We start from the raw sequence: 115343 nt of genomic DNA on the forward strand, positions 1-115343 counted from the left end.
TGTCCTTGGACTGTTCCAGCACCTTGTCGAAATCGAAATCCAGCGCCGCATCGTTCTTGCGGGTCAGCATCACGAAACGGGTGACATCCGCGCCCACCAGTTCAACCACGTCGCGCAGCGTGACGAAAGTGCCGGCGCGTTTCGACATCTTGAAAGGTTCGCCGTTCTTCCACAGTTTCACAAGCTGGATCAGCTTGATATCCAGCGGTACGCGGCCCTGCGACAGCGCAGAAACGGCAGCCTTCATCCGTTTGACATAGCCGCCGTGATCTGCGCCAAAAATGTCGATCAGCTGATCGAAACCGCGTTTCACCTTGTTGTGGTGATACGCGATATCGGGGGCGAAATAGGTCCAGGCGCCATCGGATTTCTGCACCGGGCGGTCCACATCATCGCCATGCGCGGTCGACCGGAACAGCGTCTGCACACGCGGCTCCCAATCCTCGGGCGTCTTCCCCTTGGGCGGCTCCAGCACGCCTTCATAGATCAGGTCCAGCCCGCGCAGTGTTTCGATGGCGGCCTCGATCTGGCCCGTGCCATACAGCGCCTTTTCGCTGGAATAGACATCCATCGCAACGCCAAGTGCCGCCAGATCCTCGCGGATCATGGCCATCATCATGCCGGTCGCGAAATCGCGCACATCCTCCAGCCAGACCGATTCAGGCTGATCCAGCAGCGTGGTGCCGTATTTTTCCTTCAGCGCCGCGCCGACCGGGATCAGGTAATCGCCGGGATAAAGCCCCTCGCGGATCTCGGGCTCCAGCCCGTTCGCCTCGCGGTAGCGTTCAAAGGCCGAGCGGGCCAGAACATCGACCTGCGCGCCGCCGTCATTGATGTAGTATTCCCGCGTCACATCCCAGCCGGCAAAGGCCAGAAGATTGGCCAGCGCATCGCCCACGACCGCGCCGCGCACATGACCCACATGCATCGGTCCGGTGGGGTTGGCCGAGACGAATTCCACATTCACCTTCTTGCCCCGCCCCACATCGCCCCGGCCATAATCGGCGCCAGCGGTCAGAACCGCGCCGACCAGCCGCTGCCAGACAGCCGGGCGCAGACGGAAGTTCAGAAAGCCCGGTCCCGCCACCTCGACCGTCTCGACCCTCGGATCGGCGGCCAGACGCGCGGCCAGTTTTTCGGCAATCACGCGCGGCGGCTGGCCTGCGGGCTTGGCCAGCACCATCGCGGCATTGGTCGCCATATCGCCATGCGCCACATCGCGGGGCGGCTCGACCGTCACGGCAGCAAGGTCAAGCCCGTCGGGCAGGTCGCCCGCCGCCACCATCGCCCCGATTTCCGCCACGACAAGGCTGCGGAGTTCCGAAAAAAGGTTCATCTGTCACGTCCCATCTGATCCATGGGGATGTGCCAGAGCGGCAGGGCCGGGTCAATGGTTGTGGCGGGATACCGGGCGCCCTTGTCACCAGCGCTCTTTGCCTCTTTTTCTGTCCATAAATATCCCGGGTGGTGAATTTGGCGCAGCCAAAGAGGGGGCAGCGCCCCCCTGCCCTGCACGCTCAGCCGCGTACGCTGCGCCAGTCGGCAAGGGCGGGGTTGGTTTCGGGCATGGCATCCGGCGCCGTCGCGGCCATCCCGGCCACGGCGGCAACCGTGCTGCGCTGGCGGTAGTGGAACGCCTCACGCGCACCAAAGTAGAACCCCACCACCGCGCCCAGCAACCACCACAGCGGCTCGGGCACATGGTTCAGCCCGACCATGCGGCGCGCAAAGCCCGTAGGATCAGCCATCGCATAGACAAACAACCCCAGCGTGCCGAAGGCCAGCATCGGGCGCGGCAGGCGGTTCAGCCCGTTCACGAACCGGTCGAACCAGCCAAAGCCCGGATCGGCATATTCAGCCCCCAATTGCCGCAGGGCGGCCATCTGCGCCTCGGCCGACAGTGCCATGGCGCGGGTTGCATTGGGGGTCAGCACCTCGGCCATGCCGCGCGCGGCCGATCCAAGGGCGGTAACGGCGGCCGGGCCACCGATCAGGCGCGCGATCAGCCCCATGCCGACACCCTTGCGCGGTGCTGCGCATCGGTCAGGTGATAGCGCGGTGACAGGAATTCCTCGGCCCGGGTGATCCAGCCGCCCTTGCCGCCATCGCGCCTGCGCGCATATTTCCGGCTGGCGGGCCGCGCATCCGCCAGCCCGTAATAATAATTCCGCCGCGCAATCGCATAGGCATCGGCCAGATGGCCGGGGGCAGCCTGATGCGCCCGTTCCGCAGCAGCGATCGTCAGCGGCCCGATGGCCCCGTCCGCGACACAAGGAAAGCCCATTTCGGTCAGCAGGCGCTGCAGGATTTTCACCGCATTGGCGCCCGCATTCACCATCATGTCGAAAACCGATGCCTGCAGCGGTTCGGGCAGATGCGCGATGCCGGGTCGGGTGAAGTAATGGTCCAGATAGACCTCAACCGCCTGCGCGCGCGTCAGACGCTTCACATCCGCAACCGTCACCGCGCCGTCGCCATCCAGATCAAGTCCCAGACGGCGCATCGTGTGGATGGTGACACCGTGATTTGTGGCGCCGCCCGGATCGTCCGGGTCATCCACGAAACCACCCTCACGGGCGATGATATCGGCGGCGATCTGGCGGGGGGTCTTCATCGGCGGGCCTCCTTGCACGAAGGGGCCAGCCTTGGTCAGTCGCGGTTAAGGGCGGTCAAATCAACCGTTCGGATCCTGATAGATGCCCTGTTCCTTCAGCGCGTCAATCACCTCTTTCGGCATATAGGTCTCATCATGTTTGGCAAGGATTTCATGGGCCTGAAACACGCCGTCAATATAGCGACCGGTGCCGACCACGCCTTCATTCTCGGCAAAGAGATCGGGCAGGATACCGGTGAAGGTGACGGGGATCGTTGCCCCGCCATCGGTGACGGCAAAGCGCACGGTCTCCCCCTCGCCGCGAATGACAGACCCTTCGGCCACCAGCCCGCCAAGGCGGAACACCTCATCCGGGCCGGGTGGCTCGGCCATCACCTGTGCGGGCGCGCGGAAAAAATTGATCCCGTCGCGCATCGCATAGCCCATCAGCGCAGTGGACAGCGCCAGCGCCACGAAGGCCAGCACGATGATCTGGATGCGGCGCTGTTTTTTCAGCCCCTTCATCCCGCGTCCCGCCGCCGTTCCATTGCCCTGCATCGCCCCCCCCCTCTCTTTGCGCGGTCAGCCCCCGATCAGGGGAAGACCGGCGCCAGCATCAGTCCCGCAGCCTCATCCAGCCCCAGCATCAGGTTCGCGTTCTGGATCGCCTGCCCGGACGATCCCTTGGTCAGGTTGTCCAGCACCGCGACCACCAGCGCCCGGCCCGCGATCCGGTCACCCAGAACCCCGATATGGCAGAAATTGGACCCTGCGATATCGCGTGTCGAGGGGGCTGCGCCGAAAGGCAGCACCTCGATGAACCGTTCATCCGCATAGCGCGCGGCAAGGGTTTCATGGATGCGCGCCGGATCGCCCTCGACATAGACCGATGCAAGGATGCCCCGGTTCATCGGCAGCAGATGCGGGGTGAACTGCACCCGCACCGGACGGCCCGCGATGGCGGAAAATTCCTGATCGAATTCGCCCAGATGCCGGTGCTTGCCCCCCGCCGAATAGCTGTGCGTGCCGCCCGACAGTTCGGCATGCAGCAGGTTTTCCTTCAGCGACCGCCCCGCCCCGCTGACGCCCGCCTTGAGGTCGATCAGGATGCGGTCAAGGTCGATCACCCCGGCCTCGATCAGCGGGCGCAGCGCGAATTGCCCGGTCGCGGCATTGCAGCCCGTGCCCGCGACCAGACGCGCGGTGCGGATCTCATCGCGGTAGAACTCGGTCAGGCCGTAAACCGCCTCGGCCTGCAGGTCGGGGGCGGTATGGGGCTGGCCATACCATTTTTCGTACTCCGCCACATCGCGCAGCCGGAAATCCGCCGACAGATCAACGATCTTCAAATCGCGCGGCAGGGCGGAAACCACCACCTGCGTCGTGGCATGGGGCAGTGCGCAAAAGGCCAGATCGACCCCGGAAAAGTCGATCTCGTCAATCTTCTGCAGGCGCGGCAGGTCCAGATGGCGCAGGAAGGGAAACACCTCGGCCATGCTTTGCCCGGCCTTGCGGTCTGCCGACAGCGCCACGATTTCCATCCCCGGATGGGTCGCGATCAGGCGGACAAGCTCGGCCCCGGTATAGCCGGAAGCCCCGAGAATGGCGATTTTCTGGGTCATGTCAGTCCCCTTGCTGAATTCTGCTTCCTTCTGCGACCGGTCGCGCGGTGATGCAAGGGAAACCGTCACAAGATCGCGCGACTGTCACAGCCCAGGCAGTCCTGTGGATCCTGCCCGGCCCTGACCCGTCAGGCCGCCTCGAAACTGATGCGGCGGCGCAGAAACTGGGTGGATTTGTCCGACACGCGGGCCGGATCGCCGGTGGTCATGAATTTCGATTGCGTGCCTGCGCCCAGAAATTCGGGCCGCCGCGTCAGGTAATCGGCAAGGCTTTCGGCCACCAGCCGCGCCTGTGAATAGACAGTCACATCGGGGCCAAGGGCGGCGGCAAAGACATCCTCCATCAGCGGATAATGCGTGCAGCCCAGCACCGCGGCCTGCGGATGCGGCATCCGGCGTTTCAGCGCCTCGACATGCGACCGCACCAGCGCCTCGGCCAGAATTTCGTCACCCTGTTCGATGGCATCCACAACACCGCCACAGGGCTGCGCCTCGACATCCACACCGATGGCACGGAAGGCCAGTTCGCGCTGAAAGGCGCGGCTGGCCACGGTGGCCGGGGTGGCGAACAGGGCAACATGGCGCACCGCCACCTCTCGCGGGGGGGAATTGTCACCCCATTGCCGTTCGGTCAGCGCCTCGATCATCGGCACGAAAACCCCCAGCACGCGCTTGTCGGCGGGCACCCAGGTTTCCTGCATCCGCTTCAGCGCGGCGGCACTGGCCGTATTGCAGGCCAGGATCACCAGATCGCAGCCTTCGGCCCAAAGCCGTTCAACCGCAGCGCAGGTCAGGTTGAAAATGTCATCGGCATCGCGCACGCCATAAGGCGCATGGGCATTGTCGCCCAGATAGACCAGCGGCAGGTCGGGCAGACGGCGCGCGATGGCGTCCAGAACCGTCAGCCCGCCGATCCCGCTGTCGAATATTCCCACCGCCATGGCCAGCCCTCCCTAGGGGCGCGACCGATAGCGCGCCTCGAATTCATGGCCATAGTCATAAGACGGAAGCGGATGGGGCGAAAGAGCATAGGTGAGACGCCGCAGATGCGGCATCAGCGCCCCCGGATCGGCGGCGAAGGCGGCCAGATCGTCAGCAGCCAGCGGGGTGCCGATGGCGATGCGGACCGGCGCATCGGTGCGGGCGCGGAACTCACGCAGCAGAAGTCCCAGACGCAAGGATCCGTGCAGATGGCTCGCGATCTGGAACAGTCGCGAATTCTGCCCGTCGAAATAGACCGGCACCACGGTTGCGCGCGACCGCAGGATCATCCGCGCGGTGAAATTGCGCCAGCCCGGATCCATCGCGCGGGCAAAGGGGCGGCGCGCGGTCGAGACCGTGCCGCCGGGAAAGATGCCCACCGCACCGCCCTGCCCCAGCCAGCGCAGCGCCATGGCCCGGGTTTCAAGGTTTGATCGCATCGCCGCCTCCGACCCGTCAAAGCGGATCGGCAGCACCACCCGGTCCACCACCGGCGCGCCCTGCAGGATTGCATGGGCCAGGATGCGGAAATCCGGGCGGATGCGGTCAAGGATATGGCCCATCATCAGCCCGTCCAGCAGGCCGAAGGGATGATTGGCGACCAGAACCAGCGGTCCCTGTGACGGGATCGCCGCCAGATCGCCCGCCGCGATATCGAGGCTGAGACCGAAACGCGCGGGCACCGCCTGCCAGAAGCTGCGCCCTGCGGCCAGATCATCCTCGATCCCCCGTGCGCGGCGCAGCAGCGACAGCCGCCCCGTTGCATTCTCGACCAGACGGATCATCGCGCGGCCTGCCGGGGTCGCGGCGGCCCCGGAATAGGTGATCCTGCGCGCGGTTTCGGATATCTGCATGGGCGGACCTCTCGATGATCCGCCCGTTATGACAAAGGTCTGTAACGGGGATTTGACGCCCGCCTGCCCGCGTTACTCGGCGGCGATGGCGGCAGCAGGCTGGGCCCATTGCGCCATGATGGCCGCGCGCCTTTTCGCGGCCTTTCCGGCATTGGCCTCCTTGACCGGGCCGAAACCCCGGATCGACAGCGGCAATTCGGCCCATTCGCGCGCAAGGCTTTCGCGGGCGGGCGTGATTTCGGCAAAGACCCGGTCCATATCCGCCTCGAACTCCGCGATCAGCGCATGTTCCATACGCCGTTCGGCGCTGCGCCCGAAGGGATCGAAAGCCGTGCCCCGCAGCCCCTTCATCCGCGCCAGCAGGCGGAAGGCCGGGATCATCCAGGCCCCGAAGGCGCGTTTCTTCGGTCGGCCCTGCGCGTCCTTGCCCGGCAGCATCGGCGGGGCAAGGTGGAACTCGGGGCGCAGATCGCCCTCGAACTCGGCCCGCGCGCGGTCCAGCGTCGAAAGATGCAGGCGCGCGACCTCATATTCATCCTTGATCGCCAAGAGCTTGTGATAGGATCGTGCAACAGCGTCGCGCAGCGGTTCCGGGGCGCGGTCAACCATGGCCAGATAGCGGGCGGCCAGCGCCTCACCCTGATAGGCGCGCAGATGATCGGCGCGGAAGGCGACCGGGTCGACCGGCACCGGGGCCTCGGGCCGGATCAGCCGCGCGGCCTGTTCGGGATGCAGAACCGCCCAGCGACCAATCGCGAAGGCGCGCGAATTGGCCTCGACCGCCGTGCCGTTCAGTTCGATGGCACGCAGGATCGCCTCCTCGGGCAGCGGGATCAGGCCCTGCTGGAAGGCCGCACCGAAGACCATCATGTTGGAATAGATACTGTCGCCCAGCGTGACGCGCGCCAGATCCGAGGCATCGAAAAACGCCACACGATCTTTCAGTCTTGCTTCAAGAGACAGCCGTAACCGTTCGGAAGGAATACGGAATTCGGTATTTTGCGTGAATTCCCCGGTGATGATTTCATGGCTGTTGATCACGCCACCGGTCCGCCCGGTCGTCATCAGGCCCAGCGTCTTGCCCCCCGCCGAAACCACCAGATCACCGCCGATCACTGCATCGGCCTCTCCCACCGCGACGCGGATCGCCGTGATATCCGCAGGCCGTTCGGCAAGGCGGCAATGGATATGGACCGCGCCGCCCTTCTGCGCCAGCCCGGCCATTTCCATCATGCCCGCACCCTTGCCCGCGACATGGGCCGCCATGGCAAGGATCGCCCCCACCGTCACCACGCCGGTGCCGCCCACACCAGTCAAGACCACATTCCATGTTCCTGATATAACAGGAAGAACCGGGTGCGGCATATCGGGAAGGTCAAGCGTGGCCGTCGCGGACTTGCGCGGCTTCGCGCCATGCAATGTGACGAAGGACGGGCAGAACCCGTTCAGGCACGAGAAATCCTTGTTGCAGGAGGACTGGTCAATCGCGCGCTTGCGCCCCAGCTCGGTTTCCAGCGGCACAAGGCTGACGCAGTTCGACTGCACCCCGCAATCGCCGCAGCCTTCGCAGATATCGGGATTGATCCAGACCCGGGCATCGGGATCAGGGAATTGGCCCTTCTTGCGGCGGCGGCGCTTCTCGGCAGCACAGGTCTGAATGTAAACAATGGCCGATACACCCTTGATCTGGCTGTATTTCTTCTGAACATCCATCAGCGCGTCGCGGGTGTGGAATTCCAGCCCCTTGGGAAAGGCGGCAAGGTCGACATCCTCTTTCGGGTCATAGACCACCGCGACATGCGCCACCCCCATCGCCAGCAGTTCCCGGGTGATCCGCGTGGCCTCAAGCCCGCCCTCATTGGTCTGCCCGCCGGTCATGGCAACCGCATCGTTGAACAGGATCTTGTAGGTGATATTCGTGCCTGCCGCGAGGGCCGCGCGGATCGCAAGGATGCCGGAATGGTTATAGGTTCCGTCGCCAAGGTTCTGAAAAACATGGGACGTTTTGGAAAACGGCGCCTCGCCGACCCAGTTCAGCCCCTCACCACCCATATGGGTCAGCCCCGAGGTGCCGCGATCCATCCACAGCGCCATCGTGTGACAGCCGATGCCACCGCCCGCCCGCGCGCCATCCGGCAGGCGGGTCGAGGTGTTATGCGGACAGCCCGAGCAGAACCAGGGCAGGCGCGCGGCCAGATCGGTTGCATTATCGGATCTTTGCGACTCCCGGATCCGGGCCAGCGCGCCCTCCAGCGGTTCGGATCCCAGCCCCTCGGCCAGCAGGATCTGGCCCAGTTTCTCGGCAATCATCACCGGATCCAGCGACATCTGCACCGGGAACAGCACCTCGGCCTCGGGGCCGCCCTTGCGCCCGCCCCAGACGCGCCGCCCCTGCCGGTCATCAAAGATGGCTTCCTTGATCTGCACCTCGATCAGCTTGCGCTTTTCCTCGACCACGACAATCAGCGACAGGCCCTCGGCCCAGTCATGGAACCCGTGCATGTCCAGCGGCCAGCTTTGCCCGACCTTGTAGGTGGTGATCCCCAGCGCCTCGGCCCGGGCAGCGTCGATGCCCAAAAGTCCCAGCGCATGGGTCAGGTCCAGCCAGTTCTTGCCGGCCGCCACAAAACCGATCTTCGCGCCCGCCCGGCCCCAGACCCGGCGGTCAATGCGGTTGGCACGCGAAAACGCCTCGGCCGCGAAGCGCTTGTGATTGACCAGCCGGTCCTCCTGCGGGATCCAGTGATCGCCCAGCCGTATGTTCAGCCCGTCGGGCGGCAGGTCAATTTCGGGCGTCACGAAGGACATGCGGTCCAGCGCCGTCTCGACGACCGAGGTCGCCTCGACAGTGTCCTTCATCAGTTTCAGCCCGACCCAAAGCCCCGAGAACCGCGACAGCGCATAGCCGTAAAGCCCGTAATCCAGGATCTCCTGCACGCCCGCAGGCGACAGGACCGGGATCGAGACATCGACACAGGCCCAGTCCGACTGATGGCAGGTGGTGGAACTTTCGCCGGTATGGTCATCGCCAAGCGCCATCAGCACCCCGCCATGGCGCGCGGTTCCGGCAAGGTTGGCGTGGCGCATCACATCGCCCGACCGGTCCACCCCCGGCCCCTTGCCATACCAAAGGCCGAACACCCCGTCATAGCGGCCCGTCCCGCGCAGTTCGGCCTGCTGGCTGCCCCAGATCGCAGTGGCGGCCAGATCCTCGTTCAGGCCTGACTGAAAGGTGATGTCGGAGGCCTCCAGTAGTTTCTTCGCCCGCATCATCTGCTGGTCCACCGCCCCCAGCGGTGAGCCGCGATACCCGGTGCAAAGCCCCGCCGTATTCAGCCCCGCCGCCCGGTCGCGAGCCTTCTGCATCAGCATCAGCCGTACCAGCGCCTGCGTGCCATTCAGCAGCACCGGCGATTTTTCGAGGTCAAACCGGTCAGCCAGAGATATATCCTGCCTGCTCATTATGCACCTCCCCTTGCGAAACGAGCCCTTTTGACCATGATAGGTCAAAATAGCTGACCTATAAAGGGAAATTTTGCTCCCGAAAGGTCATTTACATGTCAGCATAGCACAGTAGGTAGGGAAGCAACCGTTAGCGCCGGACATTGTGACAAAGGTTGCGGGATGGATTGGGACAAGCTTAGAATATTCCACGCGGTGGCAGACGCGGGCAGCCTGACCCATGCCGGGGACACGCTGCATCTGTCGCAATCCGCTGTCAGCCGCCAGATCCGCGCGCTGGAGGAGACGCTGAGCGTCACCTTGTTTCATCGCCATGCGCGGGGGCTGATTCTGACCGAACAGGGCGAATTGCTGTTCGAGGCGACGAAATCCATGACCAAGCGGCTGGAGGCGGCCTCGGCCCGCATCCGTGACAGCGAGGATGAGGTTTTCGGCGAATTGCGCGTGACGACGACCACGGGCTTCGGCACGCTTTGGCTCGCGCCCCGCCTGCCCGCGCTTTATGAGAAATATCCCAGCCTCAAGATCGACCTGATGCTGGAGGAACGCCTGCTGGACCTGCCCATGCGCGAGGCCGATGTTGCGATCCGCATGAAGGAACCGTCACAGGCCGATCTGATCCGCCGCCGGCTGATGAATATCCGGATGCGGCTTTATGCAACGCCCGAATATCTTGAAATGGCGGGCACGCCGCTGACCATGGCTGATTTCGCCTCGCACCGGCTGATCTGTCAGCAGGCCGGGGCGGCGCAGGTGGCGGCGGGCGCACAGCTTGTCCAGCAACTGATGACCAATGACATTCCCTCGACGCTGACGGTGAACAACTATTTCGGCGTTCTGCAGGGCGTGCTGAGCCATCTGGGCATCGGCGTGCTGCCCGATTACCTGACCGAGGATTTCCCCAAGCTGGTCCGCGTGCTGCCGGATCTGGAATCGAATGAGGTTCCGGTGTTCCTTGCCTATCCCGAGGAACTGCGCCAGTCCAAGCGCGTCGCGGCCTTCCGTGATTTCGTGACCGAGGAAATCTTTGCCTATCGCCAGCGGCAGCGCGGCTGAGGCCCGATTGAGGCCCGGAACGGGCACTTCACAATCGGTTCAGATTGCGGTGCAGCACTTATAACCACATCATATTGCAGCAAAAAACCGGCCATGCACAAAGTGCATACCGGAAATGCCGCAGCTGCGACACGGTATTTCTTGCGCCCGGCATTCCCAAAGCCTAAATCCAGCTTCGAAGGCGGCGACAGATTTTCTCTTGCAGCCTTCATACCTCCCTGTTGGACTTCGGCCGAGCTTTTGCTCGGCCTTTTTTTTGGCCCGGCCCGGCCCTGCCCGGGATTTGGGCGATCAGACCCTGCCCTGACCAAGGATGCGGCACCGCAGCAACGCAGATGCAGCATTCCAGCGCCTTCGCCCTGCGCCAGACACCCCGGACCGGTCCTGACCATACGAATCGCGCAGGCCCCGCCCTCTGGCCCCCGCTCGCCCCTTTCCCTTTGGCGGGCTTTGTCCTAAGAGCCGCGCAGAGGATGATCCCAGGGGGCAATGCCATGACCGAACCCGCCATCACACCCGAACTCATTGCCGCGCATGGGCTGAAGCCCGATGAATGGGAGCGCCTGCTGGGCATCATCGGACGGGAGCCGACATTCACCGAACTGGGCATCTTTTCGGCCATGTGGAATGAACATTGCTCCTACAAATCCTCGAAGAAATGGCTGCGCACCCTGCCCACCACCGGCCCGCAGGTGATCTGCGGCCCCGGAGAGAATGCGGGCGTGGTGGATATCGGCGATGGTCAAGCCGTGATCTTCAAGATGGAGAGCCATAACCATCCGTCCTATATCGAACCCTATCAGGGCGCGGCCACCGGCGTGGGAGGCATTCTGCGCGACGTCTTCACCATGGGCGCGCGCCCGATTGCGGCAATGAATGCACTGTCCTTCGGTGAGCCCTCCCATCCCAAGACCGCGCATCTGGTCAAGGGGGTGGTCGAAGGGGTCGGCGGCTATGGCAATGCCTTTGGCGTGCCGACCGTGGGCGGCGAGGTGCGGTTTCACCGCTCCTATAACGGCAACTGCCTTGTGAACGCCTTTGCCGCCGGTCTGGCCGATGCCGACAGGATTTTCTATTCGGTCGCCTCGGGTGTCGGCATGCCGGTTGTCTATCTGGGCGCAAAAACCGGGCGTGACGGGGTCGGCGGCGCCACCATGGCATCGGCCGAATTTGACGACACGATTGAGGAAAAACGCCCGACCGTGCAGGTCGGCGACCCTTTCACCGAAAAGCGCCTGCTGGAGGCCTGTCTGGAGCTGATGGCATCGGGTGCCGTGATTTCCATTCAGGACATGGGGGCTGCGGGCCTGACCTGTTCGGCCGTGGAAATGGGCGACAAGGGCGGGCTGGGGATCAAGCTGCAACTCGACGACGTGCCGCAGCGCGAGGCGAACATGACCGCCTATGAAATGATGCTGTCGGAGTCGCAGGAACGCATGTTGATGGTCCTGAAACCCGAGCTGGAGGATGTGGCCCGCGCGATCTTCGTCAAATGGGATCTGGATTTCGCGATTGTCGGCGAAACCATCCCTGAGGACCGTTTCCTGATCCTGCATGGCGATCAGGTGAAGGCCGATCTGCCGCTGTCGAAACTGTCCTCCTCGGCGCCCGAATATGACCGTCCCTGGGTGGAAACCCCGCCCGCTGCCCCCTTGGGTGAGGTGCCGCAGATCGGCGCAATTGACGCGCTGCGTGCGCTGATCGGTTCGCCCTCCTATGCGCATAAATCCTGGGTCTGGGAGCAGTATGACAGTCAGGTCATGGCCGATACGATCCGCGTGCCCGGGCTGGGTGCGGGCGTGGTGCGGGTGCATGGCACGGGCAAGGCGCTGGCCTTCACCTCGGATGTGACGCCGCGCTATGTGAAGGCCAACCCGTTTGAGGGCGGCAAGCAGGCCGTGGCCGAGGCGTATCGCAACCTGACCGCCGTGGGCGCGCGACCGCTTGCGACAACCGACAACCTGAATTTCGGCAATCCCGAAAAACCAGAAATCATGGGACAGCTTGTCGGCGCGATCAAAGGCATCGGCGCGGCCTGCACGGCGCTGGACATGCCCATCGTGTCGGGCAATGTGTCGCTATACAATGAAACTGACGGCAAGGGCATCCTGCCCACCCCCACCATCGGGGCGGTGGGTCTGCTGGACAGCACCGCCGATCTGATTGCGGGTCAGCCGCAAGCGGGCGATATCGCGCTGGTGATCGGCGAAACCGCAGGCCATCTGGGCCAGTCCGCCCTTCTGGCCGAGGCTTTCGGGATCGAGGCGGGCGATGCGCCATCGGTCGATCTTGAGGCCGAAAAGCGCCATGGCGATTTCCTGCGCGCGATGCGTGGTCATATCCGCGCCGCAACCGACCTGTCGGATGGCGGGCTGGCGCTGGCGGCGTTTGAAATGGCCGAAGGGGCGGGTCTGGGCCTGATCCTTGATGCGGGCGATATCCCGACGCTGTTCGGGGAAGATCAGGCCCGCTATCTGCTGGCCGTCAGCGCCGAAGGCGCCGCCGTGATCGAGGCTGCTGCCCTGACAACCCCGGTGCCGGTGCAGCGCGTGGGACTGTTTGGCGGTGACAGCGTGACACTGGGCACAGACGCGGCCCCGCTGGCAGAACTGTCGGGCCTTTACCGCTCGGCCCTCGCCCGCGCCATCGGCGGCTGATGCCCTCCCGGGGCCGGGTTGACCGGCCCCGCCCTGCCGCCCGATCCCCACGCCATACCTTGCAGCCCTTGGCCACCCGTCCTAGATTGGATGCGAAGGACAGGAGACCACCAGATGCCCATGGAAGGCAAGGATATCGAGGCGCTGATCCGGGAAACCTTTCCCGAGGCGCAGATCACCATCACCGACCTTGCCGGAGACGGCAATCACTGGGCGGCGGAAGTGATTGACGAAAGTTTCAAGGGCATGAACCGCGTGCAGCAGCAGCGCGCCGTCTATGCCAGCCTCAAGGGCCGGATGGACGGGGCGAATGGTGAATTGCACGCCCTGGCGCTGACCACCAAGGCCCCGGATTGAACAGCCTTTGGGATACCGTTCTCATCCTGAACTGGTGGGGGGATATCCGGGGCTATCTGAAATTTGGCGGCGGGTATTGGCGGCGCAAACGCCGGATAGACCGCTGGAGAACCGAAAAGGACAAGACATGACCGCGCAGGACCAGATCAAGGACGTGATCGAAAAAAACCCCGTCGTGCTGTTCATGAAGGGCACGAAAGCCATGCCGCAATGCGGTTTTTCTAGCCGTGTGGCCGGGGTGCTGAATTTCATGGGGGTGGAATATCAGGATGTGAACGTCCTTGCAGATGCCGAGATCCGGCAGGGCATCAAGGATTTCAGCGACTGGCCGACCATCCCGCAGCTTTATGTGAAGGGTGAATTCGTCGGTGGCTGTGACATCATCACCGAAATGACGCTATCGGGCGAACTCGACACGCTGCTTGAGGCGAAAGGTGTGGCCTATGACAAGGCCGCCGCCGAGAAGATCCGCGAAGCGAACGCCTGATCTGCAAGGGGCCTTGACCAGATCGGGGCCTGACCTGTGTGGGATGGGGGCTGAGGCAATCGCGGCCCCTGCCCTGCCCGGTGTGCCTGAGCGGCCTGCCACTCCCCTTGCGCGTCCCGTCCCCGGTTAACGCATCACTCTGCCGCGCGGCAGTCCTGCAGCAGTGGAGTCTCGCTGCCCTCGGTGCCGTCCTTCCAGTAAAGACTGGCCACCTTCCCCTTTGTCCACCAGACATAGCCCGACCCGCCCGAGGGCCATGCATAGCGCACGCCTGACGCGGCGGGTTCGGCATAAAGCGAAATCTGCCGCCCCTCGACCGTCAGCACGACAACCGAATCCGCCCCGGCGGTGACATAGGCCACCGGCACGGACACACCGCGTTCGCAGCCATAGGTCACAGTGTTCAGCGTCAGATCCTCGGCCCCGGCCGGTGCGGGCAAGGCAAGGCCGGAACCTACGAGAAACAGGGCAAGGGCTGTGAAGGGGCGCAAAAGATGCATGGGACGCTTTCTTGAAATTCACTGGGGCGGTCAGCCCGGCCCGGGAGTTGCCCCCTGCCGCCTTTTGCCGCCGCGCCAGTCGGGCTCGGTCAGGAGGCGGCGAGGGCCGCCGATTTTTCCTCGATCTCGGCGGCAAGCGCCTCGGTGCGGGCGGCGATCTCGGCAAGGTTTTCGGCCATCTGCGGCGGGATCACCGGCACCTCGACGCGCTGCGGCGCGGGCGCGGGCTGGGTTTCCAGTTCGGCCACCCTTGCCCGGAGCACCCGCAATTCATCCTCGACCGCCGCCGTGCGGTCGGCCAGCATCAGCCCCGCCATCAACAGCAGCCGCGCCTCGGGCAGGCGGCCCATCTGGGTGACCAGCGGCTGCGCCTCAGCATCCAGCATCGCCGCCGCCGTGCACAGGAAATGCTCCTCCCCTTCCTGACAGGCGACCGAGAAACTTTTGTTCCCGATGGTGATTTCCAGTTCAGCCATGGGCGCGGACCTCCTCGATCAGGGGTTCAAGTTCGGCAAGGATCTCATCCAGTTCGGCCAGATCGACATGGCGCGTGGCACGCAGCGCCTCCAACTCGGCCAGCATGGCCTTGTTCACCAGATGCGGCTCGGCCACGCCTTCGGCCGCGGCCTCATGCAACACGCGCAGATGTTCGCGCAACTGGATCGTGGTCTTGCGCATGCGCTGCAATTCCAGCCCCTGCACATCCAGTTGCCGCGTCATCTTCTCGACCTTGGCAGTCAGGGCAGCGGGGGCTGTGGCCACCTCGGCATCGCGCGCCTTGCGCAACTTCGCATTCAGCTCGGTCGCGGCCGCCTTATCAGCGGCCAGCGCATCGCGCAGGCGCTGGATTTCGGCGTCCTTTTCCCGCAGGCTGCGTTCCAGCCGCGCGATCTCGGCCCCGTCGCTGCGGATGACCGGGGCGGGTGGCGGCGGTGGCGGCGGGGCGGCGGGCATCCCGGCGGGTTTGGCGGCAGCCTCCTGCGGCCCATCGGTCAGAACCGGCCCATCTGTCAGAACCGAAGGCCGCGCGGGTATCGGGCCTTCGCCATCATGGCTCGCAACCCGCTCGGCCAGCAGCGCCTCTGCCCGGGTTGAAAGCTGTTCAACCCCCGTGCCGATCCGGCCCAGTGCCGCGCTGATCCGGCGCTCCAGTTCTGCGATCGCGTCGTGATCCTGCATCGCCTCTGCCTTTCCTGTTTCTTTGCGCCGCGTCCCTGTCGGGCCATGGCAGCGAGGCCCCGAATCGCACCCGGGTCCCGTTTCGTCAAGTTTAGCCCAAAGCAAAGCGGAATTGCGCCCCCCCTTTGCCATCAAGGCCTTGCCCGATACGCTTGATCTTGCCGACAGGACTGCTAATCACGCAGAACCGGCGCAAGACCGGGCCGCGACAGGATGTTGCGCGCCTTTTGCGCCGCGCGCATCATGCCGGCCAGAATGCCGGTGCCGGTGCCGGCCCCAGCGGAAGATCCGCGCCCGTCAGTTGCCAGTGGGCCCCGCGCCCGTCACATGAAGGACATTGCCTTGGATATCGCGACCCTGCGCCAGCGCCACCCCGATCACTGGATGAAAGCCTGCGCCATCCGCACCCTGACGCTGGATGCGGTCGCGGCCGCCAATTCCGGTCATTCCGGCATGCCGATGGGCATGGCCGATGTGGCGACGGTGCTGTTCGAAAAACATCTGCGTTTCGATCCCTCCGCCCCGCGCTGGCCGGATCGTGACCGCTTCATCCTGTCGGCGGGCCATGGGTCGATGCTGATCTACAGCCTGCTCTATCTGACCGGGTATGAGGATATGACGCTGGAGCAGATCCGCAATTTCCGCCAATGGGGCGCGATCACGGCGGGCCATCCGGAATATGGCCATGTGACGGGTGTAGAAACCACCACCGGCCCGCTGGGTCAGGGCATCGCCAATGCCGTGGGCTTTGCCATGGCCGAGGAATCCCTGCGCGCGCATTGGGGCAAGAAACTGCAGGATCACCACACCTGGGTGATCGCGGGTGATGGCTGCCTGATGGAAGGCGTCAGCCAGGAGGCGCTTGGCCTTGCCGGCAAGCAGCAATTGTCGCGGCTGATCGTGCTGTGGGACAATAACGGCATCACCATCGACGGGAAGGTGTCGCTTTCCGACATCACCGACCAGAAGGCACGTTTCGCCGCCTCGGGCTGGGATGTGTTCGAATGTGACGGCCATGACCCCGAGGATATCGACCGCGCACTGAGCGCCGCCAAGGCCAGCCCCCGCCCCGCCTTTGTCGATTGCAAGACGCATATCGCGCTGGGGTCTTCGGCGCAGGACACATCCAAGGGCCATGGTGCGCTGACCGATGCCAAGCTGATTGCCGATACCAAGTCCGCCTATGGCTGGGATCATGCCGCCTTTGAAATCCCCGCCGCGATCAAGGCGCAGTGGGAGGCGATGGGCGAACGCGGTCTTGCCGCGCGCAAGGACTGGGAGGCACGTCTGGCCGCGCTGTCCGAGGGCAAACGCGGCGAGTTTGAGCGGATCTTCCGCGCCGAAGCGCCCGCGAAACTGGCCTCGGCCATCCGCGCGGTCAAGAAACAGGCCGTGGCGGACATGCCGAAACTGGCCACCCGCGCAGCCTCGGAAAAGGTGCTGGCGGCGGTCAATCCGGTGATGCGCGAAACCATCGGCGGATCGGCGGACCTGACCGGGTCGAACAACACCAAGACGCCGGATCTGGGCGTGTTCACGCCCGAGGACCGCAAGGGCCGCTATGTCTATTACGGTATCCGCGAACATGGCATGGCGGCGGCGATGAACGGCATGGCCCTGCACGGCGGCATCCGGCCCTATGGCGGCACCTTCATGTGCTTCACCGATTACGCCCGCCCCTCGATGCGGCTGTCGGCCCTGATGGGCCTGCCGGTCACCTATGTCATGACCCATGACAGTATCGGGTTGGGCGAGGACGGACCGACCCACCAGCCGGTCGAACATCTGGCGATCAGCCGCGCCACGCCGAATATGCTGGTGATCCGCCCCGCCGATATGGTCGAAGTGGCCGAGGCATGGGAAATCGCGCTGTCCTCGCAAAAGACCCCCGCCGTGCTGGCGCTGAGCCGTCAGAACCTGCCTGCGGTGCGCAAGACCCACAGCAACCGCAACATGGTGTCGATGGGCGCCTATGTGCTGGAAGAGGCGGGCGCGAAACGTCAGGCAATCCTGATGGCAACCGGGTCCGAGGTCGAAATCGCCCTGAAGGCCCGCGACCTGCTGGAGGCCGAAGGCATCGGCACCCGCGTCGTCTCGATGCCCTGCTGGGAACTCTTTGAAGAACAGCCCGACGCATGGCGCCGCAAGGTTCTGCCGCCCGGCCCGGTGCGCGTGGCCGTCGAGGCGGGCGTGCGCATGGGCTGGGACCGCTGGCTGTGTGGTGAGGGCGGGCGGCGTGACAAGGCTGGATTCGTGGGCATGGAGGGCTTCGGCGCCTCGGCCCCGGCGGACCGGCTTTATCGTGAATTCGGCATCACCGCTGAGGCGGTCGCCGCCAAGGCCAAGGCGCTGCTGGGACTTTGATCTTTATCCGCAGGGGGGCTCTGCCCCCCTGCACCCGAACTCCCTCCCGCAGGGGGGCTCTGCCCCCCTGCACCCCCCGGGGTATTTCCGCCAAGAGAAAGCCCATGTTGGCGCTAACGGCGAAAGTTTGCGCTAACATGATGAAATAACGTCGCTTTTCGACTTTGATCAGTCAGGCTTCGCGTGTAGTTACCCCGCATCCTTGGACGCGGGAGACAGGCCATGACCATCACCATCGGCATCAACGGATTCGGGCGGATCGGGCGCTGCACGCTGGCCCATATCGCGGAATCGGCACGCAATGACGTGCAGGTTGTCGCGATCAATGCGACCGGGCCGATCGAGACCAATGCCCATCTGCTGAAATACGACTCCGTCCATGGCCGCTTTCCGGGCACGGTGCGGGTCAGCGATGGGGCGCTGGATCTGGGGCGCGGGCCGATCCGGGTGATGTCGACCTACAACCCGGAAGACCTGGACTGGGACGGGGTGGATGTCGTGCTGGAATGCACCGGCAATTTCAATGACCGCGACAAGGCGGCGGTGCATCTGGGCCGCGGCGCCAAGCGGGTTCTGGTCTCGGCCCCGGCGAAACGCGCCGACAAGACCGTGGTCTACGGCGTTAATCATCGCCAGCTGACGCCCGAACATCTGGTCGTCTCGAACGGATCCTGCACCACGAACTGTCTTGCCCCGCTGGCCAAGGTTCTGAATGACGCGATCGGCATCGAAAGCGGCATCATGACGACGATCCATTCCTATACCGGCGACCAGCCCACGCTGGACCGCCGCCATGCCGATCTTTACCGTGCCCGTGCCGCTGCGATGGCGATGATCCCGACCTCGACCGGGGCGGCCAAGGCCCTGGGCGAGGTTCTGCCCGAACTGGCCGGAAAACTGGACGGAACCGCGATCCGCGTGCCCACGCCCAATGTCTCGGCGGTCGATCTGACCTTCATCGCCGCAAAATCGGTGACCGTGGCCGAGGTGAATGAGATCGTGCGCGAGGCAGCATCGGGCTATATGGGCATGGTTCTGGCCTATGATCCCGAACCCAAGGTCTCGATTGACTTCAACCACACGCCGCATTCCTCTATCTTTGCCCCGGACCAGACCAAGGTCGTGGGCCGCTCGGTTCGGGTGCTGGCATGGTATGACAATGAATGGGGCTTTTCTTGCCGCATGGCCGATGTGGCCGGGGCAATGGGGCGGCTTCTTCAGTAAGGAGCACGATGACAGACCGGATCGCCCTGGGGCTTGGCCTTCTGATCGTTCTGGCGATCGGTCTGGATATCACCGTGAATGACGGCGCCGCATTGCTGTTCCTGATGCGGAAATTCGCTGATTTGCTGGAATATCTGTCCTTCTGGCGCTGAACGGCGCATGCTGCGCTTGAACTTTTCGCGAATTTCGCGATGTTAGCGCTAGCAGCGGGGTCAACCGCCTGAGCAAGGGAGAGTTCCATGACCGTCAAGGTTGCCATCAACGGATTTGGCCGCATCGGCCGCAACGTGCTGCGCGCGATCATCGAATCGGGGCGCACCGATATCGAGGTGGTCGCGATCAACGATCTGGGGCCGGTGGAGACGAACGCCCATCTGCTGCGTTTCGATTCTGTGCATGGCCGGTTTCCCGCCACGGTGACGACGACCGCAACCACCATTGATGTGGGTCGCGGCCCGATCGAGGTCAGCGCGATCCGCAATCCCGCCGACCTGCCCTGGGCGCATGTCGATATCGTGCTGGAATGCACCGGCATCTTCACCGACAAGGACAAGGCGAAGATCCATCTGGAAAACGGCGCAAGCCGGGTTCTGGTCTCGGCCCCTTCGGCCGGGGCGGACAAGACCATCGTCTACGGCGTGAACCATGACACGCTGACCAAGGACGATCTGATCGTCTCCAACGCCTCCTGCACCACCAACTGCCTGTCGCCCGTCGCGCAGGTGCTGCATCAGGCGGTGGGCATTTCCAAAGGGTTCATGACCACGATCCACAGCTATACCGGCGACCAGCCGACGCTGGACACGATGCACAAGGATCTGTATCGCGCCCGCGCCGCCGCCTTGTCGATGATCCCGACCTCGACCGGGGCAGCCAAGGCCGTGGGGCTGGTGCTGCCGGACCTGAAGGGGCGGCTGGACGGGGTGGCGATCCGTGTGCCGACGCCCAATGTCTCCGTCGTCGATCTGGTCTTCGAGGCCGCGCGCCCGACCACGGTGGAAGAGATCAACGAGGCGGTGAAGGCGGCGGCGGCGGGCCGGTTGAAGGGCATTCTGGGCGTGACCGACCAGCCCAATGTCAGCAGCGATTTCAACCATGACCCGCGCTCCTCGATCTTCCATCTCGATCAGACCAAGGTGCTTGAGGGCAATATGGTCCGCATCCTCAGCTGGTATGACAATGAATGGGGGTTTTCGAACCGCATGGCCGATACCGCCGTGGCCATGGGCAAGCTGATCTGAGGCCAAGGTGATCTGAGAGCAGACCGGTCCGGGACTTCCCGCTGCCGGTTTTCCGGGCAAGAGGCCGTCCTGCGGGGCGGCCTCTGACATTGTGCAACACTCCGTGGCGGATTCGTCACAAAAGGTGATTCCGCCGCCCTTCCGGTTCGCGCGCTGCGCGATTAGTTTTACTCCATGGATCTTGTCATCATCCTTTCGGTGCTTGCGGCATTTCTGGTGCTGATCGCGCTCAGCGAGCCCTTGGCGCTGCGGCTGCGTGTGCCGCAGACGGTGGCGCTGGCCGGGATCGGCATTGCCATTGGCGCCGGGGCCGCCTTCGTTTGGACCACGGATTACACCGATTTGTTCAACCCGTTGGCACTGGCAATCCTGAATTTGCCGATCCGGTCGAACGTCTTCCTTTATGTCTTCCTGCCGACGCTGATCTTTCAGGTCACGCTGTCGCTGGATCTGCGGCGGATGCTGGATGACTGGGTGCCGATCCTGACACTGGCAGTTCTGGCGGTGGGGGTGGCGACGGTGGTTGTCGGCTTCTCGCTTTATCCGCTGGGAACATTGCCCCTGACGGCCTGCCTGCTGATCGGGGCCATCGTATCGACAACCGATCCTTCGGCGGTCGTCTCGATCTTCCGTGCGACACCGGCGCCGCAGCGTCTGGCGCGGATCGTCGAAGGCGAAAGCCTGCTGAACGATGCCGCCGCCATCGCGCTGTTCGGTCTGTTTCTGGGTCTGGCCTCGATCGGCGTGGAAAATCCCAGCACCGCCGAGGCGCTGTGGAGTTTTCCGGGGCTTTTGATCGGCGGCGGCATCATCGGCTGGCTGGCCGGACTGGTTACGCTCTGGCTGGTCAAGCGGCTGGTCACCTTTCCACTGGGCCAGATCTCGGTCACGGTCGCCCTGCCCTATGCCGCCTATATCCTGTCGGAACAGGTCTTTGCGGTGTCGGGCGTGGTCGCGGTGGTCTCGGCCGGCCTGACGGTCAACCTGCTCGCCGCCGGTTTCGTTTCACCTCCCGCGATGGCCAAGCTGCGCGACACATGGGATCTGTTGGCCTATTGGGCGGGGGGGCTGATCTTCGTGCTGGCCGCGATCCTGATTCCGCGACTGATGGCCGATGTCACGGTTCAGGATCTGGGGCTGATCCTTGTCACGGTGTTGGCCGCCTTCGTGGCGCGCGCGATCATCCTCTTCGGTCTTATGCCGCTGCTGTCGGCGGTGCGCGCCTCACCGCGGGTTGAGCCGCGTTACCGGGTCGCGATTCTCTGGGGGGGCCTGCGCGGTGCGGTCACGCTGGCGCTGGCGCTGGCGGTGACGGAAAGTTTCCGCATCCCGCCCGAGATCAAGCGCGAGGTCGGCATCATTGCGACCGGGTTCACGCTCTTCACCCTGATCGTGCAGGGGACGACGCTGCGCTGGGTCATTGCGAAACTGGGGCTGGACCGGCTTTCCGCGCTGGATGTCGCGCTGTCACGGCAGGTCGTCGCGGTGGCGCTGCAGACGGTGCGCGAACAGGTCGCGGAAACTGCCCGTGATTTCGGCCTGTCACGCGAAATCGTGCGAGATGAGGCCAAGCGCTTTGCCGCGCGGCTGGACGATGCGGTGGACAAGGCCGACCTTGAAAACGAAATTCCCGACCGCGACCGCATCACGCTGGGGCTGATGGCGCTGGCCGGGCGCGAGCGGGATCTGATCCTGGAGACCTTCCGCGATCAGGTGATCCCGCCGCGCCTTGCCGACCGGATGCTGACCAATGCCGACCGCCTGCTGGAAGCAACCCGCGCGGGCGGGAGAAGCGGCTATCGCACCAGCACGCGTCGTGCGCTCAGCGGCGGGCAGACGCTGCGCAGCGCAGAATGGCTGCATAACCGTCTGCGCCTGTCGCGCATGTTGACGCGGATCACCGCCGACCGGTTCGAACTGATCGTGACGACGGGGCTGATCCTGCCGCAACTGCATGAATTCATCAATCACCGCATCCTGCGCATCCATGGCCGTCGCGTGGCTGATCTGCTGCATGAGCTGGTGAACCGGCGGCAGGAGGAAACCCAGAAGGAACTGGACGGCCTGCGCCTGCAATATCCCGGCTATGCCGAGGATATGGAACGCCGCCTGATCCGCCGCACCGCGCTGCAGCTGGAAGAACGCGAATATGACCAGTTGACCGAGGACGGGCTGATCGGGCCGGAACTGCGCTCGGCGCTGGCAGGTCAGATCGGCATCCGCCGCGAACGCCTGTCCGAACGCCCCCGGCTGGACCTGCGGCTGCAAAAGGCCGCCCTTGTGCGGCTTTTTCCGCTGTTCGCGGATATGGAGGAACGCCCGCAACGCGATCTGGCCCGTCGCCTGCGCACCGTCTATGCCGCGCCCGGCGATGTGCTGATGCGGCGCGATGACCGCGCGCGGCGGGTCTGGTTCATCGCCTCGGGCGCGGTCGAGGTCGTGACCGCGACCAACAAGCAGCGCCTTGGCCGGGGTGAGATGTTCGGTCAGCTGGCGATGCTGGCGCGCACAAGGCGGCGCGCACAGGTCACCGCAATCACCCATTGCACGCTGCTGGCGCTGGAGGAGGCGCGCTTTCTGGATCTGATGCAGCGCAATGCGGCGGTGCATGAGGCGGTGCTGGAAAGCGCAGCCCGGCGCGGCGTCAAGCTTGACCTGCCCGGAATGCTGCAGGCGACGCAACGGCTGGCCAACCCCGCTGCCCCTGCGGCCACCGCCACGGCATCTGAACCCGCATCTGACCCGGCATCTGACACGGATGCCGCTGACAACTCCGGGGTTCCGGCAGAGCCGAAGGCAGACCCCGAGGCCGAACCCGTCACCCCCGGCGAACCCCGCAAGGAGGGCAGTCCGGGCAGCCCCCCCGCCTCTGCCGCCTGATCACGGCGCAGCCATGCAGCCCGTGCAAGGCAGCGCGGCAGGGCTGCGTATTGTGCCCGGCCCCGCCTGCACTCATATCTGTCGCGTGATCCCGGGCATCCGGCCCGGACACCGATGTATGTGAGGAAAAAGCATGAACTCCCTTCTCAACAGCCTGAAAACCGCCCTGCGCAATCATGCGCGCTATGTCGCGACCCGGCATGAAATCGAACGTATGCCGCTGGATGTGGCGCTTGATCTCGGGATCTTCCGCGAGGACGCCCATAGCATCGCGAGAAAAGCGGTCTGGGGCTGACGCCCTTTCACTTTGGTAAAAATACCTCGGGGTGAGCGGCAAAGCCGCGAGGGGCTGCGCCCCTCCCCCGTTCCGGCTCACCGCCCCGGACCGGTTCGCCCCGCCCCGGTGAACGCTCAGCCGTATCGCGCGACCAGCGCTGCGGCTACGGCGGGTGGCACGAATTTCGACACATCCCCGCCCAGCCGTGCGATTTCCTTGACCAGTTTCGAGGCAATCGCCTGACGGCGCGCATCGGCCATCATGAACACCGTCTCGATACTGGCATCCAGCGCGCGGTTCATGCCGACCATCTGGAATTCATATTCGAAATCGGCCACCGCGCGCAGACCGCGCACGATCACGCTTGCGCCCACATCGCGGGCGCAGTCGATCAGCAGATTTTCGAACGGATGCACAAGGATCTCACCGCCGGTGCGCGCCACGATGCCCGCGCATTCCGCCTCGACCATCGCCACCCGTTCCTCCAGCGAGAAAAGCGGCGCCTTGTCGCGATTGATCGCTACGCCGATCACCAGCCGGTCCACCAGTTGCATCGCGCGCTGGATGATATCGGTATGACCCAGCGTGACCGGATCGAATGTGCCGGGATATAGACCGATGCGCATGGGGGCCCCCTCTCTGGATGGCGGTCACGCAACATTATTGCGCGTGGCTTTGCAAGGCCAAAACGCCGCCCCGCCACCCGGACCCGGCCCCCTGCGGCCCTTCCGGTACGGCGGGATGGCCAGGGTCAGAACCCCTTGATCATGCCTTCCAGCGCATCCTTTTCCATCGCCAGTTCCGACAGGCGCGCGGCCACGACATCGCCGATGGAAATCAGCCCGATCATCGCCTCGCCCTGCATCACCGGCATATGGCGGAACCGGCCATCGGTCATCTTGCGCAGCACCCCGTCCGTGGTATCGCCCGGCGCACAGCCCACGATCTTGGCCGTCATCACCGTATCAACCCGGTCGGACAGGCAGTCCGTGCCGCGTTGGCCCAGTTCCCGCACGATATCGCGTTCCGACAGGATCCCCGCGACGCTGCTGCCGTCAGGTGACACGATCACCGCGCCGATCCGGCGTTCCGCAAGCAGTTTCACCGCCTCGGCAATCGTGCTTCCGGGTTTGATCGTGACCACGCCCCCGGTGGACTTGGCCGACAGGATCTGCTGAACAAGCATGACAAACTCCTCCATTCCATGACAAAGGGTCGGACGGGTGCGACATTCTGTCAAGGGTTTGATCCGGCGACGAGCGATTCAAGCCGATGCACCTCACGCCGCACCCCCTGCACCAGAAGATCGGCAAACCGGTTCAGCCGCTCGGCCCGCCCGTCATCGGCATGGCGGATCAGCCAGAAACTGCGTGTCAGCTGCACCTCATCGGGCAGCACGCGCATCAGTTCGGGCGCGGCGGGCAAGGCGAAATCATGCACCATTCCGATCCCCGCCCCGGCGCGCAACAGGTTGAGTTGCACCGAGACCGAGTTCGACGACAAGGCCAGCCGCCCGCCCGCCAATTCGCCCAGATAGTCGAGTTCCCGGTCAAAGATCATGTCAGGGATATAGCCCACGATGGCGCGCCCCTGCAGATCGGCCCGCCCCCGGATCTCCGATCCCGCCGCCAGCCAGTCGCGTGAGGCCGCCAGATGCAACTGGTAATCGCTCAGCTTCTGCACGGTCAGCCGCCCCGTCTCGGGCCGTGACACACCGATGGCCATATCCGCCTCGCGCCGCGACAGGTTGAAGACGCGCGGCAGGGCGACGATCTGCACTTCCAGCCCCGGATTGGCGGCACAGATCCGCGTCAGAACCTGTGGCAGCAGGTAATTGGCGCAGCCATCCGGCGCCCCGATGCGGATCTGCCCGCGCAGGCCCGTCGAGGCGCCGCGCAGATCCTCGGACGCCGCCTCCAGCGCCGCCTCGGCCCGGGTCGCATGCTCCATCAGGCGCGCGCCCGCATCGGTCAGGGCATAGCCCTGCGGCGATTTCAGGAACAGGCGCTGCTCCAGCGCGCTTTCCAGCCGCGCGATCCGCCGCCCCAGCGTCGCCGGATCCAGCCGCAGGATCTTGCCCGCCCGCGTCAGGCTTTCGGCCCGGGCCACCGCCAGAAACAGGCGCAGATCGTCCCAGTCCAGTTCCCCCATCCCCATCACCCCGGTCATGCCTGCATTTTTGCAAAACGCTTTTGGGATATTGCCTCTTTATCGGGTATTTCTGCAAGACTATCCTGCCCCCGACCCCAAGCGGGACCATCGAGGAGGATATGTCATGGAAGAACTGGGCCACTGGATCAACGGCAAGCGCGTCAAGGGAACATCCGGGCGCTTCTCCGACGTCATGAACCCCGCCACGGGTGAAGTTCAGGCCCGGCTGGCGCTGGCCTCGAAGGCCGAGCTTGACGCCGCCGTCGAGGCCGCCGCCGCCGCCCAGATCGCCTGGGGCGCCACCAATCCGCAGCGCCGCGCGCGCGTGATGATGGCGATGGTCGGGCTGATCAACCGCGACATGGACAAGCTGGCCGAGGTGCTGAGCCGCGAACATGGCAAGACCTTTCCCGATGCCAAGGGCGATATCCAGCGCGGGCTGGAAGTGATCGAATATTGCATCGGCGCGCCGCAACTGCTGAAGGGCGAGTTCACCGACAGCGCCGGCCCCGGCATCGACATGTATTCGATGCGCCAGCCCTTGGGCGTTGCCGCCGGGATCACGCCCTTCAACTTTCCCGCGATGATTCCCTTGTGGAAAATGGGCCCCGCCCTGTCCGCGGGCAATGCCTTCATCCTCAAACCCTCGGAACGCGACCCCTCGGTGCCCCTGATGCTGGCCGAACTTTTCAAGGAGGCGGGCCTGCCCGATGGCGTGCTGCAGGTCATCAATGGCGACAAGGAATCGGTGGATGCGATTCTCGACAATCCGGTGATCCAGGCCGTGGGCTTTGTCGGTTCGACCCCGATCGCCGAATATATCTATGGGCGCGGCTGTTCCAACGGCAAGCGGGTGCAATGTTTCGGTGGCGCCAAGAATCACATGATCATCATGCCCGATGCCGATCTGGATCAGGCCGCCGATGCGCTGGTCGGGGCAGGTTACGGGGCGGCGGGTGAACGCTGCATGGCGATCTCGGTCGCGGTGCCGGTGGGGGATGCGACCGCCGATGCGCTGATCGAACGGCTGATCCCGCGCATCGAAAAGCTGAAGGTCGGCCCCTATACCGCCGGAAACGATGTCGATTACGGCCCTGTCGTCACCAAGGCCGCCAAGGAAAACATCCTGCGTCTGGTCAATCGCGGCGTCGAACAGGGCGCAAAACTGGTCGTCGATGGCCGGAATTTCAGCCTGCAAGGTTATGAGAACGGCTTCTTCGTCGGCGCCCATCTTTTCGACCATGTGACGAAGGACATGGATATCTACAAGACCGAGATCTTCGGCCCCGTCCTGTCGACGGTGCGCGCGCAGTCCTATGAAGAGGCACTTGGCCTTGCCATGGACCATGAATATGGCAATGGCACTGCGATCTTCACCCGCGACGGCGACACCGCCCGCGATTTCGCCAGCCGCATCAATATCGGCATGGTGGGCATCAATGTGCCGATCCCGGTGCCGCTGGCCTATCACACCTTCGGCGGCTGGAAGAAATCGGGCTTCGGTGATCTCAATCAGCACGGCCCCGATGCCTTCCGCTTCTACACGCGCACCAAGACCGTGACATCGCGCTGGCCCAGCGGGATCAAGGAAGGATCAGCCTTCAATTTCAAGGCGATGGACTGACCAGAACCCAAACCGCGCCGCGCCCCCCCCTTTCATCTGTTCCCAAATATCCCGGGGGGAGGCGCGGCACGCGCCGGGGGGCAGCGCCCCCCCTTCTGCCCTCGCTCGGCCCTTGCAGGGGGGGACCGGCAGGGGCGAGGGCCGCACAGGCCCATCCCTGCAACATCCTTGCAAGAATGGCACCCTAATCCCCACTATGGATGACAGGCGAGGAGACCCAGATGGACATCACCCTGAGCGAGGAAGCCGCCGCGATCTTCGAGATGGCGCATCAGTTCGGACAGGACCGCATTGCCCCCCATGCACGGGACTGGGAAAGCGCCGGAACCATTCCGAAAGAGCTTTGGCCCGAGATTGCCGCGCTTGGCCTTGGCGGGCTTTATGTGCCCGAGGACTGGGGCGGTTCAGGCCTGACGCGGCACGATGCAACGCTGGTCTTCGAAGCACTGGCCATGGCCTGCCCCGCCGTCTCGGCGTTTCTGTCGATCCACAACATGTGCGCGGGCATGATCGCCCGCTTTGGCTCAACCGAGGCCAAAGAGGCATGGCTGCCGCGCGCCTGTTCGATGGAAACGGTGTTTTCCTATTGCCTGACCGAACCCGGATCGGGCTCGGACGCGGCGGCGCTGCGCACCCGGGCGGAACGGACCAATGACCGCTGGATCTTGAACGGCAGCAAGGCCTTCATCTCGGGTGGCGGCTATTCGGATGCCTATATCGTCATGGCCCGGACCGGCGGCGACGGGCCGAAGGGCATATCGGCCCTGATCGTCGAGGCCGGGGCGACGGGATTGTCCTTCGGCGGGCTGGAGGACAAGATGGGCTGGCGCGCGCAGCCCACCAGACAGGTGCAGTTCGACGATTGCGCCGTGCCGAAGGAAAACCTGCTGGGTGAGGAAGGCCGCGGCTTTGCCTATGCCATGGCAGGGCTGGATGGCGGGCGGCTGAATATCGCGGCCTCGGCCCTTGGCGGCGCACAGGCGGCACTGGACGCGACGCTGGCCTATATGGCCGAGCGCCGCGCCTTCGGCCAGCGCCTGCAGCAGTTTCAGGCGCTGCAATTCCGTCTGGCCGATCTTGAGGTTAAACTGCAGACCGCCCGCATCTTTTTGCGCGCGGCGGCGACGCGGCTGGATCAGGGCGCGCCGGATGCGCCGAAATACTGCGCCATGGCCAAGCTTTATGTCACCGACCGCGCGTTTGAAGTGGCGAATGACTGCCTGCAACTGCATGGCGGTTATGGCTATCTCGCCGATTACGGGATCGAAAAACTGGTGCGCGATCTGCGGGTGCATCAGATACTTGAAGGCACGAATGAGATCATGCGCCTGATCATCACCCGCGCGATGCTGGCCGAACGGGCATGAGCGATATCCATATCCGGATAGAGGGCCGCGCGGGCCGGATCACGCTGAACCGGCCGCAGGCGCTGAACGCGCTGACCCATGCGATGTGTCTGGCGGTGGATGCGGCGCTGTGTGACTGGCGGAACGATCCCCGCGTCGATCTGGTTCTGATTGATGCCGAGGGCGACCGCGCCTTCTGTTCCGGCGGCGATATCGCGGAAATGTATGCCAGCGGGCGGCGTGGCGATTACGGCTACGGCCGCCGCTTCTGGCGCGACGAATACCGCATGAATGCGCGGCTGGCGCGCTATTTGAAACCCGTGGTCAGTTTCCTGCAGGGGTTCACCATGGGCGGCGGGGTCGGTCTGGGCTGTCATGCGCAGGTCAGGATCGTCGGGGAAAGTTCACAGATCGCGATGCCGGAATGCGGCATCGGCCTTGTGCCCGATGTCGGCGGCTCGATGATCCTTGCCTGCGCGCCGGGGCGGATCGGGGTCTGGGCCGGGGTGACGGGGGCAAGGCTGGGGCCTGCCGATGCCATCACGGCGGGTTTTGCGGATCGTTTCGTGCCCATGGCCGACTGGCCCGCGCTCAAATCCGCGATGATCGCCAGCGGGGATCCTGCATCCCCGTCCCTGCCCCCGCCCGCAGGACGGCTGGCGGATCTGCGCCCTGAAATCGACCGGCATTTCGCCGCCGCCAATCTGGCCACAATCGCCCGCAGCCTTGCCGGTGCCGACAGCGCCTTCGCGCTTGACGCAGGCAAGGCAATGGCGCGCAATGCGCCCTTGTCGATGGCCTGCACGGTTGCGATGCTGGACCGGCTGGGCAGCAAACCCACGATCCTTGCGGCGCTGGAGATGGAATACCGCTTCACCCATCGCGCGATGGAACGGGCGGACTTTCTGGAAGGCATCCGTGCAGCCATTATCGATCGCGACCGCAACCCGCATTGGCGTCACGCCGGGCCAATGGCCGTGCCGCAGGCCGATATCGACGCGATGCTGGCGCCGCTTGGTGTGGAATGCTGGACTTATTCGGAGGAGAGAGCATGAAGATCGGATTCATCGGACTGGGCAATATGGGCGCGCCCATGGCCGCCAATCTGGCCGCTGCGGGGCATGAGGTGACGGGGTTCGATCTGACCGCCCCCTGCCCCGACGGCGTTACCCGGGCCGTCAGCGCGGCCGAGGCCGCCACCGGGGCCGCGGTCGTCATCACCATGCTGCCCAATGGCGCGATCCTGCGGGCCGTTGCGGCGCAGATCCTGCCCGCGATGGACCCCGGCGCGGTGCTCTGCGACTGTTCCACCGTCGATGTTGAAAGCGCGCGTCAGGTTGCGGCGGATGCGGCGGCGGCGGGAAAATCGGCGCTGGATGCCCCGGTTTCGGGCGGCACCGGAGGCGCGGCGGCGGGCACGCTGACCTTCATGGTCGGTGGCCCCGATGCGGCCTTTGCGCAGGCCGAGCCGCTGTTTTCCGTGATGGGCCAGAAAGCCGTGCATTGCGGCGATGCAGGGGCGGGACAGGCCGCCAAGATCTGCAACAACATGATCCTTGGCGTCACCATGATCGCCACCTGTGAGGCTTTTGCGCTGGCCGACAAGCTGGGCCTTGACCGGCAGAAGATGTTCGATGTCGTCTCAACCTCGTCAGGCTATAGCTGGACAATGAACGCCTATTGCCCCGCCCCCGGTGTGGGGCCGAAATCGCCCGCAGACAATGGCTACAAGCCCGGTTTCGCGTCGGAACTGATGCTCAAGGATCTGGGACTGGCGCAGCAGGCGGCAATTGCGGCGGATGCCGATACCCCGATGGGCGCTGCGGCACTGGAACTTTACCGCCGCTTTGTCGAGGATGAGGACGGGCGCGGTCAGGATTTTTCCGCCATGCTGCCGCGTTTCGCCACCAAGGGGCGCGGCTGAACGACACCTGCACCCCCTCGGATAGCCGGCACGCGCCCCTCTTATTCGGCCGCGTGCCGCTTCGGTTTCAGCATATCGCCCAGATAGCGCCCGGTATGGCTGTCGGCGACCTGCGCCACAGCCTCGGGCGTGCCGGTTGCCACGATCCGCCCGCCGCCATCACCGCCTTCGGGGCCAATGTCGATGATCCAGTCGGCGGTCTTGATGACATCCAGATTATGTTCGATCACCACCACCGTATTGCCCTGCTCGACCAGTTCATGCAGCACTTCCAGCAGCTTGCGCACATCCTCAAAATGCAGGCCCGTGGTGGGTTCATCCAGAATATACAGCGTGCGCCCGGTCGCCCGGCGTGACAGTTCCTTGGACAGTTTCACCCGCTGCGCCTCACCGCCCGAAAGCGTCGTCGCCTGCTGGCCGACCTTGATATAGCCAAGGCCCACCTGACACAGCGCATCCATCTTGTCGCGGATTGACGGGACAGCGGCGAAAAACTCCAGCGCATCCTCACATGTCATATCAAGAACATCGGCGATGCTTTTGGTCTTGAATTTGATTTCCAGCGTTTCGCGGTTGTAGCGCCGGCCTTTGCAGGTCTCGCAGGTGACATAGACATCGGGCAGGAAATGCATCTCGATCTTGATGACGCCATCGCCCTGACAGGCCTCACAGCGCCCGCCTTTGACGTTGAACGAAAACCGGCCCGGATTGTAGCCGCGCGCCTTGGATTCCGGCAGGCCCGCGAACCAGTCGCGGATCGGGGTGAAGGCGCCGGTATAGGTGGCGGGGTTCGACCGGGGCGTGCGCCCGATGGGACGCTGGTCGATGTCGATCACCTTGTCCAGATGTTCAAACCCCTTGATCGTCTCACAAGGGGCAGGCGTTTCCCGCGCGCCATTCAGCCGCATCGCGGCGGTCTTGAACAATGTCTCGATGGTCAGGGTGGATTTGCCGCCCCCCGAAACCCCGGTCACACAGACGAATTTCCCAAGCGGAAATTCGGCGGTCACCTCCTGCAGATTGTTGCCCGTGGCCTTGACCACCGTGACCTTCTTGCCCGATCCCTTGCGCCGCACCTTCGGCACCGCAATTTCGCGCGTGCCCGACAGATACTGCCCGGTCAGGCTGACCGGATCGGCGGCCACTTGCGAAGGCGTGCCATGACTGACCACCCGGCCCCCATGCACCCCCGCGCCTGGGCCCATGTCAAACACATAATCGGCCTCGCGGATCGCATCCTCGTCATGTTCGACGACCAGAACCGTATTGCCCTGATCGCGCAGGTTTTTCAGCGTGGTCAGCAGCCGGTCATTGTCGCGCTGATGCAACCCGATACTGGGTTCGTCCAGCACATACAGCACCCCCGTCAGCCCCGACCCGATCTGGCTTGCCAGTCGGATCCGCTGACTTTCCCCCCCCGAAAGCGTGCCCGCATTGCGGCTGAGCGTCAGGTAATCGAGGCCGACATTCACCAGAAACCCAAGCCGTTCGCGGATTTCCTTCAGGATCGCGCGGGCGATCTCATTCTTCTGATTGGTCAGATTGCCGGGCACAGTGCCGATCCAGGCATGCGCCTCGCGGATCGACATCTGCACCACCTGCCCGACATGCAGCAGGCTGTCCGCATCTCCCTTGGCCGGGCCGATCTTCACCGCCAGCGCCTCGGGCTTCAGCCGGTAACCGCCGCAGGAGCCGCAGGCGCGGTTGTTCTGGAACCGCTCCATATCTTCACGGCTCCAGGCGCTATCGGTCTCGCGATAGCGGCGTTCCATGTTGGGGATGACCCCTTCGAAGACACGGCTGACCTGATAGATCCGCCCCCCTTCATCATAGCGGAAGGGAATCTCCTCTTCGCCCGAGCCATAGAGGAACAGCTGCTGCACATGGGCGGGCAGGTCTTTCCACTTGGTCTTGCGGTCGAATTCGTAGTGTTTCGCAAGGCTTTCGATGGTCTGGGTGAAGTAAGGCGATTTCGATTTCGACCAGGGCGCGATTGCGCCCTGAAGCAGGCTCAGCCCCTGATCGGGCACGACCAGCCGCTCATCGAAAAACAGTTCCACCCCCAGCCCGTCACAGACCGGGCAGGCCCCGAACGGCGCGTTGAAGGAAAACAGCCGCGGCTCGATCTCGGGGATGGTGAAACCCGAAACCGGACAGGCGAATTTCTCGGAAAATGTCTTGCGCTCGGGCTCCCCCTCTTCCGGTGCGGTTTCCAGAATCGCAATTCCGTCGGCAAGGTTCAGCGCGGTGCGGAAACTGTCGGCCAGCCGCGTCCCGATCCCGTCGCGCACCACGATCCGGTCCACCACCACGTCGATGTCATGACGAAATTTCTTGTCCAGCACCGGCGGATCGTCAAGGTCGTGAAAAGCCCCGTCAACCTTGATGCGCTGGAAACCCTGTTTGCGAAGCTCCAGAAATTCCTTGCGATATTCGCCCTTGCGGTCGCGCACGATGGGGGCCAGCAGATAGGCGCGCGTGCCTTCCTCCATCGCCATCACCGCATCGACCATATCCTGCACCTGCATCGCCTCGATGGGCTGGCCGGTGGCGGGGGAATAGGGCGTGCCGACGCGGGCAAAAAGCAGCCGCAGATAGTCATAGATTTCCGTCACCGTGCCGACAGTGGACCGCGGGTTTTTCGAGGTGGTTTTCTGTTCGATGGAAATCGCAGGCGAAAGGCCAGAAATATGGTCCACATCCGGCTTGCCCATCATGTCCAGAAACTGCCGGGCATAGGCGCTCAGGCTTTCGACATAACGCCTTTGCCCCTCGGCATAGATCGTGTCGAAGGCAAGGCTGGACTTGCCAGACCCCGACAGCCCGGTGATGACCACAAGCCGGTCGCGCGGAATGTCCACATCGACGCCCTTGAGGTTATGCTCGCGCGCGCCGCGCACCTCGATGAACTTCTGCTCGGCCATGATCTGCCCTCACCGTTTCCAGTTCCGATAGATAGGCGAGGCGCGCTGAGTCTCCAACCCGGAAACGTGAACGATTGGTGAACATTTGCAGGCTCGGCGAAATTATTCCGGGTGCCGCCGCCGGAATGCCAGCCATTGATGCAGCGCGATCCCGGCAAGGCTGGGTAATGCGACGAAAAGCGCCAGCCCCGCCGCCCCCTGCGACGCGATCAGGGCCGCCAGCAGTGGCGTGCCGGTGGTGGTGCCCAGATTGCCAAGCTGCGCCACCGCCCCCGCCGCACGGGCGCGATCCTCGGCCCCGGGGTTCAGTTGCGGAATGGCCGCGAAACTTGCGCCTTGCACCACGCCCAGACTGGCGGCCAGCAGCAGCGCCGCCGCGACCATCGCCATCGGCCAGCCGGGAAAGACCCAGATCATCGCGGCGCCCAGCACCGCCACCGCAAAACCGCCCTGCACGATCCGCACCGCCGGAAAACGTGACAGCAGCCAGACCCCAATCGTCAGCGACACGACGATCGAGACCAGCGGCATCATCGCCGCGACAAATCCCTGCCAGCCGCCGCCCACCATCGGCGGCAACAGTGTCAGCAGGGCAACATAGGTCAGGGTATAGCAGCAAAACCCCAGCGCCGGGGCCGCGACAAAAGCCGAGGCATAGATCTGCCCATGCTGACGCAGCAGCACCGGCAGGCGCAGCTCCGGCAGGCGCGCCGGTGCCTCGGGCGGCAGAAGCAGCCGGACGGCAAGGGCGAACACCGCCATATAGGCGGCATGGGCCAGAAACAGCGCCCCATTGCCGAAGCGATCCGCCAGCGGCAGGCCCAGTGTCGCGGTGATAGCGAATGACACGGCAAAGAAACTGGACCACAGCGTCATCGCCAGCCCCTGAAAGCGCAGGGGCGCCACCTGCGCTATCATCACCGGGGCGGCCACGACGATGGCCAGATGCGAAAATCCCTCGGCCACGCGCAGCGGCAGCATCAGCGCCAGCGGTGGCATCGGGGCCTGCAAGGCCGAGAACAGCGCGGCCAGCGCCAGCGCCCAGACCAGAACCCGGCGCGATCCCAGACCCTGCACCATCAGCCCAGCCGTGGTGCCGAAGATCAGCCCGACCAGCCCCACGACCGAGACGACAAGCCCCAGAAGAACCGCACCCGCCCCCGGATAATCCAGCGCGATCCGCTCAAACAGGACCGACACCTTGCCGAACTGCGCCGCCGCCCCAAGGCCCGCGCCCCAGAGAACAAGAATGACCGGCAAAGGCGATGTGCTGCGCATGGTGCTGACCTAGCGCGCGCCACCCAAGGATGCCACGCCCAAAACGAAAGGGCGAGAAAATTCCCCCGCCCCCTTTTCATCTTGGCCGAAATACCTTGGAGGGTGAGGCGCGAACCGTGCCGAGGGGGGCAGCGCCCCCCTTCCCCCGCTTACATATGAATCGCGCGGCCGTAAGCGTCCAGAACCGCCTCATGCATCATCTCGCTCAGCGTCGGATGCGGGAAAACGGTTTCCATCAACTCGGCTTCCGTCGTCTCCAGCGTGCGGCCCACGACATAGCCCTGAATCAGTTCGGTGACTTCCGCACCGACCATATGCGCGCCCAGCAATTCGCCGGTCTTGGCGTCAAACACGGTCTTGATCAGCCCTTCACTTTCACCCAGCGCAATCGCCTTGCCATTGCCGATGAAGGGGAAGCGGCCGACCTTGACCTTATGCCCCGCCTCTTTCGCCTTCGCTTCGGTCAGCCCGACGCTGGCAACCTGCGGATGGCAATAGGTGCAACCCGCGATGGAATTCGGCTTGATCGGATGCGGATGCCCGCCCGCGATCAGTTCGGCGACCATCACGCCCTCATGGCTGGCCTTATGCGCAAGCCAGGGCGCACCCGCGACATCGCCGATGGCATAAAGCCCCTCGACCCCGGTGCGGCAGAATTCATCGGTCACGACATGGGTGCGGTCAATCTTGACGCCCAGCGCCTCAAGCCCCAGCCCCTCGACATTGCCGACGATGCCCACGGCCGAAATCACGGTGTCGAACTCCGCCGTCTCGGTCTTGCCATTCGCCTCAAGATGCGCGGTGACCTTGCCGCCAGCCTTGTCGAGCTTCTTGACCGTGGTCTTTTCAAGGATCTTCATCCCTTGCTTCACAAAGGATTTCTTCGCAAAGGCCGAGATTTCGGCATCTTCCACCGGCAGCACGCGGTCCATCACCTCAACCACCGTGGTGTCAGCGCCCAGCGTGTTGAAGAAGCTGGCAAATTCAATGCCGATAGCGCCCGATCCGATGACCAGAAGTTTCTTCGGCATCCGCTTGGGCTGCAGCGCGTGCTTGTAAGTCCAGACCAGATCGCCATCCGCCTCAAGCCCCGGCAGTACCCGCGCCCGCGCGCCGGTGGCAAGGATGATCGCCGGCGCGGTCAGCTCTTCGCTGCCCTTGTCGGTCTTGACCGAAACCTTGCCCTTGGCGGGGATCGTCGCCTCGCCCATGACCACGGTGATCTTGTTCTTCTTCATCAGATGGCCGATGCCACCTGAAAGCTGCTTGGCCACCCCGCGCGAGCGCGCGACCACTGCATCGAGATCATAGCCGATCCCGTCAGCCTTCAGCCCGAATTCCTTGGCGCGGTGCATCAGGTGGAACACTTCCGCCGAACGCAAAAGCGCCTTGGTCGGAATACAGCCCCAGTTCAGACAGATGCCGCCCAGATGCTCCCGTTCGACAATGACCACGGATTTGCCCAGTTGCGCCGCACGGATCGCGGCCACATAGCCCCCCGGACCCGAACCGATCACCACCACATCAAAGCTTCTGGCCGCCATCATTCCCTCCCTCAAAAAAGTGGTTTACCCTTAAACCAACCCTTCGCACCGAGCAACAAAGCCAGAGGCGCAGGGCCATGCAGTCAACGCATAGCTAGCTCCGCATTTCCTTGACAATGGCCGCATAGGCCCCGGCATCAAGAAAGTCCTGCTCGGCCGGAGTCGTCTCGCGCCCCAACGCGGCATTGCGGAAGGGAAAGCGGCCAAAGCGGCGGATGATCTCCTGATGCGCCCGGGCATGCAGCGCAGGTTCGGCCCCGGTTTCGGGCATGCGCGTCGACAGATAGTCGACCGCCAGCGCCTGATCTGCCATATCCTCGGAATGTTCGAAGGGCAGATAGAAAAACTGCCGCTCGGGCTCGGGCACGCCCAGATCCCAGCCTTCGGCAACAGCCTTGCGCGCCGCCGCGCGGGCCATGGGATCGGTCGCGAAAGCCTCGGCCCGGCCGCGATGGATATTACGGGAAAACTGATCGGTGATGATCAGAAAGGCCAGCGTTCCGGCGGGGCCGTCAATCCAGTGATCCAGCCCACCCGCATGCGCCGCCTGCCACAAATCGCCGAACCGGTCGCGGATGGTCGCGTCGATTTCCTCGCCGCCCAGATACCAGCCTTCGGGGCCGGTTTCCTCCAGCCAGAACTCCAGAACCTCGACCGGATCGGACATTGCCGCGCCTCCTTGTGCAAAAAGCGCGCAGGGTTGCGCGCCGCCGGAAGGCCAACCTGACAGGTTTGGCATGGGCTGACAACGCTGGATAAGCGGCCCGATGCGGGACCGGTATAGGGGCCCGCGCGGGACAGACCCGCCCCGCCCCTCCACGCCGCCGCGTCGGGTTATGGCCTCAGTCCATCGGGCGCGGCGGGGTCTGGCGTGTTTGTTCGACCTCGCCTTCGCCCATGGCGGCAGTGGCCACGATGGCCGTGGCCGAAGGGGAAACCGCGGTGAAGGCTGCGGTTGCATCGGGCGTCTGACGACGACGCGTCATCCGCCAGGCGGCATAGGTGGCAAGGAAGGCGAACAGCACCGACATGTAAAGGAAGAAGCCCCGGGGTCCGACCTCACTCATCAGCCAGCCGGTGATGACCGGACCGGCAATCGCCCCCAGCCCATTGATGAACAATAGCCCTGCCGAGGCCGCCGCCATATCCGATTTCTCAAGATAATCGTTCACATAGGCGAGGATCAGCGAGTAAAGCGGGTTCGAGATCCCCCCCGCCATCGCCCCGATCACCAGAAGCACTGCAAAGGGCGCGTCCCAGATCACCGGAACCGACAGCACCACCGCGCCCAGAACCGCCAGCCACAGGATCACCGTGCGCCGGTCGATCCGGTCTGACAGCCAGCCGATGGGGTATTGTGCGATCAGACCGCCGACATAGATGCCCGCGATGAAGATCGAGATGTCCCGCACGCTGAGCCCCGCCTGCGATCCCCAGACCGCTGCCATGCCGAATTGCGCCGAAAAGACGCCGCCCAGCAGGAACATCCCGACACATCCAAGAGGTGAAGCGTGATAAAGCCGTTTGAAGGACAGCGGCTTTGTTGACTCGAATGAAGGCGCGGGACTGACCGACAGAAGGATCGGTGTGAAGGCCAGCGAGACCAGCACCGAGGGAATGATGAACAGGATGAATCCCGACGGATCGCCAAGGTTCAGCAAACCCTGTGCCGCGATGATCCCGATCATCTGCACGATCAGGTAAAGCGACAGCGCCTGCCCCCGATTTTCATTGCTGGACGCATTGTTCAGCCAGCTTTCGGCGGTGATATAGACGCCTGAAAAGGAAAAGCCGATCAACACGCGCATCAGCGACCATGCAATCCAGTTGGGTGCCACCGCATAAAGGATCAGCACCGCCGAAATCAAGGAACCCAGCGCCGCAAAGACCCGCACATGGCCCACGCGGCGCAGCATTTCCGGCACCATGCGCGACCCGAACAGGAAGCCCACGAAATAGCAGGACATGACCACCGAAAGCTGGAAGGTCTCCATGTTTTCCAGCCCGCCCCGGATGCCCAGCAAGGACCCCTGCATGCCGTTGCCCAGCATCAGCAGCATCATCCCCAGCAAAAGTGGCCAGGTGGATCGCAGCACGGTCAGCATCGGGAAGTCCTTTCAGGGGGGCAGGTCACTTTGGACGAAACGGGTTAATATTTTGCCGCGTGATCCGGGTATCCCGAAATCGCGGCCTTCCAACGCAGCGCGCTATCCTAATTGCGCGACAGGGAGAAGGCAAAAGCAGGTGATGCGACCCGGCGAAAACACGTCTTCATCGCCCATTTGCGACGGTTTGACATGCTGTCGCGAAATGGCCCCTTGCGACAGGTGCTTTTCCGCTGTCGGCGCGGTTCGCTTTGCTGCGAATCCGGCGTTACGGTTCGCCCGGCAACAACAGGGACGCATCGCCATAGGAAAAAAAACGATAGCCTTCGGCCACCGCATGGGCATAAGCATCACGCATCCGCTCTTGTCCCATGAGGGCAGCGACCAGCATCAGAAGCGTCGATTTCGGCAGGTGGAAATTCGTCATCAGCCCATCTGTCACGCGGAAACGGTAACCGGGATAGATGAAGATATCCGTCTCACCGCGCCAGGGCTGCATCTGCCCCTGCGCATCGGCAGCGGATTCGATCAGCCGCAGCGCGGTTGTTCCCACCGCGATCACCCGCCCCCCCGCCGCGCGGGTCGCGTTGATCTGCCTTGCGGCCTCGGGCGTGACCTCCCCCCATTCGGCATGCATCCGGTGGGTCGTCACATCCTCGACCTTCACCGGCAGGAAGGTTCCCGCACCGACATGCAGCGTGACCTCGGTCAAGTCGACACCCGCCGCGCGGAGCGCCGCCATCAGACCGTCATCGAAATGCAGGCTGGCCGTGGGTGCGGCCACCGCGCCGGGGGTGCGGGCAAATATGGTCTGGTAATCCTCATGATCCTGCGCATCAGGGGCACGTTTCGCGGCGATATAGGGCGGCAGCGGCATCTGCCCGGCCTCTGCCAGTGCCGCATCGAAATCGGAGCCTTCCAGATTGAAGACCAGCCGCAGATCGGTTTCGCCACGCTCGGCTACCTCGGCCTGCAGTCCCGCGGCAAAGCGGATCACCTCGCCTTGTGCCAGTTTGCGCAGGGGCCGCGCCAGCGCGCGCCAGCCCCCTGACGGGTCGGGCTGGGTCAGCGTCACCTCGATCCCGGCCACGGCCTCCCCCTGCGGGGTCATGCGGTGGCGCCGCCCCTCAAGGCGCGCGGGGATAACACGGGTGTTGTTCAGCACAAGAAGGTCACCGGGGCGCATCAGGCCCGGCAGATCGGAGACATGCAGATCCTGCATCCCTGCCGGACCGACAACCAGCATCCGTGCCGCCGGGCGCGGGCGGACGGGGCGTGTCGCAATCAGGTCTTCCGGCAGATGGAAATCGAAATCATCCAGTTTCACGGCGTGCTGCCCTCCGGGCTGGCGGATGGGGCCGCCCCGGGCGGCGGTGAAGGCTGCGCTTGTGGTGGCGGCGGGCGGCGGAAGATCTCGCGGAACATGCCCGGGGTCAGGATCGACAGCGGGTTGACCGAGACCGCAGGCTGCGCCGCCGTGCCGCCGACCCGGTAGGAAAACCCGAACAACCCTTCCCCCCGCCGCGTGAAGATCGACCCGATCGCGTTGAGCATGTAGACCGGCGAGATGACCCCCTGAAGGTCAAGCCGCCCCCCTTGTGTGTAATAGATCCCGTCCAGCGACAGGCCCAGCGAGGCCCCGACCGCGGAGCCACTGGTGATGCGGATCGCATCGGGCGTCAAGCTGAACTCGGCCTCCGCCTCGGAAAACAGCAGGCCCGTGCCGTTCATCTGTTCCAGGAGACCCACGACCGAGATGGCCGACAGCATTTCGGCCAGCGCAGGCAGGTTTCGGATCGCCAGATTGGTCATTTTCAACGTGCCGTCATAGTCCCCCGCAGGGCCGCGCGGCTGCAGCACCAGATCCATCTCGCCGCCGCGCGCATTGGGAAAGATCCGCGCCGCCGAAAACACCGCCCCCGCATTGACCGACCGCACCCGGATCGCCGTGCCCCGGCCCGCCACCGGAACCAGCGTGCCGAAAACTGGGGCCTGCCCGTTGACCCCGGCGGTGAAATCACCCGAAAGCCCCCCGGCCATGGGTGACAGGTTGCTGCGGAACGCCGTCAGCCGGATCGCATCGGTCAGGGCAAGTTCATCCAGCGCCAGCGTGACCGGCGGGGCGGTGCTGCCCGATCCGCCCGTATTGCCCGCCGCATTGCCTGCCGCCCGCGACCGGGTCAGCCCCCGGATATCCAGACGCCCGCCGGTCAGCGCGATGGCAGGCGTCCGGCCCTGCCCCCGCCCGGTCAGTTCGACCGTCGCATCCAGCCATTGCCCGATCCGCAAAGGCGCGAAACGCGCGGTTTGCAGCCCGCCCCCGGGCGCCAGGGTCACCGTTCCCGCCGCCGTCAGCCCCGCCGCCTCGATCCGCAACGCCTCAACCCTTGCGGGCTGCCCCAGCGCCGCCACGATCTCCAGCCGTCCCCGCGCGCCTGCGGGTTTCGACCAGCCCAGCGGCGGCAGCGCCATCCCCAGCCCCGCAAGATCCGAGACCAGCAGCAGCGCAGGCGGCTCGCCCCGGCGCAGCTCGATCGTGACATCGGCCTGCCCGCGCCCGGAAATCAGACCCGCAGGCAGCGCGATCCCCAGCCTTGCCACCGTTTCCGGCGAAAGCTCGATCTGCCCTGACAGGGTTGAGCGTCCGACATGTTCAGGCCCGAATTGCTGCCGGAACGCCACATCGAAGGGCACCCCGTCCAGTTGTCCCGGTCCGGTGATCTCAAGCCCTTCCTGCGTCGCCGCAACATTCAGCGCCGCCGCCTCGACCACCCGGCCCGGCACCAGGCGGTCCGAACGGAACCCCGCGATCCGGGCATCGACGTCCAGTTCCAGCTCATGGATACGGATGCCCTTGATCAGCGGCATGGTCAGCCGGATCCGCGCCTCGGCCTGCCCCTCACCCAGATCGACCGGCAGGCGCGCCTTGGTCATGATTTCGAAAGGCGGGCGGTCCAGCAGCGACAATGCGGCCACCAGACCGCCCCGCGCCACCACGTCGACATCGGCAATGGCGGGGCGCTGCGTCACGTCGCGCACCTTGAACACCGTGTCCGAGACGTCGATCCGCCCGCCCCCCGGCGCGGTGACATGGCCCTGCTGCACCACCTGCATATAGCTGCGATTCTCGATCACCGCATAGCCGCGCCCCTCCTCGACTGGGGGCAGGTTGCGCAGGAAACGCAGCGCGCCCCCGGTGAAGTCATAGCCGACCCGGATCTGCGGTTCGGCCCCCGGTGCCAGACGCAGGGCCGCGCGGACATTGGACACCTCCCCCTCGCGCAGGTTCTGGACCAGCCAGTCCCGTGTGCGTGGCGCCAGCCGTGAGGGCCAGAGCGCCAGCAGCCGGTCATGAGTGATGCGGTCCAGCCCCAGATCCAGCCCCACCTCCCAGCCCGCAGCGCCTGCGGTGACGCGCCCGTCGGCAACCAGCCGGTTGCCCGCGACGGTCAGCGCAATCTGCCCGATTTCCACCCGGAACGGATCAAGGCGCAGCCTCAGGTCCAGCGCCCCTTCACCCAGCAGCAACGGTTCTTCCAGCACGTCCTGCGCGTCCAGTCGCAGACTGTCGATGCGGATCTGCGCCAGCATCTCGGCCGGGATGCCGGCATTGGCCCCGGGCAGATAGGCATGGCCCCCCGCCGCCAGCGACAGATCCGGGCTTTCCACCCGGAATTCGTGCAGATCCAGCCTTTCGCGCTGCGGGTCATAGCCCAGAAACAGCCCCGCGCTGTCAAAGGCCACCGGCTCGATCCCGTCGATCGGGCGCAGGGCCCCCGGCCCCAGCGACAGTTCCGCCTCGAAGGAACTGATCTGCCCCATGCCATCCAGTGCCGAAGCGATCCGCCCCGAGATCGGCGCATCCAGCACCGAAAGGAAGGTCAGCGGCGCAAGTTGTGAGGCCAGATCAGCCGCCGCCACCCTTTCAACCGCCGCCGTAAACCGCGCGGCACTGTCGGATTTCTGCGCCACCAGCGTCACATCCGCCCGCGCCCCGTCCCCATCCAGCAGCGACAGGCTGGCCTGCACGGCAATCTCATCCGCGCGATTGTCCAGACGCAGCCGCCCGTCGCCCAGATCCCAGCGCCGCCCGGCCAGACGATCATCGAAACGCAGGCTCATCGCTTCGGCCTCGATCCCGCGCAACTGCCCCAGCGCCGGATCGGCAAGCACCGCCGCCAGCGCGTCGATCAGCGATCCGATCCCGGCGGCGGGCAGCGTGCTGGCGCGTGCCTCAAGCCCGAAATCGAAGCGCCCGTCGGGCAGGCGCCGCAGATTGACACGCGGCCCGATCAGGCGCAGGCCCGCCAGACGCACCCTGCCCGACAGCAGCGCCGATCCGTCAAAGATCATTCGCGCCTCGGGCACGACCAGAACCGCATCGCCGCCCCGGCGCAGCAGGCGCAGGTCTTCCAGACGCAGGCGCGGCACCCAGTCGCGATCCACCCGCAAGACCGCCCCGCCCAACGAGACCGCCGGCGGCACCACACCCTGCGGCTCAAGCGCCGCGACAAGGCTGCGGTTCACCCGCGCCTCGGCCTCAGCCACCGCCCAGACCGGCAGCGGGATCGGCCTTCCGGTCAGCGCAAGGCCCGCAAAGACGACAAACAGGGACAGAAAGATCAGGACCGGCAGCACCCAGAAGGCCGACCGGGCCGGGCGTGGCGCGCGCGCCTTGCGCGGAGGGCGGGTGGGGCCGGACGCAGGCGCAGCTGCGGACACCGACAGATCCGCCCCGGCATCCGGCTGTGCCGCGCCCTCGGTCCGTGCCGTGCTGTCCTGCGTCTGATCGCCCATTTCACCCCTGACCCGAACCATTTGGTTCCGGCATGGCTTTAACTTTGACAAAAGGCAACTAGAACACCAAGCATCCCTCTCCAACAGGCAAGGAGCCGCAGATGTCCCCAATTACCACAGACGATATGGCCCCCGACTTCACTTTGCCGCGTGATGGCGGCGGCACGGTTTCGCTTTCTGCGCTGCGTCCGGGCCGGGTGGTCGTTTATTTCTACCCCAAGGATGACACCAGCGGCTGCACGCTGGAGGCGCGCGACTTCACCGATCTGGGCAATGAGTTCAAGGCGCTTGGCGTGACGGTGATCGGCATTTCCAAGGACAGTGTCGCCGCGCATGACAAATTCGTGAAGAAGCACGGGCTGGGCGTGATTCTTGCCTCGGATGAGGGCGGCACCACCTGTGAGGATTACGGCGTCTGGGTCGAAAAAAGCATGTATGGCAAGACCTATATGGGCATCCAGCGCGCGACCTTTCTGATCGGGGGAGACGGGCGGGTTGAAAAACTATGGCCCAAGGTCAGCGCCAAGGGCCATGCCGCCGAGGTGCTGGAGGCGCTGCGCTGACCCGTCATAGGGGATAGCCCGCGTCCGGGCTGATCTGCGCGCCCTGATCCGGCCGGCTTGATCGAACCGACGCGGGCGGCTAACCAGACCGCAGCCGCGCGGAACCGCGCAAGGAGGGGGGGATTTCCGCCCTTCCAACCGTCTTTCCGCCTAGGTCCCGGTCGAATGGCGGCCTGGCGTAAGTCGGACGTTGCCAAGTCAAAGGAGCCCGCATCATGCAAAGCCTGTCCGAAATGGCCGTCGAGGTGCTGACCACCGCCGACGGGCGCGCGAAAACCGCCCTTGGCCGCGCCCATGCCGCGCGCTGGTTTGCCGCGCGTGAGGCGGGCACACCCCTGCCCATCGGCAAGGCCGCCCCGCCCCTGCGACCGGCCCGGCCCGACCGGCCCGAACTGCTGTCCCCCCGCGACATGCCGCGCCGCAGGCCCGGCACGCTGGCCGGACGGCTGGCCCTTCTGCATGCGGTCGGCCATATCGAACTGAATGCGGTGGATCTGCACTGGGACATCATTGCGCGCTTTGCCGATGTGCCGATGCCACTGGGATTCTATGACGACTGGGTGAAGGCTGCGGATGAGGAAGCCAAGCATTTCAACCTGATATGCGATTGCCTTGAATCCTTGGGCAGCCATTACGGCGCCCTGCCCGCCCATGCCGGAATGTGGCGCGCGGCCGAAGATACCGCTGAAGATTTTCTCGGCCGGCTGGCCGTGGTGCCGATGGTGCTTGAGGCGCGGGGGCTGGATGTGACCCCCGGCATGATCGAGATTTTCCGCAAATCTGGTGAGACAGGCGCGGTTGACGCGCTGGAAGTGATCTATGCCGAAGAGGTGGGCCATGTCGCCTATGGGTCGAAATGGTTCAACTGGCTGTGCGGGCGCGACGGGCTGGACCCCAAGGACCAGTTCCACGCGCTTGTCCGGCGCTATTTCCATGCCACGCTGAAACCGCCCTTCAACGACGAAAAGCGCGCCGAGGCCGGTCTGCCGCCCGATTTCTACTGGCCGCTGGCCGAACGCGAAATCACCGGCGACGCAGCCGCCCCAGATGAGGGAACCACCTGAAAGTCGGCGGTTTTCTGCCGGTTTGGGCGGCAATCAGCGCAAGGGCGGAGCGGCGCGCGCAAATCGGTTGCGTGCCGGGATGCGCCTGACTATCCCTTTTGGCGGGGACGGAGATCGCGCCGGGCGTGGTCGTTTCCCCTGTCTGGAACAGATACGGGATCACCGAAACAGTGCTGACGCGACTTTCCTACCGGATCAACACGGCCATCGGGCGCTTCCTGCCTGAACAGCGGCTGTTCCTGAAATCCGATACTGATACGCGCTTCATCCGACTTCAGCCGATGACGCAGGCCGCCGCCCTTGTGGGCGGTGCGCTGGTTCTGGGCTGGACCATCCTTGCCACGTCAATCCTGCTGATGGATTCGATCGCCGCCGGGTCGGGTCGCGATCAGGCGCAGCGTCAGCAGATCCTTTATGAGGCGCGTCTGAATGCCCTGTCCGCCGACCGCGATCTGCGCGCCGAAGAGGCCGCGCGGGCGCAGGAACGCTTCAATCTTGCGCTGACCGAGGTCAGTCAGATGCAGGGGCGGCTTCTGGCCTCGGAAGATCGGCGCCGCGAGTTGGAAACCGGCATTGACGTCATTCAGGAAACCCTGCGCCGCACCATCAAGGAACGCGACACAGCGCGCGGCGAAAGTGCCAGTTTCGCCGCCGCGCTGCGCGATGAAACCGGATCGGCCAAGACCGGTGAGGGCCGCGCCCGCGATGCCGAGGCGACGCTGGAGATCCTTGCCGGGGCGCTCGCGGGCACCGCCGAGCAGCGCGACAGCATGGCGCTGGTCGCCATGTCGGCCCGCGACGAGGTCGAATCGATAAGCAACGAAAAACGTCAGCTTGAAGCGCGCAACAACGTGATCTTCGCCAAGCTGGAAGAGGCGGTCACCGTTTCGATGGAACCGCTGGACAAGATGTTCCGGTCTGCCGGCATGTCGCCCGATGACATGCTGCGCACCGTGCGCCGGGGCTATTCCGGTCAGGGCGGCCCGCTGGGTCCCTTCACGATGTCGACTTCGGGCAGCAACGTTCTCTCCCCTGATGAGGTTCGCGCCAATGCGATCCTGCAGGGCCTCGACCGGATGAACCTTTACCGTCTGGCGGCCTTCAAGTCGCCCTTTGCAATGCCGGTCAAGGGCAATTTCCGCTTCACTTCGGGCTTTGGCTATCGCCGTGACCCGAAAGGCGCCGGAACACGGATGCACAGCGGCACCGATATGGCGGGACCGCATGGAATGGCGATTCTGGCCACCGCTGACGGTGTCGTGACCTACGCCGGGTACAACTCGGGCTATGGACGTCATATCAAGATCCGGCATGAGTTCGGCATCGAGACAAGTTATGCCCATCTCTCCAACATCCGCGTGTCCGTCGGACAAAAAGTATCGCGTGGCGACCGCATCGGTGATATGGGATCGTCAGGCCGTTCGACAGGCACCCATCTTCACTACGAGGTCAGGATCGGGGACAAACCCGTGAACCCGATGACCTTCATCAAGGCAGCGACAGATGTTTTCTAAAAGCAAGATCAATGAACCCGGCCCCAAGGCCGAAGCCGACAGAACCCGCCCGCCCGAGGGGCTTCCGCCGAAGTCTTCCGACTTTTCGGGGTCTGCGTCGAAGTCGAAACCGGCAGCTTCGGTTCTGTCCTCGGATCTGACCATCACCGGGAATGTTAAGACGACCGGTGATATTCAGGTCGAAGGCACGATTGAGGGCGATATCCGCGCCCATCTGCTGACCGTCGGTGAAAGCGCCACGATCCGGGGCGAAATCGTTGCCGATGACATCGTGGTGAATGGCCGGGTGATCGGCCGCGTGCGCGGACTGAAGGTGCGCCTGACCTCCACCGCGCGGGTCGAAGGCGATATCATCCACAAGACCATCGCCATTGAAAGCGGCGCCCATTTTGAGGGTTCAGTTCAGCGGCAGGACGATCCGCTGGCAACCGGCCGCAGCAATTCCGCCGCTGCTGCCCCGGCATCCTCGCAGGGCGCTTCCAACCCGATGTCCCCTGCGCCGATGGCCAATGCCAAACCGGCGACCGAGAACAGCTGAAAACCTAACCCCGAAGCGGGATTTGGGAATATTCAAAGGGCGCCCGCTGCGGCGCCCTTTTTCGTTGCTGATGCGGGATTTGGCTATCGGATTCTGTGTCACTCTGGCAGTGTCGCGTGTCGGTTTTCAAGCCGCGCAAGGGCTATCCCGGTCACTGGGCATGGACGAACTGCTTCGAAGTATCCGGCATCGTCCCTGCGCCCTCTTTCAAGGGGCATTCCCCTGCGGGCTCCGGGCCAGGCGCAAGCCACCAGGTCACGCGTCAGGACCGGGGCACTATCCATCAGGCCTGCCCTGATCTTCTGCGGCGCCGGTTCTGATGAAAACCCCGGCGTCAGGCCTGTCTCAATCCTCCGACAGCGCCTCGGCGCGCGACTTGCCGGACACTTTCATCGCCAGCGTTGCCGCCATGAACTTGTCCAGATCGCCGTCCAGCACGCCCTGCGTGTCCGAGGTTTCCACCGAGGTCCGCAGATCCTTCACCATCTGATAGGGCTGCAGCACATAGGACCGGATCTGGTTGCCCCAGCCCGCATCGCCCTTGTTGTCCCATGCCGCGTTGATCGCCGCATTCCGCTTGTCCAGTTCCAGCTGATACAGCCGCGACCGCAGCGCGTTCATCGCGATCTCGCGGTTCTGGTGCTGCGATTTCATCGAGGAGGTCACGACGATATTCGTCGGAAGGTGGGTGATCCGCACGGCCGAGTCGGTCGTGTTCACATGCTGTCCGCCCGCCCCCGAGGACCTGTAGGTGTCGATGCGGATATCGCGGTCGGGGATCTCGATTTCGATATTGTCATCGACCACCGGATAGACCCAGACCGAACTGAACGAGGTATGCCGCCGCGCCGCACTGTCATAGGGCGAGATCCGCACCAGACGATGCACGCCGCTTTCGGATTTCAGCCAGCCATAGGCATTGGGGCCGGAAATCTTGTAGGAGGCGGATTTGATCCCGGCCTCCTCGCCGTCACTCATGGATTGCAGTTCGACCTTGTAGCCCTTCTTCTCGGCCCAGCGGACATACATGCGCGCCAGCATCGAGGCCCAGTCGCAGCTTTCCGTGCCGCCTGCGCCGGCATTCACCTCAAGGAAGGTGTCATTGCCATCGGCCTCACCATCCAGCAGGGCCTCAAGCTCTTTCTCGCGGGCAAGCTCCAGCAATTCGCGCAGGCTGGCCTCGGCCTCGGTGATGATCTCGGTATCGCCCTCGGCCTCGCCCAGTTCGATCAATTCGACATTGTCGCGCAGCCCGGTCGAGATGCGGTCATAGGTGCCGATCGCGTCGATCAGCTGCTGACGCTCCCGCATCAGTTTCTGCGCCTTGGCGGGATCGTTCCACAGGTCCGGATCCTCGATCATCGCGTTGAATTCTTCCAGCCGGTGCGGGGCGGTTTCAAGATCCATCCGCTGACCCAGCAAGGTCAGGCTTTTACGGATCGTTTCCACATGGCTCTGCGTTTCGGCGCGCATATCCTGTCTTTCCCATTTTCCGGCTGCCGGGCCCTTGCCGGCACTGTGGCTGAATAGCCGCTTGCCCCGTAATGGACAAGGGCGGCGGACAAGGGCAGTGCGCGGCGCATCCCGCCGCGCCCCCCGGTGATGTCAGTAAAGTCCGCCTGAACTGAGCGTTCCGAAATCGGCCTTGTTCGGAATCACCCGCGTCTGGCCCGATGAGGTGGTTACGGTCGCGCCCTTTTCGGCCTCGGTCTCACCATAGGCGAAGAGCGGCAGGTTGGTTCCCATGCCGAACCCGCCATCAACCATGAACCCAAGGCTGGAGCGCGGATCCTCCCCTTCGCGGAAATATTCCGACACGACATTGGCGCCGGTGGCATCATCGGACAGGACCGCACCGGTGAAACGGTCGATCTTGCGGAAATAGCCCCCCGGCGGAACACGGAAGCGGGTGCCGCCGTATTTCTCAACGGCGGTCTGCATGAAGGACTGGAACACCGGCCCGCAGAAGCCGCCGCCCGACACGCTGCCCAGACTGCGCGGCTGGTCATAGCCGATATAGCAGCCCGCGGCGATGTTGGAACTGTAACCGACGAACCAGACATCCTTGCTGTCATTCGTCGTGCCGGTCTTGCCCGCAATCGGCACCGGCAGGTTGATGCCGCGCGCCGTGCCGCGCTCCACCACGCCCTGCATCATCGAGGTCAGCTGATAGGCGGTGATCGGATCCATCACCTGACGCCGGTTCGAAGTGATCTCGGGCAGCAGGCTAGGGTCGAGGCTGGCCATTTCGCAATCGCGGCAAACGCGCTGATCATGACGATAGATGGTGCGGCCTCGCCGGTCCTGCACGCGGTCAACCAGCGTCGGTTCCACCTGTTCCCCGCCATTGGCGAACATCGCATAGGCCGCCACCATCTTGAACAGGGTGGTTTCCTCGGCCCCCAGCGAATTGGCCAGGAACTGGCCCATCCGGTCATAGACGCCAAAGCGTTCAGCATAGGCCGCAACCGTATCCATGCCGATTTCCTCGGCGATCCGTACCGTCATCAGGTTGCGCGACTGTTCGATCCCGGTGCGCACCGTGGTCGGACCGTAAAAGCGGTTCGACGAATTCTTGGGCCGCCAGATGCCCTGCGGCGTGTTCACCTCGATGGGCGCGTCGATGACGATGGTGTTGGGGGTGAACCCGCTGTCGAGCGCTGCCGCATAGACAAAGGGCTTGAAGCTGGACCCGGGTTGCCGCTGCGCCTGTGTCGCGCGGTTGAACACCGAATACTGATAGGAGAACCCGCCCTGCATGGCCAGAACCCGGCCCGAATTCACATCCATCGCCATGAAGGCGCCCTGCACCTCGGGCGCCTGCCGCAGCGACCAGCGGATGAAACTGCCATCGGCATCCCGCGTGACCGCGCGCACCAGAACGACATCCCCGACCGAAACCAGATCCGAGGCCGCCTGCGCCTTGCGCCCCAGCCGCCCGTCCGCCTGCCGCTTGCGCGCCCATGTCACGTCATCGGCAGGGATGAAATGGCCGTCCTCATCCTCGTCCAGCCCTTCAATACCGATCCGGGCCGACCGGTCGCCCAGCGACAGCACCACCGCCGGATACCAGCCCGCGATATCGCGCGGCACTTCGACCGCCGCCAGCGCCGCACGCCAGCTTTCCTCGGTCTCAAGCTGGTCGGGCGCGATCACGCGACTGGTGCCGCGCCAGATGCCAAGGCCGCGGTCATAGCGTTCCAGCCCTTCGCGCAGCGCCGCAGCTGCCGCCGCCTGCAGATCGGGATCAACCGTCGCGCGGATGGTCAGGCCGCCGGAAAAGAATTCCTCTTCCCCGAAAGTGCCCGAAAGCTGACGGCGGATTTCGTCCGAGAAGTAGTCACGCGGCGGCAACGCATCGCGAAAGGCCGGAAAATCGCCGTTCTGCACCGAACGCAACGGCTTTTCGACCTCGACCGCAAAGGTCGCCGCATCAATATAACCGTTGTCGCGCATCTCGCGCAGCACATAGTTGCGCCGCTGGGTCACGCGCTCCATCGCGCGGACCGGGTGGTATTCAGACGGGGCCTGCGGCATCGCGGCCAGCATTGCGGCCTCATGCGGTTCAAGATCGCCCAGAATCTTGTTGAAATAGGTCTGGGCGGCAGCGGCTACGCCATAGGAGTTCTGGCCCAGAAAGATCTCGTTGAGATAGAGTTCAAGGATCCGGTCCTTGTTCAGCGTCTCCTCGATCCGGGTTGCAAGGATGATTTCCTTGATTTTGCGTTCCACGCGGCGCTCACCACCCAGCAGGAAGTTCTTCATCACCTGCTGCGTGATGGTCGAGGCGCCGCGCACATTGGCGCCGCGCGACTGGACCGCCTCATAGGCGGCGACAGCGATGCCGCGCGCGTCATAGCCTTTATGGGTGTAGAAATTCTTGTCCTCGGCGCTGATGAAGGCATGTTTCACCAGATCGGGGATTTCCTCACTCGCGGCATAGATACGCCGTTCGCGGGCGAATTCATCCATCATCCGCCCTTCGCCGGAATAGACCCGGCTGATCGTGGGGGGCGAATATTGCGCAAGGCTTTCATGGCTGGGCAGGTCGCGCGAATACATGTAGAAAATCGCGCCGACCGACAGGGCCGCGAACAGGATACCCAGCGTGATCATCGAAAAGATGCCGCCGAAGAATGAACCGATGAACCTGACCACGCGCGCGCCCCTTGCTGCCTGAACTTCCCTTATAGCGCATGGGGCGCAAGGTCAAAAGAGCGTCCCGATGACCATGGCGTGAAAGCGCCGCGCTGCCCGGACCGGCGCAGCCTCAGGGTGCTGCCGCCCCGCGCAAGGCCGCCTCGGCATCGGCCCAGCTGCGGATGCCGCCAACCAGCGCCCGGGCCATCCGCGCGCGCCAGTCGGGATCGGTCAGCCGTGCCAGATCGCGGGCCGAGGACAGAAAGCCCAGTTCGATCAGCAATGACGGGATATCGGGCGATTTCAGTACCGAAAACCCGCCCGACTGAATGGGGCGGCGATGCATCCGCAGCCCCTCGGCCCGGATCGCATCGCGCAGCGCAAGCGCCAGACGGTCCACCTTGGGCGCGGTCTCGCTGCGCGCCATATCCATCAAGACCTGCGCCACCAGATCATCGGCCTCGGTCAGATCGACCCCGGCCAGCAGGTCATCGCGGTCATGGCGTTCGGCAAGGGTCTGCGCCGCGCGGTCACTGGCCTCATCGGACAGGGTGTAAAGCGTGGCCCCCACGGCCTCCCCCTCGGCCAGCGCATCGGCATGAAGGGACAGGAACAGATGCGCCCCCGCCGCCCTTGCAATCGAGATCCGGGTTTCCAGCGGCACGAAACTATCGTCTTCCCGTGTCAGAACAACGATAGAGCCCCCTTCGCGCAGCAGTGCATCCTTGAACTCCCGCGCGAAGGTCAGCATCAGATCGGCCTCTTTATGGCCGCCGTTTTCCGCCCCCGGGTCCAGCCCGCCATGGCCCGGATCCAGCACCACGACCAGCGGCCCCGTCCCCCGCGCCGAAGGGCGCGCGATATCGGCGGGGTCGGGCAGCGCCCAGCCGGGCGGGTCGGGCAGATCGGCGCGCGCGGCGAATTCCGCCTCACTCGCCGGATCAAGGCGCAGGGCGATGCGCGTCTCGCCTTCGGTCTGCATCACTGCCGATGTCACGATCATCGGGGACTTGAGTTCCAGCACCAGCCGCGACCAGCCGGGACGGAACACGCCGGCGCGCAACCCGCCGATCCGCGCCTCGGGAACTTCCAGCTGCTCGATCCCGGTCCAGTCCACCTCGCGCAGATCCAGCACCAGACGCGGCGGGTCGGCCAGATGGCGCACCCGCCACGGCACCGGCTGCGAGATGGACAGTGACAGGTCCAGCCCGTTCGCCCGCTCGCGCAGATGCGACGCATCCGGGGCAAACCGCGCCAGCGCCGACAGATCCTGCGCAAAGGCGGCCATGGCCGTCAGCCAGAGGCCCAGAAATCCGGCCAGAACCGCCGTCAGGATCGCCCGCATCACCCGTCCTTTTTGCCGCTGCCCCGCCGCTGCCTTATGCGGCCACTATCCCCTGCCGCACGGGGAATCGCAAATCATCCGTCCGTCGTCTCCGCGCTGCTGATCCGGCGGTATTATCCCGCCCCATTTATCAGAACCGGCCCGCGTTCGGCCATGAAGGTCTGCAACCGCGCCAGCCCCTCGGCAATTTCGGCCGTGCTGCGGGCATAGGAAAAGCGCAAGGTGCGTGCCCCGCGTGCGGGGTCGAAATCCAGCCCCGGCGTCACCGCCACCCCTGCACCGTCCAGAATTTCGGCGGCAAAGGCAAGGCTGTCCCCGGTCAGGTCGGACACATCGGCATAGATATAGAAGGCGCCGTCGGGCGGCGCGATCTTCGTGAATCCCGCCTTCGGCAGCCCCTCCAGCATCAGCCGCCGGTTTTCGGCATAGATGGCGCGGTTGGCCTCCAGTTCATCCACGCAGTCCAGTGCCGCAAGGGCGGCAATCTGGCTGGCATGGGGCGGGCAGATGAACATGTTCTGCGCCAGCCGTTCCACCAGCCGGATCTGGCTTTCGGGCACCACCATCCAGCCGATGCGCCAGCCGGTCATCGAGAAATACTTGGAAAACGAGTTTATGACATGGCAATCACCGCCAATCTCCAGCGCCGAAACCGCCCGGTTGCCGTAATGCAGCCCGTGATAGATCTCATCCGAGATGAAACTGATATCGCGGCCCGCGCAATGATCCATCAGTGCCGCCAGCGCGGATCGGTCCAGCATCGTGCCCGAGGGATTGCCGGGTGAGGCGACGATCATGCCGTCCAGATCAACCCCCGCCAGATCGGCCGGCACGGGTTGCAGACGGTTTTCGGGCGAGGCCGGAAGCCCCACAGGCTCCAGCGACAGGGCGCGCAGGATCTGCCGGTATGACGGGTATCCCGGCTCTCCCAGCCCGACCCGTGCCCCGGCATCGAAAAGCGCCGTGAAAGACAGAAGAAAGGCCGCCGAGGACCCCGAGGTGACCACAACCCGCGCGGGGTCCAAATCGACCCCATACCATCGCGCATAAAGGGCCGCGATGCCCGTCCGCAGTTCCGGCAGGCCAAGTGCGACGGTATAGCCCAGCGATCCCGCCTCCATCGCGCGGGCAAGCGCCGCGCGTGCCCCCGCCGGTGCGGGGGATCCGGGTTGCCCCACTTCCATATGGATCACGCTTTTTCCGGCCGCCTCGCGCTTGCGCGCCGCCTCCATCACATCCATCACGATGAAGGGATCGACATCGCCCCGCCTTGAACTTCGCATCTTTCCCCCGCTACAGTCTCGCGCGATGTGTCCCGGTTCAGGGGCGCAAGGTCAAGCCCGACCTCGACCCTGCCTTACGGAGATGCCCATGCGCCCCCTGTTCTTTCGTCCCCTGACCGCCGGTCTTGCCGCCCTTCTGCTGACCGCGCCAGCGCTTCAGGCCGAAATGACCGATGCCGAGCGGGAAAGTTTCCGCGCCGAGATCCGCGCCTATCTGCTGGAAAATCCCGAGGTTCTGATGGAGGCGATCGGCGTTCTGGAAGACCGCCGCGCCACCGAGGCGGTTGCCAATGACGTGGCCCTTGTGGACAGCAATTCCGCCGAGATCTTCACCGATCCGGCAAGCTGGTCCGGCGGCAATCCGGATGGCGATGTGACCGTGGTGGAATTCGTCGATTATCGCTGCGGCTATTGCCGCCGTGCGCATGACGAAGTGACCGAACTTGTGGCAAGTGATGGCAATATCCGGCTGGTTTTCAAGGAATTTCCGATCCTTGGCGAGGCCTCGGAACTTTCGTCGCGCTTTGCCATCTCGGTGCTGCAACTGGAAGGCGCGGATCATTACAAGACCGTGCATGATGCGCTGATCGCCCATCAAGGAGACGTGACGCCCGAGGCGCTGAACCAGATCGGAACGGATGCGGGGCTGGGCGATGTGGCCGCCGTCATGGAGCATATGACCAGCGACGACGTAACCGGGGTGATCGCGGCAAACCATGCGCTGGGGCAACGGCTGGGCATCAACGGCACGCCGACCTTCGTGGTCGATAGCACGATGCTGCGCGGCTATGTGCCGCTGGACGCGATGCGCCAGGTGGTCGAGGAAGAGCGCGCGGGCTGATCGTCCAGCCCCGGCCCGGATTTCCCCGGCCCGGAGTTTCCTAAAAGCCTATTCGGCGGCTTCGGCCGCCGTTTCCGCTTCGATCCGGGCGGCCTTTTCCTCGACCAGTTCAACGATATGGTCGATCATCTGGTCATTCGACAGTTTATGTGCCTGTTTCCCGGCCAGATAGACCATGCCCGACCCGGCCCCACCCCCGGTAAAGCCGATATCGGTCATCAGCGCCTCACCGGGGCCGTTCACCACGCAGCCGATAATCGACAGGCTCATCGAGGTGGTGACATGGGCCAGCCGGTCCTCAAGCGCGGAAACGGTCTTGATGACATCGAAGCCCTGACGCGCGCAGCTTGGGCAGGAAATGATCGTGACCCCCCGATGCCGCAGGCCCAGCGATTTCAGGATCTCGAACCCGACCTTGACCTCTTCCACCGGATCGGCGGACAGGCTGACGCGGATCGTGTCGCCGATCCCGGCCCAAAGCAGATTGCCCAGCCCCACCGCCGATTTCACCGTGCCCGAGACCAGCCCCCCCGCCTCGGTGATGCCCAGATGGATCGGGGCATCGGTCGCCTCGGCAAGCTGCTGATAGGCGGCGGCGGCAAGGAAGACATCCGAGGCTTTGACCGAAATCTTGAACTCGTGGAAGTCGTGATCCTGCAGCAGCTTGATATGGTCAAGCCCGCTTTCGACCATCGCATCCGGGCAAGGCTCGGCGTATTTTTCCAGCAGATGGCGTTCCAGCGATCCGGCATTGACCCCGATGCGGATGGAACAGCCGTGATCCTTGGCCGCGCGCACCACCTCGGCCACGCGCTTGGCATCGCCGATATTGCCGGGGTTGATGCGCAGGCAGGCGGCCCCCGCCTCGGCGGCCTCGATCGCGCGTTTGTAATGGAAATGGATGTCAGCGACGATCGGCACCGGGCTTTCGGCGACGATCTCACGCAGGGCGCGGGTGCTGTCCTGATCGGGGGTCGAGATGCGCACGATATCGGCCCCCGCCACCGCGCAGCGCTGCACCTGTTCCAGCGTCGCCTTGACATCTGACGTGATCGTATTGGTCATGGTCTGCACCGAAATCGGCGCATCCCCCCCGACCAGAACCTTGCCGACGCGGATCTGGCGCGATTTGCGCCGTTCGATGTTGCGCCAGGGGCGGATCGGATTATGCGACATGGGACTATCCTCGGGTCAGCGTCGCGCCAGAGATAATCCCCTCAACGCGCCGGGACAACCCGCAGTCGCGCGACTGTGGCAGGCGGCGCGAGAAACGTTCAGCAGGATCAGGGTTCGGCAGCGACCTCGGCCACATTGACGAAACGCGCCAGATCGGCATCGCCGTCCAGATCGGCCAATGCGAAACTTTCGGTCAACGATTCCGGCGAAAGCTGCAGGTTCTTGACCACCTGCGCGCCGGGTGCTGCGGGGCCATAGGTTTCCCCCCGCACCGCAAAATAGACCGAACCGGAATTGCCCGCCCGCAGAACCGGAGGGTTTTCCATCGCGGGCACGGTATAGCGTTCACCGGCATCAAGGTTCTTTTCAAACAGGACCGTGCCATCCGAGGCCTGCACGCGCACCCAGGCCGGGCGCACGGCCAGAATCTCGACCTCGGGCGCATCGGCGGCCACGACGCGCACATCGGCGGCAATCTGTTCGGCAATCTCATCCACCGGACCCTCGGCAACAGTCGCGGTCCGGTCGCCCTGACGCGGGTCGATGGCCGAAATCGGCCCGTCGCGCGCGGTCAGAACCGGCACATCCAGCGCCTGCGGGCGGTAAAGACGATCCAGTTGATCGGGTCGCACGGTTCCGGCGGCGGCAAGCTGCGGCTCGCCCACCACGGGTTCTGCAATCTCCTCGGGCGCTGAGCGCACCAGCGGTGCAGCGCCGCCCTGAACATTGCCCAAGGGGTCAATCTCGGCCACGACCTGCGGTGCCTGATCGACCGGGGCCAGTTGCACGCGCTGGACTTCCTGCAGCACCGACCAGCCGCCATAGCCGATGACGGTGATCAGGCCCAGCAGCACCAGAACCGACCCGACCGCGCCTGGTTCCAGCCGTGCAAAGACCGATTCCCCGCGCGGCACGAAGGTTGCATTCGGATCGCCCAGCGGATCGCCCGACCGGGCCGCACGGGCCCGCGTGATCCGCGCAGGCGACGCCGCTGCCGCCATGCCATGCGCCATGGTGAAATTGGCCTCATGGCAGAATTTCGCAAAAGCCCAGTCCGGATCCATGCCCAGATAGCGCGCATAGGACCGCACATAGCCCGCGATGAAGCCCTGGGTTTCAAAGGCGGAAACATCGCAATTCTCGATCGCGGCAACATAGGTTGCCTTGATCTTGAGCTCACGCTGCACATCCAGAAGCGATTTTCCGAGCGTCGCGCGCTCACCGCGCATCAAATCGCCAAGACGCAGGTCAAAGTCGTCAAAGCCTTTTGGCTTTGCGACTTCAGACGTCGAAGGCTCTTTCCTTCGCCCGATCATGCGTGATGCCCGTCCCCTGCCCCTGCCGGCGCGAGTCGATTTCAGCGCCGACTCGCTCTGTTCCGTATTTGGGAAAACGTAACACAACACAAGTTTGTTTGCACATGCAGAAGAAGATCAGGCGCTTGCCTCGGCACGATTCAGCGCACAATGCCGCCAGAGTGCATCCATAGCGGTCACAACTGCGTCAATGCGCCGCGAATCATGCACAGGAGAGGGCGTGAAGCGCAGCCGTTCCGTGCCGCGTGGCACGGTGGGAAAGTTGATCGGCTGGACATAGATGCCGAACTGTTCCAGCAGCATGTCCGACAGCATCTTGCAATGGACCGGATCACCAACATGGACCGGGACGATATGCGACCCGTGGTCGATGATCGGCAGCCCCAGTCCCTTGAGCCGCATTTTCAGGATCCGCGCATGCAACTGCTGCGCATCGCGCAGCGCCTGCCCTTCGGCCCCTTTCAGCACCCGGATCGAGGCCGTGGCCCCCGCCGCCACCGCAGGCGGCATGGACGAGGTGAAGATGAATCCCGGCGCATAGGACCGGATCGCATCCACCATCCGTGCCGAGGCCGCGATATAGCCGCCCGCCACACCCACCGCCTTGGCCAGCGTCGCATTGATGATATCGATGCGCCCCATCAGGCCATCGCGTTCCGCAACCCCGGCGCCACGCGGGCCATACATGCCAACGGCATGGACCTCGTCGATATAGGTCAGCGCGCCGAATTCCTGTGCCAGATCGCAGATTTCCGCGATGGGGCCGAAATCGCCATCCATGGAATAGATCGATTCGAAGGCAATCAGCTTGGATGCGGCCGGATCATCGGCGGCCAGCAATTCGCGCAGATGAGCCACGTCATTATGCCGGAAAATCCGTTTCGCACCACCGTTGCGGCGCACGCCTTCGATCATCGAGGCATGGTTCAGCGCATCGGAATAGATGATCAGACCGGGAAACAGCTTGGGCAGGGTCGACAGCGTGGCGTCATTGGCGACATAGGCCGAGGTGAAGACCAGCGCCGCCTCCTTGTGATGCAGATCGGCCAGCTCCGCCTCCAGCGCCTTGTGATAGACGGTCGTGCCGGAAATGTTGCGCGTGCCGCCCGAACCGGCACCCGTCGCCTCGATCGCGGCCTGCATCGCGGCCAGAACCGCCGGATGCTGCCCCATGCCCAGATAATCATTGCCGCACCAGACGGTGATCTCGGCCTCACGGCCATCGGGCCTGCGCCACAGCGCGGTGGGAAACTGCCCCTTACGGCGTTCGATGTCGATGAAGGTGCGGTAGCGGCCTTCCTCATGCAGACGGTTCAGGGCGGCTTCGAGGGCCTGATCGTAATCCATGCGCTTCTCCCGGAGCCCGGATGCCGGGCGTAGGTAACATTCGCACCCCTCGGGGCGTTCTTCCTTGATATTCAACAAATGCGATATGGAACAGGGGTCAATTTGCCGCGCGCCCCAAAGGGCCGTTGCGCCTTGGGGCCGCGCGGCGGGAAATCCGGTCAGTCGGCAACGGCAATGGTGCAGTCATTGCCGCCCTTGGCCGCGCAGGCATTGATCGCGACGCGCTGCGCGTTGTCGCCCTGCCCCAGGGCCCAGGCCCCTGTCGCGGGTGAGATGGCCATCGCCCTTGTGCCACGTCGGCCATAGTCCTTGTCCAGCGCCGCCGTCGCCTCGACCGACAGCGTGAAGGCACGCGATTCCCATTTCGCGGGGCGGACAAGCGCCACGATTTCACAGGCACGCCCGCCCTTGCGCGCGGCATTGCAGCGATCCAGCGCAACCTTTGACGCGGCCTCGGTCGAATGCTGATTCGCGACCAGCATGGTCGCCTCGGATTTCAGCAATTCCTCATCCGGGGCAATCGCGACAGCGGCATGATAGGCATAGCTTTCCGCCACCTGCCGCAACAGTCCGGCATCCTCGGCGCTGACGCCTTGCACGGGCAGCATTTCCACCGTCACGCCCCGCACCCCGAAAAGCTGCGCCTTGGCGGTCCGGCTGTCCAGTGGCTGGGCCAGCGCCGCCCCTGCCCCGGCCATAAGTGCTGCCGCCCCGATCGCGCCAAAAATTCCGTTCCGCATCAGAAATACTCCTTACCTGTCCCCTGCCAATCCATAGCCTGTCCCGCACCCGGTTGACAGGGGGAGGCCGCCCCCGGCGTCGCCCGCAGCGTTATTCCGGCAAGGGATTGCCGGTGCTCTCCTGCCCGGTTCTGACGCGCCCCCCATGCACCATCGGGGTGCCCTGAGCTTCCGGGCACCCCGCGCCCCCTCTCCGCGTTTTCCGCCTTGACGCCCCTCTGGACCGCCGCTATCCGTCCTCCATCGCGCGGTTGTAGCTCAGTTGGTTAGAGTACCGGCCTGTCACGCCGGGGGTCGCGGGTTCGAGCCCCGTCAACCGCGCCACTTCCCCCCATTCCGATCTTTTGATGATCATTAAGGGCTTCGCCCTGCTGATCCCATGCGCTCTGACCGTGAACAGTTCCACTGACGCAGTGCCTGCGGCGAACCTCACTCGTGCCAGATCCCCACTTTGCAACGCATCCGGCGCGATCTGCCGACCGGGCCTGCACAGGAAATGGCCCGACCGAGGTGATCCCCGAATCGGGCCATTGGGGAGGGCGGCTTGCAGGCCGGCCCCCGTTACTCCGCCGCCTTCGCCATCGGATTGTTGGGATGGGTCGTCCAGTTGGCATAATCGCTGACCACCTGCCCCGTGCGCGGATCGGTCGCCCCCTTGGCCATCGGCTCCATCGTGATGCAGTTTTCCACGGGGCAAACGTTGACACACAGATTGCAGGCCACGCATTCGGCGTCATTGACCTCGAACACCCGGCCCGGATGCATCCAGATCGCCTGATGGCTGGTATCCTCACAGGCCGCATAGCAGCGCCCGCATTTGATGCAGGCATCCTGATCAATCTTTGCCTTCGCGACATAATTGAGGTTCAGGAACTGCCAGTCGGTGACATTCGGCACCGCGCGCCCCACCAGATCGGCGGTGGAGGTCATGCCCTTTTCATCCATGTATTGCGACAGGCCCGAAATCATTTCCTGCACGACCTTGAACCCATAGGTCATGGCCGCCGTGCAGACCTGCACATTGCCCGCGCCAAGCGCCATGAATTCCGCCGCATCGCGCCATGTCGTCACCCCGCCGATGCCGGAAATCGGCAGGCCCCGGGTTTCGGCCGAACGGGCAATCTCGGCCACCATGTTCAGCGCAATGGGTTTCACCGCCGGGCCGCAATAGCCGCCATGCGCGCCCTTGCCGTCGATCATCGGTTCGGGGCTGAACGTGTCCAGATTGACCGCCGTGATCGAGTTGATCGTGTTGATCAGGCTGACCGCATCCGCCCCGCCGCTTTTCGCCGCCTCGGCGGGTTTGCGGATATCGGCGATGTTCGGCGTCAGTTTCACGATGCAGGGCATGCGGCTGTATTGCTTCACCCAGCGGGTGACCATCTCGATATATTCGGGCACCTGCCCGACGGCTGCCCCCATGCCGCGCTCGCTCATGCCATGGGGGCAGCCGAAATTCAGCTCCACCCCGTCGGCACCGGTATCCTCGATCCGGGCAAGGATGTCCTTCCAGCTTTCCTCATCGCAGGGCACCATCAGGCTGATGACCAGTGCGCGGTCGGGCCAGTCGCGCTTCACCTGCTTGATCTCGCGCAGATTCACCTCCAGCGGGCGGTCGGTGATCAGTTCGATATTGTTCAGCCCCAGAAGCCGCCGGTCCGCCCCCCAGACCGCGCCGTAGCGCGGCCCGTTGACATTGACGACGGGCGGGCCTTCGGACCCCAGCGTTTTCCAGACCACGCCGCCCCAGCCCGCTTCGAACGCGCGGCGGACATTGTATTCCTTGTCCGTCGGCGGGGCCGAGGCCAGCCAGAACGGGTTGGGGGATTTGATGCCGATGAAATCGGTTGTCAGATTTGCCATGATTTCCTCCCTCAGCCCATCAGGCTGGCATGAATGGCCTCGGCGGCGTCGCGGCCCTGCGCCACGGCGGTGACGGTCAGATCCTCACCACCGCCGGTGCAGTCGCCCCCGGCCCAGACCCCGGCAAGCCCGGTTTCGGCAGCGATTTTCGAGCCGTCCCGCGACAGCCCATCGGGCAGCGCCCCCAGTTTCTGGCCGATGGCCTTGAACAGCTGATCGGCCTTCAGGCGGAAGGTCTCACCGGTCTGCGACAGGCCCCCCGCGCCTTCGACGGTATAGGCGAACTCCACTTCGCGCAGCGCGCCATTGCCATGAATGGCGACCGGGGCCGCGTTGCAGATGATCCGCACCCCGGCATTTTGCGCATGCTCCTGCTCATAGTCCGAGGCCGACATGCGGTCCTGTCCACGCCGGTAGACGATGCTGACGTTTTCCGCCCCCAGAAGCCGCGCCTGCACGGCGGCATCCACCGCCGTCATGCCGCCGCCGATCACCACGACATCGCGCCCGACGGGAATCGCCGCGCGGTCGGGCTGCTGGCGCAAACCGGCGATGAAATCGACCGCATCCTGCACGCCGGGCAGATCCTCGCCCGCCGCGTTCAGCGCATTGACCCCGGCCAGACCCAGCCCCAGAAAGACCGCGTCATAGTCGGCCCGCAGCGCCTCAAGCGTCACATCGCGGCCCAGTTCGACGCCGCTGCGGATCTCGATGCCGCCAATGGCCAGCAGCCAGTCCACCTCGGCCTGCGCGAAATCGCCGACAGCCTTATACGAAGCGATGCCGTATTCGTTCAGCCCGCCGGGTTTTTCCCGCCGTTCCAGCACCACCACGTCATGCCCCCGCATCGCCAGACGATGCGCACAGGCCAGACCGGCAGGCCCGGCCCCCACCACCGCCACACGCTTTCCCGTCAGGGATGCGCGGGAATAGGGATGCGGACCGGCCATCGCGTGATCGGTCGCAAAGCGCTGAAGCCGCCCGATCTCGACCGGTTTGCCCTCGGCGGTTTCACGCACACAGGCCTGTTCGCACAGGGTTTCCGTCGGACAGACCCGCGCACACATGCCGCCAAGGATATTCTGATCCCAGATCGTGCGCGCCGCCGCGTCGGGTGTCCCTGTCGCGATCTGGCGGATGAACAGCGGAATGTCGATGGAGGTGGGGCAAGCCGTGATGCAGGGCGCATCATGGCAGAAATAACACCGGTCGGCGGCGACCTGCGCCTCATGCCGGTCCAGAGGCGGTGCATGATCGGAAAAGTTGCGGACATAGCTTTCGGCGGGCAGGCGTCCCGGCACGATGCCGGGCGTCAGCTGGCTGTTGGTCACGGCAGGGCCTCCCTCGGTTTGTTCCAACCTTCTTTGCTGTGGATGGGAAAATGCTGCCATGGCCCCTGTTTTTTATCAAACGGTAAATTTTATCCCCCTGATATTTTTCCGATCTGCCGCGTTCTGTTCCCCTGCCCTGCCGCAAATTCGGGCAGTCCTGCCCCGTCTGCAGGCCCTGCGAATGCAACTGGCGCTTTTCACCGCGCCTGTGCTGGCGTATAAGCGCCCCGATCAACGGGTGCGGGCCGCGACAGCGGACGGAACACGAAGCACCGGCAGGGACCGCCAATCGAGGACCATATGAGCAAGACTTCCACCGATGCCGATGTCGCCTTCATCAAGGCGCTGGCCGAAATCCTGAACCAGAACGATCTGACCGAACTTTCGGTAAAGCGCGAGTATGGCGAGGATGACAGTCTCGACATCCGCGTGGTGAAACAGGTCAATATCGTGACGACGCACATGTCCGCACCGGTCGCGGCGCAGCCTGCGGCACCCCAGTCCGGGCCTGCCGTCACAGCACACGCAGGTGCGCCCGTGGCTGAGGATCCAGCACAGCATCCCGGTGCCGTGACTTCCCCCATGGTGGGCACGGTCTATCTGGCGGCCGAACCCGGCACGGCCCCTTTCGTGACCGTGGGATCCACCGTGACCGAAGGCCAGACCGTTCTGATCATCGAGGCGATGAAGACGATGAACCATATCCCCGCGCCGCGCGCCGGGGTGGTCCGGCGCATTCTGGCCGAGGATGGCACGCCGGTCGAATATGGCGCGCCCCTGATGATCATCGAATAAGGGCAGGATCGCATGTTCGAAAAGATCCTGATCGCCAACCGAGGGGAGATTGCGCTGCGCGTGATCCGTGCCGCCCGCGAAATGGGGATCAAGTCGGTCGCCGTCCATTCCACCGCCGACTCGGATGCGATGCATGTGCGCATGGCGGATGAATCGGTCTGCATCGGCCCTGCCTCCTCGACCGAAAGCTATCTCAACAAGGCCGCGATCATCTCGGCCTGTGAGATCACGGGCGCGCAGGCGGTGCATCCCGGCTATGGTTTCCTGTCGGAAAATGCCAGCTTCGCGCAGGCGCTGGAAGATCACGACATCACCTTTATCGGCCCCTCGGCGGAACATATCCGCATCATGGGTGATAAGATCACCGCCAAGGAAACCGCCAAGGAACTGGGCATCCCGGTGGTACCGGGATCAGAGGGCGGGGTTGCCGATTTCGAAACCGCAATCGGCGTGGCCGAAGGCATCGGCTTTCCGGTGATCATCAAGGCCACTGCGGGCGGCGGCGGGCGCGGCATGAAGGTCGCGAAGAACGCCGCCGAGCTTGAGGTGGCCTTCCGCACCGCGCGGTCCGAGGCCAAGGCGGCCTTTGGCAATGACGAGGTCTATATCGAGAAATACCTGCAAAAACCGCGCCATATCGAGATTCAGGTCTTCGGTGACGGCAAGGGCAATGCGGTGCATCTGGGGGAACGCGACTGTTCGCTGCAACGCCGCCACCAGAAGGTTTTCGAAGAGGCCCCCGGCCCCGCGATCACCCCTGCCCTGCGCGACCGCATCGGCATGATCTGCGCCAATGCCATGAAGAAGATCCGCTATATCGGCGCGGGCACGGTGGAATTCCTCTATGAGGATGGTGAATTCTATTTCATCGAGATGAACACCCGCCTGCAGGTCGAGCATCCGGTGACCGAGGCGATTTTCGGCGTCGATCTTGTGCGCGAACAGATCCGCGTTGCCGCCGGTCTGGGCATGTCGTTTACGCAGGATGATCTGCAGATCAACGGCCATTCCATCGAGGTGCGGATCAATGCCGAGCGGCTGCCGAACTTCTCTCCCTGCCCCGGCCGGGTGCGTACCTTCCATGCGCCCGGCGGGCTGGGCGTGCGGATGGATTCCGCCCTTTATGGCGGCTATTCCATCCCGCCCTATTATGACAGCCTGATCGGCAAGCTGATCGTGCATGGCCGCGACCGGCCCGAGGCGCTGGCGCGGCTGCGCCGTGCATTGGGGGAACTGATCGTGGACGGGGTGGATACCACCGTGCCCCTGTTTCATGCACTGCTGGCCGAGCCTGATATCCAGAACGGCGAATACAACATCCATTGGCTGGAAAGATGGCTGGCCGAGCAGTTCGGATAAGCGGCCCGGCCGCGCTGCCGCGATGACCGCGCCGCGCGACCAAAGCCGCGGCCAGCCCGGCCTGACGCCCGATCTGCTGCTGCGGGCCTATGCCATGGGGATCTTTCCCATGGCCGCCGCCCGCGACAGTGCCCAGATCCACTGGATGTCCCCCGAGGCGCGGGGAATCCTGCCGCTGGAGGGCTTCCACATCTCACGCAGCCTGTCGCGCCATATCGCGCGCGCATCGGTCAGTGTTTCGGTCGATCAGGATTTTGAGGGCGTGCTGTGCGCCTGTGCCGACCGCGAGGAAACCTGGATCAATGCCGAGATCCACGCGCTTTACATGGATCTGCACCGCATGGGCCATGCCCACAGCCTTGAGGTCCGGTCAGGCGGTGATCTGGTCGGCGGGGTTTATGGCGTGGTGCTTGGCGCGGCGTTTTTCGGCGAAAGCATGTTCTCGCGCCAGCGCGATGCGTCGAAACTGGCGCTGGCATGGCTGGTCCACCGGCTGCGCGCGGGCGGCTTCACCCTGTTTGACACGCAATATCTGACGCCACATCTGGCCAGTCTGGGCGGGATCGAGATTCCCCGCGCGCGATATGAGGCGCGTCTGGCCGATGCGCTGCACCGCCGCGCGGATTTTCAGCCCCCGGGCTATGCGCCCGATGCCTATTCCGTCAGGCAGCGCAGCACCCAGACATCGTAACGCGAATGGTCCAGCGCCGACAGCGCGGGACTGTCGGCAATCATCCAGCCGGCAAAGACCGGGCCGCTGGCCAGCCGGTCCAGAATGGTCAGATGCGCATAGGCCGTTGTCGGAACGCCGTCGGAGGGATAGCGGCAATCATCAAGCTGGATCGTCAGACGCCCCACCGTGCCGCTTTGCCCACGCGACAGGTCCAGATCTCCCGTCGCGCCCGAAACCTTGTCCAGCCAGCGCACGACCCCGCCGGGGGCCGTCGTCGCGGTGATGACGGGGTCGGTCTGTGCCCGGGCCGGGTGGGCCGGAACCATCAGCCCCAGCAGCAGAATGGAAAGAATGCGGATCATGGCGTTCCAGGGGCCGCCCGTCACTCGGGCTGCCAGGCCTCGTAATCGCGGCGGGCAACGGGTGTGGGACGGCGCAGCGATCCTGCCGGTACATAGGCCCCGGGCGTTCCGGTCAGGTTTTCCTGATGCGGCTTTTCCCAGGCCTTGCGGACCAGCGGCGCCTCGGTCGGCGGCTTGTCCCAGGTGTGGTGCAGCCAGCCATGCCAGTCCGGGCTGACCCGGCTTGCCTCGGTCTCACCGTTATAGATCACCCAGCGGCGTTTGGCGTCAGCGGTCTGGTAGAAGATATTGCCCTGATCATCCTCGCCCACCTTCTGACCCTTGCGCCAGGTGAAAAGCTGGGTGCCGAGGGTCTGGCTGTTCCACCAGGTCACAAGGCGCTTCAGAAAATCCATGGGCTGACCTCCGGTTTCGGTTTCCCCTCCTATGCCGCAGGAAGCGGGCAAGGTCCAGTGGCAGTTAAGCCTCAGGCGGGGCAAGCGCGGTCAGTTCGATCTCGATCCGGTATTGTGGTGCAATCAGATTGCATTCGATCATCGTGGCCGCGGGCGGATTGGCGCCGAAGGTCTCGGACAGGATCGGCCAGCAGGGTTCAAACTCTGCCGCGTCGGGCAGGTAATAGGTCACCCGCAGCGCGTCGGCCCAACCCGCCCCCGCCTCGGCCAGCGCGCGGCCGATGGTGGCCAGCGCGTCGCGGCACTGGTCGGTTACCGTTTCGCCCTGCCCGACCGTCCCCGAGACATGGATCAGCCCGCCCGCGACCACTGCGCGGCAATAACCGATCTTCGCCTCATAGGGTCCGCCCGAGGAAATCCGCCTGATCCGCATATCGCGCCCTCCCTGCCATGAAAAAGGCGGGCCCACTGCCCGCCTTGACCGTTCCGGTTTTCCGGGTTTTCACCCCGCCGAGGCGGGTTCTTTCTTCTTGCGCTCGGTATGGACCAGCAGGGGTGCCGCGCCGGAATTCACGGCCTCCTCGTTCACCACAACCTCTTGCACATCATCCATGCCCGGCAGTTCGAACATCGTGTCCAGCAGGATGTCTTCCATGATCGACCGCAGCCCCCGCGCACCGGTCTTGCGCTTGATCGCGCGCTTGGCGATGGCGTTCAGCGCATCGGGCGTGAAGGTCAGCGCCGTGCCCTCGATATCGAACAGGCGCTGATACTGTTTCACCAGCGCATTCTTCGGATCGGTCAGGATGGTGACCAATGCGGCCTCATCCAGATCGGTCAGGGTCGCGATCACCGGCAGACGGCCGACAAATTCGGGGATCAGGCCGAATTTCAGCAGATCCTCGGGTTCCAGTTCGCGGAACAGATCACCGACGCTGCGCGAATCCGGGTCTTTCACATCGGCGCCGAAACCAAAGGCCGAGCCCTTGTTGCGCTGCGCGATGATCCGGTCCAGCCCGGCAAAGGCCCCGCCGCAGATGAACAGGATATTGGTCGTGTCCACCTGCAGGAATTCCTGCTGCGGATGCTTGCGCCCGCCCTGCGGCGGCACCGAGGCGACGGTGCCTTCCATGATCTTGAGAAGCGCCTGCTGCACCCCCTCACCCGAGACATCGCGGGTGATCGAGGGGTTGTCGGACTTGCGGGTGATCTTGTCGACCTCGTCGATATAGACGATGCCGCGCTGCGCGCGTTCGACATTGTATTCACTGGCCTGCAACAGCTTGAGGATGATGTTTTCCACATCCTCCCCGACATAGCCCGCTTCGGTCAGGGTCGTCGCGTCCGCCATGGTGAAGGGCACATCCAAAATGCGCGCCAGCGTCTGCGCCAGCAGCGTCTTGCCCGTCCCGGTCGGCCCGATCAGCAGGATATTGGACTTGCTGAGTTCGATATCCGTCTTCGAGGAATGGTTCAGACGCTTGTAGTGATTGTGCACCGCGACAGACAGCACGCGCTTGGCATGTTCCTGCCCGATCACATAATCATCCAGCACCTTGCAGATATCGCGCGGGGTCGGCACCCCGTCGGTGGATTTCAGCCCCGAGGATTTTGTTTCCTCGCGGATGATATCCATGCAAAGTTCGACACATTCGTCGCAGATAAATACGGTCGGGCCTGCAATCAGCTTGCGGACCTCATGCTGGCTCTTGCCGCAGAACGAGCAATAGAGCGTGTTCTTGCTGTCGGAGCCGGAATTGTTCGCCATTGTCGACCTCTGCCTGCACGCCCAGCGGCGCTTCATCCGGAAAGTCTAGGCGATGGCCCGGACCTCCACAATGTCAAATCGCCCCCGGCGGACCCGGCCACCGGGGGCGGCGATCTTACTTCGTCGCGTCGTCGGCCTTGCCGCGGTTCTCAAGAATGTCGTCGATCAGGCCCCAGGCCTTGGCATCCTCGGCCGACATGAAGTTGTCGCGCTCCAGCGCCGCCTCGACGGTCTCGTAATCGTTACCGGTATGTTTGACATAGATTTCATTCAACCGGCGTTTCAGCTTCTCGGTTTCCCGGGCATGGATCATGATATCCGTCGCCTGCCCCTGATACCCGCCCGAGGGCTGGTGCACCATCACGCGGCTGTTGGGCAGGCTGAAGCGCATGCCCTTTTCCCCGGCGGTCAGCAACAGGCTGCCCATCGAGGCCGCCTGACCGATCACCAGCGTCGTGACCTTGGGTTTGATATATTGCATCGTGTCATAGATCGACAGGCCCGAGGTGACGACACCGCCGGGGCTGTTGATATACATGCTGATCTCTTTCGACGGGTTTTCCGCCTCAAGAAACAGCAATTGCGCGCAGATAAGGCTCGACATGCCGTCATGCACCGGACCTGACATAAAAATGATCCGCTCCTTCAGCATGCGGCTGAAGATGTCATAGGCGCGTTCGCCCCGGCTGGTCTGTTCGACCACCATGGGCACAAGCGTGTTCATATAATGCTCAACCGGATCTTTCATCTGCGCCTGCCTGTTTCTGTCGTTCATGGATTAGGTCCGAAGAATTACCCGAGTCTTAGTAGCGCGGGCCAGCCCCTGCAAGGGCATGCGCCAACTTCGCCCCGGCCGGGGGCAGCTTTCGCTTTCCCGAATCGGGCAGAATACGCATCAATGCTGCCGTCAGGCCCGACCCGAGGAGAGCCCGCATGACCCCTTTCCGACTTCCCCTGCTGGCGCTGATCTGCGCGCTGGCCGCCCCGGTGGCCGCCCGGGCCTGCAGCCAGCCCGGAAATGCCGCAGCACTGGCGGCAGATATCACCCAGCGGGTGAATGCCGAGCGCCGTCAGGCCGGGCTGGGGGCGCTGTCACCATCCGGCGCGCTGCAAAAGGCCGCGCAATCGCTGGCCTGTGACAATGCCGCACAGGGCCAGTGGTCGCATACCGGGCGCAACGGATCGGATCTGCCCGCGCGGCTGCGGCAGGCCGGTTACCGCTACCGCGCCGCGAATGAGAATGTCGGGCGTTTCCGCAGTCCCTCCGGCGCCGTGTCCTGGTGGATGGGATCCTCGGGTCACCGCGCGAATATCCTGTCGCAGAATTCCCGTGACATCGGTGTGGGCGTTGCGCTGGACGCGGGCGGGCGGGCCTATTGGGTGATGGTCGGCGGCGCGCAGCGCTGATCGCGCTCTGCGTCTCTACCGGGCGATCACCAGTTCGGCACGCAGCCCGCCAAGGGTTTCACTTTCCCCCAGCCGCAGCGCGCCGCCATGGCTGCGCGCGACATCGGCGGCGATGGCCAGCCCCAGGCCCACCCCACCGCCGCGATTGGGGTCGCGGGCCTTGTCCAGCCGGGCAAAGGGGGTCATCGCCTCCTCCCGCCGGTCCTTCGGGATGCCGGGGCCGTCATCCTCGACCACCAGCCGGAGGGCGCGCGGGCCCAGAACCCCCGACAGTTCGGCACGGTCGCCATAGCGCACCGCATTGCCAATCAGATTGTCCAGCGCCCGAGTCACCGCCACCGGACGCAGACGACAGACCCCTTCCCCCTCGAAACCGCGCAGCAGCACAGGAAGACCCGCGCGCATCGCATTTTCAACCAACCGTTCCAGCAGGTCGCGGGGGTTCACCTCCTCGATCTCATCCAGCGCATCCCCGCGTGCAAAGGACAGGAATTCGTCGATCAGGCGCTGCATGTCGCCGACATCGCCCAGCAGCGCCTCAGTCTCGGCATCCTCGGGCAGCATCGACAGGCCCAGTTTCAGCCGTGTCAGCGGTGTGCGCAGGTCATGGCTGATCCCCGACAGCATCAGCGTGCGCTGCTCGATCTGCCGTTCGATTCTGGCCCGCATGTCCAGAAAGGCCGCCCCCGCCGCCCGCACCTCTTGCGCGCCGCGTGGCCGGTAGGGGATCGTCTCACCCTTGCCAAAGGCGGCGGCGGCGGCAGACAACCGCTCGATCGGGCGCAGCTGGTTGCGCAGGAACAGATAGGCGATCAGCGTCATCAGAACCGAAGTCAGGATCATCAGCACCAACAACTGATGCGGGTTTGACGCCGTGACACGCATCCGGTCCAGCGTCAGTTCCGCCACGCCTTCATCCGTCGCGATACGAATTCGCACCCGGCGCGGATCATGAAGGAAGGCGACTGACCGCACGCCCTCCAGCCCCTCGCGCAGGGTCGCGATCACCTCCTTGCCCGACAGATCCCAGTAATCGACATCATCGCCGGGCGAGGCCTCGGGCACCGGCATCTGCAAGCCCAGTCCCAGCCCCCCGGCGATGCGTCTGGCCTGTGCCAGCGCGGTCTCGCGGTCCGGTGCCGCCGCAATCTCACTGCGCAGGAAGGCGATATCGGTGACCAGTGTTTCGGTCATCTGACGCGTCACCCGTTCGAAATGGCGCTGGATGAAGGCCACGGACACGACAAGCTGGATCGTGACCACCGGCACGATCAGGATAAGCGCCGCCCGCCCGTAAAGGCCACGCGGCATGAGAAGCTTGAGCCAGCGGAACATTCCCCCTACCTATCGCCGGAAGACACGCGGCGGAAGGGCATGAGCATGGCAGAGGCGGATTTCTTCCTGCCCCCCGGACAGCCCGGGGTTCCGGTCTGGCTGCAGCCGGATCTGCGGCTGGTGCGGGCGGATAACCCGTCGCCCTTCACCGGGGCGGGCACGAACAGTTATCTGCTGGGCCGGGGCGCGGTGGTGCTGGTCGATCCGGGGCCGGATCTGGACGCCCATGCACGGGCGCTGATGGCCGCCCTTGGCCCGGATGAGCGGATCACCGAGATCCTTGTGACCCATGCCCATGCCGATCACAGCGCCCTTGCCCCCCGCATCGCAGCCCTGAACGGGGCACGGGTTCTGGCCTTCGGCGATGCCCTTGCGGGGCGCTCGGAACGGATGCAGGCGCTGGCCGAGGCCGAAGCGCAGCAGGGCGGGCGGCTTGGTGGCGGCGAAGGGGTCGATGCCGGTTTCCGGCCTGATCAGTGCCTTGCCGATGGTGAAAGCCTGACCACCGGCGCGGGCCGGATCACTGCGATCCATACGCCGGGCCATATGGCCAACCATCTGTGCCTTGACTGGCAGGGCCATCTTTTCAGCGGCGATCATGTCATGGGCTGGTCCTCCAGCATCGTGTCGCCGCCCGATGGCGATATGGCGCAATACCGCGCCGCATTGCTGCGGCTGCAGGCGGGCGGCTGGCAGCGGGCCTTTCCGGGCCATGGCGCGCCCATCGCGGATCTGCCGGGCCGGATTGCCGCCCTGCTGGCGCATCGCGCCGCGCGTGAGGCCGCTATTCTTGCCGTGATGGAGGATGAGGGGCTTGACCTGCCGGACCTGACCGCGCGGGTCTATGGCGATACGCCCCGGGCGCTCTGGCCTGCGGCGTCGCGCAACCTGCTGGCCCATCTGATTGATCTTGCGGATCGCGGGCTGGTCCGCGCCGATCCCGCGCCGGGGCCCATGGCCCGGTTCAGCCGAAACCGCTGACCCCGCATAGCAGAACGGCGCCCCGTTTCGGGGGCGCCGGTCAACCACTTTGACGGTCAATGACTGTGCCAGCAAGCAAGACTGTGACTGTAACGGAAAGGCGGTGTTATTCCGCCGCCTCACGCGGGTCGTTGCGGCTGGCCGCATCGCCGCCATCCGCATCACCAGCCGTATCGCCAGAGGCATCGCCTTCGGTCTTGGGCTTGCGCGGGCTGCGCGGACGCCGGGGCGCGCGCGGCTTGCCCTCGGGGGCGGTGTCGGTCGTCGGATCGGCGCCGGAATCGCCAGGGACAGCGGCGGCGGCGGCCTTCTGCGCGACGTCGGCACCGGTCGCGTCTTCCGTGTTGCGGGTCTCGGCAGCGCGCGTGTTGCGCGCGCCCTCGTCCCGGCTGCGCTGGTTGCGGCTGCGTTCGCGTTCCGGGGCATTGCGGCGGGCTTCGGGCGTTTCGACCAGCCCGGCCTCTTCCTCGGCACCACCCAGTTCAATCACGGCAGCGGGGCCGGAGCCCTCCTGCCCCGAACGGCGGTCTTCGCGGCGATCATCACGCCCGTCGCGCCGGTCCTCACGGCGGTCGCCGCGCTGATCGTTGCGCTGGTCGCCACGCTGATCGCCACGTTGATCGTTGCGACGACCGTCATTGCGGTCTTCGCCGCGCCCGTCAGAGCGCCCGTCATTGCGCCCCTCGGAACGGCCGTCATTGCGGTCATCGCCATCCGAACGGTCCTGCCGGTCATTGCGCTGGCCATGCTGGCCCCCGCCCTGCCCGTTCTGCGCGTCCTGCCCCTGACGGCGGGCATCCTGCTCGGCGGCCATTTCGCGCTGCGCCTCGGCCAGCATCCGCGTGTAATGTTCGGCATGCTGCAGGAAATTCTCGGCCGCGACCCTGTCATTGGACAGTTGTGCATCGCGGGCGAGGAATGTGTATTTCTCGATAATCTGCTGCGGTGTGCCGCGCACCTTGCCCTCGGGGCCGGAGCTGTCGAACACACGATTGACAATATTGCCAAGGCTGCGCGGACGGTTCGCCTTGGAACGCGAGCGGGACTTTGAAGATCTCATCTTGTCCTTTGATCCAGATCTATCTGGCAATTGACCGAACACAGAGACGGTTAAATCGTCCTGATTCCCATATCGGGAAAATATTCGGTAACTTTTGGCATTAGTGCATGTGAACAGGCACGGGTTCCCCCGGGCGCACTGTTCTGCGCCCCCTCGTGTAACCTTGCCGGGGGACCTGAGACAAGCAGATTCTGCCCTGAATGCGCTGAATTCCGCGCGAGGACCGGGGATTTTGCCGATTGTGGCAGAAAGTCACCAGTTGCGGCGCCAATCGCACGCCGATCCGTGCAGCTTGGGACGGGTCAGGGATTTTCACCCGCGACAACGCGGTCACGCCCATCCAGATCAGGCAGAATCGTGATCTTCTGCATTCCGGCGGCGCGCAGCAGGTCGGCAACCGCCCTGCCCTGTGCAGGTCCGATTTCCAGCAACACCCGCCCCCCCGGTGCCAGATGGCGCCCAAGACCCGGTGCAATCGCGCGATAGGCATCCAGCCCGTCGCCGCCGGGGGTCAGCGCCAGATGCGGCTCCCAGTTGCGCACCTCGGGCGACAGGTCTGCCATTTCGCAGGCGGTGATATAGGGCGGGTTCGAGACGATCAGATCGAAGGTTCCCGTCACACCCGCATACCAGTCCGACAAGGCAAAGGCCGCGCGATCAGCAACGCCAAGGCCGTTTGCATTGCGCGACGCAATCGCCAGCGCATCGGGTGAAAGATCCACCCCCAGACCTGTGGCCTCGGGACGATCAGCCAGCAATGTGACAAGGATCGCCCCCGATCCGGTGCCCAGATCCAGCACCCGATGGAACGGGCGGGCCAATGCTGCGGCGATCAGAGTTTCGGTCTCGGGGCGCGGGTCCAGAACCTCGGGGCCCACGGTGAAATCCCGCCCCCAGAAGGCCCGCCGCCCGGTCAGATGCGACAGGGGTTCGCGCGCCGCGCGCCGCGCAACCAGCGCCTGAAACCGATCCGCCACCGCCGGATCCGCCGCGCCCTCCATTTCAAGGATCATCCGGTCGGGCGCGATGCCGCGCGCATGGGCCAGAAGCAGCCGCGCATCCCGCGCAGCGCCGTCAACCCCCGCCGCGCGCAGGGTCGATACCGCCCCGGCAAGCAGGGCCTTCCAGCTCACAGCCCGCTTTCCGCCATGCGCCGTGCCTGATCGGCCTCAACCAGCGCCTCGATCACCGGGGTCAGATCCCCCGCCATGATCTGCGACAGAGCGTAAAGCGTCAGGTTGATGCGGTGATCGGTCAGGCGACCTTGCGGAAAGTTATAGGTGCGGATGCGTTCGCTGCGATCCCCCGAACCAACCTGTGACTTGCGGTCAGCGGCCCGTTCCCCCGCCACCCGGTCGCGTTCCAGTTCAAACAGCCGCGCGCGCAGCACCTGCATCGCGATCTCGCGGTTGCGGTGCTGCGATTTCTGCGCCGAGGTGACAATGATCCCTGTCGGCAGATGGGTGATGCGCACGGCGGAATCGGTAGTGTTCACATGCTGCCCGCCCGCCCCCGAGGCGCGCATCGTGTCGATGCGGATATCGGCGGCGGGGATGTCCAGCTCCACGTCCTCGGCCTCGGGCAGCACGGCGACGGTTGCGGCGGATGTATGGATCCGCCCCCCCGCCTCGGTCTCGGGCACACGCTGGACGCGGTGCACACCGGATTCGAATTTCAGCCGGGCAAAAACACCCTCGCCCTGCACATGGGCCACGAGTTCGCGCAAGCCGCCCAGATCGCTTTCCTGCATCTCGAGGATCTCGAACCGCCAGCCCTGCGTTTCGGCATAGCGCTGATACATGCGCAAAAGGTCTGCAGCGAAAAGGGCCGCTTCCTCGCCCCCCGTTCCGGGACGGATTTCCAGAATGGCCGGGCGCGCATCCGCGGCGTCGCGCGGCAGCAGGGCCAGCCGCAGCGCCTGTTCCAGTTCGGGGATGCGGGCGCGCAGCGCGGGCATTTCTTCCTCGGCCAGCGCGCGCATCTCGGGATCGGCCAGCATCTGTTCCGCCTCGGTCAGATCGCCCAACGCCCGGCGATAGGCGGCGATCTGGCTGACGACGGGCTTCAGTTCACTGTATTCGCGGCTGATCCGCGCGATATCGGCAGGCGGGGCGCCAGCGCCAAGCAACGCCTCGAGATAGTCGAAGCGCGCGGTGATCTGGGCAAGGGTATCTAGCGGAACCATGCCCGGTCCCTTGGCGCAAGCCCGCCAAGGCGTCAAGGCCCGAGCGGCAATCACGGGTGTCAATCGCGGGCGGCTATCTTGGGCAGTAGGCCACGACAGATGGCCCGCCCACCGGCGCCGGTCGCTCTGATCTTGTCGGTAATGAGGGATTCAGCAACGGGTGGCGGATTTTCAGGGAACGGAACCGCCTTCGCGGCGTTGTCTGCTGAGCGTCGGACTATTGTTTTACTGACATTGTGCCTGCCCCGGTCTGTTCCGGATCCGCAAGGTCGTGTGTTATTCGCCACTGTTCTTATCCCGACCTGCCTGAACCCCGAGCCTGCGGAGACCCGATTGCCCCCCGATCAGACCAGATTTCCCTTTTCCGTCGCGTCGCAAACGGGTTCGGCCCGCTGGGCGCTGATCGGCATTTTCATCATCCTTGCCTTTGCCGCGCTGGCCGCCGGCCGGGCCTTCCTGATGCCGGTCACTCTGGCCATCCTGCTGTTTTTCGTTTTTGTGCCCCTGCGGCGCAAACTGGACCGGCGCGGCGTTCCGCCCTCGGTTTCCGCTGCGGCGGTGGTGCTGATCCTGATCGCGGTGCTGGTTATGCTGGTCACATTGCTGTCGGGTCCGGCTGGCGGGCTGATTGACAATCTGCCAATGATCACCGGCCGCCTTGAAGCGCAGTTCGAAGCGCTGCGCGGCACCTTCGGGGCCATCGAGACGGCGCTTGAACAGATGTCCGATGAAGACGCGGAATCCCCGGTCAGCGGGGTTGAAACCCTGCTTTCGGTGCTGGCCGCGACGCCATCACTGATCGCGCAGACCTCGCTTGTGCTGTTCCTGCTGTTCTTCCTCTTGGCCTCTGGCGATCTGCTTTACCTCAAGATCGTGCAAAGCTTCGACAGTCTGGGTGACAAGCGGCGCGCCTATGGGGCACTGCGTGAGATCGAGGACAGTCTGGGCAGCTATCTGGGGTCGATCACCCTGATCAATGCAGCCCTCGGCCTGTCCATCGGCACGCTGATGTGGATCTGGGGCATGCCCTCGCCGGTGCTGTTCGGCACAATGGCCTTTCTTTTGAACTTCATTCCCTATCTTGGCGCGGTCGCGGGCACGGCCATCGCGACCTTCGTGGCACTGCTGACCTTTCCGGGGTTCCAGATCCCGGCGCTGGTGGGCATCAGCTACTTCGCGCTGACCACGATCGAGGGGCAGCTTGTCACCCCCTATTTCGTGTCGCGCCGTTTGCAGATGAATACGGTTGTGGTGTTTCTGGCCGTGGCGATGTGGGCCTGGCTCTGGTCGGTGATCGGCATGATTGTCGCGGTGCCCGTTCTGGTTGTGGCATCTGTGATCTGTGACCATGTGCCGGGCCTGGAAAAACTGGGGAACTTCCTTTGGGGGCAGGATCCGCCGCCGATCGACGCCGCGCGCACGGACACCGTGGCGGAGCAGCCTCCCGCCACGACGGCACCCGCCGATCCGCACGCCCCGCCGGACCGGCCCGCCTGACACAGCTGGGACCGGCCAGATCTGGGCCAGACGCTGCCCCGATCCGCGTCCCGAGCCCTGCCCACGCAGCCCTGACCTGACAGGGCTGGCCTTTTTAATCCTATTGGCTAGACTGCCAGTCCCTTTTCACTGGAGTGACCGATGCTCGACCTCAAGACCCTGCCCGGCCCCGATGACCTGTGGCAGATGGACCGCGATCACGCCCTGCACCCCTGGACCAATTTCGGCCCGTTCGAACGCGACGGCGCCCTTGTGATGGACCGGGGTGAAGGCTGCTGGCTGTGGGATGCCGGCGGGCGACGGTATTTTGATGCCGTGGGCGGCATGTGGTGCACCAATATCGGCCTTGGCCGGCGTGAGATCGCTGAAACCATGGCCGAACAGGCACTGAAACTGGGGTTTTCCAATTCCTTCGTCGACACGACCAACGGCCCCTCGGCCCGGCTGGCGGCGAAACTGGCCAGCCTTGCGCCCGGTGATCTGAACCGCGTGCACTTCACCACAGGCGGATCCACCGCAATCGATACCGCCTATCGGATGGTGCATTTCTTTCAAAGCTGCATGGGGCGCCCGGATAAGACACAGGTGATTGCCCGCGATTACAGCTATCACGGATCGACCTATATCTCGCAAAGCATCGGCAAGCGCCCCGGCGACCGCGTGCCGCAATTCCGCTACAAGGAAAGCGGCATCCACCATATCAGCGTGCCGAATTTCTACCGCGCGCCCGAAGGCATGGATGAAGCCGCCTTCTGCGATCATCTGGTGGCCGAGTTCGAGGCGAAACTGGCCGAGATCGGGCCGGACAATGTGGGGGGTTTCTTTGCCGAGCCGATTCAGGCTTCGGGCGGGGTGATCGTGCCGCCCGAGGGCTATCTGCCGCGCATCGCGGCGATCTGCCGCCAGCATGACATCCTGTTCATCGCTGATGAGGTGGTCACCGCCTTCGGTCGGATCGGGCACTGGTTTGCAAGTCTTTCGGAATTCGGTATCCAGCCCGATATGATCACCTCTGCCAAGGGCCTGACCTCGGGCTATATCCCCTTGGGTGCGCTGATCTTCTCAGATCGCATCTGGCAGGCCATGGCCGCCGATGGCGAACGCTGGTTCACATCCGGTTTCACCTATTCGGGCCATCCGGTTGCCTGTGCTGTGGCGCTGAAGAATATCGAGATCATCGAATCCGAGGGCATCCTTGAAAACGTGATGACCGTGGGCGCGGAATTCGAAGCGCGGATGAAGCGGCTGACCGATCTGCCGATGGTGGGTGATGTGCGGGGCCGTAAATTCATGATCTGCGTGGAAAATGTCGCCGACAAGTCCAGCCGTGAATTGCTGCCCGAGGAACTGGACGTGGGCAAGCGCATCGCAAATGCGGCCGAGGCGATGGGGCTGATGGTGCGCCCGCTGGGGCATCTGAATGTCATGTCACCGCCCTTGATCCTGACTCTGGATGATGTGGCCTTTGTCGGCGACACGCTTGAGACGGCAATCCGCAAGGTGGCCGATGACCTGACGCGCGAGGGCGTGCGGCTTTCGTGACGGGGGTATCGGATTGCACCCACCGGCGCGTTTTTGTGCCGGTGGGTCAGCCCGGAAGAACCGCAGTGCGAGGGCGAAGGGGGGGCGCTGCCCCCCTCTTTGGCTGCGCCAAATTCACCCCCCGGGATATTTGGGGACAGCAAAAGGCGCTTGAGGGCTTCACAGGCCATCGCCCTGCTTTCCTGATGCGCCCCGCTTGACAGCCCCCGGATGCGGCGCTTTGCTGCCGCATCCGGATCGCTGGCGTCTCCGGGGCCCGAACGACGCCTTTCCCTTGAAGGAAACCGTTGATGGCACTGGAAGACGCGAAATCCGAGATTGATTTGGCCTTTACACGCCGCGAATTGCGCGGCCTTGCCTTTGAGAATGCCTTTGGCGGCGCCACCAGTTTCCTGCGCCGCCGCTACACGAAAGATCTGACCGGCGTCGATCTGGCGATCACCGGCATTCCCTTCGATCAGGCGGTGACGCATCGCACCGGCACCCGTTTCGGCCCCCGCGCGATCCGTGAGGCGTCAGCCCTGCAACCCTTCGATCCGCCCTTTGGCTGGGGCACCGACCCGCTGGAGGAGATGGCCATTGTCGATTACGGCGACATGGCATTCGACTATGCCAAGGTTTCGGATTTTCCCGATGCGCTGACCGCGCATATCAGGGGTATCCTTGCCGCCGGGCCGGGTGTGATCTCACTGGGCGGCGATCACTATGTGACCTATCCCATCCTGCGCGCCTTTGCCGAGAAATACGGCCCCCTCAGCCTGATCCAGTTCGATGCCCATTCCGACCTCTGGGCCGATGATGACCTGACGCGCATCGACCATGGCACGATGAGCTACAAGGCCGTCAAGACCGGGCTGATCGACCCTGCAACCTCGGTCCAGATCGGCATCCGCACCCATTGCGATGATTATCTGGGCGTCAATGTGATCGACGCGCCCGAACTGCACCGGGACGGGGTGGAGGCCGCGATTGCCAAGGCCCGCGCCATCGTGGGCGACCGGCCCTGCTATATCACCTTCGATATCGACGCGCTGGACCCTGCTTTTGCGCCCGGCACCGGCACGCCGGTCTGGGGCGGCATGGCAAGCTGGCAGGCCGCCGCACTCCTGCGGGGGCTGGCGGGGGTCAATATGGTGGGCGGCGATGTGGTCGAGGTCTCCCCCCCCTATGACCATGCGCTGATGACTGCAGTGGCGGGGGCGCATGTCGCGCATGACCTGATCTGCCTTTATCACTGGGCGCATCACCGTAAATGACCGGAGGCCACCGCATGTGGGCAATCATCCTTCTTCTGGCCTTGATCGCGGCGGCGGCTTGGATCCGGCTGGCCCCGACCGATCCTGCCGACTGGCATGTTGCGCTGGATATACAGGACGCCACCGGCCCTTGTGGCCCCGATGCAGTGATCCCGATGACAGGTGCGGCCCAGGCGGCCTGTCTGGTTTCGGGAACACCGGATGCCGCGCTGGCGCGGCTGGCGGGGATTGCCGAGGCCAGCCCCCGCACAAGCCGCATCGCGGGCAGCCCGGAGGAGGGGCGCATCACATGGGTCGCGCGGTCAGCACTTTGGGGCTTTCCCGATTACATCACCGCCGAAGCCCGGCCCGAGGGGAACGGCGCGCAACTCGATATCCTGTCGCGCCTGCGCTTCGGGCGCAGCGATCTGGGGGTAAATGCGGCCCGGCTGCGCGACTGGCTGGACCGCTACTGACCCGTCAGCCAGGCAGTTGTCAGGCGGGCGGCTGCGCGCGTTCGACCAGCCGCGCAAAGAAAGATGCCCCCAATGGTGCGACCTCATCATTGAAATCAAAGGCCGCGTGGTGCAGCCCGGCCCCCGGCCCGCTGCCCATGAAGAAATAGGCCCCCGGACGCGCCTCAAGCATATAGCTGAAATCCTCGGACCCCATTTCACGGCCCCCATTCAGGTTCACCGCATCCGGCCCCGCCACCTCGGCCGCGACGTCTCCGGCGAAAAGCGCCTGTGCCTCATGGTTCACGGTCGCGGGGTAACCCCAGTCGTAATCCACCTCGGCCCGGACGCCGAATGCCGCCGCATGGCCCGCGACGATCTCATGGAACCGCCGCTTCAGCATCTCGCGCACATCGGGTTTGAAACAGCGGATCGTGGCGCAGAACCAGCCATCCTCGGGGATGATGTTCGAGGCCGATCCGGTATGGATCTGCGTCACCGAGACAACCGCCTCATCATGCGCCGAAAGGTTGCGCGACAGGATGGTTTGCAGCGATTGCACCATGGCGACGATGGCCACCACCGGATCGACGCATTCATGCGGATTGGCGCCATGCCCGCCCTTGCCGGTAACCTTGACGGTGGCCGTATCGACCGAGGCCATCAGCTCGCCGGTCGTGCCCTGAAAATGGCCGAAGGGCACATTGGGCGCGTTGTGGATGCCAAAGACCTGGCCGATGCCGAAACGGTCCATCACGCCCTCCTGCACCATGACCTGCCCGCCGCCGCCATCTTCCTCGGCGGGCTGGAACAGCAGCGCCACCTTGCCCGCAAAGCGCCGCGTCTCGCACAGGTATTTCGCCGCCCCCAAGAGCATCGCCACATGGCCGTCATGGCCACAGGCATGCATCTTGCCGGGCCGGGTCGAGGCATGGTCGGCCCCGGTCAGTTCGGTGATCGGCAGCGCATCCATATCGGCCCGCAGCCCGATCACCGGGCCGTTCCCCTGCTCGGCGCCCTGCCCGTTGATGATGGCGACCACGCCTGAGGTCGCGATCCCTTCATGGATTTCATCCACGCCGAATTCGCGCAGCCGCGCCACGATGAAGGCGGCGGTTTCATGGCAGTCGAAGGCCAGTTCCGGATAGCGGTGCAAATGCTGGCGCCAGCCCTTCATCTCATCGGCATAACCGGCAATGGCATTGAGAACGGGCATGGTGGACTCCTTCGGGCGCGAACGGTTAAGCCGGGACAGAACCCCAAATCGCAAGGCCATGCAATGCCCCTTTCCCGCAGCGCCCAACCCCGCAGACCGATGCCCCGATCCGACAGCGATGCGCTGATTGCCGATCCTGCGGGCGGGATGGATCGGCTGTTGGAAATCATGGCCCGGTTGCGCGACCCCGAAACCGGCTGTCCTTGGGATATTCAGCAGGATTTCGCCTCGATCGCCCCTTATACGGTCGAAGAGGCGCATGAGGTGGCGGATGCGATCGAACGGCAGGATTGGGCCGATCTGCGTGGCGAACTGGGCGATCTGCTGCTGCAGACGGTGTTTCATGCCCGGATCGCCCAGGATGCGGGCCTTTTTGACTTTGACGATGTGGCGCGCGCGATCTGCGACAAGATGATCGCACGGCATCCGCATGTCTTTGGCAGCGACAGCCGCGACAAGACCCCCGAACAGCAGACCGCGGATTGGGAGGCGATCAAGGCCGCCGAACGTGCAGGCAAGGCCGAGACCGGCGTGCTGGATGGAATCGCCCTTGGCCTGCCTGCCCTGACGCGGGCGCTGAAATTGCAAAAACGCGCGGAAAGGGTGGGCTTCGACTGGCCCTCGACCGATGAGGTTCTGGCCAAGATCACCGAGGAAGCGGCCGAACTGACCGAGGCGCGCGAGAGCCTGACCCAGGCCGAGGTCGAGGAGGAGTTCGGCGATCTTCTGTTCGTCATGGCCAATCTTGCCCGCCATCTGCAGGTTGACCCCGAGGCCGCCCTGCGCGCCGCCAATGCGAAATTCACGCGCCGTTTCAGACGGATCGAGGAGGTTCTGGCCGAAAGCGGCAAGACACCCGCCCAAAGCGATCTGGCGGAAATGGACGGGTTGTGGAACCGCGCCAAGGCCGAGGAGAAGGCGCGAAAGGCGCGATCCTGATTTCCGACAGCTTCCATCAACTATTGACTTGACTGTTTTTGTCGGGCTTAACGGCGGCGATATTCCGACAAAAGAGGTCAACCATGCGTCTTCCCATCCTCGCCCTGGCACTTTGCGGCACGGCCCTTCCTGCCCTCGCGCAGGAGGTGAATGTCTACACGACCCGCCAGCCCTTCCTGATCGAACCGGTGATGGAGGCTTTCACCGCCGAGACCGGCATCACCGTGAACCTGGCGCATATCGACAAGGGTCTGGTCGAACGCCTGAAATCCGAGGGTGACCGTTCGCCCGCCGATCTGGTGATGACCGTGGACATCGCCAACCTGCAGCAGATCGTCGATGCCGATGTGCTGCAGCCTGTGGACAATGAGACCCTGAAATCGGCCGTGCCCGAGGCGCTGCGCAGCCCCGATGACCTGTGGTTCGCACTGACCTCGCGCGCCCGCGTCGTCTATGCCTCGAAAGAGCGTGTCGCGGATGGCGAAGTCACCACCTATGAGGATCTGGCCTCGGACAAGTGGAAAGGCCGCATCTGCACCCGTCCCGGCGTGCATGACTACAACCTTGCCCTGCTGGCCGCCGTCATCGCGCATCAGGGCGAAGAGGCCGCCAAGGAATGGGCCGCCGGTCTGAAGGCCAATCTGGCACGCAAGCCCGAAGGCAATGACCGCGCGCAGGTCAAGGCGATCTGGGCGGGCGAATGCGATATCAGCCTGACCAACACCTATTACATGGGTGCGATGCTGGCCGATGACGAGCAGAAGGCATGGGCGGAATCGGTCCGCATCGTCTTCCCGACCTTCGAGGATGGCGGCACCCATATCAATGTCTCGGGCGTCGCGATGACCAAATCCGCCCCGAACAAGGATGACGCGGTCAAGCTGATGGAGTTCCTTGTCTCGCCGGCGGCGCAGGCGATCTATGCCGAGGTGAACCATGAATACCCGGTTCTGGAAGGCGCCGATCTGTCGGAACTGGTCGCAAGCTGGGGTGAGATCAATGCCGATGATGTCAATCTGACCGAACTGGCCAAACTGCGCCCGGCGGCGCTGCGGATCATGGAAGAAGTCGGCTACGACAACTGATCCCGGCCTGACCGAAAACCAAAGGGCGGGCGCGATTTTACCGGATGGACAAATCGCGCCCCCTCCGCTTTCCTGACGCGAACGTTCAGGAGCGACCATGACACCCTCCCCCCGCAAGATCATCATCGACACCGACCCCGGGCAGGATGACGCCGTGGCGATTCTGCTGGCGCTGGCTTCGCCGGACGAGCTTGAGGTGCTGGGACTCACGGCCGTTGCAGGCAATGTTCCCCTGCGCCTGACCGAACGCAATGCGCGCATCATCAGCGAACTGGCAGGCGCAGTGGATATGCCGGTCTATTCGGGATGCGACGCGCCGCTGCGGCGCAAACTGGTCACCGCCGAACATGTCCATGGCAAGACCGGGCTGGACGGGCCGCAACTGCCCGAACCGACCATGGCGCTGCGGCCCGGACATGCGGTGGATTTCCTGATCGAGACGCTGCGACGAGAACCTTCAGGCACGGTTACGCTCTGCCCGCTGGGGCCGCTGACCAATATCGCGACGGCCCTGCAGCGTGCGCCCGACATCGCCGAAAGGGTGCAGCAGATCGTCCTGATGGGCGGGGCCTATTTCGAGGTGGGAAACATCACCCCGGCGGCGGAATTCAACATCTTCGTCGATCCCGAGGCGGCCAAGATCGTGTTCGGCTCGGGCATCGACCTTGTGGTGGTGCCGCTGGATGTGACCCATAAGGCGCTGACGACAAAACCCCGGGTCGATGCCTTTCGCGCGCTTGGCACCGAGGTCGGGCGCATGGTGGCGGAATGGACCGATTTCTTTGAGCGATTCGACAAGGACAAATACGGAAGCGCAGGCGCGCCGTTGCATGACCCCTGTGTCATTGCCTGGCTGTTGTGGCCCGATCTGTTTTCAGGCCGCCGGATCAATGTGGAAATCGAGACCGGTTCGGACCTGACCCTTGGCATGACCGTTGCCGACTGGTGGCATGTGACCGACCGCGCGCCCAATGCCCTGTTTCTGGGCGATGTCGATGCCGAGGGGCTTTTTGCGCTGCTGACCGAACGTCTGGCCCGCCTGCCGCTGCGCGGCTGACGGGGTGCTGGACGGCAGAATGGACGGGGGGATGGACGGGGGCGGGCGGAGCAGTTAGGGGCTGCCCCTGCCTGCCAACGGGCGCCGGTCTACCAATGGGCGATAGTGCCATCGGGCAGCACCGCCTCAAGCGCCGGAATGACCTCGGGTTCGAATGGATGGCACGCGGCGGCCTTTTCGTCGATTTCGATGCCATAGCCCGGCGCTTCGGGCACTTCCCATGCGCCATCGACAAGCCGCATCGGGTGGCTGAAAATCTCATCGAACCACGGCACCAGTCCGACGGCCTCTTCCTGAATGACGAAATTCGGGGTCGCCACGTCGAAATGCAGCGCCACGCTGCCCGCGACCGGGCCCATCGGGTTATGCGGCGCAATGCCCATCTGCCCGGCCTCGGCAATTGCCGCAATCCGGCGCCCGCCGGTCAGCCCGCCGCAATGACTCAGATCCGGCTGGATATGGGCGACCGCGCCCAGTTCAGCCAGTTCGGCAAATTCGCGCGGCGTGAACAGCCGCTCACCGGTTGCCAGCGGACAATCCACCCGCCGCGCCAGTGCGGCCATCGCGGCGGCATTGCCGGGCTGGATCGGTTCCTCGATGAACAGGGGCCGGATCGGGGCGATCACGTCGATAAAGGCCTTGGCGGTATCGGCATTGGCCGGACGGCCATGGAAATCGGTCATGATCGCGACATCGGGCCCCACCCTTTCGCGCACGGCCTGCGCCAGTTTCTCGACATGCAGCACGTCGCGCAGCGGGGCCTCATAGGCGCAATAGGGCACGAAACCCAGCTTGACGGCATTGTAGCCCATTTCGACGGTTTCCTGCACCGCATCGCAAAAGGCGCTGATATCCCCGGTGCCGACCTGCGCCCCGATCCGGGCACGGCGCAGATGGGTATAGACGCGCACATGGTCGCGCACCCGCCCGCCCAGCAATTGCCAGACCGGCACGCCCAGATCCTTGGCCTTGATATCCCACAGTGCCTGATCAATCGCCGAAACCGCCGAAAGCCCGATCGCCCCCAGTGGCCAGAAGCTGAATTTCGTCATCTTTGCGAAAAGATGCTCAATCCGGCGCGGATCCTCGCCGACCACGAATTGTGCCAGATCCTCGACCGCCCCTGTCACCGCGCGGGTCTTCCATTCCAGCGTTGCCTCACCCCAGCCATGCAACCCGGGCTGATCGGTCTGGACCTTCACGAAAATCCAGTTGCGGTGGATGGCGTTCACGACAACGGTGCTGATGCCGGTAATCTTCATTCTGTTTTCTCGCCTTGAAGGAAAAGGGCCGGACCTGCCGGAGCGTCAGTTGAGCAGACCGGGAAGGTAGCTGGAGATGCCGGGAACCAGACAAAGGATTGCAATGGCCGCAAGCTGTGCCAGAAGGAAGGGAAGCAGCGCCCGGATCAGCGGCATCAGCCTGACCCGGCCCACCCGCATCACCACAAACAGCACCACCCCCACCGGTGGCGTCACCAGACCAATGGCCAGCGTCAGCATGATGATCATGGCCGCCTGCAACGGGTCGATGCCCAGCTCACGCACCATCGGCATCAGAAGCGGCGCAAAGATCAGGATCGCAGCGCCGATATCAAGGAAGGTCCCCAGCAGCAGCATAAGAAGGGCGACCGCGAAAAGGAACAGCACCGGGCTGTCCTGAAAATAGCCAGCCCCCGCCGAAACCCAGCCCGCGATCCCCAGAAGGTTCAACGCGTAGGACAGGATCGTGGCCGCCGCGACCAGCAGATAGATGCTGGCCGAGGTGCGCGCCGCCCGCAGGAAAGCCAGCCAGAGCCCGCGCAGCGTCATCGCGCGGAACACGACCACCGACAGGAAGATCGCATAGGCCACCGCGATACCGCCGCCCTCGGTCGCGGTATAGATGCCTGTCAGCATGCCGCCCACGATCAGCACAGGCAGGGTCATCACCGCCAGCGCCTCGATCCCCATGCGCAGCATGCCCTCGGGCGGGATGGAAACCGGGCGCGGCTTGGGCACGCGGCCGCGCAACGCATCGACCGCGACCACCGCACAGCAGGCCCCCGCCAGCAGCAGCCCCGGCAGGATCCCCGCCAGAAAGAGGTCGATCACCGAAAGCCCGGTAACAGCGGCCATGATGATCGCAAGACCCGAGGGCGGGATGATCGGCCCCACCACCGACGAGGCCGCCGTGACGGCTGCCGAATATTCGCGTGTATACCCCTCTTTCGGCATTTCCTCGGTAAAGACCCGGCCCAGGGCCGCAGCATCGGCTACTGCCGAACCCGAGATCCCGGCGAAAAGAACCGAGGTGCCGATATTGGCAAAGGCGGTGCCGCCGCGCAGCCAGCTTGTCGCCATCGAAGCGATTGAGATCAGCCGCGCGGTGATGCCGCCCTGGCTCATGATTTCGGCGGCAAGGATGTAGAAGGGCACCGCCAGAAAGATGAAACTGTCGACCCCTGTGAAAAGCCGCGTCGCCGTCACGCTGAGTGGGATGCCCGCGATCCAGACGCCGAGGACCCCCGCAAGGCCGATGGAAAAGGCGACCGGCACACCGACGAACAGCAGGCCAAGGCCCAGAATGGCAACCCAGAGCATCAGACGGCCCCTCCCTGCCCGTTCGACAGGCCATCGGCCTCATCGGGCCGGTCGGGTTCAAACCCGGTCAGCCAGCTCAGCGCGATCTGCACCAGCATCAGCACCGCCCCGACCGGCAGCGCCGCATAGGGCAGGATCATCGGAATGCCCGAGGCCGGTGCGACCTGTGCCGCATTGCGCAGCGCCAGCGGATAGCCATAGATCAGGATCACGACGCAGAAAATTCCTGCGACCGAGTAGAGCCCCGATTTCACGAAGCGCACGAAACGCGGGCGCACAAGGGTTTCCAGCGCCTCGATGCCCATATGTTCCAGCCGGAAGATGCAGGCGACACTGCCCAACATCATCAGCCAGATCATCGAATAGCGCATGACTTCCTCGGTCCAGCTGAAGCCTGTGCTGAAGAAATAGCGCCCGCCCACCTGCGTCAGGTTCAGCAATGTGACAAGGATCATCAGCAGGCAGGCCGCAATCTCGGTGCTGCGCGCCAGCCCCCGCGCCAGCAGAAGTGCTGGAGCCTGCACCGATGTCAGGACATGATGGGTCATCGCGATCCCCTGTCTGTCGCCCCGCGGGACGGATCTGCGGATTGAATTGCATTGGACTGTAAGGCAGGTCGATCAGATCCCGGCCCATCGAAACCCGGCCCGCAGATCGCGGACCGGGCTGCGGGCCGGGGCCGGTTCACTCGCCGTAAAGCTCGGCCTTGGCGGCGTCGACCGTTGCGATCAGGTCATCGACCAGTTCATCGCCGACCCGGCTGCGGATGAAGGTCAGGACAGGCGGCTGGGTGATTTCCTTGAAAGCCGCCTTTTCGGCGGGGGTCGAGACATGGATTTCCATGCCCAGTTCCTCGGCCAGACGGCGGCTGTAGCGCCAGTCGCCTTCGGTTTTCTGCAGGTTTTCGGTCCAGGCCATCAGGCTGGCCGCATCGCGGATCACCTGCTGATGCCCGGGATCAAGCGCGGCGAACCACGCCTCATTGGCGATGATGACATGCAGGCCGAACGTGTGTTCGTTCAGCGTATAGTATTTCTGCACTTCACCATGACCGCCGGTATAGACCACCGCAGGCGGGTTTTCCTGCCCGTCCACCACGCCCTGACGCAGCGCCATCACCACCTCGGCGCCGCTGATCGGCACGGCGGTCGCCCCCAGAGAATTGACCATTTCCATATAGACCGGGCTTTCCATCGTGCGGATCTTCAGCCCTGCCATATCCTCGGGATTGACCAGCGGACGGACATTGTTGGTGAAGGACCGGAACCCGTTCTGCGAAAAGGCCAGCGCGCGGATGCCCGTCGTTTCCAGCATATCGGCCTTCATGCGCTCGGCAAAATCGCTTTCCAGCACTTTCCAGGCCAGCGGCGCGGATTCGAAGAGATAGGGAACCGACCAGACCTGCATCGGCGGATAGAATCCCGCCATCGCCCCATCGGCCGGCAGGCTGAGTTCCAGACTGCCCTGCTGGACCATCTCGATCATCTCGCGCTCACCGCCCAACTGGTTGTTGGGGAACAGCCGCACGGTGATCTCGCCATTGGTCTTGAACTCGACATAGTCCTTGAAACGGACAAGGGCATTGTATTCGGGGGAGTCCCCCTCGGGCATGCCGATCCCGAACTTGATCTCGGTTGCCGCAGCGCCGGAAAGGCCAAGCAGCGAGGTTGCGGCAGCCATAGCCGCCGCGCGGAACGCGGTCGTCAGGGTCATTGGATCCTCCTCCATATGTCCGGCAGGTCAGGCGCAGGTCTTGATGCTTGCTGTCCGAGCGTTGCCAGTGCAGGCCATGTGGCGCTACATAGAGGCAGGATGCCGCTTTCTAGATCATATGTAAAGATGGGTTGAGCCTTTGAACCGCAATCTTCCGACTGGCGAAGACGCAGCGCCGCCGCGTCTCGTGCTCAGGATTCCGAATGAACTTGCCTCATCCCTGCCCACCGGCGCGGCGCGGCAGGCGGTCGAGGTTCTGGGGCGCCGGATCACCAATGATGTCTATCTGCCCGAGGCGGTCATGCCGACGGAGGAAGAGCTTGCCACCTCGCTGGGGGTTAGCCGTGCCACCGTGCGTGACGCGGTCAAGGTCTTGTCGGGCAAGGGACTTCTGCGCACCGCGCGGCGCTATGGAACGCGGGTGCGTCCGGTCGATGAATGGAACCTGACCGACGGCGATGTGGTATCATGGCATGACCCCGCGCATCCGCGCATCCGGCGTATCTTTGCCGAAACCACCGAATTGCGCAGCATTCTGGAACCGGCGGCGGCGGCCCTTGCCGCAAGGCGCGCGACCGAGGGTGAAACGCGGCTGCTGCTTGCCGCCGCCAATGCGATCCATCCCGGTGAGGTGGATGTCGAAGCGCTGTTCGCCGCCGACTGTCAGTTCCATGTCACGCTGTTCGACATGACCAAGAACAGCGTGATGCGGCAGATGCGGCAGCTGATCCTGACCATGCTGCGGGTGTCCTATGAATTCGGCGTGGTCAATCCGAAGAATGAAAAAGTCAGCCGCGAAGGTCATATCGCCGTGGCCGAGGCGATTGCCGCCCGCGACCCCGAAGGCGCGCACCGCGCGATGGCGGCAATGATGGATCTCAACCGTTCGATCATCGAAACAGACCGGAGCGGAGGCTGAGCGCCAAACTCGCGCCATCGCTCCGGCCCCAACACAGGGGCCCCATCATTCAGGTCCGGTCCCCCTCGCACGGTCATTCTGTCCCGGGGCCCAGATCATCAGGCAGGATCACGGTAAAGACCGACCCCTTGCCCGGTTCGCTTTCGATGCGCAGCCGCCCGCGATGGCGGTTCAGGATATGTTTGACGATGGCCAGCCCCAGCCCGGTGCCGCCCTGTTCGCGGGACCGGTGGCTGTCCACACGGTAAAAGCGTTCGGTCAGGCGCGGCAGGTGGATCGGGTCGATCCCCTCCCCCTCATCGCGCAGCGCGATGCGGTAGACCGGGCCGCGCATCCCCGGTTCCTGCAGCGCGCGGGACAGATCGACATGCACGGTCTTGCCCGGCGCGCCGTATTTCACCGCGTTTTCCATCAGATTGGCCAGAACCTGCGTCAACTGGTCGGCATCGCCGCGCAGCGGCACCTCCCCTTCGGTGCCGCGCATGTCAAAAGCGACCCCCACCGACATGGCCATGGGCCGCAGATCCGAGGCAACCCGGCGGATCAATGCGGCGATGTCGACCTGCCCGGTCGGGCGGACACGCTCCTGCGCCTCGACGCGGCTGAGCGACAGAAGATCGCCGACAAGACGGTTCATCCGCCCCGCCTCACGCGCCATGACCGACAGGAACCGGTCGCGCGCGACGGGATCCTCACGCGCGGCGCCCTGCAGGGTCTCGATGAAGCCCAGAAGCGCGGTAAGGGGGGTGCGCAATTCATGGCTGACATTGGCCACGAAATCGCGCCGCATCTGGGCGATCTGTTCGGGTTCGCTGATATCCTCGAAGATGCACAGCGCGCCTTCCTCGATGGCGGTCACGCTGACGCGATAGACGGTTTCGGATGCGCCCTGCTGCACCACATGCCGCGCCTGCCCGGTCAGCCCGGCCGACAGGGCGGCCTCGATGGCAGCCTGCACAGGGGCCTGCCGCAGCGCGGTCGGATAAAGCCGCCCCTTCGCCGCCGTCCCCAGCAGGGTCTCGGCAGCGTGATTGACAAGCACCAGGCGTTCCTCCCGATCCACCAGCACGGCGGGCAGGGGCACGGCTTCAAGGATACGGTCCAGCATCTGGTCCCTCCGCTTGGCGGTTCTGCGGCGCAGACTGGCCCGGGCCGCGGCCCGATACAAGCGCCTCGGGCGATCAGTCCGCCACTGACGCCGCCGCAGCAACCCCGCGCCCGAATTCTGCCAGCAGCAGGTCGATATCCTCACATCCGACGGAAATCCGGAAGAAGCCTTCGGAAATGCCGATCTGCTGCCGGGCCTCGGGCGCCACAGCCCGATGCGAGGAAGAGGCGGGATGGGACAGGGTCGTGCCGATATCACCCAATGTCGGCGCAAAGGCCAGATCGGGCATCGCGCGGGTCAGGGCATTGGCGGCGGCCCGCCCGCCCGTCAGTTCAAACGACACCATATTGCCGCCACGCGCCCCCAGCAGACCCACCGCGCGGTTGTGGTCCGGATGGTCGGGGCGCAGCGGGTAAAGCACGCGCCGCACCCCCGTCAGCCCGGCCAGATGATCGGCAAGCCGTGCTGCATTCGCCTCGGCCCGGTCATAGCGCAGATGGAAGGAATGCAGCCCCCGTTCCGCCAGCCAGCAATCGAAGGGCGATGGCGTCAGCCCTGTTGTCACCGCGAAATCATAGATCGCCTTGCGATGGGCAGGATCGCGTGCCGCGACATAACCCAACGTCGCGTCCGAATGCCCGGCCAGCAGCTTCGTCACCGAATGGATGACGATATCGGCGCCATGATCCAGCACCCGCAGCGCGCGCGGCGTGGTGAATGTGGCGTCCACCGCCAGCAGGATCCCCCGCGCCCGGGTGATTGCGGCAATGCCCTCCAGATCGGCCAGCCGCAGCGTGGGGTTCGACACGGTCTCGATCAGGATCATCCGGGTTTCGGGCCGGATCGCCGCCGCGACCGCCGCCGCATCGGTCGGATCGGCCAGCGATGTGGCAATCCCGAACCGCTGCAGATCCTGCATCATCAGGCGAAGGGACCGGCCATAAAGCTGATCGCCGCCGATGACATGATCCCCCGCCCCCAAGAGCCCCATCAGCGCCGCCGTCACCGCCGCCATGCCCGAGCCGACAATCAGCCCGCCCGTCGCCCCTTCCAGCGCGTCGATCTTGGCGGCCAGCACCTCGGCATTGGGATGGCCCTCGCGCGCATAGGTATAGCCTTTTACCCGCCCCTCATATTGCGCGTCCAGCTGATCGGGCGTGTCCGAGGCATAAACGACCGAGGGCTGCAGCGGTGTTCCCACCGCGCGGCTGGCCGATTGCGGCCAGGGCGTGCGGCGCACGAGGCTGTCGGGGATATCCGCGCTGTTGGGACTATCAGGCATGGGCAAGGCTCCTGTCTGCGAATGGCCGAAGGTCATGGTAGGGTCTTGAAGGCGACCGTGACCCCGCCGGAGGAGTGTTTACCGGCGGCTGAAACGCCCGGTCAGGGTCAGTCGACCCGGAAACATTCCCCGGGGCCCGGCCGTATTGCGCAAAAGGGAAAATGGTGGGTGATAACGGATTTGAACCGCTGACATCTTCGATGTGAACGAAGCGCTCTACCACTGAGCTAATCACCCATCGGGGGCGGTTTAGTCGTCTTCGCCTTCCGACGCAAGACCCTCTTTGCCCCCCTTTTCTTCGCTTTTTCCACCCGTGTCGCGGCGCAGGCGCAGCGTCAGGATATCGGTTCCTGCGTCGGATTTCGACCGGTTGACCCTGACCTTGCCCAAGGGCGGCAGGTTCAGTTCCTCGCCCTTTGACAGCGCCTCACCCAGCACGCGAAGGGCGGCTTCGAGGACAGGTTTCACATCCTTGCGCTTGGCACCGGACAGATCGGCGACGCGGGACAGAAGTTCCTTTTTCTTCAGCGTCACCGCCTCGGTCTTGTCGGCATCGGCGTTTTCGGCGCCCATGTCGGGGGCCGGTGTCGCGGCAGCTTTGTCCAAAGCGGCCTTGGCCGTCTCGCGCAGGGGGACTGCGGCAGCGGCGGGGATTTCAGCGGCTGCTGCGGGTTTGCGTGCAGGGCTGCGGCGGGCGGGGCTGGCCTTGGCGGAAGGCGTGGCTGCCTTCGCCGCAGGCTTTTTCGCAGTGCCAGCCTTGGCGGCGCTGCTGCGCGTCCGGGCCGGGGTCGCGGCGGGTTTGTTCGGGTCAGATTTGGAGTTGGGCATGGCGTTGTCCGTTCTTTTCACGCGGATTCGGATCGGACATTAGGGCAGAATCCGGGATCTGGAAACTGCCCGCAGCATGGCGCCCGCCGATTTCGGATATCCCGGCCTTGCAAGGGCTGCGGGATGCAGCCCGCCCCTGCCCCCTTCAAACGCAAAGGGCGGCACGGTTTCCCGCGCCGCCCCCATTCATTCTGTCAGCGCCGCATAAATGCGCCGTGACATTGCGTCAGCGGCTCAATGCGCCGTGGCCTGCGGTCCCGCATCGCCCGCCGCGCGACGGGCGGCGGCGGCGGCCTCTTCGGCGGCCTCGTCCCATTCGACCGGTTCAGGCTGGCGCACCAGCGCTCTTGCGATCACATCGCGGACATTGGCGACCGGAATGATTGTCAGCCCCGCCTTCACATTGTCCGGGATCTCGGTCAGGTCCTTTTCATTGTCCTGCGGGATCAGCACGGTCTTGATGCCCCCCCGCAAGGCCGCCAGCAGCTTTTCCTTCAGGCCGCCGATGGCCAGAACATTGCCGCGCAGCGTGACCTCACCGGTCATGGCGATATCCTTGCGCACCGGGATCTGGGTCAGCACCGACACGATCGAGGTGACCATCGCGATGCCGGCACTTGGCCCGTCCTTGGGGGTTGCCCCCTCGGGAACGTGAACATGGATATCCACCGTTTCGAATTTCGGCGGCTTCACCCCGATTTCCGGGCTGATCGACCGCACAAAGCTCGACGCGGCATCAATGCTTTCCTTCATCACATCGCCCAGCTTGCCGGTGGTCTTCATCCGGCCCTTGCCCGGCAGGCGCAGCGCCTCGATGGACAGCAACTCACCCCCGACCGACGTCCAGGCCAGACCGGTGACAACGCCGATCTGGTCTTCCTTCTCGGCCAGACCATAGCGGTGCCGCTTCACCCCAAGGAAGCCTTCCAGCCGCTCGGGCGTCACCTCGACCGACTTCGTCTTGCCCTTGACGATTTCCGTGACCGCCTTGCGCGCAAGTTTTGCAAGTTCGCGTTCAAGGTTCCGCACACCCGCCTCGCGGGTATAGGTGCGGATCATCTCGGTCAGCGCCGGATCGGTCACGGCAAATTCGCCCTTCTTCAGACCATGGTTCTTGATCTGCTTGGGGATCAGGTGCTGTTTCGCGATCTCGCGCTTTTCATCTTCGGTATAGCCCGCCAGCGGAATGATCTCCATCCGGTCCAGCAGCGGCGACGGCATGTTGTAGCTGTTGGCCGTGGTCAGGAACATCACGTTCGAAAGGTCATATTCGACCTCAAGATAGTGATCGACAAAGGTCGCATTCTGTTCCGGGTCCAGCACCTCCAGCATGGCACTTGCCGGATCGCCCCGGAAATCCTGCCCCATCTTGTCGATCTCATCCAGAAGGATCAGCGGGTTGGTGGTCTTGGCCTTTTTCAGCGCCTGAATGATCTTGCCGGGCATCGAGCCGATGTAGGTGCGGCGGTGGCCCCGAATCTCGGATTCGTCGCGCACGCCGCCAAGGCTGATGCGGATGAATTCACGCCCCGTGGCCTTGGCCACCGACCGCCCGAGACTGGTCTTGCCGACGCCCGGAGGGCCGACAAGGCACAGGATCGGGCCCTTCAGCTTGGCCGAACGCGCCTGCACCGCCAGATATTCGACGATACGTTCCTTGACCTTTTCCAGCCCGTGATGGTCGGCATCCAGCACCTTCTGCGCGGCACCCAGATCTTTCTTCATGCGGGATTTGACACCCCACGGAACGCCCAGCAGCCAGTCAAGATAGTTGCGCACGACGGTCGCCTCGGCGCTCATCGGGCTCATGGTTTTCAGCTTCTTGACCTCGGCCTCGGCCTTGTCGCGCGCCTCTTTCGAAAGCTGGGTCTTGGCGATCCGCTCTTCCAGTTCAGCGACCTCGTTCTGGCCGTCCTCCCCGTCGCCCAGTTCCTTCTGAATGGCCTTCATCTGCTCATTCAGGTAATATTCGCGCTGCGTCCGCTCCATCTGCGTCTTGACGCGGGACTTGATCTTTTTCTCCACCTGCAGGACGGACATTTCGCCCTGCATATGGCCGTAAACCTTTTCCAGACGCTCAGCCACATCCAGCGTTTCCAGCAGCGCCTGCTTGTCGCCGACGCCGATCCCCAGATGACCGGCGGCCAGATCGGCCAGACGGGCAGGTTCACGCGTTTCCGAAACGGCGGCAACGGCCTCTTCGGGGATGTTCTTCTTGATCTTGGCGTAGCGTTCGAATTCCTCGGCCACGGCGCGCACCATCGCATTGACGGTATCGCCATCGCCGGGGGTCTCTTCCAGTTCGGCGGCCTGCGCCTCGAAAAAGCGGGAATTGTCGATGAAGCCGGTCACGCGCACGCGGGTCTTGCCCTCGACCAGCACCTTGACCGTGCCATCGGGCAGTTTCAGCAGCTGCAGCACATTAGCCAGCACGCCCACGCGGTAGATGCCATCAGTGGTCGGATCATCAAGCGTGGGGTCGATCTGGCTGGACAGCAGGATCTGGCGATCCTCGGCCATCACCTCTTCCAGTGCGCGCACCGATTTTTCCCGCCCGACGAACAGCGGCACGATCATGTGGGGAAAAACCACAATGTCGCGCAGCGGAAGCACCGGATGGCTGGGATTGGTCGTTTCGGTCATCTTGTTTCCTTTACTGGCAGGAAGGCCATGGTCCCGATGGTCGGCAACACGCGGCTTCCCCTCATGGAAGAGCTTATCTGGTGCCGCATATCGCGACTGTCAACCTGTGCGCATCCTGTCCGATGATGCGCCCGCATCGGGGCGGATTCAAGGCCCCATTGGGGCCTGACGCCGGGGCTGCCCGGCCCTGCCCCCGCCCGCCTGTCAGACCGGCAGCAAAGCCAGTGCAATGCGCCGCCCTTCGGACAAAAGCACATTGTAGGTGCGGCAGGCAGCGGGCGAATTCATCACCTCGATGCCGATGCCCGCCTCTTCCAGCGCCGCGCGGAACTCGGCGGGGGCATGGGCGATCTCGGCCCCGGTGCCAAGGAACAGAACGTCGATCCGCCCGGCCAGCGACAGCGGCGCCGCAGTGTCGCCATAGCCGCCCCAGGGCCCGGCATCCCAGGGCGTGACAAGGACAGGCCCTTCTAGAACCCGCCCCGCAATGCGGAAAAAGCCCGGGCCATAGCCGTCGACCGGCTGGGCGGATCCATAGCTGATTTCGGTCAAGCGCATCCGTTTGCCTCAGGCATCCACATCCGAGAAATTCGTGCCCGCCGCACTGTCCTTCTTCTTCGGATCGCGGTTGACCCCCAGATACAGAACAATGTTCTTGGCCACGAAAACCGAGGAATAGGTGCCGATGATCACGCCGAAGAAGATCGCGAAGGTAAAGCCCCGGATCACATCGCCGCCAAGCGCCAGCAGCGCGCCAAGCGCCAGCAGCGTGGTAATCGAGGTCATCAGCGTCCGGCTGAGCGTTTCGTTCACCGAAAGGTTCATCACATCGATCAGCGGCCTGGTCTTGAACTTGATCAGGTTTTCCCGCAGCCGGTCGAAGACCACAACGGTATCGTTGATTGAATAGCCCAAGATTGTCAGCAGCGCCGCGATAACCGCAAGGTCAAAGCGGATCTGGAGCAGGGCAAAGACCCCCACCGTCACCACGACATCATGCACCAGCGCGAAAACCGCCCCCACCGCGAACTGCCATTCGAAGCGCAGCCAGATATAGATCAGGATCGCGCCGGTCGCCCCCAGCACGGCCATCACGGCAGACCAGATCAGCTCTCCCGACACCTTGGGCCCGACGCTTTCGACCGAGGCGAAGGTGATCGCGGGGTCATGCCCGGTCAGGGCCTCTTCGACCAGCAGCAGGGTTTCGGGCGTCACCGCCTCAAACCCTTCCTGCGCCTGAATGCGGATCATCGCGACATTGCGGTCATCGCCGAAGGCGGGATCGAACACCTCGGTGATCGAGACATCCCCAAGCTCCAGCGGGGTCAGCGCGGTGCGATAGGCGCCGACATCCACCACCTGCGGGCTTTCGGTGCGGATCGTCGTGCCGCCGCGAAAGTCGATGCCGAAATTCAGCCCCATCGTCAGCACAACGGCCAGTGATGCCAGCATCATCACGATGGAGGCCCCGAAAGTGACCGGCGCATAGCCGAAGAAATTGATATTGGTCGTCTCTGGAACCAGTCTGAGCCGCATCCGGGGCCTCCTTAAACGACGATGGTCTTGGGACGGCGGCGTTCATACCACGTCACGACAAGCAGGCGGGTCACGAAAATGGCCGTGAAGACCGAGGTCAGAATGCCGATGCCCAGTGTCACCGCAAAGCCGCGCACCGGTCCCGAACCCACCATGAACAGGATCGTGGCGGTGATGAAGGTGGTGATATTGGCGTCGATGATCGCCGAAAGCGCCTTTTCATAGCCCAGTTCGATCGCCCGGGCCGGACCGCGCGCGGTCTTCAGCTCCTCGCGGATCCGTTCGAACACTAGCACATTGGCATCCACCGCCATGCCGATGGTCAGCACGATCCCGGCAATCCCCGGCAGGGTCAATGTGGCACCAATGGCCGACAGCGTGCCGAAGATCAGCGCCACGTTGAAGCCAAGCGCCACCGTCGCCAGCACCCCGAACCAGCCATAGCAGGCGATCATGAAGACCAGCACCGACGCCATCGCGACCAGCGCCGCGATGCGGCCCGCCTCGATACTGTCCTGCCCCAGCTCGGGGCCGACGGTGCGTTCTTCAAGAAAGGTCATCTCCGCAGGCAAGGCACCCGCCCGCAGCAGCACCGCCAGTTCGGTCGATTCGTCCACCGAGAACCGCCCGGTGATGATGCCGGATCCGCCTGCGATATGGCTCTGGATCACGGGGGCAGAGATCACCTCGTCATCCAGCACGATGGCAAATGGGCTGCCGATATTCATCGCGGTGTAATCGCCGAATTTCCGCGCGCCCGACGGATTGAAGCGGAAACTCACTGCGGGGCGGTTGTTCTGGTCAAAGGCGGGCTGCGCATCGACCAGTTCCTCACCGGTGACGACCGGCGCCTGTTCGACGATATAGAACCGCCCCGGTTCATCCATCGAGGGCAGTAGCAGGTTGCGCGCCCCCGGATCGGCCCCGGCATCGGAACCCGAGCCGATAACCGGATGGAAGGTCAGTTTCGCGGTCGTGCCGATCAGCGCCTTCAACTCACCAGCCGACCCGATGCCCGGAACCTGAATCAGGATGCGGTCGGCGCCCTGACGCTGGATCGTGGGTTCGCGTGTGCCGACCTCATCGACGCGGCGGCGGATGATCTCAAGGCTTTGCTGGATCGTGCGGTCATCGGTCGCCTCACGTTCCGCTTCGGAAAGCTGCACGACGATCTCATCGCCCTCGGCGGTGACCTCGATATCGTTCTGCCCCATGCCGGTCAGGGTAACGACCGGCTGCGCCAGCTGGCGCACCTGTTCCAGCGCGACCGCCATGCCATCAGGGTTCGAGACAGCAACCCGCAGCACGCCCGGCACACTGGGCTGGCGGCGGACATTGCCGACCTGATCGCGCACATCGCGCAGCGTGTCGCGGACCTCGGGCCACATGCCGTCGATGCGCGCCGCATAGACATCGGCGACCTGCACCTCGGCCAGCAGATGCGCCCCGCCCCGCAGGTCCAGCCCCAGATTGAGCAGCGAGGTGGGCATCCATTCGGGCCAGGCGTCAATCGCCGCCTGCTGTTCCGCTGTTGCGACCCCGCCCGCCATCTCGACGGCGGCTCTGGCGTCATTATGTCCTTCCACACGGGAATAGAACAGGTTGGGCAGCGTCAGCATGACCCCAAGCGCACAGAGCGACAGGATCAGCACACGCTTCCAGAGCGGGATCTGCAACATCGGTATCGCTTTCTCAGGCCGCGGCCGGCTCGGTCTTGGACATCACCTGCACGATGGTATGACGCAGCACCTTGACCTTGACGCCATCGCCGATCTCGACCTCAAGCATGCCGTCTTCCATGACCTTGGTGACCTTGGCGACGATGCCGCCCTGCGTCAGCACCTGATCACCGCGGCGCAGCGCCTCGACCATGGCCTTGTGTTCCTTCAGCTTCTTCTGCTGCGGACGGATCAGCAGGAAATACATGATCGCAAAGATCAGGATCAGCGGCACGAAAGAGGTGAAGGCGGCGGCGCCGCCACCGGCGGCCTGAGCGTATGCGGGCGTTACGAACATGCGTTAGAACTCCTGATCGGCGGGGTTTTCCCCCGGTTTTTGTCGCGCGGCACCCTAGCCGCGCGCGGGTCCGGGCGCAAGCGGTCGGGGCAAGGGTCTGACCGGCATATAGGACGTCCCGGCGCGCTGCGACAGCCCTTGTGGCCCGGGCGCGACCGATTGCCCCGGAATTCCGGGCAATCGGGCGGGTCGACATCTGCGCCTGTGCGCGGTCCCCGGCCCCCGGATCAGTCCTGCCGCATCGCTTTGGCCAACCGCGTCAGCCCCGCCCGTTTCAGCATTACGGTCAGGCCTCGCGGCACACCGTCCCGCGCCTCGGCCTCTCTTCGCAAGGTCTCCAGCGCCGCGCCCACACCTGCCGGGTCCTGCGACCAAAATTCCCACAGCAATCCATCGGGGTCGCGCCGCTCAACACCTTCGGCACGCAGGGTTCCGCGCGGAAAATCGGCGGCATTCAGCGTGACAATACAATCGGCGCTGCCTGCGATGGCGCTGGCAAGCACATGGATATCAGCCTCATCGGGCAGATGCAGGCGGGATTCGAGCCCCGGCTGGGCGGGCACGATCGCCCCCGGAAAGCGCAGTCTTGCCTGTGTCACGGCCTCCCGCGCAGCCAGACCCTGAAGCGGACCGTGTTTCGCCCCGGCGCGGTCCCATTCACCTAGAATCCGCTCCGACCAAAGCGGGGTGAAGGCCTCGGTTTCAGCAACGGCAAACAACGCTTCACGCATCACCGCCGGAAACAGCACGCAGGTATCGAGAACACAACGCATCAGTCGCGCCTCAGCCATCCAGCCGGAAGAACAGCGCCTTGAGATAACCGCTTTCGGCCAGTTGCGGCAAAACCGGATGGTCCGGCCCCGCCTGCCCGGTATGGATCAACTGCCCGCGCCGCCCGCCCCGGCCGATCCCGCGCGCACAGGCGTTGCGGAACGCGGTCAGATCGGCGGCATGGGAACAGGAGCACAAGACGATATAGCCCCCCGGTGCCACCAGAGGTGCGGCCAGACGCGCGATGCGTTCATAGGCGCGCAGCCCCGCCTCAAGCGCGGGTTTTGCGGGGGCGAAGGCAGGCGGATCGCAGATCACCAGATCGAAGCGCGCGCCCTCTTGTCCCAGATCCTCCAGCACGGCAAAGGCATCGCCCTGCCGGGTTGCAAAGGCCGCGTCCATCCCGGCCGCCTTTGCCCCCGCGTCGGCCAGTGCAAGCGCCGGGGCTGACCCGTCGATCGCCAGCGCAGAAGTGGCGCCGCCCGCCAGACAGGCCAGCGCGAAGCCGCCGACATGGGAAAACACATCCAGCACCCGCCCGCCCCGGGCCAATGACGCGGCAAAGGCATGGTTCGGGCGCTGATCGTAGAACAGCCCGGTTTTCTGCCCGCCCAGCAGATCGGCCATATAGACCGCGCCATTCATCGGCACCGGTACCGGGGCCTCCAGCGCCCCCAGCAGCAGCGCGCTTTCCTCGGGCAGGCCTTCAAGCCCCCGCGACCGGCCCGATCCGTTTTTCAGGATCACCGTCACTCCGGTCACATCGGCCAGCGCCTCCGCCAGCAGGTCCAGATGCGCCTCGGCCCATGCGGCATTGGGCTGGATCACCGCCGCATCGCCGAACCGGTCGATCACCACGCCGGGCAATCCATCGGCCTCGGCATGGATCAGCCGGTAGAATGGCGCGTCATAGAGCCTTGTGCGATGGTCCTGCGCCCGGGCAATCCGGGCGGCAAACCAGCCCTTGTCGATCACCGCCCCGGGGTCACGGTCCAGCATCCGCGCGATGATGCGCGATGCGGTATTGACGGTGACAAGCCCCAGCGGGCGGCGGTCAGCATCCTCAAGCACGGCCAGCGCGCCGGGGGCCAGTGCTTGCGTGCGCCGGTCGGTGACCAGTTCATCGGCATAGACCCAAGGGAAGCCATGGCGGATCGCCCGGGCCTCGGCCTTGGGCCGCAGGCGGACGACCGGCAGTTGGCCGGGTTCAGGGGGGGCGAGTTGGGCGGGCGCGCTGTGCGGATCATCGGGGCGGGTCATGCGCCCCCCATAGCGCGTTCACGCCGCGCCGGAAAGGGCTGCCGATGCCCCGGCACGGCGGTTCCATCCCCGGTCAGCAGCCCCGACCCGTCAGCCGGTCAATAGGGGATCGGGGACTGTTCCATCACCCGTGCGGGCGTCAGCGCGATGGCGGTCGCGGCACGGCCGACCGGGGCCTCTTCCTCGGTCACGCGCGACAGTTCCTGCCGGATTGACGCGCGCAGCCGCTCGACGATCACAACCCGCTGCGTGCGCCCGGCCTGATCCTCGGCAATCGCACGGCTGCCGCCCGAGGCTTTGACATCAGCCACGATCAGACGCGGCCCGTCGATCACCGCCCCGCTGGCGGCATCGCGCAGCGTCAGCCTGTAGCGGATCGCATGGACGCCGCCGAAGGTATAGCGCGTCTTTTCGGTCAGGCTGTGAAAGCGCGTGACCTCGGCATCAACGATCACCGCCGGGCCCGATTTCATATGGCCCGTGCCCAGGCCGAAGGCTTCGGCAAAGATCGCGCGCACCTGTTGATGCCGGTCGCCGCGCGGCTCACCGCGCCAGACGATATCGGCCATCGGATAATACATGTTCGCCTCAGAGACGCGCAGGTCGTCGGGCACCGTCACATTGATCTCGCGCACATCATATTGCGGCGCAAGGATCACCCGGCGGTCCGGGGCGCGGTCCAGATAGGCAATTTCGGATGTGTTGAGCGCCGTCGCCGCAGGCAGGTTGCGGGATGCGACATCGCCCGGGCCACAGGCCCCCAGCAGCGATAAAAGCCCGAAGGCAGCAAGTATTCTGGTGCAGGTCATTTGCGGTCCTTCCGTTGCGTTCTGCCCCGTGGTCACCGCAGGGAGTGTCACCCGAATGCGGCCGAAATCGGGAAACAAAGGGCCATTTTCGTCAGATTGCTTCCAGAACGGCAACAATCGTTGCTCCGGAACCACAAAAATCCTTCGTCAGGCTACGATCAACCCCCGGCAGAATACCGCCATCCGCCATTCGCCTTTTCCCCAACCCCTCCCCAGCCCCTTTTCTTTTGCGCTCGTTAGCGCTAACATATATGGGATCCAGCCGCCTCCGCCCCATGGGCGCTGTGCGGCATGCCGAATGAACGCCGCCGGAAGGAGCCAAGGGATGACCCTCAACGCCACCATCGCCCGTGTGACCGACCGTATCCGCGCCCGGTCCGAGGACAGCCGGGGCCGCTATCTTGACCGGATGGCGCAGGCAGTCGCCAAGGGCCCGATGCGCGCGCATCTGAGCTGTGGAAATCAGGCCCATGCCTATGCCGCGACTGGCCCCGACAAGGACCGGCTGTCTGAGGCGCGCCAGCCCAATATCGGGATCGTGACCGCCTATAACGACATGCTGTCGGCGCATCAGCCGTTCGAGAGCTATCCCGACCTGATCCGCAAGGCCGCACGCACCGCCGGGGCCACGGCGCAGGTCGCGGGCGGGGTTCCCGCGATGTGCGATGGCGTGACGCAGGGCCAGCCGGGGATGGAGCTGTCGCTGTTTTCCCGGGATGTGATCGCCATGGCCGCCGGCATCGCGCTTAGCCATAACTGTTTCGATGCCGCGCTTTACCTTGGCGTCTGCGACAAGATCGTGCCGGGGCTGGTGATTGCGGCGGCCACCTTCGGCCATGTCCCGGCATTGTTCGTGCCCGCGGGGCCGATGATCTCGGGCATGCCCAATGACGAGAAATCCGCCGTGCGCAACGCCTTTGCCAAGGGCGAGGTCGGGCGCGAGGCGCTGATGGCGGCCGAAATGGCGTCTTATCACGGGCCGGGCACCTGCACCTTTTACGGCACCGCGAATACCAACCAGATGCTGATGGAATTCATGGGCCTGCATCTGCCGGGCACCAGTTTCGTCAATCCCGGCACCGATCTGCGCGCGGCGCTGACTGCGGCGGCAGTGGGACGCGCGGCCCGGATCACGGCCCTTGGCAATGAATTCCGGCCCGCCGGTGAAGTGCTGGATGAACGCGCCTTCGTCAATGGCATGGTCGGGCTGATGGCGACGGGCGGATCGACCAATCTTGTACTGCATCTGCCCGCGATGGCGCGCGCGGCGGGGGTGATCCTTGATCTTGAGGATTTCGCCGATATTTCCGATGCCGTGCCGCTGATGGCCAAGGTCTACCCGAACGGGCTGGCCGATGTGAACCATTTCCACGCTGCGGGTGGCCTGCAATTCCTGATCGGGGAATTGCTCGATGCCGGACTTCTGCACCCCGATGCGAAAACCGTGATGGGCGAGGGTCTGGCCCCCTATCGGCGGGAACCGAAGCTGAAGGATGGTGCGCTGATCTGGGAGGACGGGCCGGGCACCACCCACAATGACCGCATCCTGCGCCCCGCCGCCGATCCGTTCCAGAAGGTCGGCGGACTGAAACAGCTTTCTGGCAATCTGGGGCGCGGGGTCATCAAAGTGTCCGCCGTCGCCCCCGAACGCCATGTGATCGAGGCCCCGGCCCGCATCTTCCACGACCAAGAGGCGGTGAAGGCCGCCTTCCGCGCGGGCGAAATCACCACGGATACGGTGGTTGTTGTCCGCTTTCAGGGCCCGCGCGCCAACGGGATGCCGGAACTGCATTCGCTGACACCGCTGCTGTCGGTCTTGCAGGACCGGGGGCTGAAGGTCGCACTGGTGACCGATGGCCGCATGTCGGGCGCATCCGGCAAGGTGCCCGCCGCGATCCATATCTCACCCGAAGCGGCCTGCGACGGCCCGCTGGCGCGGCTTCGCGACGGCGATATCGTCCGGCTGGACGCGGTCGCAGGCGTGATTGAAGTGCTCGGCGTCGATCTGGACAGCCGCACCCCGGTCACCGCCGATCTGTCAGGCAATCAATATGGCATCGGGCGGGAACTTTTCGCACCGTTCCGCCGGGGCGTCGGCCCCTCGACCGAAGGGGCGGCGATCTTCGGCTGACGGGCTTGCCGCCCGGGGGGGCCGAGGCTAAACCCGGACCTGTCCTGCTTACCCGATCTTCCCCGCCCTGTCCCAACCCGAGAGATCCGCCATGACCCCTGCCGAACAATCCGCCCGCGCCGCCGAGATCTGCCGCCTTGCCCCCGTTATCCCCGTTCTGGTGATCGAGGATGTGGCCAGTGCCGCCGCCCTCGCCCGCGCGCTGGTCGCGGGCGGCCTGCCCGCGCTGGAGGTGACGCTACGCACGCCCGCCGCTCTGGATGCGATCCGCGCCATGGCCGAGGTGCCGGGCGGGGTTGTGGGGGCGGGCACGCTGCTGACCCCCGCCGATGTGAAGGCCGCCAAGGCGGCAGGCGCGCAGTTCGGCGTTTCCCCCGGTGCGACCGAGCGTCTGCTCGAGGCCTGCGCCGAGGCGGAGCTGCCGTTGCTGCCCGGGGCCGCCACCGCGACCGAGGTGATGGCCTTGCTGGAAAAGGGCTATACGGTGCAGAAATTCTTTCCGGCCGAGGCCTCGGGCGGGGCGCCTGCGCTGAAATCCATCGGCGCGCCGATCCCGCAGGTTGGCTTTTGCCCCACCGGCGGTGTCAGCCTTAAGAATGCAGGCGATTATCTGGGTCTGTCCAACGTGCTTTGCGTCGGTGGCAGCTGGGTTGCCCCGGCTGGACTGGTGGCCGCAGGCGACTGGGCTGGGATCGAGAAACTGGCCGCCGAGGCCGCAGCCCTGCCGCGCTGACCTTTCCCGCTGATTACCGGGTCACGACGTCCCCGGGGCCCGGTTGCGGTGTCTCGGCGGCAAGCCATCCTTGGTAATGAACCAGCAGGCCTTGCGTCACCGGCGCAAGGATCCTGACATCGAAGCGGAACCGCCCGTCTTCGGCATATTCCCGCGCGACCGAGACGGGCAGCAACCAGCGCGGCAAGGGAAGTGGCCCGATCCGTCCCGACAGCACCGGAAAGTGCAGCGCGCCTTCCTGCACCCTCAGCCCAAGGCGAAAGGTGAAGGGACCGAAACGCTCGGTCATACCGCCCTGCACTGACGCCAGCCGAGACCGGAAGACCCGCGTGCCAAACCGCCGTTGCCACAGCTCCCCCCGCGCGGTCACGGTCTTGGTCACCGCGACCGGCACCTGACCGGCCGCCGGAGGAAAGCCGAAAAGCCGCCCCAGAAACCGGCTCCACAGCCCTGCCCCCCGCTGCACCGAGGCCGCGCCCTGCCAATGGCTGATATCCACCGTCATATGGGTCTGGCGCACGGGGTCGGGCAGTGTGGCGAAATCACCCCCCAGAACGCCGGGAAACAGCGGCAGGGCCGGTTCGGTCAACCGCTCCACCCGGATGGCCAGATCGGCCATGGCGGCCTCGGCCTCCTCCAGCGTTACCGCCTCCAGCGCCGGCCCCGCCCCGACCGGCAGCACCCTACGGCGCAGCAGGGCGCGCGTCGCGATGGCCGGAACAAAGGGGCCGTCCCCCGCCTCGGCCAGCAGACGCCAGAAACGGCGTTCCTGCCCGGTGACGACCATCACCGACATGCCACCGCGATCCGTGCCGAAGGGCGCCAGCAGATCCGCCGCCCGCTTGAAGACCCGCAGAAGGGCCGGGGTCAGCGGCAGGCCGGTCCAGCGGCGCAGCCAAGCAAAGGCCGCCAGACCATAGCGCATGACGGCCAGTTCCAGCCCGGCCCGGAATTGCACCGATCCGGCCCCGAAATGCACCGGAAACAGCGCAAGATCGGGCACCTCGATCTGCCAGCCCTGCCGGATCAGGCCACCGGGCAAGCGGTAATCACGCGGCGCGGACCAGCCGCGCGCGGGCCGCCAGCGCCCGCCACGCCAGACCTGCATCGGCTGGCCTGCCTGTGACAGGATCGAGGCCATGACCGACAGACCGCGCGGGCTGCGATTGCCGGGCAGGATGGCGATATCTATCGCCTTTGGCACCTCACCCGCACAAAGCGCGCGCACCGCTGCCGAGGACAGGGCCGGAACCGAAGACAGGCCCGACAGCACGCAAAGCCCCGCCGCCCGCGCCTCGGGGTCAAGGACCGAAATTCCGGCACAGAACCGCGCATTATCGGCCAGATCCAGATAATGCACCCCCGCCGCGATGGCCGCGCGCGGCAGGCGGTAAGGATCGTCGCCATAGGCATGGAAAGGACCGGCGGCATCGACCACGACCTGATATTGCGCCAGCGCGCGCAAATCCCCCTGCCGGTCCATGCGCAGAAACCGGCAGCCAAGCGCATCGGCCAGCGCCTGCGCCTGTGCCGCATCGCGCCCCGCAACCGTGACCTCATGCCCGTCGCGATGCAAAAGCCGGGCCAGACGCGCGCCGAAAACGCCATAGCCGCCCAGAACAAGCACCTTCATCGCAACAGCCGTTTCTGAAAGGCGGGATCGGGGATGCCGCACAGATCCGCGCGCCCGAACATCGCATATCGGTTGCGCGCGATCCAGCGATACAGCCGGTCGCGCAGGCCCCGGGGCAGGATCCGCAACACCCCGGTCAGCCTTGCCCAACCGCCAAGGCGCCGCCCAACCTGCAGCACCGCATCGAAATCGCGATGGGCCACGCCCCGGTCGATAAACAGCCAGCTTGCCGGATCATCGGGCGCCAGACCGTAATGGCGCAACAGCGCCGCACCCAGCGGGCTTTGCACCGGGCAGATCCGCACCTGTCCCGAGCGGTCCAGCCGGTGGATCATCCGCGCGCCCCAACTGCACAGCGCGCATTCGCCGTCCATCACCGCGACAGGATTGCTGTCATCGAAACCGGGGATATCTGGATCGGACTGATAGGAATAGACCTCACGCATGATACATCCTCATCCGCCGGGTCTCCGCGCGGCGCAAGCACTCCGGAGCGGGTGGTTCATTCCCTGATGCCAAATGTCGGATGCGCCAGCGCAAAGACTCCCCCTGTAAGTCCATGTCGGCGCAATGCCCGCCCCATGGCGCTTGCGGCACTTGCGCGGCCTCGCGCTGGCCCCCGCCGCGACCAGGCCCGAAGCAGCGCGACAGGTTAGATCCTGCCCTGTAAACAAAGGGCCTCGCTGCGAGGATCGCTGCCAGATCCAGCGGGGCGCAGGTCAAATGTCCGGCCAATCTGCCTCAGCCCGCGACCCGCGCTGCCCTGCCGCCGCGCCGCCGCGCCTCGGGCGGGGCCTCCAGCCCGTCGGACAGGACCGCATTCATCGGATGACCGGGATTGGCCGCTGCATAGCGCGCGATCAGCAGGGCAATGGCCGCAGGCGGCGTCATCGCAGGCCCCAGCGACAGCGCCCAGTCGACAAAGATCGAGCGGCATTCGCCGGTGCTGATCCCCTCGATCCGATAGCTTTCGCGGATCAGCCCTTTCGGGTCCGCCTCATCCGTCATGTCCTGTCTCCTTCGCAGGCAAAATGCGTGCGATCACCGCTGCCGCCGCTATCGTCACCGTCTCCAGCCGGTCGGACAGGGCGGCGGCATCTGCCTTCTGCCCTTCCGCCTTCTGCCCTTCCGCCTTCTGCCCGTCAGCATGGGGATCAGATGGCCCCGTCCCCTGCCCCGTCTCCCGCAGCAGGAAGGCCCGTGCGCCCTCCCCCAGTTCGGCCATTTCCAGCGTCCCCTCGGTCAGAAGCCGCGTTCCCGCCTGCAGCCGCCAGCACAGTCTGTAGGCGTCCAGCAGGGTCTGCTCATCCGTTTGCGACAGGATAGCGCCCCGGACGCCCGCGCGCAGTTGCGCCTCGATGCGCCGCGCCGGATCGCCCGTGCGCAGCGCGCAGGTCTGGGCCAGAAGCTCGACATCCATCAGCCGGCCCGGGCCGTTCCTTGCCTCCCAGGATCCGCGCGCCGGTTTCGCCTCGGCCAGTCTGCGGCGCATATCGGCCACATCGGTCAGCACGCTGTCGCCCTGCCCCTTGGCGGCCAGAACCTCACGCCGGAAGGCCTCGACCTCGGCACCCAGTTCCGCATCCCCTGCCAGCACCCTTGCCCGCGTCAGCGCCAGATGTTCCCAGGTCCAGGCCTCTTCAAGCTGATAGTTGCGGAACGAGGCCAGTGCGGTGGCAACCGGCCCCTGCCGCCCCGAGGGGCGCAGCCGCATGTCCAGTTCATAAAGCCGCCCCTCGGCCATCGGCGCGGTGACGGCGGTCACCAGCGCCTGCGTGAACCGCGCATAATAGGGCCGGACGGCCAGCGGGCGCGGCCCCTCGGACGCTTCCGCATCCCCCGCGTCATAAATGACGATGACATCCAGATCGGACCCGGCATTCAGCCGCCCCGCCCCAAGGCTGCCCATGCCCAGAAGGCAGGCGCCGCGCCCCGGTGGCGGCCCGTGCCGCCCCGCGAATTCCGTGGCCACAACCGGAAACAGCGCGACCAGAACCGCCTCGGCCAGATCGGCATATTGCTTGCCCGCCTCGAAGGCGTCGATCACGCCCCGCAGCAGATGCACACCGACGCGGAAATGCCATTCCTTCATCCAGCGCCGCGCGGCATCCAGTTTGCGCTCATAATCCTCGATGCCCGACAGGGCCGCACCCAGTTCCGCAGCAAGCCCGCGCGCGCCGGGCCAGTCGGAAAAGAAACTGCCGCCGATCACAGCATCCAGCACCGCCGAATTGCGCGACAGGTAGCGCGCCAGCGCCGGAGAGGTCGCAGCGATATCCACGATCAGATCGACAAGCTGCGGATTGGCCTCGAACAGCGAAAATATCTGCACCCCCGCCGGAAGGCCCGACAGAAAGCCGTCAAAGGCGATCAGCGCCTCATCGGGATTGGCCGCGCGCTGCAGGCGGGTCAGAAGCCCCGGACGCACCCGGCGGAAAATCGCCCCAGCGCGTTCTGACCGCAGCGCCGGATAGCCTTTCCACCCCTCGACGATCTTGCGTGCGGTCTCTGACAAGTTCGGGCCTTCTTCGGCCTCGGCCGGGGCAAAGAACCCCTCGGTCAGATGATCCGTCCGTTCCAGCCGCGCCTTCAGCCCCGCGCGCCATGTCGCGACATCCGCCGCGCCGTCCAGATGGGCAATGCGCGCAACGCCCTTGGGGGTGGCGGGCATTTCCTGCGTCTGGGCGTCATGCACCATCTGCAGGCGATGCTCTACCTCACGATGCGCGCGATAAAGCGTCGCCAGTTCCCGGGCCGTCGCCTCGGGCAGCCAGCCCTTGCGCGCCAGCGCCGCCAGCCCCCCCAGAGTGGTGCGGTCGCGCAGCGACGGGTCGCGCCCCCCGGCAATCAATTGCCGGGTCTGAACGAAAAACTCGATCTCCCGGATGCCGCCGACGCCCAGTTTGATGTTATGACCCTCGATCTGCACCGGGCCATGCAGCCCGCGATGGTCGCGGATCCGCAGGCGCATGTCATGGGCGTCCTGAATCGCCACGAAATCCAGATGCTTGCGCCAGACAAACGGCGACAGCGTGCGCAGAAATCGTTCGCCAGCCGCGACATCGCCCGCACAGGGCCGCGCCTTTATCCATGCCGCGCGCTCCCATGTGCGGCCGACGCTTTCATAGTAGTTCTCGGCCGCCGCCATCGACAGGCAGACGGGCGTTACCGCCGCATCGGGACGCAGGCGCAGATCGGTGCGGAAGACATACCCCTCATCCGTGCGGTCCGCGATCAGCGCACACAGCTTGCGGGTGACGCGGATGAAGGCTGCGCGGGCCTCTTGCGCGTCGCTGCCCGGATAGCGGGTTTCGTCGAAAAGACAGATCAGGTCGATATCCGAGGAATAGTTCAACTCTCCCGCGCCCATCTTGCCCATGGCGAAGATCACCATGCCTGCCGCCGTCGCCGCATCCTCGGGCGTGGCCCCGGGGATCTTGCCACGGCGGATCTCATCGGCGACCAGATGACGCAATGCCACCGAGAGGGCACCATCGGCCAGCCGCGTTAGCGCCGAGGTGACGGTTTCCAGCGGCCAGACGCCCCCCAGATCGGCAAGGGCCGCCAGCAGGGCCACCCGGCGCTTGGCGCGGCGCAGTTCTGCCCCCAACCCCTCAGCCGGAAGATCGCGCAGGCGGAAAAGCTCGGTCTCCAGCGCGGTTTCGGGGCTCAGCGCAAAGGCCGCGCGCAGCCAGCCCTCCTCGCGCTGCATCAGGTCGGCCAGAAAGGGGCTGCCCCCCGCCGTGCCCGCCAGCAGATCGCGCAGGCCCTTGGACAGACCGGAAAAACGCGCCGCTGCATCCTCTGCCGCATCGGCATCATGCGGAACGGGGCAACGGGACAGGCGACGGGTAAAAGGCAGATGCGATGTCATACCCGCAATCTGGCGAAGGGCGGTTGCCGCGTCAATCGCCCTGCGCAGTGCCCAAGCGGGCCGGGCCTTGCGGCCCGCGCCGCCTGCCGGAATAAAAGCGACACAGAACCGAAAGGACAGGATCCATGGGAAAAAGCCTTGAACGCGTGCGCCGCGCGCTGGTCGCGGCGGGGCTGGCCGACACGATCCGCGAAGCGGGGCAGGAAAGCCGCACCGCCGCGCTGGCCGCCGAGGCCATCGGGTGCGAGATCGACCAGATCGCCAAGTCGATCCTGTTCCGGGGGGAAAGTTCGGGCGCGCTCTGGCTGTTCGTCACGGCGGGCGGGCGGCGCGTCGAGATGGGCCGCGCCGCTGAACTGTCTGGGGAACCCTTGGGACAGGCCGAGGCGACGCAGATCCGGCAGGTGACAGGCTTTGCCATCGGCGGTGTCGCCCCTCTGGGGCATCTGACTCCGCCGCGCGGTTTCTTTGACCGGCGGCTGACCGATTTCGCGACGGTCTGGGCGGCTGCGGGCACGCCGCTGCATGTCTTTGCCGCCGGTCCGGCGCTGCTAGCGCCCGCATGCGGCTTGCTGATTGAAGATTTTTCTGTTCAATAACAAATCATTAAAATAACAACCCATCAAACACCTCCTCGATGTAAAAAACTTTAACATGAACCCTTGAAATAACGACCTGTCATGGCAATCTTCGTAATGTGAATGGACTAAACATCACCCCAACGGAGAGACGCGCATGACCTATACCGCGACTAACACGACGACCGGCGGCCTGACCCGCCCGCTGCGCCGCGCCGAGGCCTGGCTTGATGATCGCGGCCGCGCCGGCTGGATCGTGGCCATGATCCTTGGCTTCATCTTCTTCTGGCCGGTCGGCCTTGCGCTGCTGGCCTATATCACCTGGACCAATCGCTGGAGCAAAAGCATGTTCAAATTCAACGGCTGCGCCACCCGCACCTCGCATTCCTTCAAGTCCGCCAACAGCGGCAACAGCGCCTTTGACGCCTACCGCAGCGAAACGATCCGCCGTCTTGAGGAAGAACAGGTCGCCTTCGAGGCTTTCCTGAAGCGGCTGCGCGATGCCCGCGACAAGCAGGAATTCGATGCCTTCATGGAAGACCGCGCCCGGGCCAACAGTGATGCGAAGGCCGACGCCGAGCCCAAGGATGACGCGACCCGCAAGGATATCGCGGCCTATTGACCGGCTCTGATTGTTGCGCCCTGACGGGATGCCCGCGCCCGCCCGGTCCGCCGGGCGGGACTTTGCCATGAAGACCCGCCCTTGGGCACAGCCGAAGGGAACCGCAATGCCGGTTTTCCGTTTCCCCATTGCCAAAGGCGCCGCAACGCGGTCTTGCCATGCCCTGCGGACAGACCGCCACCACGCCCCTCCAAAGCGGCCCGAGAGGCCGGACCCTGCCCCGACCCTTCGATCCCATCCTGACCCCTATTCCTGATCCGGTGACCCGATGATGCTTCCCGACCCCGACCATCAGCCCGAATTCTATGCCGGTGTCGCCGCGAAACGCGGCATGGCCTGGCTGGTCGATACGCTGCTGGCGGCATTGCTGACCGCGCTGATCGTGCCCTTCACCGCCTTTACCGGGCTGTTCTTCCTGCCACTTCTCTATGCGGTGGTCAGCTTTTTCTATCGCTGGCTGTCGATTGCGCGAGGTTCGGCCACGCCGGGGATGCGCCTGACGGGGATCGAGTTCCGCCGCGCCGACGGCACGACCTTCGACGGTATGACGGCGCTGCTGCATACGGCGGGCTATGTGATCAGCTTTTCGATGGTGCTGCCGCAGATCCTGTCAGTCGCGCTGATGCTGTTCAGCGCACGTGGTCAGGGGCTGACCGATCATGTGCTGGGCAGCGTGGCCTTGAACCGTCCTTCGCGTTTTTAAGGTATTTGCGGCAGGATCCGGTGCCGCCGGGGTCATTCCGACCCGGCGGCACCGTCCCGCACGGCAAGCTGCAAGTGACGGGGAGCGTCGTCAGGCCCGCAGCGTGCCGGTGTTGCAGATCAGTTCGCCCTTGCGGATGAAAAACCGCGCCCGCTGGCGCAGGACGATCCCCGGCCCCTTGGCGCGGATCTCGACCGGGGTGCCAGTGCGGCCATGGGCGGGATGGATCACCGCCAGCAGATCACCCGTCGCCACCTCGGCCCCGAGCGGCACGCGATGTTCCACGATGCCGTCACCCTCGGCCATGTGGTTGTTGTCCTTGCGGACATCGACGCGGATCGCGGTGGAATTGCCTGGGCTTTCCGCGCCCTTGGTCAGCACGCCATAAGCCTTCAGCCCGCGCAGGATGCCGTCGCGCATGATCGCCACCTCTTCGGTCCGCACGGCACCGCCGCCGCCGCCCTCGATCTCGACCGAGGCGACACCGGCCAGCGGCGATGCCCCTGCCGAAGTGCTGGCAATGCCTTCGACATATTCGATATAGGGATAACCCCAGCTGTCGAGGATGCCTTCCAGCGCCGCATTGTCGATGCTGCATTTATCCGAGGTGAAGCCGAAAACCATGGGAACGACATTGTAATCCCCCCCGCCCGCATGGACATCGACCAGAAGATCGGCCTGCGGGAAGACGACATCATGCAGGAAGGCCGACATGCGCTCGGTCACGCTGCCCTCCGCCTTGCCCGGAAAGGTCCGGTTCATGTTCTGCCCGTCCTCGGGGGAAATGCGCTGGCCGCGCTGGGATGCGGACGGGTTGATCGTCGGGATGATGATCAGCCGCCCGCGCACATCCTGGGGCTGGATCTCGTTGACAAGCTGGCGCAGCACGATCTGCGCCTCGTATTCATCGCCATGGATGCCGCCGCACAGGATCACGCGCGGCCCCTCGCCATTGTTGATCGTGCAGATCACATCCTCCTGCAGCCCGTCGATACCGGGGGTGATCGCAGTCAGATCGAGGATCGTTTTGCCGGGCGCATCGGGGTTGAAACCGTCGAGCATCGGGAACTCCATTCTTGCAAAGGGTCTGGTGCCGCCGGACATCACCGGCGGCACGCGGGATTGTGGGATCAGGCGGCGCGGAAGCTGCGGCGCAGATCGTCCAGCACGGCATTGGTCGTCATGGACGGATCGACGAAGCGGCGCACGGTGAAGGGGTCAAGCTCGGCCGGTTTCTCGCCGCTCAGCGCCCATTGCGTGATGTAATGGGTGAAGCCCAGCGAGATGGCAAAGCCGTGGCCTGACCAGGCATAGCCGTAAATCGTGTTGGTCAGGTTCGCAGGCTTGTCCACGATCGGGATATTGTCCACCGCAACCGTATCGGCGCGCGATGCATCGACCGAAACGAATTTGGACCGGTCGATGAAGGGCATGGTCTGAATCGCATCGTTCAGGTTGATCGCGGTCGCGCTGAGCGAGCCTTCCAGCCTGCCCTCGGCATCATGGGTCACCGAGACGCCGCCCGACAGCATGATCGTGCCATCGGGAAGCTGCTTGATCGCAAGGCGGCGGTGCATATGGCCCAGCAGATGGTTGACTTTGCGCTGTTCGGGATTGGTCACATACATCATCTGCGGCATCAGATTGAACACCGGGGTCAGTTCGTCCTTGCGCAGAACGGGCGCCAGCAGCGCCTTGGTGCCCGCATTGGCCGTCAGGATCAGTTGCCCGGTCACCGGGACAATCTCACCATCGGCCAGTTTCACGCCGGTCGCGGCAGTATTGCGATGCAGGATCTCGACCACCTTGACGCCGCGACGCACCACCGCACCCAGTTTTTCGGCCTGACGCGCGAATTGCTGTGTCGCGAAAGTATGATCGCCCACCCCGTCATTGGGACACCAGAGCGCGCCCAGAATGCCCGGCGAAAGTTCCGGCTCCTTGGCCAGCGTCTCATCCCGCGACAGGAATTGCGTCGGATTGCCAAGCGCGGTCTGCACCGCCGCGCGGGCCTCCATCACGCCCCGGATTTCATGTTCCCGCTGGCCGTAAGGCTTGTCGATGATGGTCAGCCCGCCGACCCGGCGATAGCCTACGCCGCCTTGGATGGTTTCCTGAAACTGCCGCCAGCGTTCCAGCGAGACCGAGACGATGGGCAATTCGCGGATGTCGCGGCCATTGGCGCGCACACCGCGTTCCCCGGGACCGCCCGAGGCGCCATCCGCGACCTCTCCCGCCTCAAGCAGCAGAACGCTTTTGCCCGCATGGGACAGGTCATGGGCAAGGCTGGCCCCATAGATGCCACCGCCCACGATGACGAAATCGAAACTTCCGGATGTGGTTGTCATGCTGTTCAACGTCCTTTGTCTTGCAGATCTGCCGCATCGGTTGCGGCGGTTTCGGGGGGCTGGCCGGAGCCGGCGAAATGGCAGGTCACGGCGACGGGTTCGGCTCCGGGCTGGCGCGGTTCGGGAACCTCAGCGGCGCATAGGGCCGGGATCGCGCTGCCCTCGACCGTGACACGTTCGCCCGGGGGCAAACGCGGGCCCAGATCACGGGCCAGCGGGCAACGGGTATGGAAGGTGCAGCCGGGCGGCATGGCCACCGGACTGGGAACCGAGCCTTGCAGGATCTCGACGGGGCGGGATTTCTCATGCTCGGGATCGACACCCGCGACGGCGGCCAGCAGGCTGCGGGTATAGGGGTGGACCGGATGGTTGCAGACCTGCCGGGCCGGGCCGATTTCGACAAAACGGCCCAGATACATCACGCCGACATCATCAGCCATGAAGCCGACCAGCGACAGGTCATGCGTGATGATGACATAGGTCAGATCCAGCGCCTTTTGCAGATCCATCAGCAGGTTGATAATCTGCGCCTGCACCGACACATCCAGCGCCGAGACAGGTTCATCCAGCACCAGAACGGTGGGTTTGCAGATCACCCCCCGGGCGATGGCGACGCGCTGGCGCTGCCCACCCGAAAGCGCATTGGGATAGCGGTCCAGATGGCTGATGCTGAGACCGACCTGACGGACCACCTCTTCGATGCGGCGGTCCTGTTCGTCGCGGTCGCGGCACAGGTCATGCACGATCAGCGCCTCACGCAGCGTGGCACGCACGGTCATGCGTGGATCAAGGGAGGCATGCGGATCCTGCAGCACCAGTTGCACCTTGCGGCGCATCTGGCGGCGCTGCGCATCGTCCAGTGCGGCAAGATCGGTGCCGTCCATCACCACCTCGCCCTCGGTCGCGCGCAGCAGGCCGACAATGGCGCGGGCCAGCGTGCTTTTGCCCGAACCGGATTCGCCCACGATGGCAAAGCAACTGCCGCGCGGGATGCGGAAGGATACGCCATCCACCGCGCGGACCGGCGGCAGCACCCGGCGGGAGAACAGCCCGCCCCGCACCGGGAAATGCACTTTCAGATCGCGGGCGGTGATGGCATCGCCGGAAAGGGTCAGATCGGTCATGCCCCGGTCTCCTCGGCAAAGTGGCAGGCGGTGGTCTGGGCCCCGACAGGGCGCAGCTCCGGCACCGCCTCGGCGCAAAGACTGCGCCCGTCACAGCGGCCACAGCGGGGCCGGAAGGCACAGCCATCGGGCAGCTTGCCGATATTCGGCGGCTCACCCGGAATGGCGGGCAGGCTGCGCAACCCGCGCGCGGCAGCAACCGAAGGCGCGGAGTCGCGCAGCGACAGCGTGTAGGGATGGCGCGGCGCGCGGAACACCTCGGCCACCTCGCCCGCCTCGACGATGCGGCCCGCATA

Annotated in this window: 101 protein-coding genes and 2 tRNA genes (2 of these 103 cut by a window edge); 38 read left to right on the forward strand and 65 right to left on the reverse strand. The window is 64.7% G+C overall.

All coding sequences use genetic code 11. The features are described from left to right. From argS to JL811_RS11330, 8 genes are all read right to left on the reverse strand, one after another. A protein-coding gene (gene argS, locus JL811_RS11295) for an arginine--tRNA ligase (protein WP_202688725.1) crosses the window boundary here: on the reverse strand, nt 1-1336 show its 5' portion. It extends 407 nt beyond the left edge of the window; only the first 1336 of its 1743 coding nucleotides appear in the window; the start codon lies at nt 1334-1336; its stop codon lies off the left edge, out of view. Nucleotides 1337-1517: 181 nt separating this feature from the next. After that, nucleotides 1518-2012, reverse strand: coding sequence for a holin family protein (locus JL811_RS11300; protein WP_202688726.1), 495 nt, complete (start codon nt 2010-2012; stop codon nt 1518-1520). Then, a complete protein-coding gene (locus tag JL811_RS11305; RefSeq protein WP_202688727.1) occupies nt 2003-2614 on the reverse strand; it encodes a holin-associated N-acetylmuramidase in 612 nt (203 codons plus the stop codon). The genes JL811_RS11300 and JL811_RS11305 overlap by 10 nt, the downstream gene beginning before the upstream one ends. A 60-nt stretch (nt 2615-2674) precedes the next feature. Further along, nucleotides 2675-3118 (reverse strand): cytochrome c maturation protein CcmE, encoded by a 444-nt coding sequence (ccmE, locus tag JL811_RS11310; protein WP_202688965.1) that lies wholly within the window; start codon nt 3116-3118, stop codon nt 2675-2677. 68 nt (nt 3119-3186) lie between these two features. Beyond that, a complete protein-coding gene (gene argC, locus JL811_RS11315) occupies nt 3187-4215 on the reverse strand; it encodes an N-acetyl-gamma-glutamyl-phosphate reductase (RefSeq protein ID WP_202688728.1) in 1029 nt (342 codons plus the stop codon). A gap of 128 nt (nt 4216-4343) precedes the next feature. Beyond that, complete coding sequence (locus JL811_RS11320; RefSeq protein ID WP_202688729.1) at nt 4344-5156, reverse strand: glutamate racemase; 813 nt, start codon at nt 5154-5156, stop codon at nt 4344-4346. 12 nt (nt 5157-5168) lie between these two features. Next, on the reverse strand, nt 5169-6050 hold the full coding sequence (locus JL811_RS11325) for a lysophospholipid acyltransferase family protein (RefSeq protein ID WP_202688730.1): 882 nt from the start codon (nt 6048-6050) through the stop codon (nt 5169-5171). A gap of 72 nt (nt 6051-6122) precedes the next feature. Beyond that, entirely contained in the window at nt 6123-9512 is a 3390-nt protein-coding gene (locus JL811_RS11330; RefSeq protein WP_202688731.1) for an indolepyruvate ferredoxin oxidoreductase family protein, read from the reverse strand. A 162-nt stretch (nt 9513-9674) separates the two neighbouring features. Here JL811_RS11330 and JL811_RS11335 point away from each other — a divergent pair, with 162 nt between their 5' ends. From JL811_RS11335 to grxD, 4 genes are all read left to right on the forward strand, one after another. Continuing rightward, nucleotides 9675-10568, forward strand: coding sequence for a LysR family transcriptional regulator (locus JL811_RS11335; RefSeq protein ID WP_202688732.1), 894 nt, complete (start codon nt 9675-9677; stop codon nt 10566-10568). A gap of 494 nt (nt 10569-11062) precedes the next feature. Further along, nucleotides 11063-13225, forward strand: a complete 2163-nt coding sequence (gene purL / locus JL811_RS11340; RefSeq protein WP_202688733.1) for a phosphoribosylformylglycinamidine synthase subunit PurL — start codon at nt 11063-11065, stop codon at nt 13223-13225. Nucleotides 13226-13339: 114 nt separating this feature from the next. After that, complete coding sequence (locus JL811_RS11345; RefSeq protein ID WP_202688734.1) at nt 13340-13582, forward strand: BolA/IbaG family iron-sulfur metabolism protein; 243 nt, start codon at nt 13340-13342, stop codon at nt 13580-13582. Nucleotides 13583-13709: 127 nt separating this feature from the next. Then, entirely contained in the window at nt 13710-14069 is a 360-nt protein-coding gene (gene grxD, locus JL811_RS11350) for a Grx4 family monothiol glutaredoxin (RefSeq protein WP_202688735.1), read from the forward strand. Between the two features lie 134 nt (nt 14070-14203). Here grxD and JL811_RS11355 read toward each other — a convergent pair whose 3' ends face one another. From JL811_RS11355 to JL811_RS11365, 3 genes are all read right to left on the reverse strand, one after another. Continuing rightward, on the reverse strand, nt 14204-14569 hold the full coding sequence (locus JL811_RS11355; protein ID WP_202688736.1) for an MliC family protein: 366 nt from the start codon (nt 14567-14569) through the stop codon (nt 14204-14206). Nucleotides 14570-14658: 89 nt separating this feature from the next. After that, on the reverse strand, nt 14659-15045 hold the full coding sequence (locus JL811_RS11360) for a cell division protein ZapA (protein WP_202688737.1): 387 nt from the start codon (nt 15043-15045) through the stop codon (nt 14659-14661). Then, nucleotides 15038-15748, reverse strand: a complete 711-nt coding sequence (locus JL811_RS11365) for a hypothetical protein (protein WP_202688738.1) — start codon at nt 15746-15748, stop codon at nt 15038-15040. The genes JL811_RS11360 and JL811_RS11365 overlap by 8 nt, the downstream gene beginning before the upstream one ends. A gap of 342 nt (nt 15749-16090) precedes the next feature. Here JL811_RS11365 and tkt point away from each other — a divergent pair, with 342 nt between their 5' ends. The 6 genes from tkt to JL811_RS11395 all read left to right on the forward strand — a co-directional run bounded on the left by tkt (nt 16091) and on the right by JL811_RS11395 (nt 23752). Continuing rightward, a complete protein-coding gene (gene tkt, locus JL811_RS11370; RefSeq protein WP_202688739.1) occupies nt 16091-18112 on the forward strand; it encodes a transketolase in 2022 nt (673 codons plus the stop codon). Between the two features lie 222 nt (nt 18113-18334). Then, complete coding sequence (gap, locus tag JL811_RS11375) at nt 18335-19336, forward strand: type I glyceraldehyde-3-phosphate dehydrogenase (protein ID WP_202688740.1); 1002 nt, start codon at nt 18335-18337, stop codon at nt 19334-19336. Nucleotides 19337-19344: 8 nt separating this feature from the next. Continuing rightward, nucleotides 19345-19488 carry a hypothetical protein gene (locus JL811_RS11380; protein WP_202688741.1) on the forward strand — a complete coding sequence of 48 codons (144 nt, stop codon included), beginning with the start codon at nt 19345-19347 and terminating at the stop codon, nt 19486-19488. A gap of 87 nt (nt 19489-19575) precedes the next feature. After that, the gene (gene gap / locus JL811_RS11385) at nt 19576-20577 is read left to right on the forward strand and encodes a type I glyceraldehyde-3-phosphate dehydrogenase (protein ID WP_202688742.1); all 1002 of its coding nucleotides are present in this window, start codon (nt 19576-19578) and stop codon (nt 20575-20577) included. 174 nt (nt 20578-20751) lie between these two features. Then, nucleotides 20752-23457 (forward strand): cation:proton antiporter, encoded by a 2706-nt coding sequence (locus tag JL811_RS11390; protein WP_202688743.1) that lies wholly within the window; start codon nt 20752-20754, stop codon nt 23455-23457. A gap of 133 nt (nt 23458-23590) precedes the next feature. Beyond that, on the forward strand, nt 23591-23752 hold the full coding sequence (locus JL811_RS11395) for a DUF1127 domain-containing protein (protein ID WP_202688744.1): 162 nt from the start codon (nt 23591-23593) through the stop codon (nt 23750-23752). Between the two features lie 116 nt (nt 23753-23868). On the opposite strand, the gene coaD is transcribed toward JL811_RS11395, so the two are convergent. From coaD to JL811_RS11410, 3 genes are all read right to left on the reverse strand, one after another. Beyond that, complete coding sequence (coaD, locus tag JL811_RS11400) at nt 23869-24360, reverse strand: pantetheine-phosphate adenylyltransferase (RefSeq protein WP_202688745.1); 492 nt, start codon at nt 24358-24360, stop codon at nt 23869-23871. Between the two features lie 125 nt (nt 24361-24485). Beyond that, nucleotides 24486-24920 (reverse strand): CBS domain-containing protein, encoded by a 435-nt coding sequence (locus JL811_RS11405; protein ID WP_202688746.1) that lies wholly within the window; start codon nt 24918-24920, stop codon nt 24486-24488. Nucleotides 24921-24970: 50 nt separating this feature from the next. After that, the gene (locus JL811_RS11410) at nt 24971-25876 is read right to left on the reverse strand and encodes a LysR family transcriptional regulator (RefSeq protein WP_202688967.1); all 906 of its coding nucleotides are present in this window, start codon (nt 25874-25876) and stop codon (nt 24971-24973) included. Between the two features lie 133 nt (nt 25877-26009). Between JL811_RS11410 and JL811_RS11415 the strand changes: the two genes are divergently transcribed. The 4 genes from JL811_RS11415 to mmsB all read left to right on the forward strand — a co-directional run bounded on the left by JL811_RS11415 (nt 26010) and on the right by mmsB (nt 30779). Then, entirely contained in the window at nt 26010-27509 is a 1500-nt protein-coding gene (locus tag JL811_RS11415; RefSeq protein WP_202688747.1) for a CoA-acylating methylmalonate-semialdehyde dehydrogenase, read from the forward strand. Between the two features lie 221 nt (nt 27510-27730). Further along, the gene (locus JL811_RS11420) at nt 27731-28876 is read left to right on the forward strand and encodes an acyl-CoA dehydrogenase family protein (protein ID WP_202688748.1); all 1146 of its coding nucleotides are present in this window, start codon (nt 27731-27733) and stop codon (nt 28874-28876) included. Beyond that, the gene (locus JL811_RS11425; RefSeq protein WP_202688749.1) at nt 28873-29910 is read left to right on the forward strand and encodes an enoyl-CoA hydratase/isomerase family protein; all 1038 of its coding nucleotides are present in this window, start codon (nt 28873-28875) and stop codon (nt 29908-29910) included. The genes JL811_RS11420 and JL811_RS11425 overlap by 4 nt, the downstream gene beginning before the upstream one ends. Further along, nucleotides 29907-30779, forward strand: coding sequence for a 3-hydroxyisobutyrate dehydrogenase (gene mmsB, locus JL811_RS11430; RefSeq protein ID WP_202688750.1), 873 nt, complete (start codon nt 29907-29909; stop codon nt 30777-30779). Before JL811_RS11425 ends, mmsB begins: the two co-directional genes overlap by 4 nt. Nucleotides 30780-30820: 41 nt before the next feature. On the opposite strand, the gene uvrA is transcribed toward mmsB, so the two are convergent. The 7 genes from uvrA to JL811_RS11465 form a co-directional block, all read right to left on the reverse strand. Then, entirely contained in the window at nt 30821-33703 is a 2883-nt protein-coding gene (gene uvrA / locus JL811_RS11435) for an excinuclease ABC subunit UvrA (RefSeq protein WP_202688751.1), read from the reverse strand. Nucleotides 33704-33805: 102 nt separating this feature from the next. Continuing rightward, nucleotides 33806-34981 carry an MFS transporter gene (locus tag JL811_RS11440; protein WP_202688752.1) on the reverse strand — a complete coding sequence of 392 codons (1176 nt, stop codon included), beginning with the start codon at nt 34979-34981 and terminating at the stop codon, nt 33806-33808. A gap of 149 nt (nt 34982-35130) precedes the next feature. Further along, nucleotides 35131-36525: a dihydrolipoyl dehydrogenase gene (gene lpdA / locus JL811_RS11445; protein ID WP_202688969.1), complete on the reverse strand. Its 1395-nt coding sequence runs from the start codon at nt 36523-36525 to the stop codon at nt 35131-35133. 94 nt (nt 36526-36619) lie between these two features. Then, nucleotides 36620-37192 carry a DUF924 family protein gene (locus tag JL811_RS11450; RefSeq protein WP_202688753.1) on the reverse strand — a complete coding sequence of 191 codons (573 nt, stop codon included), beginning with the start codon at nt 37190-37192 and terminating at the stop codon, nt 36620-36622. A gap of 175 nt (nt 37193-37367) precedes the next feature. Continuing rightward, nucleotides 37368-38630, reverse strand: a complete 1263-nt coding sequence (locus tag JL811_RS11455) for an MFS transporter (RefSeq protein ID WP_202688754.1) — start codon at nt 38628-38630, stop codon at nt 37368-37370. 268 nt (nt 38631-38898) lie between these two features. Then, a complete protein-coding gene (queA, locus tag JL811_RS11460) occupies nt 38899-39957 on the reverse strand; it encodes a tRNA preQ1(34) S-adenosylmethionine ribosyltransferase-isomerase QueA (protein ID WP_202688755.1) in 1059 nt (352 codons plus the stop codon). Continuing rightward, a complete protein-coding gene (locus JL811_RS11465) occupies nt 39954-43448 on the reverse strand; it encodes a DUF3971 domain-containing protein (protein WP_237684929.1) in 3495 nt (1164 codons plus the stop codon). The genes queA and JL811_RS11465 overlap by 4 nt, the downstream gene beginning before the upstream one ends. A gap of 80 nt (nt 43449-43528) precedes the next feature. Here JL811_RS11465 and JL811_RS11470 point away from each other — a divergent pair, with 80 nt between their 5' ends. The 4 genes from JL811_RS11470 (at nt 43529) to JL811_RS11485 (ending at nt 47106) form a co-directional block, all read left to right on the forward strand. Then, nucleotides 43529-43990: a peroxiredoxin gene (locus JL811_RS11470; RefSeq protein ID WP_202688756.1), complete on the forward strand. Its 462-nt coding sequence runs from the start codon at nt 43529-43531 to the stop codon at nt 43988-43990. A 215-nt stretch (nt 43991-44205) separates the two neighbouring features. After that, entirely contained in the window at nt 44206-45054 is an 849-nt protein-coding gene (locus JL811_RS11475) for a ferritin-like domain-containing protein (RefSeq protein WP_202688757.1), read from the forward strand. Between the two features lie 170 nt (nt 45055-45224). Continuing rightward, nucleotides 45225-46568, forward strand: a complete 1344-nt coding sequence (locus JL811_RS11480) for a DUF5930 domain-containing protein (protein ID WP_202688758.1) — start codon at nt 45225-45227, stop codon at nt 46566-46568. After that, a complete protein-coding gene (locus tag JL811_RS11485; protein WP_202688759.1) occupies nt 46558-47106 on the forward strand; it encodes a bactofilin family protein in 549 nt (182 codons plus the stop codon). The genes JL811_RS11480 and JL811_RS11485 overlap by 11 nt, the downstream gene beginning before the upstream one ends. Before the next feature lie 345 nt (nt 47107-47451). Here the strand turns inward: JL811_RS11485 and prfB are convergent, their stop codons facing one another. The 4 genes from prfB to JL811_RS11505 form a co-directional block, all read right to left on the reverse strand. Further along, nucleotides 47452-48579, reverse strand: a complete 1128-nt coding sequence (gene prfB / locus JL811_RS11490) for a peptide chain release factor 2 (RefSeq protein ID WP_202688760.1) — start codon at nt 48577-48579, stop codon at nt 47452-47454. Nucleotides 48580-48711: 132 nt separating this feature from the next. After that, nucleotides 48712-51264: a PBP1A family penicillin-binding protein gene (locus JL811_RS11495; RefSeq protein ID WP_202688761.1), complete on the reverse strand. Its 2553-nt coding sequence runs from the start codon at nt 51262-51264 to the stop codon at nt 48712-48714. Nucleotides 51265-51376: 112 nt separating this feature from the next. Continuing rightward, the gene (locus tag JL811_RS11500) at nt 51377-52591 is read right to left on the reverse strand and encodes an N-acetylmuramoyl-L-alanine amidase (protein ID WP_202688762.1); all 1215 of its coding nucleotides are present in this window, start codon (nt 52589-52591) and stop codon (nt 51377-51379) included. Between the two features lie 113 nt (nt 52592-52704). Beyond that, nucleotides 52705-53874, reverse strand: a complete 1170-nt coding sequence (locus JL811_RS11505) for a pyridoxal phosphate-dependent aminotransferase (protein WP_202688763.1) — start codon at nt 53872-53874, stop codon at nt 52705-52707. An 88-nt stretch (nt 53875-53962) separates the two neighbouring features. On the opposite strand from JL811_RS11505, the gene JL811_RS11510 reads away from it, so the two are divergent. After that, nucleotides 53963-54715, forward strand: coding sequence for a DsbA family protein (locus JL811_RS11510; RefSeq protein ID WP_202688764.1), 753 nt, complete (start codon nt 53963-53965; stop codon nt 54713-54715). A gap of 48 nt (nt 54716-54763) precedes the next feature. Here JL811_RS11510 and ispG read toward each other — a convergent pair whose 3' ends face one another. The 4 genes from ispG to JL811_RS11530 all read right to left on the reverse strand — a co-directional run bounded on the left by ispG (nt 54764) and on the right by JL811_RS11530 (nt 59294). Further along, complete coding sequence (ispG, locus tag JL811_RS11515) at nt 54764-55891, reverse strand: flavodoxin-dependent (E)-4-hydroxy-3-methylbut-2-enyl-diphosphate synthase (RefSeq protein ID WP_202688765.1); 1128 nt, start codon at nt 55889-55891, stop codon at nt 54764-54766. 107 nt (nt 55892-55998) lie between these two features. After that, nucleotides 55999-57207 (reverse strand): helix-turn-helix domain-containing protein, encoded by a 1209-nt coding sequence (locus JL811_RS11520; RefSeq protein WP_202688766.1) that lies wholly within the window; start codon nt 57205-57207, stop codon nt 55999-56001. 117 nt (nt 57208-57324) lie between these two features. After that, entirely contained in the window at nt 57325-58554 is a 1230-nt protein-coding gene (gene hemA / locus JL811_RS11525; RefSeq protein ID WP_202688767.1) for a 5-aminolevulinate synthase, read from the reverse strand. 158 nt (nt 58555-58712) lie between these two features. Next, the gene (locus tag JL811_RS11530; RefSeq protein WP_202688768.1) at nt 58713-59294 is read right to left on the reverse strand and encodes a 5-aminolevulic acid synthase; all 582 of its coding nucleotides are present in this window, start codon (nt 59292-59294) and stop codon (nt 58713-58715) included. 247 nt (nt 59295-59541) lie between these two features. Here JL811_RS11530 and JL811_RS11535 point away from each other — a divergent pair. After that, a tRNA-Asp gene (locus tag JL811_RS11535) sits at nt 59542-59618 on the forward strand. Nucleotides 59619-59855: 237 nt separating this feature from the next. Here JL811_RS11535 and preA read toward each other — a convergent pair. Continuing rightward, on the reverse strand, nt 59856-61157 hold the full coding sequence (preA, locus tag JL811_RS11540) for an NAD-dependent dihydropyrimidine dehydrogenase subunit PreA (protein ID WP_202688769.1): 1302 nt from the start codon (nt 61155-61157) through the stop codon (nt 59856-59858). A gap of 11 nt (nt 61158-61168) precedes the next feature. Further along, complete coding sequence (locus JL811_RS11545; protein ID WP_337924743.1) at nt 61169-62488, reverse strand: NAD(P)-dependent oxidoreductase; 1320 nt, start codon at nt 62486-62488, stop codon at nt 61169-61171. A gap of 300 nt (nt 62489-62788) precedes the next feature. Between JL811_RS11545 and accB the strand changes: the two genes are divergently transcribed. The 3 genes from accB to aat are packed head-to-tail and all read left to right on the forward strand — an operon-like array spanning nt 62789 to nt 65333. Beyond that, complete coding sequence (gene accB, locus JL811_RS11550) at nt 62789-63283, forward strand: acetyl-CoA carboxylase biotin carboxyl carrier protein (RefSeq protein ID WP_202688771.1); 495 nt, start codon at nt 62789-62791, stop codon at nt 63281-63283. A gap of 12 nt (nt 63284-63295) precedes the next feature. Continuing rightward, nucleotides 63296-64642: an acetyl-CoA carboxylase biotin carboxylase subunit gene (accC, locus tag JL811_RS11555; RefSeq protein ID WP_202688772.1), complete on the forward strand. Its 1347-nt coding sequence runs from the start codon at nt 63296-63298 to the stop codon at nt 64640-64642. Between the two features lie 22 nt (nt 64643-64664). Further along, nucleotides 64665-65333 carry a leucyl/phenylalanyl-tRNA--protein transferase gene (gene aat, locus JL811_RS11560; RefSeq protein ID WP_202688773.1) on the forward strand — a complete coding sequence of 223 codons (669 nt, stop codon included), beginning with the start codon at nt 64665-64667 and terminating at the stop codon, nt 65331-65333. Here the strand turns inward: aat and JL811_RS11565 are convergent. The 5 genes from JL811_RS11565 to JL811_RS11585 form a co-directional block, all read right to left on the reverse strand. Then, on the reverse strand, nt 65297-65677 hold the full coding sequence (locus tag JL811_RS11565) for a DUF2155 domain-containing protein (protein WP_202688774.1): 381 nt from the start codon (nt 65675-65677) through the stop codon (nt 65297-65299). The genes aat and JL811_RS11565 overlap by 37 nt on opposite strands. Nucleotides 65678-65697: 20 nt before the next feature. Continuing rightward, nucleotides 65698-66072, reverse strand: coding sequence for an NADH:ubiquinone oxidoreductase subunit NDUFA12 (locus JL811_RS11570; protein WP_202688775.1), 375 nt, complete (start codon nt 66070-66072; stop codon nt 65698-65700). A 64-nt stretch (nt 66073-66136) separates the two neighbouring features. Further along, a complete protein-coding gene (locus JL811_RS11575) occupies nt 66137-66505 on the reverse strand; it encodes a RidA family protein (RefSeq protein ID WP_202688776.1) in 369 nt (122 codons plus the stop codon). A 69-nt stretch (nt 66506-66574) separates the two neighbouring features. Beyond that, entirely contained in the window at nt 66575-67840 is a 1266-nt protein-coding gene (gene clpX / locus JL811_RS11580; RefSeq protein ID WP_202688777.1) for an ATP-dependent Clp protease ATP-binding subunit ClpX, read from the reverse strand. A gap of 115 nt (nt 67841-67955) precedes the next feature. Beyond that, a complete protein-coding gene (locus JL811_RS11585) occupies nt 67956-68588 on the reverse strand; it encodes an ATP-dependent Clp protease proteolytic subunit (protein ID WP_202688973.1) in 633 nt (210 codons plus the stop codon). Between the two features lie 185 nt (nt 68589-68773). On the opposite strand from JL811_RS11585, the gene JL811_RS11590 reads away from it, so the two are divergent. After that, entirely contained in the window at nt 68774-69247 is a 474-nt protein-coding gene (locus JL811_RS11590) for a CAP domain-containing protein (protein ID WP_202688778.1), read from the forward strand. Between the two features lie 15 nt (nt 69248-69262). Here JL811_RS11590 and JL811_RS11595 read toward each other — a convergent pair whose 3' ends face one another. Next, the gene (locus tag JL811_RS11595; protein WP_202688779.1) at nt 69263-70582 is read right to left on the reverse strand and encodes an ATP-binding protein; all 1320 of its coding nucleotides are present in this window, start codon (nt 70580-70582) and stop codon (nt 69263-69265) included. Between the two features lie 45 nt (nt 70583-70627). Here JL811_RS11595 and JL811_RS11600 point away from each other — a divergent pair, with 45 nt between their 5' ends. After that, the gene (locus JL811_RS11600) at nt 70628-71563 is read left to right on the forward strand and encodes an MBL fold metallo-hydrolase (RefSeq protein WP_202688975.1); all 936 of its coding nucleotides are present in this window, start codon (nt 70628-70630) and stop codon (nt 71561-71563) included. Between the two features lie 106 nt (nt 71564-71669). Here JL811_RS11600 and JL811_RS11605 read toward each other — a convergent pair whose 3' ends face one another. The 3 genes from JL811_RS11605 to prfA all read right to left on the reverse strand — a co-directional run bounded on the left by JL811_RS11605 (nt 71670) and on the right by prfA (nt 74808). Beyond that, on the reverse strand, nt 71670-72623 hold the full coding sequence (locus tag JL811_RS11605) for a DUF4167 domain-containing protein (RefSeq protein WP_202688780.1): 954 nt from the start codon (nt 72621-72623) through the stop codon (nt 71670-71672). A 302-nt stretch (nt 72624-72925) separates the two neighbouring features. Continuing rightward, nucleotides 72926-73756 (reverse strand): peptide chain release factor N(5)-glutamine methyltransferase, encoded by an 831-nt coding sequence (gene prmC, locus JL811_RS11610; RefSeq protein WP_202688781.1) that lies wholly within the window; start codon nt 73754-73756, stop codon nt 72926-72928. Beyond that, nucleotides 73753-74808, reverse strand: coding sequence for a peptide chain release factor 1 (prfA, locus tag JL811_RS11615; protein ID WP_202688782.1), 1056 nt, complete (start codon nt 74806-74808; stop codon nt 73753-73755). Before prfA ends, prmC begins: the two co-directional genes overlap by 4 nt. Nucleotides 74809-75141: 333 nt before the next feature. On the opposite strand from prfA, the gene JL811_RS11620 reads away from it, so the two are divergent. The 4 genes from JL811_RS11620 to JL811_RS11635 all read left to right on the forward strand — a co-directional run bounded on the left by JL811_RS11620 (nt 75142) and on the right by JL811_RS11635 (nt 79558). Next, complete coding sequence (locus JL811_RS11620) at nt 75142-76305, forward strand: AI-2E family transporter (protein ID WP_237684930.1); 1164 nt, start codon at nt 75142-75144, stop codon at nt 76303-76305. A 141-nt stretch (nt 76306-76446) separates the two neighbouring features. Further along, complete coding sequence (locus JL811_RS11625) at nt 76447-77847, forward strand: aminotransferase (protein ID WP_202688784.1); 1401 nt, start codon at nt 76447-76449, stop codon at nt 77845-77847. A gap of 290 nt (nt 77848-78137) precedes the next feature. After that, nucleotides 78138-79103, forward strand: a complete 966-nt coding sequence (speB, locus tag JL811_RS11630) for an agmatinase (RefSeq protein WP_202688785.1) — start codon at nt 78138-78140, stop codon at nt 79101-79103. A 14-nt stretch (nt 79104-79117) separates the two neighbouring features. Continuing rightward, nucleotides 79118-79558, forward strand: coding sequence for a DUF1499 domain-containing protein (locus JL811_RS11635; RefSeq protein ID WP_202688786.1), 441 nt, complete (start codon nt 79118-79120; stop codon nt 79556-79558). A 19-nt stretch (nt 79559-79577) separates the two neighbouring features. Here the strand turns inward: JL811_RS11635 and JL811_RS11640 are convergent, their stop codons facing one another. Then, nucleotides 79578-80753 carry a M20 aminoacylase family protein gene (locus JL811_RS11640; protein WP_202688787.1) on the reverse strand — a complete coding sequence of 392 codons (1176 nt, stop codon included), beginning with the start codon at nt 80751-80753 and terminating at the stop codon, nt 79578-79580. Nucleotides 80754-80852: 99 nt separating this feature from the next. Here JL811_RS11640 and mazG point away from each other — a divergent pair, with 99 nt between their 5' ends. The 3 genes from mazG (at nt 80853) to JL811_RS11655 (ending at nt 83834) form a co-directional block, all read left to right on the forward strand. Next, on the forward strand, nt 80853-81692 hold the full coding sequence (gene mazG, locus JL811_RS11645; protein WP_202688788.1) for a nucleoside triphosphate pyrophosphohydrolase: 840 nt from the start codon (nt 80853-80855) through the stop codon (nt 81690-81692). Nucleotides 81693-81775: 83 nt separating this feature from the next. Next, nucleotides 81776-82777 (forward strand): Fe(3+) ABC transporter substrate-binding protein, encoded by a 1002-nt coding sequence (locus JL811_RS11650; RefSeq protein WP_202688789.1) that lies wholly within the window; start codon nt 81776-81778, stop codon nt 82775-82777. A 97-nt stretch (nt 82778-82874) separates the two neighbouring features. Beyond that, nucleotides 82875-83834 carry a nucleoside hydrolase gene (locus JL811_RS11655; protein ID WP_202688790.1) on the forward strand — a complete coding sequence of 320 codons (960 nt, stop codon included), beginning with the start codon at nt 82875-82877 and terminating at the stop codon, nt 83832-83834. A gap of 89 nt (nt 83835-83923) precedes the next feature. On the opposite strand, the gene dgoD is transcribed toward JL811_RS11655, so the two are convergent. The 4 genes from dgoD to JL811_RS11675 all read right to left on the reverse strand — a co-directional run bounded on the left by dgoD (nt 83924) and on the right by JL811_RS11675 (nt 88129). Further along, nucleotides 83924-85096, reverse strand: coding sequence for a galactonate dehydratase (dgoD, locus tag JL811_RS11660; protein ID WP_202688791.1), 1173 nt, complete (start codon nt 85094-85096; stop codon nt 83924-83926). A gap of 45 nt (nt 85097-85141) precedes the next feature. After that, a complete protein-coding gene (locus JL811_RS11665) occupies nt 85142-86416 on the reverse strand; it encodes a TRAP transporter large permease (protein ID WP_202688792.1) in 1275 nt (424 codons plus the stop codon). After that, on the reverse strand, nt 86416-86964 hold the full coding sequence (locus tag JL811_RS11670; RefSeq protein WP_237684931.1) for a TRAP transporter small permease: 549 nt from the start codon (nt 86962-86964) through the stop codon (nt 86416-86418). The genes JL811_RS11665 and JL811_RS11670 overlap by 1 nt, the downstream gene beginning before the upstream one ends. A gap of 136 nt (nt 86965-87100) precedes the next feature. Continuing rightward, nucleotides 87101-88129, reverse strand: coding sequence for a DctP family TRAP transporter solute-binding subunit (locus tag JL811_RS11675; protein WP_202688793.1), 1029 nt, complete (start codon nt 88127-88129; stop codon nt 87101-87103). A gap of 139 nt (nt 88130-88268) precedes the next feature. Here JL811_RS11675 and JL811_RS11680 point away from each other — a divergent pair, with 139 nt between their 5' ends. Beyond that, nucleotides 88269-89048, forward strand: coding sequence for a FadR/GntR family transcriptional regulator (locus tag JL811_RS11680; RefSeq protein ID WP_202688794.1), 780 nt, complete (start codon nt 88269-88271; stop codon nt 89046-89048). Nucleotides 89049-89121: 73 nt separating this feature from the next. Here JL811_RS11680 and JL811_RS11685 read toward each other — a convergent pair whose 3' ends face one another. The 12 genes from JL811_RS11685 to JL811_RS11740 all read right to left on the reverse strand — a co-directional run bounded on the left by JL811_RS11685 (nt 89122) and on the right by JL811_RS11740 (nt 101301). Then, nucleotides 89122-90156 carry an ATP-binding protein gene (locus JL811_RS11685; RefSeq protein WP_202688795.1) on the reverse strand — a complete coding sequence of 345 codons (1035 nt, stop codon included), beginning with the start codon at nt 90154-90156 and terminating at the stop codon, nt 89122-89124. 73 nt (nt 90157-90229) lie between these two features. Continuing rightward, the gene (locus tag JL811_RS11690) at nt 90230-91438 is read right to left on the reverse strand and encodes a trans-sulfuration enzyme family protein (RefSeq protein WP_202688796.1); all 1209 of its coding nucleotides are present in this window, start codon (nt 91436-91438) and stop codon (nt 90230-90232) included. A 162-nt stretch (nt 91439-91600) separates the two neighbouring features. Beyond that, a tRNA-Val gene (locus JL811_RS11695) sits at nt 91601-91675 on the reverse strand. A 12-nt stretch (nt 91676-91687) separates the two neighbouring features. Next, complete coding sequence (locus tag JL811_RS19970; protein ID WP_237684932.1) at nt 91688-92266, reverse strand: HU family DNA-binding protein; 579 nt, start codon at nt 92264-92266, stop codon at nt 91688-91690. Nucleotides 92267-92500: 234 nt separating this feature from the next. Next, complete coding sequence (lon, locus tag JL811_RS11705; RefSeq protein WP_202688797.1) at nt 92501-94909, reverse strand: endopeptidase La; 2409 nt, start codon at nt 94907-94909, stop codon at nt 92501-92503. Nucleotides 94910-95113: 204 nt separating this feature from the next. Further along, entirely contained in the window at nt 95114-95467 is a 354-nt protein-coding gene (locus JL811_RS11710; RefSeq protein WP_202688798.1) for an Mth938-like domain-containing protein, read from the reverse strand. Nucleotides 95468-95476: 9 nt separating this feature from the next. Then, the gene (gene secF / locus JL811_RS11715; protein WP_202688799.1) at nt 95477-96445 is read right to left on the reverse strand and encodes a protein translocase subunit SecF; all 969 of its coding nucleotides are present in this window, start codon (nt 96443-96445) and stop codon (nt 95477-95479) included. A gap of 11 nt (nt 96446-96456) precedes the next feature. After that, nucleotides 96457-98124: a protein translocase subunit SecD gene (secD, locus tag JL811_RS11720; protein ID WP_202688800.1), complete on the reverse strand. Its 1668-nt coding sequence runs from the start codon at nt 98122-98124 to the stop codon at nt 96457-96459. A gap of 13 nt (nt 98125-98137) precedes the next feature. Next, a complete protein-coding gene (gene yajC, locus JL811_RS11725; protein ID WP_202688801.1) occupies nt 98138-98461 on the reverse strand; it encodes a preprotein translocase subunit YajC in 324 nt (107 codons plus the stop codon). 227 nt (nt 98462-98688) lie between these two features. Then, on the reverse strand, nt 98689-99234 hold the full coding sequence (locus tag JL811_RS11730) for an RSP_2648 family PIN domain-containing protein (RefSeq protein ID WP_202688802.1): 546 nt from the start codon (nt 99232-99234) through the stop codon (nt 98689-98691). Nucleotides 99235-99244: 10 nt separating this feature from the next. Further along, nucleotides 99245-100492 (reverse strand): RSP_2647 family RNA methyltransferase, encoded by a 1248-nt coding sequence (locus JL811_RS11735; protein ID WP_202688803.1) that lies wholly within the window; start codon nt 100490-100492, stop codon nt 99245-99247. 98 nt (nt 100493-100590) lie between these two features. Further along, nucleotides 100591-101301 carry a DUF6778 family protein gene (locus JL811_RS11740; RefSeq protein ID WP_202688804.1) on the reverse strand — a complete coding sequence of 237 codons (711 nt, stop codon included), beginning with the start codon at nt 101299-101301 and terminating at the stop codon, nt 100591-100593. A gap of 325 nt (nt 101302-101626) precedes the next feature. Here JL811_RS11740 and edd point away from each other — a divergent pair, with 325 nt between their 5' ends. Both edd and eda read left to right on the forward strand, forming a co-directional pair. Next, nucleotides 101627-103432: a phosphogluconate dehydratase gene (edd, locus tag JL811_RS11745; RefSeq protein WP_202688805.1), complete on the forward strand. Its 1806-nt coding sequence runs from the start codon at nt 101627-101629 to the stop codon at nt 103430-103432. A gap of 91 nt (nt 103433-103523) precedes the next feature. Then, nucleotides 103524-104165 carry a bifunctional 4-hydroxy-2-oxoglutarate aldolase/2-dehydro-3-deoxy-phosphogluconate aldolase gene (gene eda / locus JL811_RS11750; RefSeq protein WP_202688806.1) on the forward strand — a complete coding sequence of 214 codons (642 nt, stop codon included), beginning with the start codon at nt 103524-103526 and terminating at the stop codon, nt 104163-104165. Nucleotides 104166-104178: 13 nt separating this feature from the next. Here the strand turns inward: eda and JL811_RS11755 are convergent, their stop codons facing one another. The 4 genes from JL811_RS11755 to JL811_RS11770 form a co-directional block, all read right to left on the reverse strand. Continuing rightward, the gene (locus JL811_RS11755; RefSeq protein WP_202688807.1) at nt 104179-105798 is read right to left on the reverse strand and encodes a saccharopine dehydrogenase family protein; all 1620 of its coding nucleotides are present in this window, start codon (nt 105796-105798) and stop codon (nt 104179-104181) included. Then, nucleotides 105795-106244 (reverse strand): thiol-disulfide oxidoreductase DCC family protein, encoded by a 450-nt coding sequence (locus JL811_RS11760; RefSeq protein ID WP_202688808.1) that lies wholly within the window; start codon nt 106242-106244, stop codon nt 105795-105797. Before JL811_RS11760 ends, JL811_RS11755 begins: the two co-directional genes overlap by 4 nt. 295 nt (nt 106245-106539) lie before the next feature. Next, nucleotides 106540-106806: a hypothetical protein gene (locus tag JL811_RS11765; protein ID WP_202688809.1), complete on the reverse strand. Its 267-nt coding sequence runs from the start codon at nt 106804-106806 to the stop codon at nt 106540-106542. Then, nucleotides 106796-109672 carry a [protein-PII] uridylyltransferase family protein gene (locus tag JL811_RS11770; RefSeq protein ID WP_202688810.1) on the reverse strand — a complete coding sequence of 959 codons (2877 nt, stop codon included), beginning with the start codon at nt 109670-109672 and terminating at the stop codon, nt 106796-106798. The genes JL811_RS11765 and JL811_RS11770 overlap by 11 nt, the downstream gene beginning before the upstream one ends. A 125-nt stretch (nt 109673-109797) precedes the next feature. Between JL811_RS11770 and JL811_RS11775 the strand changes: the two genes are divergently transcribed. The 3 genes from JL811_RS11775 to JL811_RS11785 all read left to right on the forward strand — a co-directional run bounded on the left by JL811_RS11775 (nt 109798) and on the right by JL811_RS11785 (nt 111575). Further along, entirely contained in the window at nt 109798-110271 is a 474-nt protein-coding gene (locus JL811_RS11775; RefSeq protein WP_202688811.1) for a YbaK/EbsC family protein, read from the forward strand. 136 nt (nt 110272-110407) lie between these two features. Further along, nucleotides 110408-110872, forward strand: coding sequence for a DUF2852 domain-containing protein (locus tag JL811_RS11780; RefSeq protein ID WP_202688812.1), 465 nt, complete (start codon nt 110408-110410; stop codon nt 110870-110872). Nucleotides 110873-111140: 268 nt separating this feature from the next. After that, complete coding sequence (locus tag JL811_RS11785) at nt 111141-111575, forward strand: RDD family protein (RefSeq protein ID WP_202688813.1); 435 nt, start codon at nt 111141-111143, stop codon at nt 111573-111575. Between the two features lie 90 nt (nt 111576-111665). Here the strand turns inward: JL811_RS11785 and JL811_RS11790 are convergent, their stop codons facing one another. The 4 genes from JL811_RS11790 to JL811_RS11805 form a co-directional block, all read right to left on the reverse strand. Then, entirely contained in the window at nt 111666-112637 is a 972-nt protein-coding gene (locus tag JL811_RS11790) for a M14 family metallopeptidase (protein WP_202688814.1), read from the reverse strand. A 68-nt stretch (nt 112638-112705) separates the two neighbouring features. Continuing rightward, nucleotides 112706-113923: an NAD(P)/FAD-dependent oxidoreductase gene (locus JL811_RS11795; RefSeq protein WP_202688815.1), complete on the reverse strand. Its 1218-nt coding sequence runs from the start codon at nt 113921-113923 to the stop codon at nt 112706-112708. Between the two features lie 5 nt (nt 113924-113928). Next, nucleotides 113929-115047: an ABC transporter ATP-binding protein gene (locus JL811_RS11800; RefSeq protein WP_202688816.1), complete on the reverse strand. Its 1119-nt coding sequence runs from the start codon at nt 115045-115047 to the stop codon at nt 113929-113931. Beyond that, nucleotides 115044-115343 carry the end of a dipeptide/oligopeptide/nickel ABC transporter permease/ATP-binding protein gene (locus tag JL811_RS11805; protein ID WP_202688817.1) on the reverse strand. The gene runs 1686 nt beyond the window's last position, so 300 of the gene's 1986 nt are visible here — the last part of the coding sequence; the start codon falls outside the window, past its right edge; its stop codon occupies nt 115044-115046. Before JL811_RS11805 ends, JL811_RS11800 begins: the two co-directional genes overlap by 4 nt.

This window comes from Szabonella alba, assembly GCF_016765775.1.
Taxonomy (GTDB): domain Bacteria; phylum Pseudomonadota; class Alphaproteobacteria; order Rhodobacterales; family Rhodobacteraceae; genus Szabonella; species Szabonella alba.

What these genes read in the sequence shown, in the direction of transcription:
- JL811_RS11300 (WP_202688726.1), bottom strand. Translation starts at nt 2,012, where the DNA reads ATGGGGCTGATCGCGCGCCTGATCGGTGGCCCGGCCGCCGTTACCGCC.
- JL811_RS11305 (WP_202688727.1), bottom strand. Translation starts at nt 2,614, where the DNA reads ATGAAGACCCCCCGCCAGATCGCCGCCGATATCATCGCCCGTGAGGGT.
- ccmE (WP_202688965.1), bottom strand. Translation starts at nt 3,118, where the DNA reads ATGAAGGGGCTGAAAAAACAGCGCCGCATCCAGATCATCGTGCTGGCC.
- argC (WP_202688728.1), bottom strand. Translation starts at nt 4,215, where the DNA reads ATGACCCAGAAAATCGCCATTCTCGGGGCTTCCGGCTATACCGGGGCC.
- JL811_RS11320 (WP_202688729.1), bottom strand. Translation starts at nt 5,156, where the DNA reads ATGGCGGTGGGAATATTCGACAGCGGGATCGGCGGGCTGACGGTTCTG.
- JL811_RS11325 (WP_202688730.1), bottom strand. Translation starts at nt 6,050, where the DNA reads ATGCAGATATCCGAAACCGCGCGCAGGATCACCTATTCCGGGGCCGCC.
- JL811_RS11330 (WP_202688731.1), bottom strand. Translation starts at nt 9,512, where the DNA reads ATGAGCAGGCAGGATATATCTCTGGCTGACCGGTTTGACCTCGAAAAA.
- JL811_RS11335 (WP_202688732.1), top strand. Translation starts at nt 9,675, where the DNA reads ATGGATTGGGACAAGCTTAGAATATTCCACGCGGTGGCAGACGCGGGC.
- purL (WP_202688733.1), top strand. Translation starts at nt 11,063, where the DNA reads ATGACCGAACCCGCCATCACACCCGAACTCATTGCCGCGCATGGGCTG.
- JL811_RS11345 (WP_202688734.1), top strand. Translation starts at nt 13,340, where the DNA reads ATGCCCATGGAAGGCAAGGATATCGAGGCGCTGATCCGGGAAACCTTT.
- grxD (WP_202688735.1), top strand. Translation starts at nt 13,710, where the DNA reads ATGACCGCGCAGGACCAGATCAAGGACGTGATCGAAAAAAACCCCGTC.
- JL811_RS11355 (WP_202688736.1), bottom strand. Translation starts at nt 14,569, where the DNA reads ATGCATCTTTTGCGCCCCTTCACAGCCCTTGCCCTGTTTCTCGTAGGT.
- JL811_RS11360 (WP_202688737.1), bottom strand. Translation starts at nt 15,045, where the DNA reads ATGGCTGAACTGGAAATCACCATCGGGAACAAAAGTTTCTCGGTCGCC.
- JL811_RS11365 (WP_202688738.1), bottom strand. Translation starts at nt 15,748, where the DNA reads ATGCAGGATCACGACGCGATCGCAGAACTGGAGCGCCGGATCAGCGCG.
- gap (WP_202688740.1), top strand. Translation starts at nt 18,335, where the DNA reads ATGACCATCACCATCGGCATCAACGGATTCGGGCGGATCGGGCGCTGC.
- JL811_RS11380 (WP_202688741.1), top strand. Translation starts at nt 19,345, where the DNA reads ATGACAGACCGGATCGCCCTGGGGCTTGGCCTTCTGATCGTTCTGGCG.
- gap (WP_202688742.1), top strand. Translation starts at nt 19,576, where the DNA reads ATGACCGTCAAGGTTGCCATCAACGGATTTGGCCGCATCGGCCGCAAC.
- JL811_RS11390 (WP_202688743.1), top strand. Translation starts at nt 20,752, where the DNA reads ATGGATCTTGTCATCATCCTTTCGGTGCTTGCGGCATTTCTGGTGCTG.
- JL811_RS11395 (WP_202688744.1), top strand. Translation starts at nt 23,591, where the DNA reads ATGAACTCCCTTCTCAACAGCCTGAAAACCGCCCTGCGCAATCATGCG.
- coaD (WP_202688745.1), bottom strand. Translation starts at nt 24,360, where the DNA reads ATGCGCATCGGTCTATATCCCGGCACATTCGATCCGGTCACGCTGGGT.
- JL811_RS11405 (WP_202688746.1), bottom strand. Translation starts at nt 24,920, where the DNA reads ATGCTTGTTCAGCAGATCCTGTCGGCCAAGTCCACCGGGGGCGTGGTC.
- JL811_RS11415 (WP_202688747.1), top strand. Translation starts at nt 26,010, where the DNA reads ATGGAAGAACTGGGCCACTGGATCAACGGCAAGCGCGTCAAGGGAACA.
- JL811_RS11420 (WP_202688748.1), top strand. Translation starts at nt 27,731, where the DNA reads ATGGACATCACCCTGAGCGAGGAAGCCGCCGCGATCTTCGAGATGGCG.
- JL811_RS11425 (WP_202688749.1), top strand. Translation starts at nt 28,873, where the DNA reads ATGAGCGATATCCATATCCGGATAGAGGGCCGCGCGGGCCGGATCACG.
- mmsB (WP_202688750.1), top strand. Translation starts at nt 29,907, where the DNA reads ATGAAGATCGGATTCATCGGACTGGGCAATATGGGCGCGCCCATGGCC.
- uvrA (WP_202688751.1), bottom strand. Translation starts at nt 33,703, where the DNA reads ATGGCCGAGCAGAAGTTCATCGAGGTGCGCGGCGCGCGCGAGCATAAC.
- JL811_RS11440 (WP_202688752.1), bottom strand. Translation starts at nt 34,981, where the DNA reads ATGCGCAGCACATCGCCTTTGCCGGTCATTCTTGTTCTCTGGGGCGCG.
- lpdA (WP_202688969.1), bottom strand. Translation starts at nt 36,525, where the DNA reads ATGGCGGCCAGAAGCTTTGATGTGGTGGTGATCGGTTCGGGTCCGGGG.
- JL811_RS11450 (WP_202688753.1), bottom strand. Translation starts at nt 37,192, where the DNA reads ATGTCCGATCCGGTCGAGGTTCTGGAGTTCTGGCTGGAGGAAACCGGC.
- JL811_RS11455 (WP_202688754.1), bottom strand. Translation starts at nt 38,630, where the DNA reads ATGCTGACCGTGCTGCGATCCACCTGGCCACTTTTGCTGGGGATGATG.
- JL811_RS11465 (WP_237684929.1), bottom strand. Translation starts at nt 43,448, where the DNA reads ATGGTTCGGGTCAGGGGTGAAATGGGCGATCAGACGCAGGACAGCACG.
- JL811_RS11470 (WP_202688756.1), top strand. Translation starts at nt 43,529, where the DNA reads ATGTCCCCAATTACCACAGACGATATGGCCCCCGACTTCACTTTGCCG.
- JL811_RS11475 (WP_202688757.1), top strand. Translation starts at nt 44,206, where the DNA reads ATGCAAAGCCTGTCCGAAATGGCCGTCGAGGTGCTGACCACCGCCGAC.
- JL811_RS11485 (WP_202688759.1), top strand. Translation starts at nt 46,558, where the DNA reads ATGTTTTCTAAAAGCAAGATCAATGAACCCGGCCCCAAGGCCGAAGCC.
- prfB (WP_202688760.1), bottom strand. Translation starts at nt 48,579, where the DNA reads ATGCGCGCCGAAACGCAGAGCCATGTGGAAACGATCCGTAAAAGCCTG.
- JL811_RS11500 (WP_202688762.1), bottom strand. Translation starts at nt 52,591, where the DNA reads ATGCGGGCGATCCTGACGGCGGTTCTGGCCGGATTTCTGGGCCTCTGG.
- JL811_RS11505 (WP_202688763.1), bottom strand. Translation starts at nt 53,874, where the DNA reads ATGCGAAGTTCAAGGCGGGGCGATGTCGATCCCTTCATCGTGATGGAT.
- JL811_RS11510 (WP_202688764.1), top strand. Translation starts at nt 53,963, where the DNA reads ATGCGCCCCCTGTTCTTTCGTCCCCTGACCGCCGGTCTTGCCGCCCTT.
- ispG (WP_202688765.1), bottom strand. Translation starts at nt 55,891, where the DNA reads ATGTCGCATAATCCGATCCGCCCCTGGCGCAACATCGAACGGCGCAAA.
- JL811_RS11520 (WP_202688766.1), bottom strand. Translation starts at nt 57,207, where the DNA reads ATGATCGGGCGAAGGAAAGAGCCTTCGACGTCTGAAGTCGCAAAGCCA.
- hemA (WP_202688767.1), bottom strand. Translation starts at nt 58,554, where the DNA reads ATGGATTACGATCAGGCCCTCGAAGCCGCCCTGAACCGTCTGCATGAG.
- JL811_RS11530 (WP_202688768.1), bottom strand. Translation starts at nt 59,294, where the DNA reads ATGCGGAACGGAATTTTTGGCGCGATCGGGGCGGCAGCACTTATGGCC.
- preA (WP_202688769.1), bottom strand. Translation starts at nt 61,157, where the DNA reads ATGGCAAATCTGACAACCGATTTCATCGGCATCAAATCCCCCAACCCG.
- accB (WP_202688771.1), top strand. Translation starts at nt 62,789, where the DNA reads ATGAGCAAGACTTCCACCGATGCCGATGTCGCCTTCATCAAGGCGCTG.
- accC (WP_202688772.1), top strand. Translation starts at nt 63,296, where the DNA reads ATGTTCGAAAAGATCCTGATCGCCAACCGAGGGGAGATTGCGCTGCGC.
- aat (WP_202688773.1), top strand. Translation starts at nt 64,665, where the DNA reads ATGACCGCGCCGCGCGACCAAAGCCGCGGCCAGCCCGGCCTGACGCCC.
- JL811_RS11565 (WP_202688774.1), bottom strand. Translation starts at nt 65,677, where the DNA reads ATGATCCGCATTCTTTCCATTCTGCTGCTGGGGCTGATGGTTCCGGCC.
- JL811_RS11570 (WP_202688775.1), bottom strand. Translation starts at nt 66,072, where the DNA reads ATGGATTTTCTGAAGCGCCTTGTGACCTGGTGGAACAGCCAGACCCTC.
- JL811_RS11575 (WP_202688776.1), bottom strand. Translation starts at nt 66,505, where the DNA reads ATGCGGATCAGGCGGATTTCCTCGGGCGGACCCTATGAGGCGAAGATC.
- clpX (WP_202688777.1), bottom strand. Translation starts at nt 67,840, where the DNA reads ATGGCGAACAATTCCGGCTCCGACAGCAAGAACACGCTCTATTGCTCG.
- JL811_RS11585 (WP_202688973.1), bottom strand. Translation starts at nt 68,588, where the DNA reads ATGAAAGATCCGGTTGAGCATTATATGAACACGCTTGTGCCCATGGTG.
- JL811_RS11590 (WP_202688778.1), top strand. Translation starts at nt 68,774, where the DNA reads ATGACCCCTTTCCGACTTCCCCTGCTGGCGCTGATCTGCGCGCTGGCC.
- JL811_RS11595 (WP_202688779.1), bottom strand. Translation starts at nt 70,582, where the DNA reads ATGTTCCGCTGGCTCAAGCTTCTCATGCCGCGTGGCCTTTACGGGCGG.
- JL811_RS11600 (WP_202688975.1), top strand. Translation starts at nt 70,628, where the DNA reads ATGGCAGAGGCGGATTTCTTCCTGCCCCCCGGACAGCCCGGGGTTCCG.
- JL811_RS11605 (WP_202688780.1), bottom strand. Translation starts at nt 72,623, where the DNA reads ATGAGATCTTCAAAGTCCCGCTCGCGTTCCAAGGCGAACCGTCCGCGC.
- prfA (WP_202688782.1), bottom strand. Translation starts at nt 74,808, where the DNA reads ATGGTTCCGCTAGATACCCTTGCCCAGATCACCGCGCGCTTCGACTAT.
- JL811_RS11625 (WP_202688784.1), top strand. Translation starts at nt 76,447, where the DNA reads ATGCTCGACCTCAAGACCCTGCCCGGCCCCGATGACCTGTGGCAGATG.
- speB (WP_202688785.1), top strand. Translation starts at nt 78,138, where the DNA reads ATGGCACTGGAAGACGCGAAATCCGAGATTGATTTGGCCTTTACACGC.
- JL811_RS11635 (WP_202688786.1), top strand. Translation starts at nt 79,118, where the DNA reads ATGTGGGCAATCATCCTTCTTCTGGCCTTGATCGCGGCGGCGGCTTGG.
- JL811_RS11640 (WP_202688787.1), bottom strand. Translation starts at nt 80,753, where the DNA reads ATGCCCGTTCTCAATGCCATTGCCGGTTATGCCGATGAGATGAAGGGC.
- mazG (WP_202688788.1), top strand. Translation starts at nt 80,853, where the DNA reads ATGCCCCGATCCGACAGCGATGCGCTGATTGCCGATCCTGCGGGCGGG.
- JL811_RS11650 (WP_202688789.1), top strand. Translation starts at nt 81,776, where the DNA reads ATGCGTCTTCCCATCCTCGCCCTGGCACTTTGCGGCACGGCCCTTCCT.
- JL811_RS11655 (WP_202688790.1), top strand. Translation starts at nt 82,875, where the DNA reads ATGACACCCTCCCCCCGCAAGATCATCATCGACACCGACCCCGGGCAG.
- dgoD (WP_202688791.1), bottom strand. Translation starts at nt 85,096, where the DNA reads ATGAAGATTACCGGCATCAGCACCGTTGTCGTGAACGCCATCCACCGC.
- JL811_RS11665 (WP_202688792.1), bottom strand. Translation starts at nt 86,416, where the DNA reads ATGCTCTGGGTTGCCATTCTGGGCCTTGGCCTGCTGTTCGTCGGTGTG.
- JL811_RS11670 (WP_237684931.1), bottom strand. Translation starts at nt 86,964, where the DNA reads ATGACCCATCATGTCCTGACATCGGTGCAGGCTCCAGCACTTCTGCTG.
- JL811_RS11675 (WP_202688793.1), bottom strand. Translation starts at nt 88,129, where the DNA reads ATGACCCTGACGACCGCGTTCCGCGCGGCGGCTATGGCTGCCGCAACC.
- JL811_RS11685 (WP_202688795.1), bottom strand. Translation starts at nt 90,156, where the DNA reads ATGCTGGACCGTATCCTTGAAGCCGTGCCCCTGCCCGCCGTGCTGGTG.
- JL811_RS11690 (WP_202688796.1), bottom strand. Translation starts at nt 91,438, where the DNA reads ATGCCTGATAGTCCCAACAGCGCGGATATCCCCGACAGCCTCGTGCGC.
- JL811_RS19970 (WP_237684932.1), bottom strand. Translation starts at nt 92,266, where the DNA reads ATGCCCAACTCCAAATCTGACCCGAACAAACCCGCCGCGACCCCGGCC.
- lon (WP_202688797.1), bottom strand. Translation starts at nt 94,909, where the DNA reads ATGACCGAAACGACCAATCCCAGCCATCCGGTGCTTCCGCTGCGCGAC.
- JL811_RS11710 (WP_202688798.1), bottom strand. Translation starts at nt 95,467, where the DNA reads ATGCGCTTGACCGAAATCAGCTATGGATCCGCCCAGCCGGTCGACGGC.
- secF (WP_202688799.1), bottom strand. Translation starts at nt 96,445, where the DNA reads ATGCGGCTCAGACTGGTTCCAGAGACGACCAATATCAATTTCTTCGGC.
- secD (WP_202688800.1), bottom strand. Translation starts at nt 98,124, where the DNA reads ATGTTGCAGATCCCGCTCTGGAAGCGTGTGCTGATCCTGTCGCTCTGT.
- yajC (WP_202688801.1), bottom strand. Translation starts at nt 98,461, where the DNA reads ATGTTCGTAACGCCCGCATACGCTCAGGCCGCCGGTGGCGGCGCCGCC.
- JL811_RS11730 (WP_202688802.1), bottom strand. Translation starts at nt 99,234, where the DNA reads ATGCGTTGTGTTCTCGATACCTGCGTGCTGTTTCCGGCGGTGATGCGT.
- JL811_RS11735 (WP_202688803.1), bottom strand. Translation starts at nt 100,492, where the DNA reads ATGACCCGCCCCGATGATCCGCACAGCGCGCCCGCCCAACTCGCCCCC.
- JL811_RS11740 (WP_202688804.1), bottom strand. Translation starts at nt 101,301, where the DNA reads ATGACCTGCACCAGAATACTTGCTGCCTTCGGGCTTTTATCGCTGCTG.
- edd (WP_202688805.1), top strand. Translation starts at nt 101,627, where the DNA reads ATGACCCTCAACGCCACCATCGCCCGTGTGACCGACCGTATCCGCGCC.
- eda (WP_202688806.1), top strand. Translation starts at nt 103,524, where the DNA reads ATGACCCCTGCCGAACAATCCGCCCGCGCCGCCGAGATCTGCCGCCTT.
- JL811_RS11755 (WP_202688807.1), bottom strand. Translation starts at nt 105,798, where the DNA reads ATGAAGGTGCTTGTTCTGGGCGGCTATGGCGTTTTCGGCGCGCGTCTG.
- JL811_RS11760 (WP_202688808.1), bottom strand. Translation starts at nt 106,244, where the DNA reads ATGCGTGAGGTCTATTCCTATCAGTCCGATCCAGATATCCCCGGTTTC.
- JL811_RS11765 (WP_202688809.1), bottom strand. Translation starts at nt 106,806, where the DNA reads ATGACGGATGAGGCGGACCCGAAAGGGCTGATCCGCGAAAGCTATCGG.
- JL811_RS11770 (WP_202688810.1), bottom strand. Translation starts at nt 109,672, where the DNA reads ATGACATCGCATCTGCCTTTTACCCGTCGCCTGTCCCGTTGCCCCGTT.
- JL811_RS11775 (WP_202688811.1), top strand. Translation starts at nt 109,798, where the DNA reads ATGGGAAAAAGCCTTGAACGCGTGCGCCGCGCGCTGGTCGCGGCGGGG.
- JL811_RS11780 (WP_202688812.1), top strand. Translation starts at nt 110,408, where the DNA reads ATGACCTATACCGCGACTAACACGACGACCGGCGGCCTGACCCGCCCG.
- JL811_RS11785 (WP_202688813.1), top strand. Translation starts at nt 111,141, where the DNA reads ATGATGCTTCCCGACCCCGACCATCAGCCCGAATTCTATGCCGGTGTC.
- JL811_RS11790 (WP_202688814.1), bottom strand. Translation starts at nt 112,637, where the DNA reads ATGCTCGACGGTTTCAACCCCGATGCGCCCGGCAAAACGATCCTCGAT.
- JL811_RS11795 (WP_202688815.1), bottom strand. Translation starts at nt 113,923, where the DNA reads ATGACAACCACATCCGGAAGTTTCGATTTCGTCATCGTGGGCGGTGGC.
- JL811_RS11800 (WP_202688816.1), bottom strand. Translation starts at nt 115,047, where the DNA reads ATGACCGATCTGACCCTTTCCGGCGATGCCATCACCGCCCGCGATCTG.